Source organism: Streptomyces sp. NPDC107500 (assembly GCF_055582785.1).
Map to the genome: position 1 here is coordinate 113928 of NZ_JBVJPF010000007.1, position 113711 is coordinate 227638.

Here is a 113711-nt window from a genome sequence, read left to right on the forward strand (position 1 = left end):
CGCCCCGCTCCTCCCCGGCAGGCGTGAGCGGTTGGCGGCCACCAGGCGGTACAGGACGTGAGCCGCGCTCCGGGCCACCGGCACCAGCAGGGCCGCCCCGAGCGGACTCCACGCGCCGCCCGCGCTCATCAGCAGCTTCGCCACCGCGTCGGAGCCGCCGTAGACCGTACCGACCGGGGTCACCCACAGCACCTCGTGCCGGGCGCGGTCCCCGCTCACGCCCAGGGCCGCGAGGTCGGCGCGCTGCCGGGCGACGCTCACGCAGCGGGGACGCACCCGGCGCTCCAGCACCCGCACCGCGGTGGTGCAGAAACCGCAGTCTCCGTCGAAGACGAGCACAGGCAGGGTCCGCATGCATCCATGGTGCCCCTGCCCGCCGGAGGGCACGAACAGAACGCCTCCCGCTCGTGATCCGCGCCATGGTCGTCGACGGCCTCGCCGCCATCGAGCAGGAGTGTCGGGGACCGGGCCGGTACGGGTGGCGGTCTGTCGGCGGCGATCACTACCACCTCCGGCAGATGCTTCGCAGTCTGCGCTCGCGGACGTTCGCCGACCGCCGGATACTCGATGCGGGTCACGTGCCTCCGCGCCGCGGCCCGGGTGCGGAGGGGTGTCATCCCTGCGGCTCGGCCCTGACCGATATGGAGATTGCGTCATGCGCTCCCGAAGGAACCCCCTGACTCCCCTGGCGGCGGTGACGGCCGGCCTTCTGGCCGGGGTTGTGGGAACGGTGTGTCTGGATGCCGTCCATTACTTGAAGTACCGTCGCGCAGGCGGGGCTGACGGCCCCCTCGCCTGGGAATTCGCGCCGGTGGAAAACTGGGAGAAGGCTCCCGATCCGGGACAGGTGGCGAAGCGGGTGATCGAGGGTTTCACCCAGCGCCGGCTCCCTGATCGTTCCGCCTGGCTCACGAGCACCATCACTCACTGGGCCTACGGCTCGGCGGCGGGTGCGGCCTACGGCATCGTGGCCGGATCATTGCCCAGGTCCCCCCTCGTCCATGGCGTGCCATTCGGCGTCGCGGTATTCGCCGGGGACTACGTCGCCTTGCCGATCGCAGGGCTCTACAAGCCGATCTGGCAGTACGACGCCAAGGTCCTGGCCTGGGATGCCGGCGCGCACGTCGCCTACGGCAGTGGCACCGCCATCACCTTCTGGCTGCTTGCCCGACTCGGTGGCGGAGTCGTCAGGGGCAGATCCCACGCCGCCTGCCGGCCATAGCGCAGGCAACACCGCCGGCGACGCCAGTCGGTGGGCCTTTCTACGGGCCCGTAGCCGCCGGGACTGGGCGGCTACGGGCCTCGTGCGACCAGGGCGTTCGGCCGGGGTTCTAGCCGAACGGGATCGTGAGTGTCGAATCGGACGTCCCGGTGCGCAGTTTCGCCGGGGCGTTGCCGATCGCCGACCAGACCTCCAGGCGGACCGTGCCGCCCGTCAGGTTCCCCAGCGTGCCCGTCGCCGACTTGAGGCCGGTGCTCTCGCTGTAGGTCTCCCAACCGGTCACCGGATCAGTCGCGAAGTACCGGTAGGTCTCCGTCCGTTCGAAGGAGCCGTCGCCCGTGAGGTCGTAGCTGATCCGCGCCTGCTGGCCGAGGCCGACCGCGTTCCCCGCGTCCAACTGGATGCGGAAGGCCGTGGACGCGCCGGCCGCGTAGGTGCCGTTGACCTTCCTCGCCTCGTAGACGAGCGGCTGGTACGGCGTGCCGTCGTGGTTCGCGCCGCCCGCCGACGGGACGGTGTCGCTGCCGGCGGTCGTCCCGGTCGCCGTGGTCAGTGCGCCTCCCGTACGGAGCTGGAAGACGTTCCCCGTGGGCGGATCCGGATCCGGATCCGGGTCGCCGCCGCCCGTTCCGGTGCCCGTCGCCGTGGAGCGGGCCGGGACCGTGAGGGTCGCGCCGTCGGAGAACGTGACCGTGCGAGGGGAGGCGCCGAAGTTGTGCGCCGCGTAGGTGCGGATGGTCCCCTTGCTGAAGACGGCCGATGTCGGGATGTCGCCCGTCACCGTGGTGTCCGGGGCGCCGAGCGTGTCCAGGGTGCCGATCCAGTGATAGGTGTGCGCCTTGGACTCACCCTGTTCGGGGGTGTAACCGGCCTGGCCCGCGTCCCACTTGGCCTTGGCGGCGGCCGGGTCGGCGAGCGACTCGAATTCCCAGAGGATGTCACGCCACTCGACGGCCGGGCCGCCGTTCTCCCGCACCAGTTCGGCGAGGTTCCGCCGGATCGCGGCCTTGTGCCCGGACAGGTGCAGGGAGCCCCCGGTGACGGGGAGGACGTTGATGCCGTGGATCTCCTCCGGGTTCGCCGTCCACCAGGTCGCGTACGCCGCTCCGCTCCCCCACACCATCCCCGCGGTGTCATGGCCGAAGCCGGAGGGGAACACCTGCTGGTCGGCGTCGAACCAGTACTGCGCGATCGCCTCCGACTCGGTGGTGAGCAAATAGGCGCCCAGGTCCCGGAGTTCGTTGTCGTCGGTGGCCGATCCCCACAGCACCAGGGCCGCGCTGAGATTGGTCGACTCGGACGACGATTCCTGGTTGTTGCCCGCGGCGAAGCCCTGGTGGCCCGAGGCCCAGCTGTGGCCCGCGTACACGTCGAATCCGCGGAGGAAGGGGAAGGCCGTGTCGTCGCGGGCGGGGTTGGCCGCGTCCCTGATGAGGGTCTTCACCATGCCGCCCCACGCGGAGTCGGCTGCCCAGGCCCGGTCGTACTGGGCGATGATCGCGGCCGCGTAGACGTAGTAGCTGTAGTGGAAGTGGTGGTCGTTGAGTTCCGTGTCGCTGCCGTACGACGCGGGGTAGCCGGTCAGGGTCTTCCAGTCCCTGTCGTAGGAGAACTCGCTCGCGCCACCGGCGGTGAACCACTCCTGGAGGCGGCCCTTGAGCAGGCCCAGGAGCTTGTCGCGGGTGGTGGTCTCCCCGATCTGGTCGGCCACGGGGACCAGTTGGGCCAGCCTGCCGAGCGCCTTGCCCGTCCAGTACGTGTCGGTCGCCCCGGAGAAGGGGTCGGCCGCGTTGGCCACTTCGTCGAGGTGGGTCTTCAGGCGCGCCCGGTCGATGCCCGATGACTTGGGGAGTGCGGGCAGGACGGGCGACGACTTCTGCGTGGTCGTGAACGTCTTCCCCTCGCGCACCTTCATCGTGCCGCGCGACGACACGTACGTGTATGAGGTCAGCGGATCCGTCGTGTGCAGCCACTGGTGGCGGTAGAGCGCCTGGACGGTCCCGGTCTCGCTGCCCTCCTGCGCCTGGGTGGTGAGGGTGTAGTCGGTCCTGACCGAACCCGCGGCGTAGGACCAGCTCGCCTTGGAGCCGGTGACGAAGCTGTACGCGTACTTCTTGTAGGTGGCCAGCGCGTCGGTCGAGGGAAGGACAGCGAGCGAGAAGTAGTCCTTGGCGCCCAGCGCCGCGGTGACCGTGGAGCCCGAGAGGTTCCAGTCGCTGCCGCCGGGGGCGAAGAGGGCGTAGTGGTGGCCGCCGACCGTGATGCCGAGGACGTTGCCCTGGTCCGCGAAGACCGTGGGCGTGGAGGCGGTGGCGATCTGGGCGTTGCCGCCGGATCCCTTGGCGTACACGAAGGGGAGACCGTGGCCGATGGTGGTGCGCAGGGTGCGGGTGCCGTCGGACCAGTAGGGCGTGACGGTCCAGTCGGACCAGGCGTCGGCCTTCGTGTCCGGGGAGTTCAGGCCGGTCAGGCCGAGGGTCAGGTCGCGCTTGTGCGCATACTCGTACTGGCGGCCCTCGCCGACGACGGCGGGGGTGGTGGGGTAGCCGACCTCCAGCCCGGCGGCGGTTGCCTGGTAGGTGAGCGGGTGCCCGTACATCGGGGTGGAGTAGGGATTGTCGCCGTACCTCTGGAAGGCGAGGGACGACCACCAGTCGTTGGTCGGGACCGGTTTGCCCCTGGCGCCCGGAGTGACCTTGGGGGTCACCGGAGCACCGGTGTTGGTGGTCGGCCCGGAGGTTCCGGCGGGACGGGTGTCGGAGTAGCTGCCGGAGCCCACCGGTACGTCGGCCGCGGCCGCGGGAGTGGCGGCGGGGCCGAGACCCACGGCGGCCAACGCGGTGACCAGCACCACAGCGGCGACGGGTCTGCTTCGAGAGGCGGATCGCGAGCGGGAGACTGCCATGGAGGAAACCTCGAGGTCTTGACGTAAGCGACGTCTTGAGAGCGCTCTCACACCCAGGAAAGTAAAACTCTCACAAACAAGCGTCAATAGTTGTTGCGTGAGGGGAGTGAGAGCGATGAGCCCGTCGTCGCTGTCTGTCTGCTGTTCCCCCTGGTGTGGCAGTTGGACTGTGAAACCGTCCGGATCCGAGTCCAGCTCTGTCGTTCACCCGTCCCGGTACCGTGCCGTCACCCGGACGTCGTCGCGGTCAGGTGGTCGCCGGGGATGCCCGACTTCTCGGGCCGGTAGTAGTCCCGGATGCCTTCCGCCCAGGTGGCCACCCGGATGCGGTCGCTCCCGTCCGGACCGAAGGCGTCGAAGAGAGCCTCGATGTTCTGCCGTCCGAAGCCGATCGCGAGCATCAGTGCGACGAACTCGGGGCGGGCGACGAAGCCGTCGCCTTCCGGATCCCCCATCGCCGCGAGCGCCTCGGCGAACTCGTCGACGGCGGCGTCGAAGCGCTGCGGGTTGAGGACGACGGAGGCGAATTCCTCGGGGCTGACCCTTCCGTCGCCGTTGGCGTCCAGCTCGGTCAGGAGCGTGTCCCCATAGCGGCGGAAGGATGCGGCGAGCCTCTCCTTCACCCCGTCGGCCGCGGCCGGCACCGCGGCCGTGACGCGGTCGCTCATCAGCTCGAAGTCCGCGGCCTCCAGGCAGCCGTTGCCGTCGGCGTCGAAGAGGGAGAAGACCAACTGGATGCGGGCCGTGGCCTCGTTGGTGGGCGTCATGGTGCACCTCGAACTTCCGGGTGAGTACTGCCGGCGGAGCGCGCCGGCTCCACGGCCGGACGGCTCGTCCACTATCGGCCCCCTTCTCACGGGCCCGGCGGAAAAGACGTTCCGGTGCACACGAACGGGCGTTACGCAGGCGTCGACGCGTGAAATGCCTTGATCACGGGAAACGCCCTCGCGGATCGCGGCACCGTGTCGGCCTTCCGCCCCCGGCTCAGACGAAGGCACTCTCGCCGGTGATCGCCTTGCCGACGATCAGGGTGTTCATCTCCCTGGTGCCCTCGAACGAGTAGATGGCCTCCGCGTCCGCGAAGAACCGGGCCACGTCGTAGTCCAGGACGATGCCGTTGCCTCCGAAGATCTCCCGCGCCCAGGCCACCACCTCGCGCATACGAGCGGTCACGTGGGCCTTGGCCAGGGACGAGTGCTCGTCCCGGAATGTTCCCGCGTCCTGCAACCGGGCCAGCTGGAGCAGCAGTCCCCAGCTCGACGTGATGTTGGCCAGGCTCTTCACCAGAAGGTCCTGGACGAGCTGGAACCCCGCCAGGGGCCTGCCGAACTGCTGCCTCTCACCGGCGTAGCGCAGGGCGAGTTCGTAGGCGCCGATCATGACGCCGAGTGCCTGCCAGGCGACGCCACTGCGGGTGGCACGCAGGATCTCCGCCACGTCGCGGAACGACGCCACGTTCTGGAGCCGGTCGGCCTCCGGCACACGTACGCCGGTGAGGGTGACGTCCGCGTTCTCCACGATGCGCAGGGACGTCTTGCGGTCGATGCGCCTGGCCTCGAACCCCGGCGTCCCCCGGCCGACCACGAACCCCTTGACCTGGTCGTCATCCACGTCGCGGGCCCACACCACGACGTGGTCGGCGAAGGTGGCGTTGCCGATCCAGCGCTTCTCGCCGTCGAGCACCCAGCAGTCGCCGTCACGCTGTGCGGTGGTGTGCATGCCGGCCGCTATGTCCGAACCGTCGAGCGGCTCCGTCAGCGCGAACGCCCCGACCGTCTCCATGGTCGCCATGCCCGGCAGCCATCGGTCGCGCTGCTCCTGGCTGCCGCCGGACTGGATGGCGTACATGGCGAGTCCGTTGTGGACGCCGAAGAAGGTGGCCACCGAGGCGTCGACACGGCTCATCTCCATCGCCATCATCCCCGTCAGCAAGTGGGAGGCGGCGGGGCCGGGTTCGCCGTAGCCCTCGTACGGCAGCCCGACCAGCCCGCTCTCGCGGAAGCGGCCGATCAATTCCCTCGGGAAGGTCCCTTCGGCCCAGTGCTCGGCCACCAGGGGCGCGACTTCCTCACGCATGAACGCCCGTGTCCTGGCGAGGATCTTGCGCTCCTCTTCGGGCAGGGCGCCCTCGAAGTCGTAGAAGTCGGCGGGGTTGTGCTGCTTCGCAGGTGAACTCATGGGGCACTTCTTCCACGATCTTGCCGCGCCAAGCCCGAGCAGATGGCGTTCCCGCCATCTGCCTGATCGGCGCTCGCTATCCGTGGCGGTGCTTCGTCGCGAACACCCATCGGTTGCCCGCCAGCGCGTCGTTCTCCTCGGGCAGCGGGCCGCGTCCGTGTACGCGGGTGAAGTCGAAGGGCGTACGGATGGATGCCGACCAGCCCTTGCCCGCCAGGTTGCCGGCGGAGTCGGGGCGCGGTTCGCGGCTGAACAGCTCCAGCAGGTCGATGCCGAGCCGGTGGCGCGTCGAGGTGTAGAGCGGGCTGTCGCGGTAGGCCATCAGGTCCTTCTCCAGCTTGACCTCGTAGGCCAGCGCGCTGCCTGCCGCGCTCAGGCGGTCGACCGTGTCGACCAGGTAGGTCTCGGCCGCGTTGGGGAGGTAGAACAGCAGTCCCTCCGCGAGCCAGACGGTGGGTGCCGCGGCGTCGAATCCCGCGTCCGTCAGCGCACCGGCCCAGTCGTCGCGCAGGTCGACCGCGAGGGGTACGCGTGTCGTGCCCGGTGCCGCCGGCAGGTCGCCGAGCACCTGGTGCTTGAACTCCAGGACGCCTCCCCGGTCGACTTCGAAGACCACACAGCCGGGTGGCCAGGCGAGCCGGAAAGCGCGCGAGTCCAGCCCGGCGCCGAGGATCACGATTTGCCGGGCACCGCCCTCCCGCACCGAGTGGAGGAGGAAGTCGTCCAGTACGCGGGTGCGCAGGCCGAAGTAGCGCGCGAAGCGCCCCCACAGCGGGTCCGCGTCCCCGTGCGGGGCCTGTTCCGGGCGGACCGGCCAGCCGGCGGAGGCCGGAGCGGAGCGCACGAAGTGCTCCGCGTGGATGTCCTGGGCCAGGCTGTCGGGCCGGTGGGTCTCGATCGCCCGGGCCGCGGCGACCAGGAGGGCGGTCACGCCGACTCCTCCTTCCACGCCCTCCACGCCGGTGTTGTGCGGTGCCGTCTCGGTCATGCGTCATGTCCTCTGGTTCGCTTACGGGATGAGTACGGGTTTGACGACGCGGCCGGCGTCGCAGTCCTGCTCGGCCCGGTTGATGTCGGCGAGCGGGTAGGTGCGGATCAGCTGGTCGAAGGGGAAGCGTCCGGCCTGCCACAGGGCGGTCAGCCGCGGGATCAGCAGGCCGGGGACGGCGTCGCCCTCGCAGATGTGGGAGATGCCGCGGCCGCGGTCGAGTGTTCCCGGGTCGAGCGGCAGGGTGTCGTGCAGGCGTGCGACCAGGCCGAGGTGGCCGGTGGGGCGCAGGGAGCGCAGGACGTCGTTGATCAGCTCGGCCGATCCCGTGGTGTCCAGGGCGTACCCGGCTCCGCCGCCGGTCAGCCGGCGGATGCGGTCGGGCAGGTTGGTCGACGCGGCGATCAGGGGGGTGGCGTGGAATCGCTCGGCGAGGGCCAGCCGCTCCGGGTGCCGGTCGACGGCCACGGTCGTCGCGCCGACCGCGTCGGCCGCCATCACCGCTGCCATGCCCACGGCTCCCGCGCCGAGGACCACGAGGGTGTCGCCGGGGCCGAGGGCGAAGGAGTTGAGGACCGCTCCGGCGCCGGTGAGGAATCCGCAGCCGAGCGGTCCGAGCAGTTCGAGGGGCAGCGCGGGATCGACCCGCACGGCGTTGCGGGCCGGGACCACCGCGTACTCGGCGAAGGAGGACTGGCCGAACCAGCGAGGGGCCAGGATGGTGCCGGTGGCGTCGGTGAACCGCTCCGCCTGCTCCTCGCGTCCGCCGAAGAGGTTGAGCGTGGCGAACGAGTCGCAGTGGGCGGGAGCCGCGCCGAGGCAGTTCCGGCAGTGTCCGCAGGAGTCGAAGCTGAGCACGACGTGGTCGCCGGTGCGCAGGCCGGTGACCGCGCCGCCGGTCTCCACCACGACCCCCGCCCCCTCGTGGCCGAGCACCGCCGGCAGCGGTGAGCGGCCCGCCGAGTGCCGTACCGCGAGGTCGGTGCGGCACATCCCGCAGCCCGCGATCCGGACCAGGATCTCGTCCGCGCCCGGCCCCTCGTCCAGCATCACCTCCTCGACGGCGAACCGGGCCTCGTACGAGCGCAGTAGTGCCGCACGGAACTTCACGTCAGCCCTCCTGGGGGCGGTGCACGACGAACGGTCTGAGGTTCCCGTAGAGACCCCAGGGGCCGCCCGCGACGCCGACGCCGCTGTCCTTGGTGCCGGCGAAGGGCTGGGCGAGGGACAGTTCGGCATGGTGGTTGATCCAGGCGGTCCCGCACTCCAGGCGTTCGGCCACGGCCTCGGCACGGTCGAGGTCGGTCCCCCACACCGAGCCGCCGAGTCCGAATCGGGTGCCGTTGGCGGCCTCGACGGCTTCGTCGATGCTCTCGTACGGCAGGACCGGCAGGACGGGGCCGAACTGCTCCTCGGTCACCACCGGGCTGTCGGCCGGTGCGTCGGCCAGGATCGTCGGGGCGAAGAAGTATCCCGGCCGGTCCAGGCGGTGGCCGCCGGCCGCGGCTCGGGCGCCGCCCGCCAGGGCGCGGGCCGTGCAGCCCTCGACGCGGGCCAGTTGCGGGGCGTTGTTGAGGGGCCCGAGCTGTGAGGCCGGGTCGAGCCCGGGGCCGACGACGGCGGTCTCGGCCCGGTGCGCGAGGGCCTCGACCACCAGGGAGTGGATGCGGGCCGGGGCGTAGACGCGCTTGACCGCCATGCAGACCTGCCCGCAGTTGCGGAAGGCCGCCCAGAACAGGCGGTCCGCGATCTTCTCCACATCGACGTCCTCCAGCAGTACGGCGGCGTCGTTGCCGCCGAGTTCCAGGGTGACGCGGGCCAGCGAGGCAGCCGCCTGTCGGGCGACGGCCCGCCCGGTCTCGGCCGAGCCGGTGAAGGTCACGTGGCGGATGCCCGGGTGGGCGGCGAGACGGGCCCCGAGGGGCTCGCGCCCGGTGACGACGGTCAGTACGTCCTCGGGCAGGGCGGCGGAGACGACGGACCCCAGCAGGCGGGTGGCGAGGGGCGTGTACGGAGAGGGCTTGAGCACCACCGTGTTGCCGGCGGCGAGCGCCGGAGCGAACTTGGCCGACGCGAGTTGCAGGGGGAAGTTCCACGGGACGATCGCGGCGACCGGGCCGAGCGGCCGCCAGCGCAGCTCGCCGCGTACCGGCCGGTCGTCCGTGATCGGCTGCGTCCCGATGCCCGGATCGGCGAAGTGGCGCAGCCGGGCGGCCGTGCGGGCGACCTCCGCGTGGGACTCGGTCAACGGCTTGCCCTGTTCGCGGGTCAGCAGCGCGGCGAGTTCGCTCCCGGCCGCCTCCACGGCGTCGGCGGCCGCGAGCAGGGCGGTCGTACGGGCTGCGGGGTCGGCCCGCCAGCCGCGCCAGGCCGTGTGGGCCCGGTCGACGACGGCGTCCAGTTCCGCGGCCTGCCGGTCGGGGGCCTCGTCGAAGGGCTCGCCCGTCGCCGGGTCGACGACGGCGAAGTACCCGCTCCGGGTCCCGACCCCGTGGCCTCGGAGTCCTGTCGCCACGGTGGCGGTCAGCTCGCCGCGCCGACGGTGGCCGTGTGCTTTGGGGTGTGCCGGTCCATCTCCTCCCGGAAGGCGGCCACCAGGTGCGGCCGGATCCGGCCGGCGGTGCGGTCGCCGCCCTCGCAGACCGCACCGCGTACGCCGACGATGTCCGTGCCGATGCGAGCCAGGTCGCTCAGGTCTCCGGCCCTGATACTGCCCGCGAGCGCGGCGAGGAGACCGGCGTCGTGGGCGAGGCGGACGAACTGCCCGCAGACGTCGGGCGGAAGGTGGTCGAAGAGCCGTGTCCCGTCCTTGATCGCGGTGTCGAGCATGGCGGCGTCGGAACCGGAACGGCGGGCGATGTCGGGCAGGGCGAGCGGATTGACGCAGCCGATCCGATGGGCGTCGGCGTAGCCCGAGGCGACGACGAAGGCGTCCGGCCGGTGGTCCTTCACCGCTCGGACGACCCCCTGCATGACTTCGACGGCCTGCTCGGGCGTCGTGCACCCGTAGAGGCCGACCTTGATGTAGGTGGCGCCGGAGACCACCGCACCGAGCGCGGCCTGTGCGACCGTGCCGGGCTTGTACGGCACGTCGCCCACGGTGGCGGAGAGCGGCTTGTCCGCCGGGACCGCGGCGCGGATCTCCCTGATGACCCAGGGATAGTTCGCGCCGAGCGAACCCTCGTCGGGCTTCTTGACGTCGACGATGTCGAGGTGTTCGGCGGCCTTGGCGCAGTCGAGGGCCTCCTCGACACCGTCCGGAGAGATGAGAAGCAGCAAGGTGGAATCCTTCCCTCGCGTGTCCGCCTGCCGAGGCAGGTGAGCGGTTTTGCCCGGTCGCGTGCGGTCCGCACATCATTTCCGCGGGCGACGAGCCCTCGGCAGGGCGCGCGGGGGGACGATTGGGGCGTTGCCGCGGATCCCCACGCCCGGCGCAATGCGCCGTCCGCCGCTCACTCGGGCGCGATACGCACGACTCCCGTGATGGTGCCCTGGTAGACGACGCCACCCGGCGCCACGGTGCCGGCCATCTGGAGCGTGTCGTACAGCGAGGACGTCCCCAGGTGGTGCCGCCGCACGACGGCGCCCGTACCGGGATCGATCTGGGCGTAGGAGTAGTGGTCCAGGAGGGAGGTGGCGTCACTGCCGGGAAGGAGGGAACCTCGCAGGACGGTGTGGATGAGACCGTCCGCCGTCGAGAGGCGGGGGACGGCGGAGGAGCGGACGGTGGTGTCCCACTTGCGGTCGCAGCCGCTGCCGTCGGCGCGCACGTCCACGCGGGTCAGGCCGCCGGTGAAGGCCGCCGAGGCCGGCACGCTCTCCCCGGCGCCCTCGGGCACCGCGGGGTAGGGGTAGCCGTAGGTGCTCGCCACGAACACGGAACGTCCCGCGCCTATGGGCGAGTTCTCGCTGCCGCTGCCCGCGGAGAGCAGGACGGGCGTGGAGCAGACCAGGGTGCCGGTGTCGGTGCGGTACACCAGGAGGTTCACCGTGGGTGACGCGTTGTCGACGACGGTGACGTAGTCGGTGCCGGTGGTGGGGCCGGAGAAGGTGGGGGTGGATCCGGTTCCCCAGCTCAACTGGCCGGGTTTGCGTGCCGGGCCGCGCTCGTAGGCGCGGCGCCAGGTCACGGTCGGTGTGCCGTCCGGTGCGGCCCTCAGGAGGTAGGTGGCGTGGGAGGTGGCGACGGCGGTGCCTTCGGGGGCGGTGGAAATGGAGTTGTCGACGCGTTCGCCGGCGGGGAGCGTGAGGGTGCGCACGGCGCCGGTCGACTCGTCGGCGGTGCCCACGACGCCCGCGGCGGTGGCGAACCAGACCCGGCCTTGCCAGTCGGGGGCGAGGCCGGTGACCGAGTCGTCGCCGGGGATCGCGGCGGCGAGGGAGAGCGAGCGGTCGACGTACAACTCCCAGTCGCCGTCGGCGTTCCGGCGGTGCGCGACGCGCAGCAGGTTCGTGTCCCCGTCCACCACGACGAGCCGGTCCGCGTTGTCGAGGTAGGCGTAGACACCGCCGAGGAGGGAGCCCTTGGCGATGGGGAGCCGGGCCCGTGACTCACCGGTGGCGGGGTCCAGCAGGTGCACGGTGGGTACGCGGGTCAGGATCGGGGTGCACAGGGCGACGGGGTAGGTGTCGGCGCCCACCAGGACGGTTGGGCACGCCGACTGGAGCGGGATCCGCTTGGAGGTCGTCCGGCCCGCCCCGGGGCCGGGCAGCGGTGTGGCGTCGGAGGAGCCGGTGTCCCCGTGCATCGTCGCGGTACCGGACGGCCCGGCGTAGGGGTTGTGCGGCGGGAGGGGGCCGAAGCCGGCTTCGGCGGCCTGCGCCGGTGGGAGCGCGGTGGCGAAGAGGAGCGCGAGGGCGGCGGTGAGCACGCCGGTGTGCGGGAGCCGGATCGACGGCATGGCGGCGAGGTTCCTGTCGACGGGCGGCACCGGGTGGTGCCGACGAGGAGCCGGCAGGCCCGGTCGGCCTCGGTGCGGCCGCGCGCCGGACCGCCGAAGGGAGAGGGGGCCGCGGGCCGCGGGCGGAGGGCCGGCGGCACGGGTTTCGCGCGGGTCGCGGAGTCAGTCGGTGACGCGACGACAGCGGGCGGAGCACGCGTAGGCCAGGTCGACGTGGAGTCGACGGCTCAGATACGCGTGATCACCCATGCCGGCCAGTCTTCAGCTTTGCCGGGGACTCGACAAGTGCCGTCTCATGGGCCGGACTTCGGGCGCTGCTCCGGCTCCGGCACCGTGTGTCGGGTCAGCTCGTTCGGCCGAGCAGTTCCCAGGTCCGCCGCCGGTCGGCGTCGCCCGCGACGTCCGTCAGGGTGAACACCACCTCCGTCGCGCCGGCGTCCCGGTAGCGGCGCACTTCGGCGGCGACGGTCCGTTCGTCGCCGATCGCGGCGACGTCGACCGCGCGGGTTCCGCCGGAGAGTTCGACGACCCGGGCGTAGGACGGGAACTGCTCATAGAAGGAGAGGAGTTCACCCAGCTTCTCCCGTGCCCCGGTCGTGTCGTCGGTGACGACGCCCGGTGCGATGGCCACGATGCGCGGCGCCGGCCGGCCCGCCGCCTCGGCCGCCGCGGTGACGGCCGGGACGATGTGCTCGGCGAGGGCGCGGGGGCCGGCCAGATACGGGAGGATGCCGTCGGCGAGTTCACCGCTCGCCTTGAGCGCCTGCGGGCCCATGGCGGCGACCAGGAGCGGCACTCCGCTGTCGGCCCCCGGTACGCGGGCGGGCACCGGTGTGGTCGCCGTGAGCAGTTCGCCGTGGAAATCGGCCGCGCCGGTGTCGGTCAGCTCGCGCACGGCGGTGAGGAACTCGCGCAGCCGGCGGATAGGACGTTCGTAGGGGATGCCGAAGCCGCGCTCCGTGAGCAGGGCGGTGCCGAGCGCGAGCCCGAGGTGGTATCGGCCGTGCGTGGCCGCCTGCGCCGTGAGGGCCTGGCCGGCGACGGTGATCGGATGCCGTCCGAAGACGGGGATCGCGGACGTGCCGACGTGCAGGCCCGGCACCTCGCGTCCGACGATCGCGGCGAGCTGGGGCGAGTCGGCGCCGAAGGTCTGGCCGAACCAGACCGACCGCAGCCCGGCGTCGGCCGCCTCCCCGGCGAGTCGCACACTGGCGTCGACCTGGTTGTCGGCGTTCGTCGCGTCGAGAGCCACTCCTGTAGTCATGACTGGGCCAACCCGGGTTCCACGAGGGCGATTCCCTGCGCCGTGTGACACCTTCGTTGCCGGAATGTGAAGCGATCCGCCGCTTTGACATCGCTCGCGAGTTCGTTCTTGTTTCAGCGCACGAATGACATACCCCTCCTTCGATCAGAGACCAAGTGGCGATTTTTATAGCTGGTTCGAAGGCTTTCAGGACACGCACCCGTGGCTTCAAGAGTTCCTGCTTCTTTCATTGACACCGGAAAATAACGGCCCTAAGTTCCCGCCCATGCAGTCGACTTCGCCCCCGGCCGCCCCTCCCGAGGTCTTCCCGGCCCAGACGCCCGCGGTCGCCCAGATCTTCACCACGGTGCTGTCGCACGGTCCGCTCACCCGTTCCGAGGTGGCCGAGCGGACCGGGCTGTCGGCCGCGGCGGTGACCAAGGCGGTACGGCCGCTGATCGGGGCCGGGTACTTGGTGGAGGACGCCGACGACGCCCGCCGGGCGCTGGGGCGGCCGGCCAACCCGGTGCGGGTCGACGCAGGCAGAGCGCTGTTCGTCGGGATCAAGGCGACCGGCGACGAACTCATCGGCGTCCTCACCGACCTGTGCTGCCGGATCCGCGTGGCCCGGCACCTGCCGCTCACGGATCCCGCCCCGGCCGCTGTCCTCGCCGCGATCTCGGAGCTCGTGCGGGAACTGCTCACCGAGGCCGAGGGCTTCGGTGTCCCGGTGCTCGGACTCGGCCTCGCCGTCTCCGGCGACGTGGACCGCGCCGAGGGGATCGTGCGCTACTCGCCGTTCCTGGAGTGGCGTGAGGTGGCGCTCGGCGAACTCGCGGGCACCGCCACCGGACTGCCCGTCACCGTGGAGAACGACGTACGGGCGCTGACCGTCGCCGAGCAGTGGTTCGGCGCGGGCGTCGGGCTGTCCGACTTCGCGCTGGTCACCGTCGGCGCGGGCATCGGCTGCGGACTGGTCGTGCACGGGGAGGTGGTTGCCGGGGCGCACGGGGTGGCCGGAGAGATCGGGCACGTCGCCATCGATCCGGCCGGGCCGATGTGCCGGTGCGGAAACCGGGGCTGTGTCGAGGCGATCGCGGCCGACCAGGCCATCCTCGCCCGTATCAGCGAGACGACGGGGGACGCGGTCACCGACCCCGCCGAAGCCGTGGACCTGGCACGGCGGGGGCTCCCGGGGGTACGGGAGGTCTACGCCGCCGCCGGGGAGGCCATCGGCCGCGGCATCGCCACCATGGCCAACCTGCTCGGCCCCGAGCGAGTGATCATCTCCGGCGAGGGCCTGGCCGCGTACGACCTGTTCGCCGACCAGATCCGTGACACCTTCGCCGCCTACGCGTTCGGTTCCGCCGCGCGGTGCGACGTACAGACCCGCCCGTTGCCCTTCGAGGAGTGGGCACGCGGTGCGGCCGCCACCGCGATCCAGAACTTCATCCGATCCGACACCGGCCGGCCGCGCGCCAGCGGCGCCGCCGCGCGTCTCTGACGCACCGCACCATCGGCTCCAGCAAGGGCTGAGCCGCCCTCCCATCCTCCCCACCCCGACCACAGGAGGTACGCGCCGTGCGGTCATCCTCGTACTCCGCCCTGCCCGGAAGGCGGCTGAGAGCCGTCGTCGTCCTGGCCCTCACCGCCGGGCTCGTGACGGCCGTCCCCGACGCACGGGCCGAGCCGGTAACGCCCGCGGCCCCGGCCGCCACGACCACCACCACGCCGGCCGCCAAGCCCTTCATGGGCTGGACCAGCTGGACCATGCAGTCGTCCAAATACCCGGGCCTCAACCCGAAGGGCGACTACAGCTACCTCACCGAGGCGAACGTCACCCAGCAGACCGACGCCATGGCGGCCAAGCTGAAGAAGTACGGCTATGAGTACGTCAACATCGACGCCGGCTGGTGGATGGACTGGTCCTGGAAGCCACGGTTCGACGAGTACGGCCGGCAGAAGGCCGATCCCGAGCGCTTCCCGAGCGGCATGAAGGCCGTCGCCGACCGCATCCACCGCAAGGGCCTGAAGGCCGGCATCTATCTCCCGGTCGGCCTGCAGAAGGAGGCGTACGGCGACGGCAGGACGCCGATCTGGAACGCCGGGGGATGCACCACCGCCGACATCGTCCACGACGACCTGCGCACCACGAACGGCTGGGACAGCTCCTACAAGATCGACTTCACTCGGCCCTGCGCGCAGAAGTACATCGACTCCCAGGCGCAGATGTTCGCCGACTGGGGCTACGACTTCCTCAAGCTCGACGGCGTCGGCCCCGGTTCCTTCAAGAGCGGCGACAACTACGACAACGTCGCCGACGTCGCCGCCTGGCAGAAGGCGATCGACACCGCCGGCCGCCCGATCCACCTGGAGCTGTCCTGGTCGCTGGATTACGGACACGTCGCCGACTGGAGGAAGTACTCCAACGGCTGGCGCATCGACACCGACGTCGAGTGCTACTGCAACACCCTGGTGAGCTGGGAGAACTCGGTCGACGACCGGTGGGACGACGCGCCCGCCTGGACCGGCCACGCCGGCCCCGGCGGCTGGAACGACCTCGACTCCCTCAACGTCGGCAACGGTGAGATGGACGGCCTCACCAAGGCGGAGCGCCAGAGCTACGCCACCCTGTGGGCGATCGCCAAGTCCCCGCTCTACACCGGCGACGACCTCACCAGGCTCGACTCCTACGGTCTGTCGCTGCTGACCAACCGCGAGGTCATCGCGATCAACCAGAGCAGCGCGCCGCCCGCCGAACCGGTCACCGCGTCCGACCCGCAGCAGGTGTGGGCCGCGAAGAACCCCGACGGCACCTACACCGTGGCGCTGTTCAACCTCTCCGACGCGCCCGCCTCGGTGACGGCCGACTGGCCGACGCTCGGCTTCCAGGGCAGGGCCTCGGTGCGTGACGTGTGGAACGGCGAACGGCTCGGCACCCACCGGGGCGGGATCACCGAGGCCCTGCCCGCGCACGGCTCCCGGCTGTTCACGGTCACCCCCCGCGGCACCGGCCTCAAGTGGAACGGTTACGAGGCCGAGGCGGGCAGCCTCGGCGGCAACGCCTCCGTGGCCGACTGCTCCGCCTGCTCCGACGGCCGCAAGGCCGGCAACCTCTACGGCGGCGGCAAGGTCACCGTCAACGATGTCGTCGTGCGCCGGGCCGGCACCTACCAGGTCAAGGTCTCCTACGTCACCGGCGACGCCCGGTCGGCTCTCGTATCCGCCAACGGAGGCGGCGCCACCCGGCACAGGTTCGCCTCCACGGGTGACTGGTCCACGGTGAACAGCGTCCATGTACCGGTGAAGCTGAGGGCCGGGGCCAACACGATCACCATCGACAGCGGAAGCGACGGATACGCGCCGGACATCGACCGGATCGACGTGCCGAAGTAGCCCCCGATCTCCTTTCGTCCTCCACGGCGGGGGCCCGGACAGCGCCGGGCCCCCGCACAAGACGCATCCGGAGCCGCCATGAACGCCTGCCCGAACGAACCGAGCAGACGCACCCTCCTCTCCCTCGCCACCACGGCGGGGCTCGCCGCCGCCCTCGGCACGCTGCCCGCCTTCACCGCCTCCGCCGCTCCCGCCCGCCCCGCCGAGGACACGCCGGTCGCCGGTTCCTCCCGTCACCGGCTGTGGTGGCAGGCCCCCGGCGACGAGGGCTCGCTCATCGAGCAGGGCCTGCCCGTCGGCAACGGCCGCATCGGAGCGCTCGCGAGCAACGACCCCGGGCGCGAACTGCTGCTGATCACCGACGCCACCATGTGGACCGGCGGCCTCAACGACACCCTCGACAAGGACGGCCAGTTCCCCTACGGGCGCGCCGACTTCGGCTCCTTCACCCTGCTCGCCCGGCTCACCGTCGACATCCCCGGCCACGACCTCGGCGCCGTCCACGGCTACCGTCGCGACCTCGACCTCTCCCAGGGCGTGGTCACCAGCTCCTACGTGCGCTCCGGCGTCACCTACCGGCGCGAGATGTACGCCAGCCACCCCGACGACGTCATCGTCCTGCACCTCACCCAGAGCGGCGGCGGAACCTACACCGGCACCATCACCCTGACCGGCACACACGGCGAAGAGACCACCTCCGCCGAGTCGTTCGGCGCGACCCTCGCGAACGGGCTGCGCTACGGCGCGGCCGTCAAGGCCCGCGGCAGGGGCGGCAAGGTCACCGTCGAGGGCAGGCGGATCGACTTCTCGGGCTGCGAGGAACTCACCGTCGTGGTCGGCGCCGGCACCAACTACGCACCCGACGCCGCCGCGGGCTTCCGCGACCCCTCCCTGTACCCGGAGCGGCTGGCCCGTACGAAGGTGCGCGACGCCGCGTCGGAGTCGGGGGACGCCCTGTGGCGCACCCATGTCGCCGACTACCGCTCCCTCTACGGCCGGTTCGATCTCTCGCTCGGTGGATCCACAGCCGGACAACGCGAGCTGAACACCTGGGAACGCCTCCACGCACGCTCCCGGGATCGGGTTCCCGATCCGGAACTGGAGGCGGCCTACCTGCAGTTCGGCCGCTACCTCATGATCTCCGGTTCACGCGACAGCCTGCCCCTGAACCTCCAGGGCCTGTGGCTGGACGGCAACGACCCGGACTGGATGGGCGACTATCACACGGACATCAACCTCCAGATGAACTACTGGATGGCCGACCGGACCGGTCTGTCCCAGTGCTTCGACGCCCTCACCGCCTACTGCCTCGCCCAGCTCCCCACCTGGACCAAGCTCACCAGGGAGCTGTTCAACGACCCGCGCAACCGCTACCGCAACTCCACCGGCCGCACAGCCGGATGGACCGTGGCCATCTCCACCAACCCCCATGGCGGTGGCGGCTGGTGGTGGCACCCGGCGGGAAACGCGTGGCTGTGCAACAGCCTGTACGAGCACTACGAATACTCCCAGTCCTCCGCCCACCTCGCGAGGATCTACCCGCTCCTCAAGGGCGCCTGCGAGTTCTGGGAGGCACGGCTGCTGACCCACACCCTGCCCGGCACCACCGAGGAGGTGCTGATCGCCGACAGCGACTGGTCCCCCGAGCACGGACCGCTCGACGCCAAGGGCATCACGTACGCGCAGGAACTCGTGCGGACGCTGTTCGGCAACTTCGCCGCCGCCTCCGCCCTGCTGAGGAGGGACGCGGCCTACGCCGACACGATCGCCGGGATGCGCAAGCGCCTGTACCTGCCTCGGGTCAGTCCGAAGACGGGCTGGCTGGAGGAGTGGATGTCGCCCGACAACCTCGGCGAGACCACGCACCGGCACCTGTCCGGGCTGGTCGGCCTCTTCCCCGGCGACCGCATCCGCCCCGACGGCACCACACCCGGGGAGATCGTCGAGGGAGCCACCGCTCAGCTGACGGCGCGCGGCATGAACAGCTTCGGCTGGGCCAACGCCTGGCGCAGCCTGTGCTGGGCCCGGCTGAAGGACGGCGAGAAGGCGTACCAGTTGGTGATCAACAACCTCCGGCCGTCCAGCGGAGGCAGCAACGGCACCGCCTTCAACCTCTTCGACATCTACGAGGTGGAGAAGGGCCGCGGCATCTTCCAGATCGACGCCAACTTCGGTACCCCGGCCGCGATGACCGAGATGCTGCTGTACTCGCGGCCCGGCCGTCTCGAACTGCTCCCGGCGCTGCCGGACGCCTGGGCCGCCTCCGGCCACGTCACCGGTCTTCCGGCGCGCGGCGGATTCGTGGTGGACCTGGAATGGCGGGACGGGAGGCCCACGTCGCTGCGGCTCCACAGCGTCGGCGGACGCACGACGACGGTCGCGTTCGCGGGCCACACCCGCGATGTCGTGCTCGAGCCCGGTGCTTCGGTCACGCTGAAGGGTTTCGAGCGGTGAGCCGGCGGATCGCGTCCGCGGGAGGCGCACTGGCCATGGTGCTCACCCTGGCCGTCCCCTCCGGGCACGCCCTCGCCGCGGATTCGGGCCAGGCGGCTCGCCGGCACTCCACCATCACCTGGGGTTCGAGTGCCGACCGCCTGGGCGAGGGGGTCGCGGGGCGCGGCTACCGGCTCGTCGTGCGCACCAGCGTCGGAGGCGACCACCTTCGGATCCGGCTGTCCAACGCCTTCGGCGACCGGCCGGTGACCTTCGACAGCGTCTACGCGGGCCTCCAGAAGTCGGGGGCCGAGCTGGTGCGCGGCAGCAACAGACGGCTGACGTTCGACGGTGCCCGCTCGGTCACCGTCCCCGCCGGGCAAACGGTCCAGAGCGATCCGCTGCCCGGCCGGCTCGCCCCCGGGTCGGACCTGGTCATCAGCGTGCACAGCCCCGACGCCGCGGGGCCCGCGACCGGCCACGGGATGGCCATGGCGACGTCGTACGTCACGCGGGGCGATCACACCGCCGACGAGAGCGCCGCCGAATGGGCCGACCGCACCGGCTCCTGGTACTACCTCGACGCCGTCACCGTACGGACCGCCGCTTCCATCGGCGCCGTGGCCGCGCTGGGCGACTCCATCACGGATGGCTGGCAGTCCTCGACCGATCTGAACCGCCGCTGGCCCGACTATCTGGCCCGCCGGCTGCGCGGCTCCACCGCGACCACGGTCGAGGGCGTCGCCAACGAGGGCATCTCGGGCAACAAGGTGCTCGCCGACGGTGCCGGGCAGAGCGCGCTCAGCCGGCTGGCGCGGGACGTCCTGTCCCACCCGGGGGTCCGGACCGTGTTCCTCTTCGAGGGCATCAACGACATCAAGGCCCATACGGGGGTGACGGCGGAGGGCGTGATCGCGGGCTATCGGGAGATCATCGAGCGGTCCCGTGCCGCCGGCCTGTGCGTGGTCGGCGCCACCGTCGGCCCGTACAAGGGCTGGTCCGAGTGGGACGCGGCGGGAGAGGCCGTACGGCAGGAGGTCAACGCGTTCGTCCGGGACAGCGGCGAGTTCGACGGTGTGGCCGACTTCGACCGGGCCCTGCGCAGTCCCTACGATCCCGAGCGGCTGCTCCCCTTCCTCGACAACGGCGACCACCTGCACCCCAACGACAAGGGCATGCAGGCCATGGCCGACTCGGTCGACCTCGCAAGCCTCGAGTGTGCGGAGCCCTCCGGCGCCTGAGTTGGTCTGTACCAAACTCTTGACAGGCACATCTCTCACTTCTTAACTCACGTTGTGAACTAACCGGTCGGCGGGAGGTGTCACGACTTCGATTGACAGTGCCATGACACATACGACGTCCACGGGAGAGGTATCCCCATGACCATGACCACGACGCTCCTGCGTCAACCCGCCTTACGCGGTGCGCTGGGCACGGTGACCGCCGCCGCCCTCCTCACCGGCCTCACCAGCGGTCCCGCGAGTGGCGCCGCGGCGGCCACCGGGCAGATCACCGGGCTCGGCGGCAAGTGCGTCGACGTCGCCGGCGCCGCCACGGCCAACGGCACGGCCGTTCAGCTCTACGACTGCAACGGCACCGCCGCGCAGCAGTGGACCGTCGGTGGCGACGGCACGGTCCGCGCGCTCGGCAAGTGCCTGGACGTGGCCTCGGGCGGCACGGCCAACGGCACACGGACCCAGCTGTGGGACTGCAACGGCAGCGCGGCACAGCAGTGGACCGTCACCGCCGCCCGCGACATCGTCAACCCGCAGGCCGACAAGTGCCTGGACGTGACCGGCAACAACTCCGCCAACGGCGCCCCGCTCCAGATCTGGACGTGTACCGGCGCGGCCAACCAGAAGTGGACGGCGCCGACCGGCGGCGACCCGGGTCCGGGCCCGGGAGCCATGGCCGTCGCGCCGTACCTCTACAACGGCTGGGGCAGCCCGCCGAACCCGACCACCGTGATGAACGCGACCGGGGTCAAGTGGTTCACGCTCGCGTTCGTGCTCAGCAACGGGTACTGCAACCCGCAGTGGGACGGCGGCCGCCCGCTGACCGGGGGCGTCGACCAGCAGACCGTCAACACCGTCCGCGCGGCCGGAGGCGATGTCATCCCGTCCTTCGGCGGCTGGAGCGGCAACAAGCTCGAAAGCTCGTGCGGCAGCGCCGGCGAACTGGCCGCCGCGTACCAGAAGGTGATCAACGCCTACGGACTCAAGGCGATCGACATCGACATCGAGGCGGCGGCGTACGACAGTCCCACCGTGCAGCAGCGCACGGTCGACGCGCTGAAGACCGTCAAGGCCAACAACCCCGGCATCAAGGTGTACGTCACCTTCGGCACCGGCCAGAACGGCCCCGACAGCAGCCTCATCGGCAAGGCCGCCGCCTCCGGCCTCACCGTGGACAGCTGGACGATCATGCCGTTCAACTTCGGCGGAGCCGGACAGAACATGGGACAGCTCACCGTGCGCGCGGCGGAAGGCCTCAAGACCGCGGTCAAGAACGCCTACGGCTACACGGACGACCAGGCGTACCGGCACACCGGCATCTCCTCGATGAACGGCATCACCGACAACTCCGAGACGGTGACCGTCGCCGACTTCCGCACCATCCTCGCCTACGCACAGCAGCGGCACCTCGCGCGACTGACCTTCTGGTCGGTCAACCGCGACCGTCCCTGCACCGGCGGCGGGGCCGACACCTGCTCGGGCGTCTCCCAGCAGCCCTGGGACTTCACCCGCGTCTTCGCCCAGTACAACGGCTGACCCAGCCTCCCTACCCACCCCCCACTCACGCCGCCTCCCCGGCGCAGGAGATGACATGCTCCGATCCCCACGACGTACCCGCAGACCATGGACCGCGTTCTTCGTGGCCGCCGCCACGGCCGCCTCGGTCCTCACCGCCGTCCACCCCACCCAGGCCGCCCCCGCGGCGGCGGCCGCCCTGCCCACCGGCTGGTCCACGGTGGTGAACACCAGCAGCGGAAAGTGCCTGGACGCCCGGGCGGCCGGGACCGTGAACGGCACGGCGGTGCAGCAGTACGCCTGCAACAGCACCACGGCCCAGCAGTGGAAATTCACACCGTCCGGCGACGGCTACGTGCGGATCGACAACCGCAACGACGCCAACCAGGTCGTGGATGTGAGCAACGTGTCCACGGCCGACAACGCCCCGGTCCACCTGTGGACCTACGGCGGTGGAGCCAACCAGCAGTGGCAGCCCGTCGACGAGGGTGGTGGCGCGTACCACTTCGTCAACCGGCACAGCGGCAAGTGCCTCGACGTCCCGTCCGCCTCGACGGCCGACGGCGTCCAGTTGGTGCAGTACGCCTGCAATGGTTCGGCCGCCCAGCGGTTCCAGGTCACGCCCGTGAGCACGGCGCCGGGTGACGTGGACCTCGGCCCCAACGTGGTCGTCTTCGACCCTTCGATGCCGTCGTCCACGATTCAGAGCAGACTGGACACCATCTTCGAGCAGCAGGAGACGAACCAGTTCGGCTCCCAGCGCTACGCGGTGATGTTCAAACCGGGTACGTACAGCAACGACGTCAACGTCGGCTTCTACACCCAGGTGCTGGGCCTCGGGCAGTCGCCGGACTCCGTCACGATCAACGGCGGCGTGCATGTGGAAGCCGACTGGTTCCCGCCGCAGAACGCCACGCAGAACTTCTGGCGCGGCGCCGAGAACCTGTCCGTGAACCCGCCCGGCGGTACCGACCGGTGGGCGGTGTCCCAGGCCTCCGGATACCGGCGGATGCATGTCCGCGGCAACCTGGAACTGAGCGACGGCGGTTGGTCGAGCGGCGGCTTCATGGCCGACACCAAGATCGACGGCCAGGTGCGGTCCGGCACCCAGCAGCAGTGGCTGACCCGCAACTCCCAGCTCGGCAGCTGGACGGGGTCCAACTGGAACATGGTCTTCGTCGGCAGCCAGGGCGTTCCCGGCAACACCTTCCCGAACCCGCCGTACACCACGGTCGGCCAGACCCCGACCGTGCGCGAGAAGCCGTTCCTGTACGTGGACGCCGCGGGCGCGTACCGGGTGTTCGTGCCCGCGCTGCGGGCCAACTCCACGGCCACCACCTGGGCCAACGGCAACGCCGCGGGCAGCTCGCTCGGCATCGACCAGTTCTACGTCGTCAAGCCGGGCGCGACCGCGACCCAGATCAACGCGGCCCTGGCCGAGGGGAAGAACCTCCTGGTCACCCCTGGCGTCCACCACCTCGACCAGACCCTGCGGGTGACCCGGCCCGACACCGTGGTCCTCGGCCTCGGACTCGCCACGTTCGTTCCGGACAACGGCGTCACCGCCATGACCGTCGCCGACGTCGACGGCGTGAAGATCGCGGGCGTGCTCTTCGACGCCGGAACCACCAACTCGCGCACGCTGGTGGAGGTCGGTCCGGCGGGCTCCGCCGCCGACCACTCGGCGAACCCCACCTCCCTGCACGACGTGTACTTCCGGGTCGGCGGCGCGGCCGTCGGCAAGGCGACCACCAGCCTGGTCGTCAACAGCGACGACGTCATCGGCGACCACATGTGGATCTGGCGCGGCGACCACGGCAACGGCATCGGCTGGAACACGAACACCGCCGACACCGGACTCGTCGTCAACGGTGACGACGTGACCATGTACGGCCTGTTCGTCGAGCACTACCAGAAACACCAGACCGTCTGGAACGGAAACGGCGGGCGGACGTACTTCTACCAGAACGAGATGCCCTACGACCCGCCGAACCAGGCCGCCTGGATGAACGGCTCCACGCAGGGCTACGCCGCCTACAAGGTCGCCGACTCCGTCACCAGCCATCAGGCCTACGGGCTCGGCAGCTACTGCTTCTTCAACGTCAATTCGCAAGTCACCGCGGAGCACGCCTTCGAGGTCCCCAACAACCCGAACGTGCGCTTCCGGAACATGGTGACCGTCTCCCTCGGCGGCACCGGAACGATCCGGCATGTCATCAACGACCGGGGCGGGCCCTCCAACTCGTCCACCAATGTGGCCAATCTGGTGAACTACCCCTGAGGCATCGGACGCCGGGCCTCGGCCGGCCCAGTGGTCCGACGGGACGGCCGAGGCCCTTTTTGACAGGCGCTTGACAAATGCGTCGCGCGTTGCCAGCCTGCATAAGAATCGCAATTCCGCGCAACTTTCCACGTGCCACCCGCAATCACTGCACATTGCACGCAGTGCTCGGACGGCAATACGCGCATCCGGCGCGCGCCTTGCCTGACGACCCCCATGACGTCAGGAAGGAACCACCAGCATGTCCCAGCGTCCTCGCCCCAGACGCGGAACGATCACCGCGCTCGCCCTCCTGGTGGCCGCCGCGGCCGCGGTGGGCCCTCCGCCCGCCTCCGCGGCCCAGGCTGCCGACATCCCCGCGTCCGACTACCAGCAGGTACAAATGGCGACCGGCGCGGCGGAGTTGGGCGAGCCCATGTCGCTCACGGTGCTGCCCGACCGGTCCGTCCTGCACACCTCCCGGGACGGCACCATCCGCCGCACCGACGCCGCCGGCAACACGAAGCAGGCGGGGAAACTGGACGTCTACACGCACGACGAGGAGGGTCTGCAGGGCATCGCCGTGGACCCGGACTTCTCCGTGAACCGCTACGTCTACGTGTACTACTCCCCCAAGCTCAACACCCCCGCGGGCGACGCCCCGGTCACGGGCAGCGCCGCCGACTTCGAGGCGTGGAAGGGGCACCTCAACCTCTCGCGGTTCACGCTCAAGGCCGACGGCACCCTCGACACCGCTGCCGAGAAGGTGATCCTGGAGGTCCCCAACGACCGCGGCCAGTGCTGCCACGTCGGCGGCGACATCGACTTCGACGCGGCCGGCAACCTCTACCTGACCACTGGTGACGACACCAACCCGTTCGACTCGGCCGGATACGCCCCGATCGACGAACGCTCCGACCGCAACCCCCAGTTCGACGCTCAGCGCAGCTCCGGCTCCACCAACGATCTGCGCGGCAAGCTGCTGCGGATCAAGCCGACCGCCGACGGCGGCTACACCGTGCCCGCCGGGAATCTCTTCGCACCCGGCACCGCGAGGACACGGCCCGAGATCTACGCCATGGGCTTCCGCAACCCCTTCCGGATGTCCGTCGACCGCCCCACGGGGATCGTCTACCTGGGCGACTACGGCCCCGACGCCGGCGGCACCGCCTCGGACCGCGGCCCCGGCGGCCAGGTGGAGTTCAACCGCATCACCGGACCGGGCAACTACGGCTGGCCCTACTGCACGGGCACCAACACGGCCGTGGAGACGTACAACGAGTACACCTTCCCGAACGGCCCCTCCGGCACCAAGTACGACTGCGGCGGCGGACCCGCCAACAACTCCTTCCGCAACACCGGCCAGGCCAAGCTGCCCCCCGCGAAGCCGAGCTGGATCAAGTACGGACTGGAAGGCTCCCCACCCGAGTTCGGCGGCGGATCCGAGTCCCCCATGGGCGGCGAGGTCTACCGCTACGACCCCGCCCTGAACTCCTCCGTGAAGTTCCCGCAGGCGCTGAACGGCCGCTTCTTCGCGACGGAGTTCGGCCGCCAGTGGATCAAGGCCGTCGAGGTCACCGGCAACGGCGGCTACGGAGCGATCGAGGACTTCCCCTGGAACGGGACGCAGGTCATGGACTCCGACTTCGGCCCCGACGGCGCGCTGTACGTCCTGGACTACGGCACCGGCGGCAACAACCAGGCGCTGTACCGCATCGAGTACCTGGCCGGCAGCAACCGCAACCCGGTGGCCAAGGCCTCCGCCGACCGGACCTCGGGCGGCCTGCCCCTCACCGTGAAGTTCTCCTCCCAGGGCAGCTCCGACCCCGAAGGCACGCCGCTCACCTACTCGTGGGACTTCGGCGACGGCTCGACCTCCACTCAGGCCGATCCCAGCCACACCTACACCACCAAGGGCACCTACCGTCCCACCCTCACCGTGAAGGACACCGAGGGCCTCACCGGCACCGCCAGCCTCGTCGTGACGGCCGGCAACACCGCCCCGTCCGTCACACTCCAGCAGCCCCTCAACGGGCAGTTGTTCTCGTTCGGGGACACCATTCCCTTCCGGACACAGGTGAGTGATCCGGAGGACGGCAGCATCGACTGCTCCAAGGTCAAGGTCACCTACCTGCTCGGGCACGACAGCCACACCCACGCCATCACGTCCACGAACGGGTGCAGCGGTTCCCTCACGATCCCGGTCGACGGCGAGCACGACAGCGCCGCCAACCTGTACGGCGTCCTGGACGCGGAGTACACCGACTCCGCGGGCCTGACCACCCACTCGCAGCGCACCCTGCAGCCCCGTCACCGTCAGGCCGAGCACTTCTCCGCCCAGTCGGGCGTCCAGGCCGCCGCCCACGGCAACGCGGAGGGCGGCAACACGGTCGGCTTCACCGACGACGGCGACTGGATCTCCTTCAAGCCCTACGCGCTCGCGGGCGCCTCCGGCTTCTCCGCCCGGGTTTCCTCCGGTGGAGCGGGCGGCACGCTGGAGGTGCGTGCGGGATCCGCGACCGGAACGCTGCTGGGCCGGGCGGCCGTGCCGGTGACCGGCGGGTGGGAGACCTTCACAGACGTCTCGGCACCGCTGTCCCAAGTGCCCCCGGACAGCACCGAGCTGTACCTCGTCTTCCGCGGACCCACCGGACAGGGCAACCTCTTCGACGTCGACGCCTTCACCTTCACCACCGGCGGTCCCGCCACCAGGACCTGGGAAGCGGAGTCCTACACCTCGTCGTCAGGAGTGCAGCCGGCCGCGCACGCCGCGGCCAGCGGCGGGCAGACCCTCGGATACATCGACAGCGGGGACTGGGCCGGATACGGCTCCGTGCCCACGGCGGGCGCCGCCTCGGTCTCCGCGAGGGTCTCGTCGGCCGGGGCCGGAGGAACACTCCAGTTCCGCTCCGGGTCGCAGAACGGCCCGCTGCTCGGCTCGGTGCCGGTCCCGGTGACGGGCGACTGGGAGACGTTCACCACCGTCAGCACGGCGCTGAACTCGACGGGGACCGGCCCTCTCTTCCTGACGTTCACCGGCGGCAGCGGATCCCTGTTCGACATCGACAGCCTGACGCTCACCGCGTCGACGCGAAAGGGGCGATGAACCGTGTCCACTCTCACGAGACGCCTGCGTCGCGGAGCGGCGATCGTCGCCACGGCCGTCGCGTGCGCCCTCGCCGCACCGGCGCCGGCGACGCAGGCCGACCCACTGCGAAGGGCGGCGGACTTCGACGTCCTGGTGTTCTCCAAGACGGCCGGCTTCCGGCACGACGCCATCCCGGCGGGCATCGATGCCCTGCGCGAGCTGGGCGGCCAGGGCGGCTTCACCGTCACCGCCACCGAGGACGCGGCCGCCTTCACGCCCTCCGGCCTGTCCGGTTACGAGGCGGTGGTGTTCCTCAACACCACCGGAGACGTCCTGAACGACCCCCAGCAGGCCGCCTTCGAGACGTACGTCGACTCCGGCGGCGGATTCGTCGGGGTGCACGCCGCCGCCGACACCGAGTACGACTGGCCCTACTACGGCCGGCTCGTCGGCGCCTACTTCGACAGCCACCCCGCGATCCAGCAGGCAACGCTGGTGACCGAGGACCGCACCCATCCCGCGACCGCCCACCTGGGTGCGACCTGGACACGTACCGACGAGTGGTACAACTACCGCGCCAATCCCCGTCCCGGCGTCCACGTGCTCCAGACCCTGGACGAGACGACCTACAGCGGCGGCAACATGGGTGCCGACCATCCCGTTTCCTGGTGTCACAGCCAGGGCGACGGCCGCTCCTTCTACACGGGACTCGGTCACACCGCGCAGTCCTACGGCGATCCGGCCTTCCGCTCCCTGCTGCTGGGCGCCGTCCGCTATGCGGCCGGGCAGGCTCCGGCCGACTGCTCCTCGCCCGGCGGCACCGACCGGATCGAGGCGGAGTCGTACACGGCGGGCTCCGGTGTCCAGGCGGCCCCGCACGCCGGTGCCAGCGGCGGGCGGACACTGGGCTACATCGACGACGGCGACTGGGTGGGCTACGCCAACGTCTCCACCGAGGGGGCCCGCTCCTTCTCGGCGAGGGTCTCGTCGGCGGGGGCGGGCGGCACCATCGAGGTCCGGTCCGGCTCGGCCACCGGCACCCTGCTCGGCTCGGTACGGGTACCGGTGACCGGCGGCTGGGAGACCTTCACAGACGTCTCGACCACGCTCGGCGCCGCCGCGTCAGGTCCGCTGTTCCTGCGGTTCACCGGCGGCAGCGGCGCACTGTTCGACATCGACACCCTGAGCGTCACCACCGAACCCACCGCCGAAGCCCTCAACCCGAACGTGCACCTCTTCTACTACCCCTGGTACGGCAGCCCGGCGGTGAACGGCAGCTGGCGGCACTGGCAGCAGGGCGGCCAGACCCCGCCGGCCGCCATCGGAGCCGACTTCTACCCGGCTCTCGGCCCCTACGACTCCGGCGACTTCACCGGCGCGGTGGCCCAGCACATGGAATGGATCGCCCGATCCGGCGCCGGCGTGCTCGTCTACAGCTGGTGGGGCCGGGGCAGCTACGAGGACCGGCTCGCCCGGGGTGTCCTCGACGCCGCCCAGAAGAAGGGCATCAAGGTGGCCTGGCACCTGGAGCCGTACGCGGGACGAACCGCGGCGTCGACCGTGACCGACGTCCAGTACATCAACGACACCTACGGCAGCCACCCGGCCTTCTACCGCTCCCCCGAGCACGGCGGCAAGAACGCCTTCTACGTCTTCCAGAGCCTCGACATCACCGACTGGGCCCCGCTCGACCAGGTCACCGGCAGCAGCAGTGTGCTCGCCCAGACCACCGACACCACCAAGATCGCCCACTTCTCCGGGATGTACACCTACGACGGGATCGCGGGTGCCACGGCTCCGGGCTGGAAGCAGGCCGGCGACTACGCCCGGGCCCACGACCTGATCTGGGCCCCCTCCGTCGCACCCGGCTACCTCGACGACCGTGCCGTGCCCGGCAACACGACGCCCACCGTGGAACGGAACAACGGCGCGGCCTACGACCGGCAGTGGAACAACGCCCTCGATCCCGCCATCGGCGGCTCCCCGACCTGGGTGTCGGTCACGTCGTTCAACGAGTGGCACGAAGGCAGCCAGATCGAACCGGCAGCCGCCGTTCCGCCGGAGAACCCCGGGTATCGGACCTACGACGGAGCCTACGGACTCACGGGCGCGGCAGCCCAGACGGCATATCTGGACCGCACCGCCCACTGGGCCGACCGCTTCACCGGAGCAGGCTGAGTGCCCGCATCGCGTCGCGTTCGACACGTGAGAGTTCGTGGAGGACGGAGCCGGCCTCCGTGAGGTTCCTCGCGTCGCCGGACTCGCCGGCTGCCGCGACGAGTGCGGCCACCCGCGTCCAGAGGGTGGCCGCCTCGGCGTACAGGCGGTGGCCGGTGCGCAGGTGGTCGTCGTCGATCTGCTGGGCGCACTCGGCGAGGAAGTCCCGGTAGAGGTTGCGGAACAGGGCGCCGCCGGTGCCGGCCCGCTCCATGAGGACGGCGGCCCTTGGCAGGTCCTCCTGCGGATTGCCGGTACGTTCCAGCCACTTCGGCACCAGGGTGGCGGCCTTCTCGATGCCCCGGTGGCCCAGGTTCGCGATGGGCGGGTTCAGGAAGGCGTCGGCGCAGCTCTTGATCGCGGGGACGATCCGGTCCTGCGGTGGCGTCGGGCCGTCGGGCACCGTGAGGGTGAAGGAGCGGTGCCGTGCGGTCATCGGGCCGCGCGCGGCCCTGGCACCGGCCAGGGCGGCGAGGCTCGTGGAGACGGACCCGCCCTGCTGGGAGGTGTCCACCAGGTAGGCGTCCTGGTCGTCGTAGCCGTACATGGCCACGATGTGTCCGCCGAAGTGCGCCTTGGTGCTGAAGTAGTCCAGGTGGTAGCTGTCGAGCTGCAGACCCACCGGCCGGCCGGCGTCGATGTGTGCCGCGACGTTCCGCCATGCCTTGCGCGGGGAGGTGGTCTCCTCGGTCCGCAGCTCGAGTCCGAGTGCGCCGGCCAGGTTTCTGGTGAGTTCGAACGGCTTGACCCGGCCGCCCAGGAAAGGGAAGTCCATGTTCTTGCTCGCCCAGTAGACGAAGGACAAGCCGGAGCCGAGCCCGAAGAGCATGTGCTCGGACAGGTCGAGTCCTTCGTGCCGCAGCAGGACACCCAGCGCCGCCGTCTCGCAGTGCTCGGCAGGCCGAGCATCGATGTCCTTCACCATGGCCACGCGGCTCATCCTCCTTTCCGGGCACCCTACGGCCCGTGGCGCCCGGCACGCATGGGCTCCCCTCGAGAGGGCAACCGACAGCTACATCCCTCACGTTAGGAAGTCCCGTCATGATGATCGTCGGAATCGTCGCCGTGTGCGTCGTTCTCGCCGTGCTCGCGTTCCTCGTACCGCGCCTGTCCCATCGTCCGCAGCGCGGCACCCAGCGAACGCTGGGCGCCGGCTCCCGGGCCGGCGGCAAGGCCCCCGGCGTCCTGGGCCGCGCACTCAGCAAGCCGTTCCGCAGCAGCTCCAAGGCCGTCGGTCGCAGCGGTTCGGCCGGTCGCCGGGCCCGTGGCCACATGCCGTTCTGACCCCAAGGAGTCGGCCGCCGTCGCGTTCTACGAGGCGTGCGGTTGGTCGGTGTCGGGGCAGTTGGAGTGCGACGGACCCGACCGGATCGAGTTTCGGCGGTATCGAGAGCGGGCCGGCACTGCGTGAAGGTGCGGCAGGACGGTGTCAGCGGCGGTGGACGCTCACCGCGTAGCCGCCCCCTTCGTACGGGTCGGCGTCCCAGGTGGCGAAGCGGTCGGTGAGGGTGAGGCCGGCCGCGGTGCAGTGGGCGTCGTACTGCGCGAGGGTGAGGCTGGGTGCCACGGGCAGATGGTCCCGGTCGAGGCCGAAGCCCGCGACGAGCAGGCCGCCCGGGCGCAGCGCGCGGGACAGCGTGGCCGCGACGTCCGCCTCGGTGCCCGGAGCGAGGAGCGGGAAGACGTTGCCCGCCGCGACGACGAGGTCGAAGCCGGCGGCGACACCGGCGGCGGCCGGGTCGAATTCCGACAGGTCGGCTTCCAGCCAGGTCAGCCGCGGCGCGCTTCTCCGGGCCACGGCCAGCATGGAGGCGTCACGGTCGACGCCGACACCGTCGTATCCGAGCCGGGCGAGCTGGATCAGGACTCGGCCGGTACCGCAGCCCGCGTCCAGCACGCGTGCCCCGGGGGGCACCAGCGTGGCGCACAGTCGCGCCTCACCGTGGACGTCCTGTCCGTGTTCCGCCAGCTCCGCGAAACGTGCGGCGTACTGCTCACCGGACGTGCCACCGGTCAGCTGTTCCCATCGGTTCATGGCGGCGAGTCTAGGGTCCTCGATCGTTCGGCTCGTACGTCAGTGCCGTATGTGCGGCCAGTCGGCGAGTTCCTCGGCGCCCGCGGGGTGTGCGACGGCCTGGTCCACGGTGTCGTGGAACGAGTAGACGAGACGCAGCCCGCCGAGGGTGAAGACGCGGAGCAGCCGCTCGTCGTCGCAGGCGATCCGCAGGGAGCCGTGGCGTGCCTGGATGCGCTTGGTGACCGCGACGATCATGCCGAGGCCCGCCGAGTCCAGGAACGGAGTACCGCACAGGTCCAGGACGAAGTGCAGGTGGCCCTCGTCCAGTAGCCGGACCACCGCCGCTCGCACGACGGGCGCGAACGCGATGTCGATCTCACCACTGGCACCGACGACGGTCCAGCCGTTCGTCACGTGGTGGGCGACCGATCCGTACTCGTACGGTCCTGCCAGGCTCTGGTCAGTCACTTATCCGTCCCTCACATTGCCGTCCTATTTGCCCCGTCTCATCCAGGAAACGGGACGCGACCACCCCCTCACAAGGGCCTGGATTTCAGATGGTGAGCGAGAGCCCCCGGGACACCCGTTCCGCGGTGCCGAGCAGGCGCGCCACGGCGTCGCCGAGCGATGCGGCACGGCTGACGTTCACGGAGATCCCGAGCGCGCCGATGGTGTCGCCCTGGCGCACGGGCACCGCCACGCACGCCGTGCCCAGCGCGTACTCCTCGACGTCCGTCACGGCGGGTACCTGAGCCGCGGCGTCGAGACGTCGTAGCAGGTCACGGCGGTAGGTGATGGTACGAGGGGTGAGGTCGTTCAGCGTGTGACGGGAGAGGTAGTCGGCGCGAGCCTCCGGGTCCAGTTCCCGCAGCACGCACTTGCCGAGCGCCGTGGCGTGGCCCGCGTCCTCGAAGCCGACCCACAGATCGACACGGGGGGCCTTCGGGCCGTCCACGATCTCCGCGACCCGGATCTCACCCTCTTCGTAGAAGGTCAGGTAGGCCGCGGCCGACAGGCCGTCGCGCAACTCGGCGAGCGTCGGCCGGACCCTGCTGAGTGCCGCCTGCTCACGGCTGCCGCCGTGCAGCGCGCCCAGCTTCTCGCCGAGGACGAACGTGCCGTCGTCGAGTTTGCGCACGTAGCCGTCGTGCACCATGGTGCGCAGAAGGTGGTAGGTGGTGGCCAGGGCCAGCCCGGTCTCACGTGCCAGCTGCTTGGCCGGGACGCCGCCCTCGTGCGCGCCGACCGCTTCCATCAGCCGGAAGGCTCGCTGCACCGACGAGATGAGTGTGGGACCGTCCTTGCCACTCATCTCTCCACCCTGCTCGCGCGTACTGCCACCCGCAAGTCCGGACCGCCTCGACCTGCACGGCCAGGCGGTCACCTGGGCTGTGGATCCAGCCAGGGCCGCCGCCCCGGGCCGGTCGGGTGCGTGCCCGTGACCCCCATGACGACCGAGTAGAGGCTGGTCTCCGCGGTGATGAAGAGACGGTTGCGCTTGGGTCCGCCCCAGGAGATGTTGGCCACCGCCTCAGGGACGTCGAGCCGCCCGATCAGCGTGCCGTCGGGGTCGTAGCAGTGCACCCCGTCGGCCATCGCGGCCGCCCAGAGCCGGCCGTCGGCGTCGAACCGGAGGTTGTCGAAGCGCGCGTTCGCCCGACGGGCGGCCTCGGCGAAGATCTTGCCGTCGGAGAGGGTGCCGTCGTCCCGTACGTCGAAGACCCGGATGCAGCCGGCCCGGGTGTCGGAGACGAAGAGCTGACGCTCGTCCGGCGAGAAGACCAGCCCGTTCGGCGCCGCGAAGCAGTCGGCGACCAGATCCACCTCACCGCTGTCCGGGTCGATCCGGTAGACGTTGTTGGCCGCGATCTCGCTCTCGGCGCGGTAGCCCTCGTAGTCGCTGGTGATGCCGAAGTCCGGGTCGGAGAACCAGATGGAGCCGTCCGACTTCACCGCCGCGTCGTTCGGGCTGTTCAGGCGCTTGCCCTGCCAGCGGTCGGCCAGCACCGTGACCGTGCCGTCGTGCTCGGTCCGGGTCACCCGGCGGTTGCCCTGCTCGCAGGTGATCAGCCGGCCCTGCCCATCGAGCGTGTTGCCGTTGGTGTGCCCGGCGGCACGGCGGAAGACACTGACGGCGCCGGTCTCCTCGTCCCAGCGCAGCATCCGGTCATTGGGGATGTCACTCCAGATCAGCTGCCGCCAGGCAGGCACGTAGACGGGCCCCTCGGCCCAGCGGCAGCCGGTGTACAGCACCTCGAGGCCGTCGTCGCCGTTCATGCACCGCCCGGTACGGAACCGGTCGTCGAGCATCTCGTACAGCGCGGGGCTCTCGTCGGGCATGGGGTCCCCTCCCACAGACGGGCCGAACAATCTTCGGCATGACACGTATATTCTAAGATGACGTACTGTGCCTGCGCCTGTAGGGCGAATGGAGAATTGTGGATCACATCGATCGTGTCCTCCTGACGCGACTCCAGCAGGACGCCACGCAGTCCTACGCCGTGCTCGGCCAGGCCGTGGGCCTGTCCGCCGGGGCGGCCCACGAGCGTGTGCGCAAGCTGCGGGAGCGGGGGGTCATCCGACGGACCACGGCCGAAGTGGACCCGGCGGCGGTCGGGTGCGCTGTCCTCGCCTACGTGATGGTCGAATCGACGGCGTGGATGGGCGACTCCGCGCAGGACTTCGCCGCGCTGCCCGAGATCCTGGAGGCGCACGTCATCGCCGGCAGCGCCTCGGTGCTGGTGAAGGTCAGAACCGCGACCACCGAGCAGTTGCAGGACGTGCTGCGCCGGATCTACGCCATTGACGGTGTCAGCGGGACCAGTGCGACGGTTGTGCTGGAGACGTTCTTCGAGCGGCAGGTTTCCCCGGGGGCGGGTGACCAGGCGTGAGTCAGCGCCGGGACCTCGCGGGAGTCACGAGGTCGCGGCGGGCGGACGGAAACAGGCGATGACGGTCTTGCCGTCGGGACAGGGCCGGGCCTCCCATTCGTCCGCCAGTGCCTCGACGAGGAACATCCCGCGTCCGCCCAGGCGATCGGGGGATGCCGCCCGGGCCAGGGGCAGCTCGCCGGAAGAGTCGTGCACGGCGATGTGCAGACAGTTCTCGTCCCACGTCATCATCAACTGTGCGCTGCTGCGGGCGTGCACCTGCGCGTTGGTGACCAGCTCCGAGACGGTCAGCAGCACGTCGTCCACCGTCTCCGGGGCCGTGGCGGTCCACCGCATCTTCCGCAGGTTGCCGCGGGCCCAGTCCCGCGCCGTCCTCACATCGCTGGTGAGCGGCAACGACTTCGCCCAGCCCACTGCCCGTAGGGATGATTCGCTCACCTTCGGCACCTCCTGATCCGGTTCCCGTCCTCTGTCCCGACTACCCCGGCACGGCGGATCGAGGCCCGGTGGGCCGAGGCCGGCCGACCGTGTCGCGTCCGGGGTGTCCACCACGGACCACACCGGCCGGCTCGCGTGCCCGGCGTGGTCATCCGCCGAGGAACCTCAGGAGTTCGCCGGTGACGAAGCGGGGGTTCTCCTCGACCAGCCAGTGCCCCGCTCGCGGAACGTCCACCGACCGCTCGATGTTGGTCATGCGCGGGGCCACTGTGCCCCGCATCGCGTCGAGTTGTCCTTCCGCGGTCATGAGCAGGGTCGGGACGCGTACCGGTGCCGCGGCCACGGTGTCGCGGACGTCCTGTTCGAGAGCGCGGTAGAGCTCGAAGCCGCCCGCGAGTGCCTTGGGCCGGCTGTAGGTGCGTGCGTACTCGTTGATCTCGGTTCGGGTGAACGGGGAGTCGTCGGACGTGCCGCCGAACGCCGTGCCACGGTAGGAGACCTGGGGGTAGAACAGCGCCAGGTACTCCCTGACGTCGTCACCCACGACCGCCTCGGGGACGCGCCGCTGGGTGTGGAAGGCGATGTGCCAGCTCAGTGAGCGGTAGGCGGGCGCGTCGATCGCGGGCCCGGGCAGCGGCAGGTCCAGGTAGCCCAGGCGCGCGGTGTCGTCCGGGAATTGGCTCGCGTACTGGAATGCCACCGCGGCACCGAGGTCGTGCCCGACGACACGGGCGTCGCGCAGCCCGAGCCGGTCGGCGACCAGTTCGTGCACGTACCGCGCCAGCGTGGCCTTGTCGTAGCCGGACGGGGAGCCGGTGCTGTCGCCCAGTCCGGGCAGGTCCACGGCGTAGACCGTGTGGTGCTTGGCGAGTTCCGGCATGATCGGCCACCAGCCGTACCAGGTCTGCGGCCACCCGTGGATCAGCACGACCGGCGTGCCGCTGCCGCCCTTCACGTAGTGCATACGGACGCCGTCGACGTCGGCGAACTCGTGCCGGAAGCCCTTCTCGAACCGGGGATCGTCCTGGGTGACGGCGGCGTACGCGGGGGCGTCGTCCACCGCCGCTGGTGTGGAGCAGGCCGTGGCGGCGATGGTGAGAAGGAGGGTGAGGAGAAAGCTTGCCACCGTTCGCGCGGAGCGGCGGAAGGTGTGCGGCATCGGCCGTGGTGCTGGGGTCATGGGTCGCAGTCTTGCCAGCCGCCCCCCGACCTGGCACTCCCTCTTGCGGTTACGGCAAGAACCGGCCCGGCCCACCGGACGTCGGCCACCACCCGGTGGCCGACGCACTCGACGACCGGCCTGGCGGCACAATGGCACGATGGATCATCACTTCCTTGGCATACCGGAGTTGACCGACGTCCCCCGTGTCGCGGTCGTCATCGACGTCATGCGGGCCTTCACCGTGGCCGCCTGGGCCTTCTCGCGTGGCGTGGAGAGGATCGTCCTGGCCTCCACGGAGCGTGAGGCACTCGAGTTGAAGGAGAGCGGGCCGGGTTGGCTCGCACTGAAGGACGGCGCTCCGGCGGCGGGCTTCGACGCGGTGAACTCGCCGGGCCTGCTCAGGTCCGCCGATTTCACCGGTCGCACACTGGTGCAGAAGACGACGGCGGGAACCGTGGGCGCGCTGGCCGTCGCGGACGCACCGCTGGTCCTGTGCGCGAGCTTCGTGGTGGCCGGACCCACCGCGCGGTTCCTGCGGAGCCAGGAGGCCGGTCCGGTGACGTTCGTCGTCACCGGGGAGGACGGCAGGGCCGACGAGGACCTGGCCTGTGCCGAGTACATCGGCCGTTGCGTGGACGGTGGCGGTGTCGACGCCGCCCCGTACGTCCACCGTGCGGGCAACTCACGCGCCGCGGCGGAACTCGCCGGAGGGCTGCGGAGCGGGTACCACCCCGACGACGTCGGTCTCTGCCTGGAGGTCGACAGGTTCCCGTTCGCCATGGTGGCTCGCCAGGAGGGGCCGCTGACGGTGCTCCGGCCCGTTGCCGTGCCCGACCCCGACCGTCCCGGGCGGTCCTGAGCCGCTGCGACAGCCCTTGGCCGGAAGCGCGCGTCCGGCCGGATCGGGCGGGTCACACCCCTGGACGGTCGTCACGGGGGTGTGCTCTGATCCTCAGTGCGCTCCCGTCTTCCAACGATGTACAACTCCGCGACCTCGTACGCCCGTCGGCACGGAGCCCTGCCCCCGTGCGGCCCTTCAAGGGAACCGGCGGCACTGAAGGATCCGAGTCCACAGTCAGGAGACCCGCATGTCCGTCAGCAGACGCGCCCTCCTCGGCACCGGCGCCCTCGCCCTCGGCACGGCGGCGCTGGGCGGCCCGCTCGTCACCTCCGCGGCCGCATCCACGGCGAGGGCGCCCGGCGCGCTCGCGCCGGACGCCTTCCGCAAGCTGCCCGCCGGCAGCGTCACCGCGCGGGGCTGGCTCGCCGGTCAGCTCAGACTCCAGCTCGACGGCCTCTGCGGCCGGTTCGAGAGCCGGTCGCACTTCCTCGACTTCTCCTCGACCGGCTGGGTGCACCCGGAGCGCGGGGCCTGGGAGGAAGTGCCGTACTGGCTGCGTGGATACGTGCCCATGGCGGTCGCCACCGGGGACCGGGACGCGCTCGCGCGCTCGGGCACCTGGATCGAGGCGATCCTGGCCACCCAGCAGAGCGACGGCTTCTTCGGGCCGCGCGCGCTGCGCACGTCGCTGAACGGCGGTCCGGACTTCTGGCCGTTCCTGCCGCTCCTCCAGGCCCTGCGCACGCACGAGGAGTACACGGGGGACGAGCGCGTCGTCCCCTTCATGACCCGGTTCCTGCGCTTCATGAACGCCCAGGGCGCCGGCGCCTTCAACACCAGCTGGGTCTCCTACCGCTGGGGCGACGGCCTCGACGTGGCCCTGTGGCTGCACCGCCGCACCGGCGAGGCGTTCCTGCTCGACCTGGCCACCAAGATGCACACCCTGGGCGCCGACTGGACGGGCCCCACACCCTCCCGGCACAACGTCAACATCGCCCAGGGCTTCCGTGAGCCCGCGCAGTACGCGCAGGTCACCGGCGACCCGGAGCTGATCCGGGCCACCTACCGGGCCTACGACCGGGTCATGGACGTCTACGGGCAGTTTCCCGGCGGCGGCATGGCGGGCGACGAGAACTACCGGCCGGGGTTCACCGACCCGCGTCAGGGCTTCGAGACCTGCGGGATCGTCGAGTTCATGGCCAGTCACGAACTGCTCACCAGGATCACCGGCGACCCCGTCTGGGCCGACCGGTGCGAGGACCTGGCCTTCAACATGCTGCCCGCCTCCCTCGACCCGCAGGGCAGGGCCATCCACTACGTCACCAGCGCCAACGGCGTCGACCTGGACAACCGGCCGAAGACACAGGGGCAGTTCCAGAACGGCTTCGCCATGCAGTCGTTCCAGCCCGGCGTCGACCAGTACCGCTGCTGTCCGCACAACTACGGCATGGGCTGGCCCTACTTCACCGAGGAGCTGTGGCTGGCCACCCCGGACGGCGGACTGGCCGCGGCGATGTACGCCCCGAGCGAGGTCCGCGCGCAGGTCGCCGGGGGTACGACGGTCACCGTCACCGAGGACACCGGCTATCCCTTCACCGAGACCGTCGCGCTGACCGTGTCCACGCCGCGCCCGGTCGCCTTCCCGCTGCGGCTGCGGGTGCCGGGCTGGTGCGACGGGCCGGAGGTCCGCGTCAACGGCCGCTCCGTGGCCGCGGCGGCCGGGCCCGGGTGGGTCACCCTGCGGCGGACCTGGCGCAGCGGTGACACGGTGTCCCTGCGTCTCCCCCAGCGGACCACGCTGCGCCACTGGCCCGACCAGCACGACGCCGTCAGCGTCCAGCACGGGCCCCTCACCTACTCCCTGCGGATCGGCGAGCGGTACGAGCGGTACGGGGGCGACGACACCTTCCCCGAGTACGCGGTGCACGCCACCTCGCCGTGGAACTACGGTCTCGCCGCCTCGCCCCGCCTGGAGTTCGCCCCGGCGCGCGGTCCCGTGCCCGACAATCCCTTCACCCACGAGACGGTCCCGGTCCGCATCAGCGCCGAGGCCCGCCGCGTCGAGGAGTGGATCGCGGACGACGAGCACGTGGTGGCGCCCCTGCAAGCCGGGCCGGCACGCAGCGGCTCCCCCGTCGAGACGGTCACGCTCGTCCCCATGGGTGCCGCGAGGCTGCGCATCACCTCGTTCCCCACGGCCACGCCCGACGGCAGGGCCTGGACGCCCGAACCCCCGTTCCGGCGCGTCCAGAACAAGCACAGCGGCAAGGTCCTCGCCGTGGACGGCATGTCGCTGGAGAACAGCGCGCGCGTCGTGCAGTTCGACAACTCCGGCACCAGCGACCACGCCTGGCAGCTCGTGGACCGGGGTGAGGGCTGGTACCTGATCCGCAACGGCAACAGCGGCAAGGTCCTCGGCGTCGACGGCATGTCCACCGCCGACAGCGCCCGCGTAGTCCAGTACGAGGACAACGGCACCGCCGACCACCTGTGGACCCTGGTGGACGACGGGGACGGCTGGTACCGCATCCGGAACCGGCACAGCGGCAAGGTCCTGGGCGTCGACGGCATGTCGACCGGCAACAGCGCGCAGGTCGTCCAGTTCGACGACAACGGGACCGCCGACCACCTCTGGAAGTTCCTGTGACACGACGGGAGTGAGCTTTTGCCGCGCCTGGGTTGACGGCGGATCAGTGAAGTGGTGCGCGAGGTCTGGACAGGCGCGGAAGAGCGTGTTGTCATTCGGCTGACACAAGCTTTCCAACGTTGCAAAGATGGCTTCCGAGGAAGGGTCCGATGACGAGACCACCCACCCGCCCACGAGCCAGAGTGTGGGCGATCCTGACAGCGGCGGCCCTGGTGCTGCCCACGAGCGGCCTCACGGCCTCCGCCACGGCCGCGGAGGCGGCCACCGGCACGTCCGCGGTGCGGGCCGAGCAGGACGGTCCGGCCGCCGTCCAGGTGCAGGGCCTGAAGGGCGAGTACTTCAGCATGTCCGCGCCGGGGGCGAGGGACTTCGCCGAACTCGGCGGTACCGTGCTCGACCCGCAGGTCAACTTCTCCGGCCTGACCAGCACCTTCCAGGAGCTGACCGGAAAGACGGAGCACACGACCGCCCGCTGGACGGGGCAGATCGCGGCGCCGGCCACCGGCGACTACACGTTCCACGCCATCGGCGACAACGGCTTCCGGCTCTTCGTCGACGGCGAGCCGGTCATCGACCACTGGCAGCCGGACTGGGACAACGAGCAGACCAGCGCCGCGGTCCACCTGAAGGCGGGTGAGAAGCACGACTTCCGCCTGGAGATGTTCCAGGACACCGGCGGCGCCAACATGTTCCTGCGCTGGTCGACGCCGACGATGGACAAGCAGCTCGTGCCGATGTCGGCGTTCACCCCGCCCGACGACTTCGAGGTCTACCCGCTGGAGCTGAACGTCGGCGAGGACGGCCGGCAGGTGCGGGCCCGCTTCGAGGGCAGGGTCGGCGACGTCAAGGGACTGGCGGAGCACCTGAAGGTCGAGGCCGACACGACCCCGATGCCCGTCAAGTCGGTGCGGGTGGCGCCCGGCGACCGCAATGCGCTCCTCATCACGCTCGCGGAGCCCATCCAGAAGAACCAGCAGGTCAAGTTCTCCTACGACGGCGAGGGCGGCCTCACCGACGGCGGCGGGACGGTGCCCCAGGTCGTCCGGTACGCGCAGAACGAGTCCGCCCACCGGCTCACCACCCCGTGGGGCGACCGGCTCGACGAGAAGAACCCGCTGCCCGAGTACCCGCGCCCCCAGCAGGTACGGTCGAAGTGGAAGAACCTCAACGGGCCCTGGCAGTTCAGCGCCGCGGAGGCCGGGGAGCAGCCGGTCTTCGGCAAGGACCTCGACGAGAAGATCATCGTGCCGTTCCCGGTCGAGTCGCAGCTCTCCGGTCTCGAGCGGCACGAGGACCACATGTTCTACCGCAAGCTCGTCGAGGTGCCGAAGAGCTGGAAGGTCGGCGAGAGCGACAAGGCGGGCAACCGCCTGAAGCTCAACTTCGGTGCCGTCGACTACCAGGCACGCGTCTTCGTCAACGGCAGGAAGGTCGCGGAGCACACCGGCGGATACAACGCCTTCAGCGCCGACATCACCGACGCGCTGAAGGGCAAGGGGCCGCAGGAGGTAGTCGTCGCGGTGACCGACACCGGCGGCGCCAACCAGCCGATGGGCAAGCAGTCCCGCAACCCCGGCGGCATCTTCTACACCCAGTCCTCCGGCATCTGGCAGACGGTGTGGATGGAACCCGTCGCCCGCGCGTCCGTTGACAACGTAGTCACGACTCCGGACATCGACACCAGCAGCCTCGCGGTGACCGTCGAGTCCGGTGACGCCTCCGGCAAGGCACGGGTCGAGGCCGTGGCGCGCGACAAGCGCGGCAAGGTGGTCGGCAGGGTCAGCGGGCCGGCCAACGAGAAGCTGCGGCTGCCCGTGGCGAAGCAGCACCTGTGGAGCCCCGACGACCCGTACCTCTACGACCTCGACGTGCAGCTCGTCGACGGCAGGTCGACCGACCGGGTCGGCGGCTACTTCGGCATGCGGAAGATCAGCGTCGAGAAGGTCGGCGGGTTCCCGAAGCTGGTGCTGAACGGGAAGCCCGTCTTCTCGCTCGCCACTCTCGACCAGGGCTTCTGGCCGGACGGTCTGTACACGGCACCCAGCGACGACGCGCTCGCCTTCGACCTCGAGGCCCACAAGAAGCTGGGCTTCAACGCCGTACGCAAGCACATCAAGGTGGAGTCGCCGCGCTGGTTCTACCACGCGGACCGGCTCGGGCTGCTGGTGTGGCAGGACTTCGTCTCCGGGAACTTCCCCGACGAGTCCGGGCAGCAGGCGTTCGTCGAGCAGGGCACGGAGATGATGCGGCAGCATCACAACTCCCCCTCCATCATCGGGTGGATCGTCTTCAACGAGGGCTGGGGCGAGTGGAGCCGGGAGGCCACCGGCCGTCTCGCCGAGTCCGTGAAGGCCGCCGACCCGTCCCGGATCGTCAACGCCCACAGCGGTGTCAACTGCTGCAACTCCAAGGGCGACTCGGGCAAGGGCGACATCATCGACCACCACGACTACAACAACGAGGATCCGCCCTTCCCCGACGGGACCAGGGCCGCCATGGACGGCGAGCACGGCGGCTTCACGCTGCGCACGCCGGGGCACATGTGGCCGGGCGCGCCGACCGTGATCTACAGCGGTGTGGCCGACAAGGAGGCGCTGACCCGCAAGTACGTGGAGAACACGGAGGAGTTCTACCTGGCGCAGGCCGGTGCGGAGCTGTCCGGCTCGGTGTACACGCAGATCACCGACCTGGAGAACGAGCTCAACGGTCTGTACACCTACGACCGCCGGGAGATCAAGGTCGATCCGGACCGGGTCCGCGAGGTCAACCGCAAGGTCATCGCGGCCGGCGCGGCCGCGGGCGACCGGGAGCCGCTTACGGGCGGCGGCAGCTGGTCCCTCGACGAGGGCTCCGGCACCACCGCCGCGGACGGTGGGCCGGGCGGCCGGGACCTGACGCTCGCCGCGGGCACGGCCTGGACCCCGGGCGTCAGCGGCAGCGCGCTGAAGTTCGACGGTCAGGGCCAGTCCGCGCAGACGGACGGCCCGGTGCTGGACACCACCGGCAGCTACTCGGTGTCCGCCTGGGTACGGCTCGACGCGCTCCCCGGCAACTACGCCACCGCGGTCAGCCAGGACACGCGTCGCCAGGCCAGCCCGTTCTACCTTCAGTACGGTCAGGGCGCCTTCGCCTTCAGCACGCCCGGCGAGCAGCGGGCCCGGGTGGAGACCACTCTGGAGACAGGCCGCTGGTACCACCTCGTCGGCGTTCGTGACGGCGCGGACAACCGGCTCAGCCTGTACGTCGACGGTGAGCCGGCCGCCACGGCGGCCGCCGGACCGGCCTACCCGAGCACCGGCCCGCTGACCGTGGGCCGCGCCCAGTGGGGCGGCGACCCGACGGACTTCTGGAACGGGGCTGTCGACGAGGTCCACGCCTACGACAAGGCCCTCACCGACGAGGAGGTGAGGGCTCTGTACACCGACGAGAAGCCGTAGGTCCCAGGCTCTCCGAGGTCCCGGCGGGAAGCGGGTTCGCCCCGCTTCCCGCCGGATGTGCTCAGCGGACCGGGCCGACCGCGACGTTGTCGAAGGAGGCACCGGTGTCGAAGACCCGGACGCCGTTGGCACCGCTGCGGTACGTGCCGTCGGTGACGGAGATCCTCGGGGTCGTCATGTCGTCCACGTACACCTTGATGGAAGGGCCGGCGGCCGTGACCCTCACCCGGTGGGTGGTCCCGGGGTCGAGGGACGTGTGCGCGGTCGCCAGCGGTGTCCAGGAGTCGGCGACCCGGCCGAGCACGACCCCGCCGTCCCGGCGGATTCCCGCGTAGTACCCGGTGTAGCCGTCCACGCCGACCGAAGGCCGGGTCACCCGGAAGGTCAGGCCCGCGTCGCCGTTGCCCGAGCCGAGGCGTACGTCGGCGTCGTAGGTGAAGTCGGCGAAGTCGGTGTCGAGAAGTGCCTTGCCGCCCAGCGAGTGGCCCGCCCGGTAGCGTCCGCCGTCGGCCGACCAGGAACCGCCGTAGGTGCGCCAGCCGAGGGCGTTGTCGTCGGCGAAGTTGTCCCGCACCCCCATCTGGATGCGGCGGATGGTGCCATCGGCGTTGAAGTGCAGGCGGTCATAGGCGAGTTGGCGGTGGTTTCCGTCGGTCTCGCTGAGCGGGCGGCGGTGGTAGACGATGTACCAGATGTCGGTACCCGGCACGTTGATCACGGAGTTGTGCCCTGATCCCTTGGCGACCGCGGGGTCCTGGGCGAGCACCCTGTCGATCTTCTCGAAGGGGCCGGTCGGTGAGTCGGAGATCGCGTAGGAGACCGAGTAGTCGGGTCCGGTCCAGCCGCCCTCGGACCACATCAGGTAGTACTTGCCGCCCCGTTTGAACATCTGGGGCCCCTCGACGTAGTCCGCCGGGGTGATCTCCTTGTACGTCGACCCGTCGGCGAAGGTTCCGAGGCTGGTCATGTCCCGGTTGAGCTTGACGACGTTGGCGTGACCCCAGCCGCCGTAGTACATGTACGCCTGCCCGTCGTCGTCGATGAAGACGTCCTGGTCGATGGGCTGGGCGCCGTTGTGGAAGCGGGAGACGAGCGGGCCGCCGATGGCGTCCTTGTACGGCCCCTCCGGACGGTCCGCGACGGCCACTCCGATGCCGCCGGTCTGGGAGTCGTTCTGGATGTCGTTGGCGGCGAAGTACAGGTAGTACTTGCCGTCGCGCTCGATCGGCGCCGGCGCCCACAGCGCGTACTTCGCCCAGGAGACGTCGGCCGTCTTCAGGACCTCGCTGTGTTTGGTCCAGTGGACCAGGTCCGTCGAGGAGAACGCGTCGAGGTAGGTCTGCTCGGCGTAGCTCTTGGAGGTCGTCGGGAAGACCCAGTACCGGCCGTCGTAGCGGGCGGTGTCGGGGTCGGCGTACCAGCCGTCGACGAAGGGGTTGCCGGCCTCGGAGGTGGAGTACTCGGGTGCGGCGACGGCGGCGGAGGGCGAGAGCATCGCGATCAGTCCGCCGGCGAGCATTGATGCGCAGGACTTGGCGACGAGCCCGGTCGCTCTGACGGTGGTCATGGCTTGGCGTCTCCTGTCGGTCGGTGGTGGGGGGTGCACCGGCCGGCGGGTGGACGTGGCACCGGCCGTGGAAACCGGACGCGGCAGCCGGGGCGAATGGGGCACGGCTGCCGCGTCCGGGGCTCTGTCACATCAGGCGGCGTCTGCGCCCCAGCCAGGTCTGGGCGATGACGACGAGGGCCAGGAAGGCGCCGCTGACGACGAGTTGGTAGGAGGAGTCGAGGGAGCCGATCTGGTTGATGACGTTCTGGATGACCTTGAGCAGCAGGACGCCGACGAGCGAGCCGCTGACGTAGCCGAGGCCGCCGGTGAGCAGGGTGCCGCCGATGACGACGGCGGAGATGGCGTCCAGCTCCATGCCGTTGCCGAGGATGGTCACGCCGGAGGCGAGCCAGGCGGCGTTCAGGGCGCCGGCCAGCCCGGCCAGCAGCCCGGACAGGGTGTAGACGAGGATCTTGGTGCGGGCGACCGGGGCGCCCATCAGGGCCGCCGCGTCCTCGTTGCCGCCGACCGCGTACACGTGCTGGCCGAAGCGGGTGCGGCGCAGCACCACGGCGCCCGCGCCGAACAGGGCGAGCGTGATCCACACCGGGTTGCCGAGGCCCAGGGTGCTGCCCTGGCCGAGTTCGGCGAGGAAGGAGCCCTTGGCGATGAGGTACGTGTTCGCGCCTTCGTCGGTGATGGCCAGCATGAGGCCGCGGGCGCCCAGCATGGCGGCCAGGGTGACGATGAAGGGGGCGAGGCGGGAGCGCGCCACGAGCAGTCCGTTGACGACGCCGATCAGTCCGCAGACCGCGAGCGGCAGCAGCAGGGCGACCAGGGTGCCGTGGCGTGATCCCCAGGCGGCGAGGACTCCCCCGAGGGCGAACAGGGAGCCGACGGAGAGGTCGATGCCGCCGGTGATGATGACGAAGGTCATGCCGAGGGCGACGATGGCCAGGAACGCCGAACTGGTCGCCATGTTGGTGATGTTGTCGCCGGTGGCGAAGGAGTCGAAGGAGAACGACGCCACCAGGGAGACGATCACCAGGACGGCCAGGGCGCCGTGCTGCTGGACCAGGGCGCTCAGCCGCTCGGACCGCGCGGAGCCGGCCGGCTCGGTGGCGTCGGTCGGTTCGTTGCTCGCGGTGACCATGGGCGCGTCCGTCTTCGTCGCGCTCATCGCTTCCCCCGTCCTCGTGCCGCGTAGACGGCGCACACGATCACTATGGCCTGGGCGATCTGGGTCCATGAGGGCGGCAGATCGTGCTTGATCAGCGTGGCGGTGAGCAGCTGGATCAGGACGGCGCCCGCCACGGTGCCGGCGATGTTGACCCGGCCGCCGGTCAGGGGTGTCCCGCCGACCACGACGGCGGTGATGGCGGAGAGTTCCATCAGATTGCCGAGTGAGGTGGGGTCGCTGGCCTGGAGCCGGGCGGTCGCCAGCACACCCGCCACGGCCGCGAGCAGGGCGCAGGCCACGTACACGAGGATGAGTACGCGGCGCACCGGGAGTCCGGCCAGCTCGGCGGCGGGCCGGCTGTCGCCGATGGCGAGGAGCTGGCGGCCGAAGGTGGTGCGGCGGACCACGAAGGCCACCAGCAGGGCCAGTCCGGCCGCGATCAGGATCAGGTACGGGAAGCCGAGCACGTCGCCCGAGCCCAGGGAGGCCAGTGCGGGGTTGCGCAGGTCCTCCAGCTGGGGCAGCAGCACCAGGGCGAGGCCCCGGCCGCCGACCATGAGCGCCAGGGTGGCCACGATCGGCTGGACGCCGACGAAGGCGACCAGCGCTCCGTTGGCGAGCCCGACGCCGGCCGCGAACAGCGCCACCACCAGCAGGGCGGGCAGCAGCCCGTATCCGAGGTAGAGGGCGGTGGCGGAGGCGGCCAGCGCCATCACGGCGCCGACGGACAGGTCGACGCCCTCGGTGCCGATGACCAGGGCCATGCCGAGCGCGACGATGATGACCGGGGCGACCTGGACGGCCTGGGTGCGGAAGTTCTCGGCGGACAGGAAGTGCGGGGTGATGACGATGTTGACGATCAGCAGCAGCGCCACGCCGGCGTAGACGCCGTACGTCTGAAGCCACTGCATGAGGCGGGCCTTGTCCAGTGGGGCGGTGCGGAGGGTGGCTTCAGCCATGGGTGACCGCCTCCTCGGCCGTGTCCCGGGGCGGGGCCTCGCCGGCGATGGTGCGCATCAGCTGGTCCTCGGTGACCTCGTCGCCGGTCAGTTCGCCGACGACCGCACCGTCCTTCAGTACGACCACGCGGTCGGACCCTTCGATCAGTTCCTCCAGGTCGGAGGAGATGAGCAGGACGCCCAGGCCGTCCGCGGCCAGTTCGTCCACGAGCTTCTGCACCTCGGCCTTGGCGCCGACGTCGATGCCTCGGGTGGGTTCGTCCAGGAGCAGCACCTTCGGGTTCATCGCCAGCCAGCGGGCCAGGAGCACCTTCTGCTGGTTGCCGCCGGACAGCTCGCCGGCCTTCTGGTGGGGTGAGGACGCCTTGATGCGCAGCCGCTTCATGAAGGTGTCGACGACGGCGTCGACGCGGGACTCTGAGACCAGGCCGAAGCGGGAGAGCCGGGGCAGGACGGCGAGCGCGATGTTCTCCCGCACGGACAGACCGGGGACGATGCCCTCGCTCTTGCGGTCCTCGGGCAGCAGGCTGATGCCCGCCCGGATGGAGGCGGGTGTCGAGCCGCCGCGCAGCGGCGTCCCGGCCACCATGACGTTTCCCGAACTCAGCGCCAGGGCACCGGAGATGGCCTTGGCGGTCTCGGTGCGCCCGGAGCCGAGGAGACCGCCGAGGCCGACGACCTCGCCGGGCCGGATGTCGAGGGAGACACCGTGGAGCTTGTGCCGGACGGACAACTCCCGCGCCGACATCACCGGTTGGTCGTCGGCGATCTGGTGGTCGCCGGAGAACTTGGTCTGCCCCTCCGCGCGCACCTCCCCCAGTTCGCGGCCGAGCATGGTCGACACCAGGTCGATGCGGTCCAGGTCGGCCAGGTCGCCGTGGTGGACGCGGCGCCCGTCGCGCAGCACGGTGACCTTGCTGCACACGGCGTACAGCTCGTCCAGCCGGTGGCTGACGTAGATGACGGCGATGCCCTGGTCGCGCAGACGGCGGATGACCGAGAACAGGGTCTCCACCTCCCGCGGTTCGAGGGAGGACGTCGGTTCGTCCATGATGACGACCCGTGCGTCGGTGGCCACGGCGCGGGCCAGGGCCACCATCTGCTGGGCGCCGACACCGAGGGTGCGCAGCGACTGGCGGACGTCGACGCGGACGCCGTAGGTGCGCAGGATCTCCCCGGCCTCGCGGTTCATGCGGGCGAAGTCGAGCAGGCCGAGTCGGGTGCGGGGCTCGCGGCCGAGGAAGAGGTTGCGGGCCACGCTCAGCAGCGGGATGAGGTTGACCTCTTGGTAGATGGTCGAGATGCCGGCCTTCTGCGCCTCCAGCGGGGTCTCGAAGGAGACCTCCCGGTCCTGGAAGGTGATGCGGCCGGCGTCCGGTCGGTAGACGCCGGTGAGCAGCTTGATGAGGGTCGACTTTCCGGCGCCGTTCTCGCCGATCAGGGCGTGGACCTCGCCGGCGTGCACGGTCAGGTCCACGTCGTCCAGGGCGCGGACGCCGGGGAAGGTCTTGCTCAGTCCGCGGACGGCGAGGACTTCGGCGGGGGGTGCCACCTGTGCCTCCAGGAAGTGTGGTGCGGGCAGGACGACGGGGCCCGGGTGTCCCGGGCCCCGTGGAGGGTCAGTAGGCCTTGCCGATGTCCTGCTTGGCGTTGTCCGCGTCGTACGCGCCGTCCTCGATGACGATGTCCTGCGGCACCGCCTCGCCCTTGGTGAAGGTGTCGAGGGTCTGGAACGCCAGCGGTCCGAAGCGCGGGTTGGACTCGATCACCCCGCTGATCCAGCCGTCGACGATGCCCTGCACGGCGTTGCGCGTACCGTCCACGGTGATGATGTCGACGTCGCCCGCCTTCTTGCCGGCTCCCTTGAGGGCGGCCACCGCGCCCAGGCCCATCTCGTCGTTCTCCGCGTAGATGCCCTTGATGCCGGGCTTCGACTGGATGAGCTGCTCCGTGACCTGCTGGCCCTTCTCGCGGGCGAAGTCACCGGTCTGCTCGAAGACCACCTTCAGGCCGGGGGCCTTCTCGGCCACGCGGTCCTTGAAGCCCTTGGTGCGCTCGGTGGTGACGTTGTTGCCGGCCGCGCCGAGGAGGATGGCGACCTCGCCCTTGCCGCCCGTCGCCTCGATCATCTGGTCGGCGGCGCGACGTCCCTGCTCGACGAAGTCCGAGGCGATGAAGGAGACGTAGTCCTTGCAGGCCTCGGCGTTGATCTTGCGGTCGATCGTGATGATCGGGACCTTCTTCGCGGCGGCGGCCTGGAGCACCGGGTCCCAGCCGTCGGAGTTGAGCGGCGCGATGACCAGCAGGTCGGCGCCCTTGGCGAGGAGGTCCTGCACGTCGGTGATCTGCTTGGAGAACTGCGACTGGGCGTTGGCGGTGAGCAGCTTGACGCCCCGCTTCTTCGCCTCGTCCTTGATGGACTGGGTCTCGGCGATCCGGAACGGGTTCGCCTCCTTCTCCGACTGGGAGAAGCCGACGGTCGCGCCCTTCAGGTCCAGCTTCTCGGCGCCGTACGCGTCGATGGCGCAGGTCTTGCTGCCCGGCTTCGGCGTGACGGCCTTCTGCTCGGCGCCGGCCGCGGACGACCCGGACTGCTTGCTGTCCGACGCGTCGTCCTCCGACTTGGCGCAGGCGGTCGCGGTGAGGGCCACGGCGGCGGCCAGGGCCACGACCACCGGGCGGCCGAGGAGGTGTGGACGGTGAGTGGTGCGCTGCATGGTGACCCCGATCCGGGTGGCGCTGAAAGGGAATTGGGGAGCCGGACTATGTGCGACGACTACTGCTTCTCCCCCTGCGGAGGACCTTGTCCGGCCCGCCGCACAGAGGTTTTACATCGTTGCAAGGATGCTGTAAACCCCCCGTGCGCGACCTGCGATCAGAGCGTGCGGGCCGAACTCGCTTTTCGGGCGGTCTCGTTCACCGAACCCCGGCGAAGTCGCGGCGATCTCTTGACTTGTTGCCGCCGCTCCGCTGAAACTGGGTCATCGGCGCGCGTGACAACGATGTCACGCAACCCGTGCCTGTGCCACATGACCCACCCTCCCGGGCACGGGCCGGTGCGTGTGTTCAGATGCCCTCGGCGCCGCGGCCCAGCGTGCTCTCCCGCTCCACCAGCCGGTGGTCGGCCAAGAAGCGGCGGGGTTCGGCCGGTTGGCCGCCCAGCCGGGAAAGTACGGACTCCACCGCGAGCCGGCCGATGGCCTCCTTGTCCGGCGACACCGAGGTGAGCGTCACCGCACCGAACCGGCCCTCGACCACGTCGTCGAATCCGACGACCGCGATGTCCTCGGGCACCCGCAGCCCTCGCGCGTGCAGGACACGCATCGCCCCGATGGCCACGAGGTCGTTGTAGGCGAAGACCGCGTCGGGCCGCCGGCCGGCCTCCAGGATCCGGGCCATGGCCGCCGCGCCGTCCGCGTGTCCCCAGCCGTCGGTGGCGGCGACCAGTCCGTCGTCGGCCGGCAGTCCGGCGGCGGCCAGTTCCTCGCGCCAGCCGCGCACACGCAGCTGGGCGGGTTCGCTGCGACCGAGCCGGTCACCGATGAACGCGACCTCCCGGCGGCCGAGGCCGATCAGGTGGCGCACCGCGGTGCGGGCCGCCGCGACGTTGTCGATGGCGATGTGGTCGTAGGGCAGGTCGTAGTCCCGCTCGCCGAGGAGCACCAGCGGCACGTTCTCCGTGCGGTCGCGCAGGTCCTCCGTCTCCAGTTCGATGGGGCTGAGGATGAGCCCGTCGATCACCCGGGCCCGGAATCCCTGGCTGACCAGGATCTCCTGCTCCCGCAGCCCGCCGGTGTGGTCGAGGAGCACGGTGTAGTCGTGCGCGGCGGCGGCGTCGATGACGGCGGCGGCCAGCTCGGCGAAGTAGGGGTTGCCCAGCTCGGGCAGGGCGAGCGCGATGATGCCGGTGCGTCCCTTGCGCAGGTGGCGTGCCGTCAGGTTCGGCCGGTACCCCAGCTCGTCGATGGAGCGCTGGACGCGCTCCCGCATTCCGGCGGTGACGTAGGGATAGTCGTTCACCACGTTGGAGACGGTCTTGACGGAGACCCCCGCGTGCGCGGCGACGTCCTTGAGGCTGACCCGCACGTCGAATCCCTCCGAAGCGTCCCCACTCGGTGTTCGGTGCGGGGCGGGTGTCCCCACGGTGAGCCGGACTCCAAGCCCCTGGGCACGAGTTTACAACGTTATACAGCTCGTCTCCCGGCGCTGACAAGCATGGCGACCGACCGGCACCGGACTATCCGGGATGGTCGCACACACCGCCGGGAGGCGGGCCGCACGGGCGTGCTACTCGAAGAACTTGAGGCTCCAGCCGGTGTCGTTGTTCGGGCCGGGGACGTTGGCGCGGCTGTAGGTGGTGTTCCCCCACCAGGCGAAGGTGCCGGTGTACCAGTACCGGTTCTCCCAGGAGTACGGCGTGCCCTTCGCCACCGCGTGGAACATCAGGGGGAAGCGCGCACCGGCGGGCGGGCTCGTGTTGATGTCGCCGTCGAGCAGCACGAAGGTGTGGTGGCCGGGGCCGTTGACGTGCAGGGTCGGGTCCCAGCCGGACATCATGGTGGCGCGGTTCGAGCCGAAGAGGCAGCCGTTGGACTTGTACCAGTCCCACACGTACGTCGGATCGCCGCCGGCCCGCAGCCGGAGGTCGGCGAGGCAGTACTGGTCGCTCCAGCTGCCGTTGGCGGAGTACGCGATGTGCAGTTGGCCGTTGGGGTCCTTGATGGGCTCGGGCCCCTCGTTGATGTACGGGTTGCCGACCACCCGCTCCCAGCTCTCCCGGGGCTGCGAGATGACGTGGCGTGGGCCGGTCGGCGTGGTGGGGCTGCTCATCCGCGCGATGTACAGGTTCTGCTCGACGTTGGTGTCGCCCGCCCAGCCGGACCACACGAACCATCGCTGCCCGTTGAACGTGAACAGGGTGCCGTCGATGGCCCACTTGTCGTCCGGCAGCGCCAGCTTCGTCTCGGCGGTGTATCCGCTGTCCGCAGAGGCGGAGCTGATGACGTACATCCGGTGGTCGGCGCCGCGGCCGGCCGAGAAGTAGATGTAGTAGCGGCCGCCGTCCCGCACGATCTCGGGGGCCCACACCTCCCCGCGGTTCCCGGTGTCGGACCAGACCTGGCGGGCGGGCGCCGAGGCGAGGGCGGCCGTCGACGGCGCCTGGCGCACGACGATGCCGCCACCCGCCGACTGCACGGAGACGTAGGTACTGCCGACGCGCAGGACGCTGGGGTCGGCGGCGCGCAGCCCGGTCTGGTCGGCGGTGGCGGGCTCGGCGGACGCCAGGGACAGCGCGGCCGCGAGGATGCCGGAGAGGCCGAAGGCGACGGCGGCGTGGAGCAGGCGAAGAGGTTTCATGGTCCCGTTCCCTGATCGGTCTCCTGTTCGACACCGGCCCGGCCGTGGCGCGGCGGGTCGGGCCTGGCGTCCGGTCAGCAACGGGTCGGCGGAGTCTGTGGGGTCGGCCCGTGACCGTCGAGCGGGTTGTCGGTGCGGTCGGCACGTAGGTCGAGGGGGTGCGCCGAGCGGCTCGCAACGGACATTTACATCGATGGAAGCCAGCTGTCACAGAATCGCGATGGGTACTGTGCATGTCAACAAGTCCGGCACGAAGCCGGGTCGGATCGGTCACCCGGGGACCGGCTTGGCGCGGGACGGGCGGGCTCGGAGCGGGACGGGCGGGCTCGGAGCGGGACGGGCGGGCTCGGTGCGGTCGGGTCGGCCCGGTCCCGTCGGGAACGACACCTGCCGCCCTGGACCGTCCGCCGTGCGACAGCCGGCGCTCCCCCGCCGACGCGCGCGGCCCCGGCAAGCTGCCGGGAACCGTCCATCGCCGCTGGGAGGGACCCACTCTGGGAGATCGACGACGCCGTGGCCTCACTCGACGTGGAACTCACCGACGACGAGGTGCGCGCCCTGGAGGCCCCGTGGGGCGGCACGGCGCCACTCCGGTCCGCAAGGACCTCCGCGCCGAGCGCTCCGCGTGCGTGCGGCCGCCGTCCGGCCCACCCTGAGACCATGAGCGAGCAGCCGATCGTCATCTACCCCGCCGGAGCGGACAGCGGCAGGCGCGTCCGCATCAACGGTCACTTCGTCGGCATCGCCTACACCACCACCGACATCGCCGCCTTCGTCCAGGAGGCCGGGTTGCAGGATTTCGACGACATGGACGTCGTCCGGTCCAAGGGCATCGAATGGCGCGGCGAGGGGCCCGACGACTGGGGCACATGACTGCCACGTCGGGCTCCCCACCCGCCTACCGTCCGCCGTATCTCAGCGCGTCCTCCGATGGGCCGGACTCGGGTCGGACGACCGTCACACCGCGTAGGCGGTGCACGAAGTGCGGTCGACCCAGATGTGGGCGCTGATGCTGTTGTTGGCGCTGCCGAAGATCGGGTCCTCCATGAAGTAGTCGTCGCTGAGGTTCGAGGCGTAGCCCTCCGCTCGGGTCAGGCAGATGTGGGCGTTGAAGCCCTCGAAGCTGGTCGGGAACTGGAAGAACTTGACCTCCGAGTAGCGGCCCATGTTCAGGACCGAGGAGGCCCTGTTGTCGTCGGAGCCCTGGAAGCTGCTCGCGGAGTCGCCCCAGTCCTGGTCGTCGCCGACCGCGAGGCCGAGCTGTCCCTCGCAGTTGGCGCCGTTGTAGGCGTACATGTACCCGGCGCGCGCCGATTCGTAGTTGTCGGCGCAGGTGGCCGCCGGGGCGGCGGACGCGCCGGGCACGGGGCCGAGGAGGCTGAGGCCGGCGAACACGGCCACGGCGGCCGCGGCAGGGATTTTGCGCATGATGGATCTCCTTGGGTGGGTGTGATGGCGGTGCCGGGGTCAGGACAGGACGTCTTCGGCCTGGCGCAGGGCGTGCAGGCGCATCGTGCGGTAGGTGTTCCTCTGCTTCACGTACCTCTTCAGTACGTTCTCCCGGTACGAGGTCTCCAGGGCGCGCATGGTCCGCGCGAGGGCGGTCTTCCCGGCACAGGTCGCGTCGAGCACCGCCAGTGTCCGGTCGAACCTGTGGGCCTCGGCGGACGGCATGTCCGCCGTGGCCCTGACACGTTCCTGGAGGAGCCGGCCGGGGTCGTCGAAGGGGCGGCCGGCCTCCCGCATGCAGCGCGCCCACTGTGCGACCGGCTTCGTGAGCCGGCTGTCCTCCATGAGGTCCCGACCGTAGAGCGGCAGGATGCCCTCGACGGTCTTGCGCGCGGCGAACCATTTCTCGGCATCGCCGTAGAGCGTGGAGCGTGCCTGGTTGGCACACCCGCCGCGGGGCGCGTCCACCGTGCCCGAACCGCCCGGCAGTTCGGTGCTCATCCGGTTCCGGTGGTCGCCGTCCAGGGCCTTGTTGTAGGCGGCTCGCTCCCGGGGGCCCAGCTTGTTGATGTGGACGGTGGTCGGGTCGGTCCTTCGGATCTCCTCGCCGCGTTCCTCGAAGACGCGGCCGTAGCCGTACTTCCGCGCCCAGGACACGTCGTCGGTGACGTAGCGGCCGGCCTTGCGCTCGTCGGCGCCGGGGACCGGCAACTCCCAGTACGGGTAACCCTTCGCGGCCATGCACTCCTTCACGAGCCGCTCCTCTGCGCGCCCGATGCGGATCTCCTCCCGGACGGTGAGGTCCCGGACCTCCGTGTCCGAGACGGTCTGCCGTTCCGCCGGGGTGTCGCAGCCGGTCGCCCAGCACACCGCCGCGGCGAGGGCGGCGGCGACGAGGGTCTTCTTCCTCACGGACGTGTCACCTTTCCCGGCCGGAGGATCGGCGGCCTGTGCGCCGGCCCTCCGGGCGTGCCGTGGATGACCCTAGGGCGGTCGTGGGGAGGAGGCTTTGCCGTGCGTGCGGAGTGCTTTGTCAGGCGTGCGCGAACGTGTGCGCCGCGGCGAAGCCGCCCGTGAGGAGCGGCGGAAGCACCGCGGTGACCTGGCGGCGGCGCTGTTCAGCGCGAGAGCTTCGGGTCAGAATGAGGCCCGGGATCCGTCCGTGCCGAGGGGGACTTGTGGGGGAACGGGCCGAGCAGTCGCGGGGGCGGCGCCATGACCGGCGCAACGGGAGGTCTGCCTCATGAGTCCGGTTCTGGACACGGCGTTCGTCACGCCGCGGGACCGGGAGGAGGTGGTCCGGCATGCCGTGTGGGAGTCCCTGGTGGCGGTCGACATCGACCACCGGCCGCCGGTCGAGGACATCTCCGTCCGCATCGGGCTGGGCGCCGTCGGGCCGATGCGGTTCTGTTCGGCGCGGGCGTCCGCGGTCACCGTCCGGCGCACGGAGCGACTGGCGCGGCGGGACGAGGAACCGGCCGTCTTCCTCGGCCTCCAGGTGGCCGGCACCAGCCTCGTGGTGCAGAACGGCCGCGAATGCGTGCTGCAGCCGGGCCAGTTGGCCGTGTACGAGTCGGTCTCTCCCTACACGCTGCTCTTCGACAACGGTGTCGACCACCACTTCCTGCGCTTCCCGCGCTCATCGCTCGCGTTGCCGGACCGGCTGCTCCGGGAGACCGGCGCGGTGGCGATGGGAGCCGGCAACCCCGTCGCACCGCTCGCCTTCGGCTACTTCTCCCAGCTGGCCGTCGCCGACGCCCTGCACCAGGGCGGGCAGGCAGCCGACGCTGTCGTGGAGCCCAGTGTCGAACTCCTGCGCGCGGTCCTCACCACCCAGTACGGTGACTCCGGCCGGGCCAAGGGCCCGTTGGAGGCGACACTGGGCCTGCGGATCACCCGGTACATGCGGGAGCACCTGGCGGACGCCGACCTGTCGGCGGCCCGGATCGCCGCCGCGCACGGCATCTCCGTGCGCCACCTCTACGCCGTCCTGGCCCGCTCGGGCATCAGCCTCGGGGACTGGATCCGCACCCGCCGCCTCGCCGAATGCCGGCGGGATCTGGCCGGCCCGGCCGGTCGTCGGCGGACCATCGCGGCGGTCGGCCGCAGTTGGGGCTTCGTGAACGCCGCGCACTTCAGCAAGGTCTTCAAGCAGGCTTACGGCATGTCGCCCCGGGAGTGGCGCGATCAGAACCGGGCCGGTACGGCGGACGGTTGAGCGGTTCACCCGAGTGCGTGCGGGGAGGCCGCGATCTCGCGATGGCCTCCCCGCACGGCGCTCGGTGCTACGGTCCCGTCAGATGACGGGGCGCTCCCAGGTCAGCACGTGCGGCCGGTGTACCAGGCGCCGTCGACACCGGAGCTGGAGCCGATCCAGGTCACGCCCGGGCCCACGCACTGTTCGCTGTTCGGCCCCCAGTCGTCGATCTCGATGATGATGCGTGAGCCGTCCGAGGTGCAGTGGTTGTAGTAGGCGTCGGAATGGGTCTCATAGAAGCCGCAGGGGTTCGCGGCGGCGGGACCTGCGGTCAGGGTGACCGCGCCTGCGGACGCGAGGACGAGAGCGACGGAGCCGAGGGCACTGGTCGCGATACGACGAAGACGCAAGGAGAGCTCCCAACGGTAGGGGGATCGGCGTCCCCTGCGCAGGGTGCCCGCCGATCCGCTGTCGGTGTCCGATGCTCACAGCTCGGAGCGGCCGTTTCGGCTCCTCCGGACACCGTTCACCCGCCGAATCGATTCCCTGCTGCGCCGACCGGTTGGACTTCTCCGCTTCCTGCTGCGCCGCTCGTCCGGCCTGTGTTGGCTCCCGGGTCATCCCTCCCCCGTCCCGTCCGGGTGGGCCCACGACCCCTTCGCGGACCCGCTCACTCGGGCCAGTCGGACCCCTCGATGACCTCGACGAAGTCGGTGCGGCGGAAGCCGGGGACGAAGTGTTCGAGGACGTCCGCGTTCACCGTCCCGAACGTGGTGGCGGGACGGTGCCTGAAGCCCTCCGTGAACGCGTGGAGGATCTGCCGCTTGAAGTCCGGGCGGGGGTGGGCAGCCGTGATCTCGTCGAGCTGGCCCCGGGTGAGGTTGCCGAGGTTGAGGCCGAGCACGTCCGTCTCCACTCCCGCCGTGGTGGCCGCGATCTCCGGCGCCAGCTTGTAGGGCACCTCGGGCGTGGTGTGCAGGGCGACGGCCGTCCAGACCGTCTCGGCGTCCGACGCGGACGCGCCGCGGGCCAGCAGGAAGTCGCGGGCCTGGTCGGCGCCGTCCATCTCGAACCGCTGGTCGTCGCCGCGGTAGGGCGGGACGAGCCCGGTGTCGTGGAACAGCGCCGCCACGTACAGCAGCTCGGGGTCGGGACGGAGCCCGAGCGCGGCGGCCTGGAGGCTGCCGAACAGGTAGACCCGCCGGGAGTGGTGGAAGATCAGCGGTGGTGTGGTGGTGCGGATCAGCTCCGTGGCTTCACGGACGAGGACGCTGTCGGGGATCTCGACGCCGGCGATCTTCTCACTCATGAGGGCTCTCCTTGGCAGAGGTGATCGGTGGTTCCACCCTGCGTCCGCCGGTGTCCGCGCGTCCGCTCACGGATGGCCGACAACCCCTCGCGGACGGACACGGCCGTGCGGCACACCCCGGCGTGTCAGCGCGAGGTGCGCGCGACCCGGGTACCCGCCCCGGTCGTGGTGAAGCGGCGCTGGTACCTGGTCGGAGAGACGCCCAGATGCCGGGCGAAGGCACGGCGCAGGCTCTCGTAGCTGGGGAATCCCGCCCGGGCGGCCGCCTCCGTCGCGTTGTGCCCGGCGTCCAGCAGCGCCTTCGCCATGTCGAAGCGGATCAGCTCCACGTACCTCATCGGCGTCGTGTCCAGCTCCGTACGGAACATGCGGGTCAGGTGCCGGGGGCTGACCCGCACCCGCGCGGCGAGCGCCTCCAGGTCGTGATCGGTCGTGGGATCGGCCTGTACGGCGTCCTGGACCCTCCGCAGGACCGGCGTGCGCGGGGGCGGCCCCTGGAGGGAGGCGGAGAACTGGGACTGCCCGCCCGCTCGCTGCATGTACACGACGAGCGAGCGGGCGACGCCGCGGGCCAGGTCGGGTCCGTGATCGTGCTCCACCAGGGCCAGCGCCAGGTCGATGCCCGCGGTGACGCCGGCCGAGGTGTAGAGCGAGCCGTCCCGCACGTAGAGCGCGTCGGGCTCCACGTGTGCGGCGGGGCAGCGACGGGCCAGCAGCGCGGTGTGCTGCCAGTGCGTCGTCGCCCGCCTGCCGTCGAGCAGCCCCGCGGAACCGAGGATGAACGCACCCGTACAGATCGACGCGACCCGGCCGGACCGGGAGGCCAGCTCTCGCGCGGCGGCGGCGAGGTCCGGGGCCACCGTGCCGTGGGGCACCTGGTCGCCGCCCACGACCAGCAGGGTGTCGAAGGCGGAGGCCTCGGTGACGTCGGCGTCGACCGGGACGCGGACGCCGATGGAGGTGGCGACCGTGCCCCCGCCGACCGACACGAGGGTCAGCCGGTAGCGGGCGCCGAACCGGTTGGCCTCGCTGAAGACCTCGGCGGGCCCGGACAGATCCAGCATCTTCATCCCGTCGAACACGAGTACGCCGATGCTGTGCTCACCCGGCTCCATGGTCCTCACCCTCGTCGCGGCTCTCTCGCGGGAACGCGTTGTTCCCATTGTCCTCGCCGACGGGGCGCGACCGGCGGCGGCCGCCGGCTCAGTGGTCCGTGTTCGGCGTCCAGCCGGGCGGGCCGAAGACGTGGCCCGCGCGGTCCCGCCAGCGGGTCGCGGAGCGCACGTCGCGCCAGGTGGCCGCGTATTCGTGGAAGGCGACGCGCAGCGGGTTGTAGGTGTCAATGTTCTTCGTCAGGCCGTAGACCACCCGCTCGCCCTCGGGTTCGAACGTACCGAAGAGCCGGTCCCAGACGATCAGGATGCCGCCGTAGTTGCGGTCCAGATAGGCGTTGTTGGAGCCGTGGTGGACGCGGTGGTGGGAAGGGGTGTTGAAGAGGAACTCGACCGGGCGCCAGAGCTTGTCCACGCGTTCGGTGTGCAGGAAGAACTGATAGACGAGACTGATCGACTGCTGGAGCAGAATCATCCACGGAGGTACGCCGAGCAGGGCGAGCGGCAGCCAGAACGGCAGGGTGGTCATGGGCGTCCAGCTCTGCCGCAGCGCGGTGGAGAGGTTGAAGCGCACGCTGGAGTGGTGGACGACATGGCTCGCCCACAGCACCCGGATCCGGTGGTGGGCGCGGTGGAAGACGTAGTAGGCGAGGTCGTCCGCGAAGAACAGCAGCACCCACGTCCAGACCGAGCCGGGGGAAAGCTGCCAGGGCGCCAGGGTGTAGAGCCCGGCGTACGCGACGATCGCGACCGCCTTCCACGGGAGGCCGACGACCTGGCTGCCCGCGCCCATCGACATGCTGGTGACGGTGTCGCGGGTCTCGTAGCCCCGTTCCTCGTCGTCCGGCAGGAAGCGGTACGACAGCGCCTCCACGGCGACCAGCAGCACGAAGGCGGGTATCGCGTAGACGACTGCGGGTATCACGCCGGTCCTCCTTCGAGTTCGGGGGCGACGGGTGGGGTGGGCACGCTGCGGGCCAGCAGGGCGCGTGCCGCGGCCTCCGCGCCCTGCTCGTCGCGCGTCCCGATGAGCGCGGCGAGCCGCACATGGCCCTCGATGTCCAGCAGTTCGGCCGCGCGCAGCTCCGTCGGCACCTCACCGGCGACGAGGGAGCCGTCGACGAGGGTGTTGAAGGCCAGGAGGTAGGCGAGGTTTCCGGAGCCCTCCACGATCAGCCGCCACCACGCGACGTCCGCGGCGCCCAGCTCGGCGAGGTCGGGTCCGCAGCCGATGTAACCGGCCGCGCCGCTGACGATGTCGGCGGCGGTCTCGCGCGAGCAGCGGGCCGCGCACAGCCGGGCGGCGTCCGCCCCGAGCGAGGCCCGCATCTCCAGGACGTCCCGCCGCAGGTCGTGCGTGGGGGAACCGGTCGCGCGGGCGAGCTGCACGGCGAGATCGAGTCCGGCGGTGCGTCGCCAGTCCAGGACCCTGGTGCGTCCGCCGTGGCTCACCTCGACGAGCCGCGCCTGCTGGAGACGCTTGACCGCCTCCCGTACGGCGTGCCGGTTCACCCCGAACTCTGCGGCCAGCTCCCGTTCGGCGGTCATGGGCGCTCCGGCGGCGAGCGTCCCGCTCAGGATTCGGTCTCTCAGCAGCGTGAACAACTGGTCGGAGACCGCCTCACGCCGGATCGGCTGCTCTGTCATGGCCCAGAGCCTGAACCGTGCGCTCCATCTGGTCAACTGGTTGGACCAGAGTGAACCGGACTGGTTTTGAAGCCCGTTGTACGCCGGACGCGTTCCCGGACTCCCGTCGCGGTCCCGCGAGCCGAGGTCTCCGTCGAACGGACACCGAGTCGGCTCCGTACCGCATCCGTACGGATTGCGTACACGCTGTACAGCGGTGGCCGGCGGCGACCAGCCGGTAGCCGTTCGCTGATGTCCGTACTCACCCGAATGGTGCAGTGCGAGGTGTGGGCTTACGGTCGTCGTGGGGCTCTCTGGAGCCCGTCCCAGGCCCTCGCCATAGGGAACGCACATGTCGAACCCTCAGCCTGTCCCGGCCGATTCGATCACTCAGCCGCGACGAAAGCGCGGTAAAGGCGTAGCACTGCTGGTCATCGCCTCGTGTCAGCTGATGGTGGTCCTGGACATCACCATCGTGAACATCGCCCTCCCCCACATCCAGACCTCGCTCGGTTTCTCCACCGAAGGTCTGTCGTGGGTGATCAACGCGTACACCCTCACCTTCGGCGGGCTGCTGCTGCTCGGCGGCCGGTCCGGCGACATCCTGGGCCGACGGCGGATGTTCGTCGTCGGAGTGCTGCTGTTCGTCGCAGCGTCGTTGCTGTGCGGGCTGGCACAGAACCCGTGGGAGTTGCTGCTGGCCCGGTCGGTCCAGGGCATGGGCGGCGCCATCGCCTCCCCGACGGCGTTGGCGCTGATCGCGACGACTTTCACCGAGGGGCCCGAACGCAATCGCGCGTTCGGTGTGTTCGCCGCGGTGTCGGCGGGCGGCGGCGCGGTCGGGCTGCTCGCGGGCGGAATCCTGGTCGAATGGCTCGACTGGCGCTGGATCTTCTTCGTGAACGTGCCGATAGGCCTGCTCATCGCGCTGGCGGCGCCACGGTACATCCGTGAGTCGCAGCGCCGGCCGGGCCGGTTCGACGTCACCGGGGCGCTGACCTCGACACTCGGCATGGTCTCACTGGTGTACGGCTTCATCCGGGCGTCCGAGGACGGCTGGCGGGACGCGGTCACGCTCGTCGCCTTCGCGGTCGCCGTGGTACTGCTGGCCACGTTTCTGCTGGTGGAGCGGCGGTCCCGGCAGCCGATCACGCCGTTGCGGATGTTCCGCGACCGCAATCGGGCCGGCACGTACGCGATGATGCTCAGCCTGTCCGCGGCCATCTTCGGCATGTTCTTCTTCCTCACGCTGTACGTGCAGAACGTGCTGGGGTTCGGGCCACTGGAGGCCGGGCTCGCCTTCCTCCCCGTGAGCGCCGTGATCGCGGTCGGCGCCGGCCTGGCGTCGCAACTGCTGCCGAGAACGGGCCCCAAGCCGTTCATGGTGCTCGGTGGACTCCTCGCGGCGGCCGGCCTGTCGTGGCTGACGCTGACCGACATCGACAGCACCTACGCGGGCAGCGTGCTGGGCCCGATGCTGGTGTTCGGCCTCGGCATGGGCATGGAGTTCGTGTCCCTCACGCTGATGGCGGTCTCGGGCGTCGCGGAACGGGAGTCGGGGGCGGCGTCCGGGGTGCTCAACGCGACCCAGCAGGTCGGCGGCTCGCTCGGCCTCTCCATTCTGGTGACCACGTTCGGCACGGCCAGCCGCAACAAGGCCGAGTCGTTGCTGCCGAGTTTCCTCTCCGAAGCGACGCCGCAGGAGCAGGCGGAGGCGAAGCGCACCGGGGAGTTGCCGGGAATCTGGGGCGACCAGGTGCTTACCGCCGGCGTGACCGCGGCGTTCGTCGTAGCCGCCGTGATGGCCGGGCTCGCCGCCGTCATCGCGTTGTTCGTCATCCAGGTCCGCGCGTCGGACCTGGAACGCCTGAAGGGCAACGGCGGCACGGGCGAACCATGACCGGATCCGGGGAGGAACATTGTTTCGTCCTGCGGTTTTGGTGGCCCGGTGAGCGGGGCTGTCCAGGACGGAGCGGACACCTTGATCACACCAACCACAGCGAGATCGTCTCGGAGAACGACCCCATGGCACGATGACCGCCATGTCAGGTCAGGTCTGGGTGTCACTCATATCGCTCGGCGGCGTCGTCCTCGGCGGCTCGTTGTCCTACCTCGTCCAGCACAGGACTCAACTCTCGGCGGAACGCGCTGAACAGCAACGGCAGAAGATCGCCGTGTCGGAGGCCCGGCGCGGGGAACGGCTGGCGCTGCTGGAGCGGTTCATCGAGGTGGGAGCCGAAGCAGAACGCTCCGCCTTGAGTCGGCCTTCCGAGTGGGAGGAAACCGACGACTGGTTCCTCACGACCCGGGACGCCATGTACAGGCTGTGGGTCGCGGAGCGTCTCATCCGCATCCAGTTCCCCCTGCCCGTGCACCACGCGGCACGCGCGTACTTCCTCGACCTCAACCGGACCGTGTGGGAAGGCATGCCCGACGGCGAGAGCGTGCGCGACTACTTGGAGGACAACCGGCTGGCGTTTCTGGACGCGGCCCGGGCGGTCATGGGGTAGCACCCGGCCGAGATGACTTCTCGAACAGCGTCAGTCGTCGCCGGCGATGAAGCCGGCGATCGCGGCGGCGACTGCCTCGGGCTGCTCGTCCGGGATGAAGTGTCCGGCTTCGGGCACGACGACTCCGGTGGTGTTGTCGGCCCATGGGCCGATGGAGGCGGCCATGTCCGGGATGGAGCCGTGGCTGCTGGAGATGCCGAGGACGGGCACGGACAGGTGCCGGCGGCTGAGGGCCTGGTGGTTCCTGCGTGCCGACTCGGCGGCTTCTCGGTAGTAGGCGAGGGAGGCGCGGAGGCCGCCGTCGGCGGCGAGGGCCGCTGCGTAGTGGTCGAGGTCGGTGTCGTCGAACGTATCGGGAGAGAGGGTCTTCGTCCTCAGGAACCAGCCGACATAGTCCCGTTCGCGGCCGGCGAGCAGGGTCTCGGGCAGGTCGGGCACGAGGTGGAAGGCGAAGTGCCAGGTCTTCCACGCCCGGGCCGGGTCAGTGGGAATCGCTTCCGGGAGGGTGATGCCGGGGATCCCGGCGTCGAGCAGGGCGACCCCACGCAGCCGGCTCTCGTGGTTGAGGGCGAGGGAGAAGGCGACCCAGGCGCCGACGTCGTGGGCGGCCAGCCAGTAGGACGACACTCCGAGTGCCCTTGCGGCGGCGTGGACGTGGGCGGCGACGGTGTGGGTGTCGTAGCCCCGCTCCGGGCGCTCGGAGTGGCCCTGGCCCGGCAGGTCGATCGCGATGACGCGGAACCGGTCGGCGAGCCTGGGCATGACCTTCTGCCAGGCCTGCCAGGTCTGCGGGAATCCGGCGAGCAGGACGACTGCGGGGCCGGTCGGCCGGCCGCCTTCGACGGCATGAAGGCGGACGCCGTCCGCGTCGACCCAACGGTGGGTGAACCCGTCCAGGTCGTGCAGGGGCAGGTCGCGGACGGGGTTGGCTTCGGAGACATGCCGAGAGGTGGTCGCTGAGTCAGTCATGGGAGACCTTCACTGGTGTGGGCTTTGCCGGTTGTGCGCGCGTTGGAGTCACCCCCGAGGCCCAGGGCACCAGCACGGCGGTGAGGCCCGCGGTCGTGATCACGTCTCGAACGTAGCACATCTTGAACTAGTCAGTTCAAGATAGAATGGTGTGCAGCACACCCCAGAGACATCAAGACTCCGGCAAGGAAGTGCCACGTGGCAGGCAAGAAGCAGTTCGACATGGACACGGCCCTCGACGCCGCGATGATCCAGTTCTGGCGCGTCGGCTACGCCGACACCTCTGTGGACGACCTGTCACGGGTGACCGGCCTGAACCGCAGCTCCATCTACTCCTCCCTCGGCGCCAAGGACACGCTCTTCCTGCGCTGCCTGGATCGCTACGCCGCGCGCTACGGGGAGAAGTACGACGCCGCCCTGTCGTGCGCGGCCTCGGAACCCCTTGCGGCCGTTCGTGCGTTCTTCGACGTCACCCTTGAGCGCATCGCCGATCCCGAAGTGCCCGATGGGTGCCTGATCGCCCAGTCGGCCATGGCGATTCCGGTGCTGAGTCCCGCCGTCGCGGCGCACGCCAAGGAGGCGCTCGGCTTCCAGCGTCTGCGTCTGCGCGCCGCGCTGAAGGCGGGGGGATTGACCGACGAGGACGCCGATGCCTTCGCTGAACACACGGCTGCCGTGAACCAGTCTCTCGCGGTCATGAGCAGAGCCGGGGCGAGTCCGGCGCAGCTCCTGGCCATCGTGGGCGTGACCGTGGACGCGCTTGCGCAAACGTTGCGCGCAGCCAGGCATGCCTAGACATGCATCCGCCCTCCGTGGTCAGCTCCGGCTGTCCGCCCCGTCGCCGTCGAGTTCTGCTCGGATTCGGCTGAGCCACTCCGTTCCCATCCGTCGTCCGTCGGGGAACTGGTCGTCTCGGTCCCAGCGCCACGTTGTGATCATCGCCAGTACGAGGAGGCGGCACTCGCGCAGCAGGTGCCGGTCGACGCCCGGATAGTGTGCGCCGACCTCCTCGGGGGCATGGGCGAGATCGAATTCGACGGGCCCGCGACAGCACGTCTCCAGGTCGATGAAGAGCGGTCCGTGCGGCGTCCTGAGGACGTTGCCGGGGTGCGGCTCACCGTGCAGCAGCTGGTCGGCCTCGCCACGCTCGCCAATCGCTCTCCTCAGGCTTCGTAGCGTGTCGCGCAGCAGTTGCCGGTCCGCTTCGGCGAGATCCGGGGTGCGGTCGCGGTTGGCGACGAGTTGTTGAGCCTGCTCGACCCGGTCCGTGAAGTGCGGCGCCGGGACGTCGAGCCGACTCATGCCGGTATGCAGACGCTTCAGCGCGTCGGCGTAGTCGACCGGTGACACCTCGGGTGGTGCCATGGGCTCGTAGTAGGTCCAGAACGTGACCGCGAAGCCGCCACGCTCATGGACACGTGGCCCCACACGAGGTTCGAGGGCGGCCACCGGGCACCCGGATGCGGTGAGCCGCTGCGCCAGTTCGATCTCGAACTCCGCGACCTGCTGCGCGACGGGGGCCACCCGGGCCAGGACGTCGCAGGGCAGCAGACGCAGGGTGAGCTTGTTCGAGTCGTGGAGAACGGTCACGTCTTCGGTGGCCAGGCCGAGTGATGAGGCGATCGACGTGGCCGCGGTCACCGCCCGGTGGAACTCCGGCTCCTGCATGTGTCGCTCCGCTCCTCTCCCCCAACGCCGCCTGCTGCGGCGCGCCGCGGCTTGGCGGCGCTGTCCGACGGTACTTCAGGTGCGGTCAGCCGCCCTGGCCGGCGCTGCCGATCGGGCCGACCTTCACCGGGGAGCCGGTGCCGTCCGTGACGGGCAGCGTGGCGGCGCCCGGCCAGTCGAGGGTGACGGACTTCGTCTCGTCGGGCGGGGTGACCACGAGCCCGGTGATGCGGACGCCGGAGCCGCCCGAGTCGTTGATCGGGTAGTGGATGCCGAAGGCCACGGTCTCCCCGTCCTTGAGGGTGCCAGGGACGACCGGCTCGCCACTGCGCTTCGCGGACAGCGTGCCCGAGTCGGTCTTCAGATCGACGCCGGCGTACCCGGAGATCGCGCACTCCCGGCCGCCGCCGTTGGTCAGCTCCACCGCGACGGTGCCCTCGGTGTCGCCGCCGATGGTGGCGTCCATCGCCTTGAACTTCAGCTCGTCGGTACGGCACTTGCCGGTCTTGTCGCTCTCCCCGGAGCCAGCGCCGGAGCCGGACCCCGCTGCCGCCTCCTGCCCACCGGTGCCCTCCCCGCCAGTCTCGTCCCCGGCGCCCTGCTGCGAGTCGCCCGAGCCCGAACCGCCGCCCGAGGAAGCCTCGCTGGACGCCGCCGACGGGTCGCTCTGCCCCGTGGCGTCGTCGTCGTTCTGGCATGCCGTGAGCGAGAGGCTCGCGGCAACGGCGAGAGCTGCGAAGGTGAGCTTGTGAACGCGCATCGTGTCTTCCTCGGTATCGGTTGGGCGTGCCGGCCGTCGGTACCAGTCGCTGCTGTACCGGCGCTTGTGCACACCAAGAGCCACCCCGCCCGGCAGTCCGTTCCGCGCAACCGCCCCTGAAGACATTCCTGTTACACGCATCCCAGGGCGCACGACGCACCACCTTCGGCACACGCCCGGCCAGGGCACGCCCTCGGCCGGCCGGAGGGACACCTCAGCCGCCGTTCCTCACCTGTTCGCGGCCGCCGCCCCCTGGGACAGTCCTGTGACCCGGCAGATCTTGACGCTCGGTGGCGTGGCGCACGGACGCCGTGCCGGGTGGGTGACCCGTCCGGCGGGGCTCTTCATGTGTCAGGATGCGGTGAACTGACCTTGGGGGAAGGGTTCAGCCGGGGGGGGTCGGCATGGAACACGGGGAGCAGACAAGACGCCGGGCGGTACCCGGGGCGGTGGTCGCCGCCGGGGTGGTCGGGGCTTTGGCGGTCGCGGCGCTCGTACTGCGTCCCGCCGACGGCCTGCTGCGCTCCGGCCAGGGGCCGCTCGGCCACTGGGGCATCGTCGCGATCGGGTCGTCCGTCGCCTGGGCGGTGGGGGTCATGCTCGCCGTCGAGCGGCTGCGCCCCAGGATCGCGGCCGACCGCGGACCGCTGACACCGGGCGAGGAACGGCTGCGGCGGGCGGCTGTGCCGCTGCTCCTGGCGGGGCCGGGCGTCATCGGCGTACTGGCCCTGGTCATGCATCGGTTCAACCACCGGAGCACATCACCCGACCCGCCGGTGGACATGCCGCCGCCGGTCTCACCGCCGCCGGGTCTCGGCAGGGCCGATTCCGAGGGAGGCTCCGGGAACGGCTACTCCCTGCCGCTGTACGTTCTGCTCGGCCTGCCGGCCGCGGTGGTGGTCGTGGTCGTCGTGGTGCTCGTCGTGCGGCGGCTGCGCCGACGGGGTCTGACCGTACCGGCGCTGCCCGAACGCGCGGGCGCCCCGGCCGAGGACGAGGACGCGCGTCTGCTCCTGTCCGCCGTGCACTCGGGCCGCCGCGCCCTCGCCGACACCGGTGACGCCCGTACCGCCGTCATCGCCTGCTACGCGGCGATGGAGGACGCCCTCGTCGCGTCCGGCCTACGGCGGCACGCCTCCGACAGCCCCGCCGACCTGCTCACCCGTGCCGCCGACGCGGGCCTCGCCCCGGGCCCGGCCGCGCCGCGGCTCACCGCCCTGTTCCGCGAGGCCCGCTACTCCTCACATCCGATGGGGCACCCGCACAGGGAGGCCGCGGCCGGCGCCCTGGAAGAGATCGCCTCGCTGCTCCGGCACCGGGAGGCGCGGCGGTGAACGGGCGCACGGAACGGCCCGCGGGACAGGGCACCTTCACTCTGCGCGGGCTCGGTCTGCTCGCCGCGGCGGTCGCCGCCTCGGGCGTCCTGCTCGTCCTGCTCCTCGACGGGGTCCGGGCGGCCGGCGCCGTCGTGACCCTGCTCGCCGTCGCGACGCTGGTCGTGGCCCGGTACGTCGTCGGGGCGGGCGCCCTCGACTCCGGACGGCGGGGGGACGTGCGGCTGCTGCGGACCCGGACGCCGGGCATGGGCGAATGGCGGCGGAACGTACGCACCGCCACCGGTCCCGACGGTGCCCTCTACTACCGGGCGGTGCTGCGGCCCGAGCTGCGCCGCCTCTACGCCGCGGCACTCGCCGAACACCACCACGTCTCACTCGACCGACAGCCTGGGCGCGCCGCCGATCTGATCGGACCCGACCTGTGGCCCTGGCTCGGGTCCCAGACGCCCCGTACCGGGCCCGACGGCGGCATCCCCGTCGACGTACTCCGCCGCCTCGTCGACCGGCTCGAACACCTCGGCTCACCCCGCACGCGTACCCCCGGCACTCACAAGGAAGAAGCGACGTGACGAGTCCCACCACGCCTCAGCCCCTTACCCCCGAGCAGGTCGGCGAGCAGGCCGGTGCCGTGCTGCGCGAGATCGAACGTGCCGTCGTCGGGAAACCGGACGCCCTCGAACTGGTGATGCTGGGCGTGCTGGCCGGCGGGCACGTCCTCGTCGAGGATCTGCCGGGGCTCGGCAAGACGCTCCTGGCGCGGTCCTTCGCCACCACGCTCGGCCTGGACTTCCGGCGGATCCAGTTCACACCCGACCTGCTGCCGTCGGACGTCACGGGGGCGCCGTTGTACGACCAGCGCACCGGCGAGATGGTGTTCCGTCCCGGGCCGGTCTTCACGCACCTGCTGCTCGCCGACGAGATCAACCGGACGCCGCCCAAGACGCAGGCCGCGCTGCTGGAGGCGATGGCCGAGTCGCAGGTGACCGTGGACGGTGAGACGCGGCCGCTCGCCGACCCGTTCATGGTGGTCGCGACCGCCAACCCGGTGGAGTACGAGGGCACGTACTCGCTGCCCGAGGCGCAGCTCGACCGTTTCCAGCTACGGGTGCGGATGGGTTATCTGAGCGCGCGGGAGGAGCTGGCGATGCTGCGGGCCCGGATCGACCGGGCCGCGCCCGAGGCGGTGCTCAAGCCGCTGGCGGGTCCGGCGGACGTCGTGGCCTGGCGGCGCGTGGTGGAGGGTGTGGAGATCGACGACGACCTGCTGGAGTACGCCGTCGCGCTCGTCGGCGCGACCCGCGAGCACCCCCAGATCAGCATCGGCGCCTCGCCGCGCGGCGGGCTCGCTTTGGTCCAGCTGGCGCGGGCCCGCGCCGTGCTGAACGGCCGCGACTACGTCGTCCCGGAGGATGTCAAGGCGCTCGCGGTGCCGGCGCTGGCCCACCGGGTGTCGCTGCGGCCGGAGTTGTGGGTGCGCGAGGTGGCCACGGACGACGTGCTGCGGGAGATGGTCGACAGCGTCGGCACACCGTCCACGCGGCGTACGGCCGCCGTGTCGTCGTGACCGCGCCCGCGCCGGCACCGAGGCCCGGCGCCGCGGTGGTCCGTGCCCTGGAGGGGCGCACCTCCCCCACCCAGCCGCCGCCCCCGCCGCCCGGCGGGCCGCGCCCGGGCGAGCGGGCGCTGCGCCTGCTGACGGTCGCCGTCGTCGCGCTGTCCGCCGCCCTGCTCACCGGCCGGGCATGGCTCCTCGCGCTCGCGGCCGCGCCGCTGGTGCTGCTGGCGCTCGCGCTGCCGCGCGCGTACGCCCGGCGGGTCGAGACGTCGGCGGCCGTGGAACCGAGGCGCTGCTTCGAGGGCGACACCGTCACCCTCCGGATCTCGGTGGCCCACGACGGTGGCGCCGTCCGGCTCGATCCCGGGGTCACCCTCGGCCCGGGCCTGCGGCTCGACGAGGTCGCGGTCGGCGCGTCCACGGTGACGTTGCGCCACACGGCGCTGCTCTGGGGACGCTGGTCGCTCGGGCCCGTGGACCTCGACGTGTACGACGCCGGGGGCACCGTGCGCCGTACCGTGCGGGTCGAGGCGGCCGAGGTGTCGGTGTTCCCGCGCCCCACGCAGGCGCGGTTCACGCCGGTTCCGGCGCGGTTGCCGCAGCGGCTCGGCGAACACGCCTCCGTACAGGCCGGAGAGGGCGTCGAGGTCGTCGGGGTGGGGGCGTGGGTGCCCGGGGAAAGGCAGCGGCGCATCCACTGGCCGTCGACGACCCGGCGCGGCGCGGTGCAGTTGCACCGGTTCGCGGCCGAGCGTGCCGCCGACACGGTGATGCTGCTCGACGTGTTCGGGGACGTGGTCGACCCGGTGACCGGGGTGTCGTCCCTGGACGAGACGGTGCGGGCGGCCGCCGGGCTGGCCCGCGCGTATCTGCGCACCCACGACCGGGTGGGGGTCGTCTCGACCGGGGGCACCACGCGCTGGCTGGCGCCGGGCACCGGGGACGCGGCGTTCTACCGCATCGTCGAGAGTGTCCTCGACGTCCGCAGGGACCGGCGCTTCGACGGGCCCGGGCTCGAGCGGGTGCCGCCGTCCGCGCTGCCGGAGGGCGCGCTCGTCTACGTGTTCACTCCGTTGAGCGACGCCCGGATGCTCAAGGTGCTGCGGGATCTCCAGGGTCGGGGACGCCGCCCGGTGGTCGTGGAGATCCCGAGCGGGGACCCGCCGGTCGAACCCGGTGACGAGTCGGGCGAGTTGGGGCTGCGGCTGTGGCACGCGGACCGTGACGCCATGAGGTTCGCCCTGCGGGACAGCGGGGTGCCGGTGCTGCGGCACGTCGTGGGTGAGCCGTTGGATCTGGCGTTGGCACCGCTGTTGTCCGGGCGGGTCGGCGGGAGGGGGCGATGACGGTGCTCGACACGCGGGTGAGCCTGCGGGAGTGGGCGGGTTACTGGATCGGCACCCTGCCCGTGCGGGTGATCGGGTCGGCCGCCGTCGTGATGGCGTGGCGGCCGTGGGCGACCGTGGGCGGGGCGCGGGATGCCCTGCTGTTCGGGTGCGCGGTCGTCTTCGCGTTGTGGGCGGCACCGGCGCTGGACCGGCGGCCGACACTGGAGTCGGCCCGCTGGTCCCACCTCCTGGTGCGGCACCGGACGACCGTGTTGGCGACGGGCGTTGTGGTCGTCGCCGCGTTCGGCGACCCGGCGTGGTGGGAGGGTGCCGGGGTGGTCGTGCTGCTGGTCGCGTACCTGGTGACGAGTGAGGGCCGGCCGTGGAGGTGGGGGCGCGGGACCGCGCGCGCGTGGGGAGAGGCGGTGGCGGCGTGCGCGGGCGCCGGCGTGGTCGCGGCGGCCTCGGTGGTTCCGGTGACCGGGGCGGAATTCGGTGCGGGGCGGGTGCTGGCGGCCGGAATCGTCGTGGGGCTGGTGGTCGGTGGTGGAGTGATCGGGGCCCGGCGGTGGGGTGTCGGGCGGTGAGCGGAAGCGCGGTCACCGAACGCCGTCGCTGACGAAGGAACGGAACGACCGCCGCCTCAGAGTCCCACCACGACCAGGGCGATGTCGTCGCGGGCGCCGTGGCTGACGCCCAGGCTCTCCAGGAGGACGTCGGCGAGCCGCTCGGGGTCCAGGCCGAGGCACTTGCGCAGGGTGTCGGTCAGGCGCCGCAGGCTGATGTCGATGTCCTCCTCCCGGCGTTCGACCAGACCGTCGGTGTAGAGGACCAGGATGTCGCCGGGCTGGTAGCCGATGCCGGCCTGGGGCCGCGGCACGTGGGTGAGCCGGGCGCCGAGAGGCGGGTCGGTGGCCTGGTCGAGGAGGTGGCAGGTTCCGTCGCCGCGCATCAGGACGGGCGGCGGGTGCCCGGCACTGGAGTAGATGATCAGCTGTGAGCGGGTGTCGACGAGGGCGGTGACGGCGGTCGCGGCCAGGGCGCCCTCCACGGAACGCGCGTACAGGCCCAGCACCTCCAGCGCCTGGGCGGGGCCGGGGACGGTGCGGCTGGCCGCCGACAGCGCGCTGCGCAGCATTCCCATGACGGTGGCCGCCTCCAGGCCGTGGCCCACCACGTCGCCCACGGCGACGAAGAAGCGCCCGTCGGTCAGGTCCACGGCGTCGTACCAGTCCCCGCACACGTTCAGCGAACCGATGGCAGGCAGGTAGCGCACCGCCACGTCGGAGTGGCGTGCGAGGTCGGGTGAGCGCAGCATGGCCTCCTGGAGGGTGATCGCCACCTGCCGCTCCCGGGCGTGTGCCTGCCGCAGTTCCTCGTTGAGTCGCTCCAGTGCCTTGGCCCGGGCGTACAGCTCGGCCTCGATGCCGGCCTCCATGCCGGCTTCCGGCGGGCCCGGGGAGTCGACGGGCGAGCGGAGCCAGTGCCGGCGGTCGCGGATGAAGGCGGTCACGTCCTCGACCCGGTGGATGATCCACGCGACCTTGCCCCCGGGGTCGAACACGGGTGTGTTCACCGGTGACCACCAGCGTTCCTCGAAGCCACCGGGTTGGTCGGCGCTGGGAATGTCGTAGCGCTGCACGGCCATGCTCTCGGCCTGCCCCGTGGCCAGCACCCGTCGCAGGGAGGCCGACACCTTGCGCGCTCCGTCGGACTCGGGATCGGCGGGATTCTCGGGGACGGCGTCGAAGAGGTACCGGCCGAGCAGGTCCCCCGCCGCCCGCCCCGTCACGCGGCAGTAGGCGGCGTTGACGCTCACGATCACCAAGTCCCGGTCGACGACCAGGTAGGGGCTGGGCGTCGCGGCGAACAGCGCCGCGTAGTCGACCTGGCCCGTCCATGGTGGCTCAGCAGTCACACCCACCTCTCCAATGTACGTACGGGGCACCGGCCCCGCACGCCGCCGCTGAACAGGGGCGTCCGTCAGGCGCGCAGGCGGCGGAGGTACACCGCGGTCAGCGCGACGGCACGGTCCTCGTCCCGGGAGAGTTCCTCCAGGGCGTGTGACGCCCTCGTTCCCGGGATGCCCGCCAGGGCCTGGGTCAGCCGTCCGCGTGCCTTTGCTCCGGTGGCGGCGCGGGCGAGGCTGCCGACCAGAGCGCCGGCGATCCGGTCCGCCGTCGCGGGGTCGGCGGCCAGCACGCTCAGCGCGTCCGCGGCGTCGGTGTCGTTCCGCCCCGCCACGATCATGTCGACCAGTTCCGGCACCGCCTCGGCCACGCCTCGTGTCCCGAGAGCGAGCGCCGCCCACCCGCGCACCTTGGCGTCGGGGCCGGCGAGCGCGTGGCGCAGGTGCCCGGTGACCTCGTCGCCCGGCAGCTCGGCGAGGCTCTGCACGGCACGTTCCCGCACCGCGGCCGCCGGTGAGCCGAGGGCTTCCGCCAGGAGCGCCGGGCCTCGCTCGCCCGACCGCGCCAGCGCCCACCGCAGGGCGCCGGCGACGATCGGGTCCGGCTCGCTCAGAACCGCCTCGACCAGGGCCTCCACCGGCACCGGGACCTCTTCGCCGGAGGAGAGGGCCGCGCGTTGCCGGGCGCCGGGACTCTTCGATCCCAGCGCCTGGAGGAGCGCGACGACCTGGAGAACGTCCTCCCAGCCGGCGGGGTCGGCGGCGTCGATCCGGGACAGCCGCGTGAGCAGCTCCGTCTCGGCCGCGACGCGTTCGCGTGTCCGGTGGATGAGGTCGCCGACGAGTTCCGAGGGCGTGAAGCCGGGGTCGTCGAGCGCGCGCCCGATCTCACGCAGCGACAGTCCCAGTGACCGCAGGCTCTCGATGTGGAAGATCCGCCGGATGTCCTGCCCGGAGTACTCCCGGTAGCCGGAGCCGGTGCGGCCGGAGGGCCTCACCAGACCGAGCGACTCGTAGTGCCGGAGCATGCGGGCACTGACCCCGGACCGTCGCGCCACCTCACCGATCAACACGTCCCATCATCCCTCATCCCTCATCCCGCGTGTCTCGTTCCTCGTCGCCCTGGGCGGGGGCTCCGCCGAGGGCCACCACGCGCTTCGCCTCCTCGATCGCGTAGCCGAAGCCGGTGTCCGGGTCCCGCAGCAGCCGCTCGGTGGCGAGGGCGTGCGCCCGCACGAGCGGGTCGGCGGCCGTGGCGACCGCGCGCAGAGCGGGCACGGCCGCCTCGCCGAGTGCGACCAGCGCCCGGCTGAGACTCAGCTGCGTCTCCCGCTCACCGCGGCCCAGCTGTGTCACCAGCAGCACGGCCAGCTCGGGCTCGTCGCCCTCCGGCACCAGCACGACCGCGGCCCGCCAGGCGCTGCGGGCCACCTCGTCGTCGGTGTCGGACAGCAGCGCGGGCGTGATGGCCGGCCAGGCCCGCCGGTCCCCGATCTTGGACAGTGTGTGCAACGCCTGGCTCCTCGCCTGGGCGCGCTCCGAGCCGACCTCCCGGACCAGCCCGGGCAGTGTCACGGAGACCGGGTGCCGGGTGAGCGCCCAGGTCAGCATGTCGCGGACGAAGAAGTCGGGCTCGATCGCGCTCCGCTCGACGAGCTTGTCGACGAAGCGCGGGTCGGGCGTCGTTCCCACCGTCAACGCGGCCCGCAGCCGCACCGACGAACGGTGGTCCTCCAGCGTCCGCAGCACCTGGAGGGCATCGCCGTCGTCCTTTCTCGTGGTCGTCATCGAGACCACCTCCCTGACGGGCAGTGAAGACCTTGCCACGGTGTCAGGGTCAAGTCGGGTAGTAGTCACCGTCCAGGAAGTCCGGGTCCGCCTCGAAGAAGAGGGTCGGGTCCTGCCAGATGAAGGAGAACGACGGGCAGGCCGCGTCCCCGCCGTCCCACCAGGCCTCGACGGTGACCGACCTGGGGCGCAGCCCGTGCGGGCGCGGCTTGAAGGTCTCGTCGTACTGGCGCAGCCATCGGGTGGTCCCCTGGCCGATGCGGTGTTCGCCGTCGGCGGTCACCTTCCAGTGGACCGTGTGGTCGGTGCAGCCTTCCGGTACGGAGACGCGGACGGTGCTGCTCAGCAGCCACGCCTCGCCGGTGCCGAAGCCCGCGGGGACGGTGAACGTGCTGTCGACGCCGTGCCGGACGTCCCAGACGTAGGCGTAGACCGGGTCGGCGAACTTGCCGCCGCGGGAGACGGTCTGCTGCACGGGCCGGTCTCCGCTGTCGTATCTCAGTTGGCGGCCGGAGATGCTGCAGGCCGCCGCGAGTCCGGCGAGGACGCCCAGGGTGAGCAGCAGGCCCGCCGTGGTGCCGCCGAGCCAGGCGCGCGGGCGGTCGGTGAGTGCCATCCGCTCCTCCTCACCACGGGACCAGGTCGAGGTCGACCGCGAGACGGGGGTCCGTCCAGACCAGTCCGAAGCTGGGGCAGGATTCGGTGCCGCCCGCCCAGGAGGCGCTGATCGTGAAGCGGTCCGGGGACCCGTTCAGGGGGATGTCCAGGGGCACCTGATGTTCCGTGTCGCCGGCGAGGGAGCCGCGGTCGCCCTCCCGTCCGTCGATCGTGATCTCCCACTCGATCGTCCGGTCCTCGCAGGGGCGTGGCACGGAGACCACGAGGTCGCCGGTCAGCTTGTCGGCGGCGTCGTTCTCGTCCGGGCGGAACGTGCTGGTCACGTCGGTCTCCACGTCCCAGACGTAGTGGGGGCCCTCGCCGCTCGGCAGGTCGGACGTGCTCGGCATCGACGCGGGCTTCCGCCCGGAGTCGTACGTCAGCGCCACCGTGTCCAGTGTGAACGCCCAGGCGATCACGACATACAGGACGGCGAGGACGGCCAGCGTCCAGGAGGTGCGGGCCACGGGTGCGGGTGGGCGTGGGGCAGGTGCCGTGCCCGGCGCGCCACGCTCCGTGGGGGTCTTCGGGGGTACGCCGCCGCGCTCCGCCGATCCGGCGGCCTCGGACTGCGTGGCGGCCGCCCCCACCAGTGCCTCGGCGGTGGTGGTGTCCCGCCCCTTCTCGTCCAGCAGCAGGCGCACCTGCCGGTTCAGTACCCGGACCTCCACGTCCAGCTGCCGCACCCGCTCCTGTGCCCGCGTCAGTTCGCCCTCGATGTCCCGGCTGTAGTCGCCCGCCCGGGTGAGGCGGTGGGTGAGGAGTTCCACCTCCTCCTGCCAGTACTGGAGCTGGGTCGCGGCGTCGGGTGCGGCCCGCTGGGCGGTGCGGCGCAGGTCGTGCAGGCGGGTCAGTCGGGTCTCGGGGAGGCGGTCGGCCAAGGCGTCCACGAAGGCGCGCGGGGCGACTCGTTCGCCCCGGAGGTAGGGGGCGGTGTCCGGGTCCGCGGCGTTGTCGCCGTCGCGCACGGCCTTGCGCAGGGCCGCCGCGTACTCCTGTGCCTCGGGTCCGGCTGCCGGGCTCCATCGGTTGCGGGCGAGGGTGATGCGGTGGCCCTCGTTGCGGGCGCGCTGCTGCGGCACCGGCCGCTTCCTGGCTTGCAGTTCCCGGCGTACGTGCCGGTAGACGGTCTCCATGTCCAGCATGTCGGGGCCGTGCGGCACGCCTTCGGTGACGGCTCTCAGCAGTGCGCCCGAGAACGCCGTGTAGTGCTCGCCCTTCGGTGCCATGGCCCGCTTGGTCTCGGCGGACGCGGTGAGGACGTACGTGCCGTCGATGTCGCCGCAGTCGGCGAGTTCGAGCGGGGCGCCCATGTATCCGTGCAGGGCGCGGCCGCTGTAGCAGCAGTCGAGGACGACGACGCGGCTGAGCGCGGCGCACTCCTCGGCGACCTGGTAGCGGAGCTGGTCGTAGGCCACGGCATGGAAGAGCCGGCCCGGCGGCGAGTCCGAGAGGGCCAGGTAGAGGTCGCCGACCGGGGACAGCAGGCCGTGGCCGGCGAAGTAGACGAACAGGGCGTCGGTCGCCTCGGTGGCGGCGGCGTGCACGGCGTCGAGGACCTGTGTGGCCGACTCGGGGTTGGACAGGACGGTGCAGTGCTCCGGTGGCAGGCGCCACGAGTCGGGGCCGATCAGTACGTCCTTGAGTCCGGCGAGGTTGTTGGCGACCGTGGGCAGCGGCTGGAGCGGTTCCGTGTACTGCTCCACCCCGATGAGCACCGCGCGGGAGGCGGCGGGGTCGGGCAGGGACGTCACGCCGGCCCCGGGGTGCCGTCGCCGTCCCGGCGTGGGGGTTCGTCCGGGGCGTCCGGGCGCGGTGCCGGTCCGTCCTCGCCACCCGCTTCGCCCAGCAGCTCCACGATCCGCAGCAGGGTCTCGTCCGACGCGCCCGCCACCGTGAGCGACCTGGAGCCGACGGTGATCGTGATGGGTGGGGCGGTGCGGCGCGCCGCGCGCCAACTCGCGTAGGCGAGGGCGAGGTTGAGAGCCGCGAAGGTCTGCCCGAGCACGAGGTTGACGATCTCGGTGGCACCCATGGCCTCACCGGCGGGATCCGAAGCCCCGAGGGTCAGCTCGGCGTGGCGGCGGATGTCGGGGTCCTTGCGCAGCCACGCGTACAGGTCGAGCGCGGTCTGTACGTCGTCGTCCGGCGCGGCCCTCAACTCAACGCGCATGACCGTCCCTTCGCGGTTGTGCGGGCATCCAGCCTAGGAGGCGCGCGTCACCGCGACGAGGTGTACGGGACATTCCACCGGAAGGTGTTACGCAGGTCCGCCCGGACCCTTCGGGGCCCGGGGCCGACGGCCACCGCGGGTGGGTGGCCGTCGGCGTTCTTGCTGCCGGTCAGTCGCTCCTGGGGAGTGCGGTCAGTTCGCGTTCACCAGGTCGTGCGGCGGCACGGTCACCGTCCGCTTGTCCGGCTTGCCGCCCAGCACGATCTTCCGCAGGGCGCTGTTGTTGTCGACGCTGGTCTCCTTGAGCCGCTTCTCCGGGTTGGCCAGCACCTGGATGTAGTACGTGCCGTTGGGCAGGTCCGTGATGTCGAAGGACTGGCCCGGCAGGTCCTGCGAGTAGGTGTCGCCGGAGCCGACGTCCAGCACCTCGCGGACGGAGATCGAGTTCTCCTCACCGCAGGCGGTCGACAGGTCGGTGTTGAACGGGTGCCAGTTGGCGTTCTTCACCGTGTAGTCGATCGCGTCGGTGTTGGCGAGGCAGAAGGCCTCCTTGCCGCTGCGCACGGCCTCCTTCTTGTCCGCCTTCAGCAGCCGGTAGCTGGCGAAGTCGGTGAAGTGCCAGTGCACGTGGCCGGGGCGCGGGTCCCATTCCATGGTGCCGGTCGGGGTGTAGCCGACCTGCTTGCCCTTGGCGTCGTAGAAGTACTGGTAGGCGTCCATCTTGGCCTTGCCGGGCGAGCGGAAGCCGTCCACCACCAGCTGTGCCGGGCCGGCGTTCCACACGTTGGCGCTGAACGCCAGGTAGTCCTTGCCGGGGACGTCCTTCTCGCCGTCGCTGATGACGATGCCGTAGGCCGGCAGCGAGCGCAGGTCGGGCTTGGGAACGTCCGGCACGGTGGGCTTGCCCGCGGGCCGCTTGGCGAGCGGCTGGAGGGCGGGCGCCTTGCGCGAGCCGTCGGTCTGGCCACCCGTGTCGCCGACCCGCATCGAGCGCGCGGCCTGCTCCTTCTTCTTCAGCGCCCATGGCAGGGCCGGCGGAGCGGCCTTGAGCGGCCCGTGGCCCACGTTGTACGAGGGGGTCGCGCCGCTGGTGACCGGCGCGCCGGCCTGGGCGGGCGTCGGGGCGTGACCCGGCCCGTGGCCCGCGTGCGCGGCGGGTGCCTGGTGGGCGGCACCGTGCCCGGCGTGCTTGCCGGCCGACGCGGCCCGGGAGGCGGGCTCGGCGGCTCCCTCCTCGTCCTCGTAACTCCGCTCCTGCACGGTCACCTTCACCGTGGCCGGCTTGTCGGCGATGCCGAACAGGTCGCGGTACTTCTTGGCGACGGCGATCTTGGCGGTGTAGGTGCCGGCCGCCAGCTTGACCGAGTCGCTGTAGGAGCCCGCGTAGGTGTTGGCCGCCCAGCCCTTCTCGACGCCCCATACCGATCCGAGGGTGAACGGGTTGGTGGGGCAGCTCTCCGGATACTTGGAGGTGGCGGGCGCGTCGGGCCGCACCCGGCCGCTGGCGTTGTTCGGGCAGAAGTCCTCGGTCCTGCCGAGGACCTTCTTGCCGGCCTTGTCGGTGACCGTGATCTCCGCGAAGCCGGGGAGTCCGGCGAAGTCCTTCACCGTGCCCTTGGGCAGGACCTTGGACTTGGCCTTGCCGCCCTCGTACACGGTCTGGGTGACGCTCACCGGGTCCTTGTAGGACTTGCGGGTCACCTTCAGCTCGAACGGGGTTCCCTCGGCGGTGAGGTAGGTGCCGAGGTCGAGGTAGACGCCCGGCTCCTCCTTCCAGGAGGTGAGCGTGATCGAGTCGGTCGCGGCGATGAGGCTCAGCTTGGGCCCTGTGGCAGCCTTCGCGGGCTCGGACGTGGCGGCCACGAGGCCCGCCGTCACGGCCATGGCGGCGACGGCCGTGGTGCCGGCGAGCAGCGGACGCCGCAGCCGGGTGGTGCGCGTTCTGGTCATCGATCCCTCGTCCTCCGGGTGTTGGGGGCACTCGCTGTGCCCGCGCTGTGAGAGGGGAGGACCCGATGCCCGGTTGTCCGGGTCGGGGAAAGCGGTGGCAGGTTGGCCGGATCACTGCGTCCCACGGGAAATCAGGCTGAAGTCAGGCGTATTGCCCACTCGGTGACGAGATCTCTGATATGGGGGCGATGTTCAGGATCCTCGGTTCCCGCCCGGTCCTCCTCCCCCACCCGCCGACCGCACACGACGGCCGGATATCGTCGTGTACATGCAGCCCACATACGTCCCCGCGTCCGCCCCGCCCGCCCGCAGCCGTTGGCCGCTGGCGGCCGCCGCCCTGGTGGGCCTGCTGATCGGCGCGGGCGGCGTGGGTGCCGCCTGGGCGCTGACCGGTGACGAGGCCGTCGGCGGTGACGGCGCCCGGGGCGACGCCCGGGGTGCGTGCGACGCGCTGACCGCCATGGACGAGTCGAAGCTGGCGACCCGAGGCAAGGCGGGCGAGCAGGCGCTGTACCGCTTCGCCGCCGCCTTCGACCTGTCGACGGCCGCCGCCACGGGCGACGCCTCCTACGAGCCGCTCGCGAAGGCCGTGTCCGGCGCCCACCAGCGGCACCGTCAGGTCTTCGAGGTCGATGCCGGGGTGAAGGCGAAACTGAGCGAGGCCCGCGGCATCTGTGCCGATCTCTGAGTGCCGGAGCGGCCGCCCGCGACCGCGGTCACAGCGCCCTGCTCGGCCAGTCGAGCAGGCGGGCGCCGATGACCGCGGTCTGCAGCATGTAGCGCTGTTCGGGCTCCGTGGGATCGACGCCCGTCAGCGTGTGGACGCGTTCCAGGCGGTAGGTCAGCGCCCGGACGCTCAGTGAGAGCCTGCGGGCGGTCTCGGCGGCGACGCAGCCGGCGTCGAAGTACATGTTCAGTGTGTCGAGCAGCGGCCGCGCGCCGCCGCGGGCCTGCTCCAGCGGGCTGAGCGTCTCGCGCACGAGGTCGACCAGGGCGGGCCGGTCGCGGGCGAGGACCGGGAAGACCAGCAGGTCGGCGGCGCGCAGGAGCGGGTCGTCGAAGCCCATCCGGTGGGCGACGTCCAAGGCGTTGAGCGCCTCCTGGTAGCTGTGCCCGATCCCCACCGCGCCGGAGCGCGGGCGGCCGAGCGCCACCTGGCCGCCCTCGGTCGCGGCGTGGGCCTGTTTGGCGAAGCGGGTCAGCACGTCTCCCTGGTCGCCGGGGGCGATGCAGACCATCCGGCCGTCCTTCGTGGTGAGCAGGAGACGCCGGCTCTCGAAGTGGCTGAACAGGGCGTCCTGCACCTGCCGGGGGACGGAGTCGGTCTCGTCGTAGGGGACCGGTCCCTCGGCCACGGCGACGGCGTGGTCGCGGGACAGGCGCAGTCCGAACCGTTCGGCCCGCGCGGCGAGATGGCCGGAGTCGCCGCGCCCGTGGAGCAGGTCGTCGATGAACTCCCGCCGCGCCGCCTCCTCCTGGCGGATGATCAGCCGCTGGGCGCTCTCGTAGCCTTCGGCGAAGGCGTCCAGCGCCTGTTCTACGACGGACAGCACGTGGTCGGGCGACGCCGCGGCGGGCCACGCGCCGCGGCTGGCGGCGAGGTGTTCCCGGACGAGGACCCGCCAGCCGAGTCCGGACGCGGCGGCACGTGCGCCCAGTTCGCGGCGGGTGGCGCGTTCCTCGCGGGTGAGGCGGCGGCCGGTGGTGGCGGCGTCTGCCAGGACCTGCACGAACCCGTCGAGGAACGCCGCGGGTGGGTCTTGCACGGTCACTTGCCCCTCCTGGCGGTGGCGGGAGTCGCGGCGGATTCCCGGCGCTGGTCCACAGGAAGGCCGTGAGAGCCTGACGAGCGGGAACATGCCCGTTGAAGCAGTGAGGCTCGCTAAGTAAGTTTAACGTACGCACCGGTGGAACCCTCGTCGGTGAGCGGCAGCTCGGCCAGGGCCCGCCAGCCCTCGGGTGTCAGTACGACCACGTGCAAGGCGTCGATCCCGGTGACGATCGGGAGACGGGCCGCCGTGCGGGCGGCGATGCCGACGGCGGCCTCGGTTCCCGCGTCCAGTGCCACGGTGACGTGCACCTGCGGATCGGGGCCGAACCGGCCGCCGTAGGGAGCCGGTGCCGGAAAGGCGGTCCGGACCGCTGTGGCCACGCCGCGCAACTCGGGGACCGGGATCCCGACGAAACCACCGGTCCGTTCGACCGCAGCCAGCCTGATCGGGATCCGGCCGGCCGGCAGCACGGCCCGCAGCCGGCGCAGCTCCGGCTCCCCCACCTCGTCGGCCGCCAGCCACGGATAGAGCAGCGCGGCGTGCGCGGGCACCCCCGGGCGCACCGCCCTCGGGTCCACGCGGGCCGCCGACTCGAGCAGCGGTTCGGCGTCCGGCAGTACGGCCAGCACCGCTGTCGTCCCCACCTGGGCCATTCTCCGTACCTTTCTCCGGCGACGGACTCGCTTCGGCGACGCGCTCACTTCGGCGGCGGGATCACTCCGGCGACGTTTTCACAGTCGTCGGACGCGGAGCACGCCCGTCAGCATCGGCAGGGTGAACTCGCCGCGGGCGGTCTCCGCCGCTCCGGCCAGGAACGCGCGGATCCGGTCCAGCGTGGCCGCTCGTTCCGGTTCCGGCATGACGAGCACCCCCGCGCGTGTGGCGAGGGTCGCGACGAGGGAGTCGGCGGTGCGGCGCTGCGCGTGCGGGAACTCGGCCTGCTCCGGGGAGCCGAAGCGGGCGGCGGCCGGCGGCTCCGGGAGGTGCATGCCGGCCGTCTCGGCCCGCCAGGCCGCGGGCGTGTCACGTGGGCCGACGGCCGCAGCGCCGCCGACCCGGGCGAGTTCGGCGACCCACTCGGTCCGGTCGTCGAGGAGGTTCCAGAGGCCGGCCAGGATGCCGTCGGGTGCGAGGACCCTGGCGATCTCGGGCCCGGCGACGGCCATGTCGAACCAGTGCATGGCGTTGCCGGCCAGTACGGCGTCGACGGAGGCGTCCGGCAGCGGGATCGCCTCGGCGCTCCCCCGCAGGGCACGCGCGTCGGGCAGCGAGCGGCGCAGCTCGCCGAGCATCGCCGGGTCGGGCTCGACCGCGACGACGTCGGCACCGAGGGCGACGAGCGTGGCGGTCAGCTTGCCGGTCCCGGCGCCCAGGTCGAGCACGCGCGGACCGGGGGCGGGCGCCAGTGCCCAGCCCACCGCGGCCTGCGCGTAGTCCGGACGGTGCGCGGCGTATTCGACCGCCGCCGCCCCGAACACCGAGGCGTGAACGGGTCGTTCGTCGTGATCCACACGGCGACGCTACTCGGACCGCCGCGGGCCCGCCAGCCCGTCCCCTTCACCGCTCGCGGGCCGTCTTCACCGCGTGCGGGCCGTCTTCACCGCTTGCGAGCCATCCCGGCGGCGATGAGGCGTTCCCACACGGTGAGTTCACGCTCGGCCGCCCCGGAGCGCCACAGGGACGCCGGGACTATCCCGGGTTCGAGGATCTCCAAGCCGTCCAGCAGGGACTCGATCTCGTCGTCGGTCCGCCACCGGCCGCGGCCGAACGTCCCCTGGAGGACCTTCTCGGCCTCCGCCGTCTCCGGGTTGTTCCCGGATCGGAAGTGGCTGACGAAGAAGTGGCTCCCCGAGGGCACTTGGTCGTGCCAGTAGCGGACGATGCCGGCGGGGTCCTCCTCGTCGTTGACGTGGTGGAGGATGGCACTGAACACGACGGCGACGGGGCGGTCGAAGTCGATCAGCTCCACGATGTCCGGATGGCTCCGCACCGCCTCGGGGTCGCGCACGTCGACCGGGACCACCCGGGTCAGGTCGTTCTCCTCCAGCAACGCCCGTCCGTGGACCAGCACCTGGGGGTCGGTGTCCACGTACACCACCCGGGCCCGCGGATCCTGTCGCTGGGCGACCTGATGGACGTTGTCCGCGGTGGGAAGGCCACTGCCCAGGTCGATGAACTGCCGCACCCGCGTGGTCGCGACGATCTCCCCCACCGCCCGGACCAAGGCCGCCCGGTTGGCGAAGGCGATCGCCACCGAACCGGGAAGGTCGCGCTTGAACACGTCGCCGATCTCCCGGTCCACGGCGTAGTTGTCCTTGCCGCCGAGCAGGTAGTCGTAGACGCGGGCAATACTGGGCCTGGTGCTGTCGATGGAGGAAATCTCTCCGGTCATGGCTCCCATCCTCTCCCCCGGCAGAGCCCGTCGGCCACCACTTTGCTCCAGCACCCGGCCGGCGCGAGCGGAGCGGCGTGCGCCCGGCTGTGCACCAGGACGCCGCGTCGGGGCTCAGGCCCCCGGCTCGTCCACCCGCCGCGCCGGGTCCACGTCGGTGTGGAGCAGGTAGTGGTCCGAGTACTCGCTCCGCTGTACCCGGTGCCGCAGCGGTGCCAGGCCGCGCAGGAACACGTAGTCGAACTTGCTCTGCCACTCGGTGGTGGGGGCGCAGCCCGCGTCCGGTGCCGGACGGCACGCGGGGTCCGTGTCCGTGGCCAGGGCCCACATGCGGCTGAGTTCGGGCGCGTCCGGTACGGCGTTGAAGTCACCGAGGACTATGGCGCGGTCGTGCCGGGCGACGGCCTTCGCCAGCACCCGGGTCTGGCCGTCGCGGAACTCCTCCTGACGGCGCTGGGCGAGGTGGGTGTTGAAGACCCGGACGGACTGGCCGCCGACGGTGGTGGTGACCGCCATGTACCCGCGGTCCTCGGATCCGCCCTCGGGATACTCCACCTCGACGCGGTCCGTCATCGGAGCCGCCGACAGGAGCGCCTGGCCGAACCCGCCCGGGTTCCACGGCGCTCCGCCGCAGCGGCTCCAGTTCTGGAGGACCGAGCCGTACGCGACGTGGTAGCGCAGGCCGTAGAAGACCTCCAGGTAGTCCCGGATCTTCTCGACGTCGCGTGCGCACGCTTCCTGCATGCCGACGACCTGGGGGGCGTACGTCGCGATCTCCGCCGCGCGGTCGACGTTGCTCGCGTCGCAGGGGTTGCAGAGGTTCCACGTCATGACCCGGTTCGGCACGACGTCCGTGACGGCGTCGACGGGCAGCGCCCTGGTGAAGGGAGCCCCTTCGTCCGGCGCGCTCGGCCCCAGGAGCAGCAGACACGCACCGGCCACGGCGCATGCGAGCCATCGCGAGCCGCCCTTCCTGAGCACCAGCGCCTCCCACCCGTGGACCCACGCCACAACTGACGTCTCCTTGGGAGAGGTTATGTCACGCGCCGCCCGGCGATACATCCTCGGCCGTGGCCGCGCCGGACACCGGCAGGGGCATCGCCAGGTGGGCGAGGTCCCCGGGCGGGGGCGTGCTCACCGGCCACAGGGGCGCGGGGGTGCCGTCGGCTACCGCCGCGGGGGCGTCGGTCAGCCGCATGCGTTCGCGCAGCCGTCCGTAGAAGTCCATGGGCCCGAGCCGCACGGCGCGCAGTCGGCGGGGCGCGGCGTAGACGCCGAGCCAGTCCCCGGGGTCGAGGACGCCGCGCAGTTGTCCGTCGATGCTCACGGCGGCCTGTCCGGACCGTTCGAGGATGCGCAGCCCGACGGGTTCGTCGGGCGCGGTGACCACCGAGCGGTCGAAGGTCATGTGCGGGGCCACCGCGGTGAAGACGAGCGCCTCGGCCCGGGGGGAGACCACCGGGCCGCCCGCCGCGAAGCTGTAGGCGGTGGAGCCCGTCGGGGTGGCGACCAGCAGGGCGTCGGCGGAGTACGAGGCCAGGAGGCGGCCGGAGACGTAGACGCCGACGGAGATCTGCCGGTCCCGGGACAGCTTCTCCAGTACGACGTCGTTGAGGGCGGTGACGTGCAGCGCGATGCCCCACTCACCACCGCTCTCGCAGTCCGTGCGCACGCGCGGCGGCGGCAGCAACGGGCCCCGCCCGTACCGCAGCAGGGCCTCCATCTCCGGCGGGATCTCCAGCGCACGGGAGGCCCTGAGGGTGAGCAGCATGCGGTTCTCCGGGTCCACACGACCGTCCCGGACGGCGTCGAGGGCGGCGCGTACCGCCGGTGCGGGGACCTCCGTCAGGAACCCGACCCGGCCCAGGTCCACGCCCAGGATCAGCGCGTCGTTCTCGGCCGCGAGCCGGGCACCGCGCAGGAAGGTGCCGTCGCCGCCCAGGGTGACGACGAGGTCCGGGTCGCCGGCCGCCCGGACCTCCTCCCGGGCGCTGTGCCGGCCTTCGCCGCTCCACACGTCGATGTCGGCACATCCGACCGCGTTCTCGTGGCACCACTGCCGGACGTCCCGCGCCGCCGCCGCCGCGCCCTCGCGGCCACCGTGCACCACGAGTCCGACCCGCTCGACCGTCACCGCTGCCTCCCCGCGTGTTCGTCCGGATTCGCCAAGGGCGTGCTCTGCGGGAATCCTCGCCGACCGTCGGGCGGGCCGGGCCGCGACATGCCGACGGGCGGGAAGGCGGCGCGCGCCGGGTCGCCTCAGGCGTTCCGTCCGGCCGTCACAGTCCGCGCCAGATGTTGTCGAAGGCGGCGTCCTCGATGCTGCGGCGCTGCCTGATGGCGGCCAGTTCCACCACGGCGTCGTTCACCGCGGCGAGCACGGCGGCGATCCCGTCGTCCTCGGGGTCCTCGACCCGGTCGGCGCCCTCGTGGTGGATTCCGACCGCGGCAGCGAGGCCCGCCAGCACGGGGTCGCCTGAGGCCCAGCGGTCGGTGGCCCGCCGGCGTGTCTCCGGATCGGCCGGTACCGGCCGGTCGGCGTCGCGCCGCCCCATCCAGCGCGGCCGCTTGCGGCGGGTGTCCTCCACCCCTTCGGCGGCGAGGTACTCGGCCGCCAGTCCCCGCCCCCGGCGCCACAGCCAGTCCTCCACCGACTCGTCCGGTTCCTTCCCGACCTCGGAGGCCGCCGCGTCCAGCATGGGGTCACCGGACCCCGGCCGCTCCACCGGGCGGAGAACGGACCCGTCCAGGGACACCGCGCCGGCTTCCAGCAGGTCGGCCAGTTCGGCCCCGGCGAGGGCCAGCGAGAGATCGCCGCGCTCGACGGGATACTCGGTACGCGCCTCCAGGGAGACGATCGTCAGGTCGTGCGCTGTGGTCATGGCGTGGGCTCCACATCTGTCACGAGTGCCGGGCTACGCGGCAGTGATCGGTTCAGCCTACCCACGGGCACCGGCCGGTCCCGGCGCTCGCCGAGGCGCTGTCGGTGGCTGGTGTGCATCGGGCTCATGACGGACACGAAGGCCTTGAAAGTTCCTCAAGGTCAGCGACGGGTGGCGGCACGCCGGCGGATTCGTGTGGCGACTGGCGGGGACCGCGGACGCGCGCTCTCGCAAACCTTGACCCGTCCGGGGTGACGGAGCGGAGGTGGGGCGTGCGGGTGGGGGGTTCGCGCGCTCTGCGCTTCATCAGGGATGTTTGTGCCTCGTGGCGTGAAGACCGCCCCCCTTCGCGCCTACCGGGAGGCCGCCCGGCGCTGGTTGTCTTGCTGAAGCGCACGGTCCACTTGTGCATCACGGGTCGTTCCGCTCACTACCGCCCGCCTTCCTGGAGGGAAATTGTCCGCTCAGGACAGCGCCACAGGTCTGGTCACCCCGGACCACGGTCCCGCGGCATCCGCCGAGAACCCGCCCACCAGCCTCGGCACCCGTGCCGCGCGTCAGCTGGCGACGACCACCAAGTCCGAGCCCCAGATGCGGGGCATCTCCTCCCGGTGGCTGATCAGGAAGCTGCCGTGGGTGGACGTCAGGGGCGGGGCCTACCGGGTCAACCGCCGGCTGCGGTTGCGGGTCGGGCGGGGGCGGGTCCAGTTCGAGCACAACGGCGCCGACGACGTCCGGGTGATTCCGCGGACCCTCACCGAGCTGCCCGTGCTGCGGGGATACGCGGACCAGGAGGTCCTGACGGAGCTGGCCGGCCGCTTCTCGGTCCGTGAGGTGCGGGCGGGTGAGGTGCTGTGCGAGGCCGGTCGGCCGGTCACCGAGATCTACCTGGTCGTCCACGGCCGCTTCACCCGGCTCGCGGTGGGGCAGTACGGCGGGGAGGCGGTGGTCGGTGTCGTCGGCGACGGCGAACCGGTGGGGGACGAGGCGATCGGCCGGCCCGACCCGGTGTGGCCGGCGTCGGTACGCGCCCAGACGGCCGCCGTGGTACTGGCCCTGCCGCGGGACGCGCTGCGTGAGTTCACCGACCGGGCACCCTCCCTGGCCGCACACCTGGCGGCGTACGCGGAGCGGCGGCGGCTGCCGACGAACCGCGAGGGCGAGGCGGACATGCCGGTCCAGGCCGGTCACAGCGGTGAGCCCACCCTGCCCGGGGGCTTCGTCGACTACGACCTCGCCCCGCGCGAGTACGAGCTGTCCCTCACCCAGACGGTGCTCCGCGTGCACACCCGGGTCGCCGACCTCTTCAGCGACCCCATGGACCAGACACGGCAGCAACTGCGGCTGACCATCCAGGAGATCCGCGAGCGCCAGGAGTGGGAGCTGGTGAACAACCGGGACTTCGGGCTGCTGCACAACGTCGACCACGGACAGCGCATCGGCACGCACTCGGGGCCGCCCACACCCGACGACATGGACGAACTCCTCTCCATGCGCCGCGGGACGGGACTGTTCCTCGCCCATCCGAAGGCGATCGCCGCGTTCTTCCGGCAGTGCAACCGGCGCGGTCTCGTCCCGGGCTCCGCGACGGTGAACGGGCACCACGTCCCCGCCTGGCGGGGCATTCCGATCTTCCCGTGCGGCAAGATCCCCGTCTCCCGTTCCCACACCACCAGCATCCTCGCGCTGCGCACCGGCGAGGCCGACCAGGGCGTCGTCGGCCTCTACCAGACCGGCATCCCCGAGGAGTACGAACCCGGGCTGAACGTCCGGTACATGGGCGTCAACCGCAACGCCGTCACCAACTACCTCGTGACCGCCTACTACTCGCTGGCCATCCTCGTACCCGATGCGGCCGGCCTCCTGGAGAACGTCCAACTCGGCCGGGTTGCCGACTGACCAGTTGGAGCACACGACCATGAGCACCTCCGCGAACGGCACGGCCGCGTTCTCACTGCCCGGCCCGCCGAACCCCGCCCGGTCCATGCGGGCCCGGCGCGAGAAGACCATCCCCGGCCTGAAGCACCGGCCCGTCGCACCCGCCGACCCGGACAAGGCCGCCGAGATCGACGAGAGACTGGAGGCCTGGGCCCGCGCGCTCGACCTGTTCCCACCGGAGTGGAGCGGGGACTTCTCCCAGTTCCAGTTCGGCCGTGCCGTGGCGCTGCAACACCCCGAGGCGGCCGACATGGAACGGCTCACCGCGGCCGGCAAGCTGCTGCTGGCGGAGAACATCGTCGACAGCTGCTACTGCGAGGAGGACGAGGGCCGGGGCGGCGCGCGACGCGGCCTCGGCGGCCGGCTGATCATCGCCCAGTCCGCCCTCGACCCCTTCCACTCCACCCCCGAGGCCGAGGACGACTGGCGCCAGGGCGTCCAGGCCGACGGTCCGCTCCGGTCGTACCACTGGGCCCTCAAGGACTACGCGGCGCTCGCCACGCCCAGCCAGACGACCAGGCTCGTGCACGACCTCGCCCGGCTGCACCTGGGGTACCTGGCGGAAGCCTCGTGGTCGGAGACGCGTCACCGGCCGCGCGTCTGGGAGTACCTGGTGATGCGGCAGTTCAACAACTTCCGCCCCTGTCTCTCCATCGTCGACGCGGTGGACGGTTACGAACTGCCCGAAGCCGTCTACGCACGCCCCGAGGTACAGCGGATCACCGTCCTCGCCTGCAACGCCACCACCATCGTCAACGATCTGTACTCGTTCACCAAGGAACTGGCGAGCGACCCGGAGCACCTGAACCTGCCCCAGGTGGTCGCCGCCAACGACCGGTGCGGTCTGAAGGCCGCCTACCTCCGCAGCGTCGACATCCACAACCAGATCATGGAAGCGTTCGAAACGGAGTCCGCCCTGCTGTCCACCACCTCGCCCCTCGTCGAGCGATACGCCCGCGGCCTGGCCGACTGGGTGTCGGGCAACCACGAGTGGCACGCGAGCAACAGCGACCGCTACAGCCTGCCCGACTACTGGTGACCGCCGCCCGGCACCAAGAGCACTCGGTACGACGGAACACGCACCACAGCACCAGGGAGCCACAGTTGACCACCGCCCAGACCCGCGCCAAGGCCGCGCAGGTACCCACCCAGTCCACGTACCAGAACCGTGTCGCGGACTACTGGAACGCCGAAGAGAACCCGGTCAACCTCGAACTCGGCCGAGTCGACGACCTGTACCACCACCACTACGGCATCGGGGACGCCGACACCTCGGTGCTGAACGAACCGGACGCGGACCGGCGCCGGGAGCGGATCACGCACGAACTGCACCGGCTGGAGCACGCCCAGGCCGAGTTCCTCGCCTCCCACCTCGGCGACCTCTCCCCCGACGACCGGGTCTTCGACGCCGGCTGCGGACGCGGCGGCGGCAGCGTGGTGGCCCATCTGCGGCACGGCTGCCACACCGACGGGGTCACCATCTCGGCCAAGCAGGCGGACTTCGCCAACGAGCAGGCACGCAAGCGCGGCATCGACGGCAAGGTGCGCTACCACCACCGCAACATGCTCGACACCGGCCTCACCACCGGCGCCTACGCGGCCTCCTGGAACAACGAGTCCACGATGTACGTCGAGCTGGACCTGCTCTTCGCCGAGCACGCCCGCCTGCTGCGGCGCGGCGGCCGGTACGTCGTGATCACCGGCTGCTACAACGACACCTACGGACAGGCCTCCCGTGAGGTGTCCCTCATCAACGCCCACTACATCTGCGACATCCACCCGCGCTCGGCGTACTTCCGGGCGATGGCCCGCAACCGGCTCGTCCCCGTCCACGTCCAGGACCTGACCGCGGCCACGATCCCCTACTGGGAGCTGCGCCGCGAGGCCGACCACCTCGTCACGGGCATCGAGGACACCTTCCTCAACGCCTACCGCAACGGCAGCTTCCAGTACCTGATGATCGCGGCCGACCGGGTCTGACCCGCGCCGCTCAGACGATCACGACCCGACGGCCGCGCGTGTGACCCGCGCGGCTGTCGGTGTGCGCCGCCGCGGCCTCGGCGAGCGTGTAGGACTTCTCGACGGGGATGTGGAGCCTCCCACGTGCGATGAGGTCGGCGGCCTCGGTCAGCGCGTCCGGCACGCTCCCGGCGACGCCGGAGAACCGGACGCCGAGTTGCGGCGCGTCGAGGTCGGCGATGGAGATCACCTTCCGCGGGTCACCGGTCAGCTCGACCAGTTCGCGGATCACGCCCGAGCCGGCCAGGTCGAGCGCCCCGTCGACCTGCCCGAGCCGCCGCACCCGCCCGACCCAGCCGTCGCCGTACGTGGTGGCGAGGGCGCCCAGGCCACGCAGGTAGTCCTGGTTCGCGGCACCGGCCGTGCCGATCACCGTGATGCCCCGTTCGCGGGCGATCTGCAGCACCGCCGAACCCACTCCGCCGGAGGCGCCGCTGACCAGCAGCGTCTGCCCGGCACGCAGACCGATCTCACGGATGAGGCGCAGCGCCGTCTCCACCACGGAGGGATAGCCGGCGGCTTCCTCGAAGGCCAGCCCCTCGGGCATCCGGGCCCAGGCGGACAGCACGGCGAACTCGGCGTAGGTGCTTGCCCCTTCACCGAAGACGTGGTCGCCGACCGCGACCCCTTCGACGCCCTCGCCGACCTCGTCCACCACCCCGGAGGCGTCCAGCCCCACACCGGAGGGCAACTCGATCGGATGGGCCCCCAGGATCTGGCCTTCGCGGATCCTCCAGTCGACGGGGTTCACACCCGCCGCCCGCACCGCGATGCGGACCTGACCGGGGCCCGCGTGGGGCTCCTCGGCGTCTATGAGGCGCAGTACTTCCGGGCCGCCGAACTCGGCGAAGCTCACTTTCTTCATGCCGCGGACCGTAGCACTAACGGTTAGTTTTTAACAACGGTTACACCTTTGCAGCTGATAGCGTGAGCGCATGCCGCAACCGACCGGGCGCCGCGAGCGCAAGAAGGCCGCGACCCGTCAGAAGATCGCCGACACCGCCATGGAGCTCTTCCTGGAACGCGGGTACGACAAGGTCGGCATCCGCGACGTCGCTGCCGAGGCCGACGTGGCGGTCACCACGCTCTTCTCGCACTTCGCCTCGAAGGAGGCCCTGGTCTTCGAGCGGGACGAGGACTTCGAGGCACGGCTCGCGCACGCGGTCGGGGGCCGGGCGCCGGACGAGCCGCTGATGCCGGCGCTGCGGGACGAGATCCTGGCCCTGGTGCGCCACTGCACGGCGGACGACGCCGCACCGGTCTGGCGCATGATCGACGGATCACCGGCCCTGCGGAAGTACGAGGAGTCGATGCGGCTGCGCCACGCGGAGTCGCTGGCGGCGGCCATCGCCGCCGACCCCTCACTGTCCCGGTCCACGACGGCCTGCCGGACGATCGCGCGGTTCGTGACCGACGCCTACGCGCTGGCCCGCGAGGCGGCCGATCCGGAGGCCGCCGTGGACGAGATCTTCCGGATGATCGAGGCGGCCTGGGCGGTCGCCTGACGTTCACGCCCCGTTGCGGGCGCGGTTCAGCCGGAGAGCGGAGACCAGGAAGAACACGCCGCCGAGGAAGGCGTACCCGGCGAGACTCGTCAGCGAGGCGTCGTCGCCGCCCGCCTGCGCGACGAACGAGGCGCCGGCGACCGTGGAGATGGCGCCGCTGATGATCATGGCCCACTGGCCGCCCAGCCTCCGGCGGGTGGCGCCGGCGACGAGCTGGACGATGCCCGAGGTGATCGCCCAGACACCCCAGACGCGCAGCACGGCCGGGACACCCGACGCGGCCGCCGCGGCCAGCCCGACGACGGCCAGCGAGCTGATCGCGACGTTCACGCGGAGCGCGGGCGCGCCACCGCCGTCGGCCCTGGCGGACCGGATGTCGACGATCGCGGCCGCCACGTCGAACAGGGGATAGACGAGCAGGAGGGTCACGGCGGCCGGTCCGAGCGTGTCGCCGGCCGCGAAGAGCAGCGCGGCCCACGCCGCGGCGAACGCGAAGCGCAGAAAGTACAGCTTACGCAGGGCCACGGGGGCGGGGGCGGCGGACGTGGTGCTGACAAGGGTGTCCACGGAGGTACCTTTCGCTTGCAACCATGAGGGAGAACGTTCGTTCTTCCTTGAGATACAAGAGGGTCGGCGCGACGCTTGTCAAGACCGAACGTTCTCCCTCATCGATTTGGTACCTTGGGCCGCATGAGTAGGAGCCCAGAAGGCGGCAGCACGTCGGAAGCGCGGGAGCGGCTGCTCGGTACCGCGACCCGGATCTTCTACGCGGAGGGGATCCACTCCGTCGGCATCGACCGGATCACCGCCGAGGCGAAGGTGACCCGGGCGACGTTGTACCGGCACTTCTCGGGCAAGGAAGACCTCGTCCTCGCCTACCTCGACCTGGCCGACCGGGGCATCCGGGGGCAGGTCGCCGAAGCCCGTGCGGGCGCCCGGTCCCCGGCCGACGAGGTCCGGGCCGTCGCCAGGTCCATCACGGAGGGCATCCGCTCCCCCGGCTTCCGCGGCTGCGCCTTCCTCAACGCCGTGGCCGAGTACCCGGACCCCGGCCACCCGATCCACCGGGCCGTCCTGGCGCACCGGGCGTGGTTCCTGGACACCGTCACGGAGCTGCTGGCACGGACCGGCGACGCACCCGCCGAGGCGGACGGGCGGCACCTCGTCATGCTCCGGGACGGCGCCATGGCGGCGGGGTGCCTCTTCGACCCCGAACTGGTCTCGGAGACCTTCCTCCAGGGCGTCGAGGGGATTCTGCGGGCGCGCACCGGTGCTTGAGGCGCCGGACGCCCGACAGCGCCGCTCAGCGACGTGCGCGGGCGGGGCGGTCGAGGGCCAGCGTGGCGATCCGCCGCCAGTCCAGCTCGGGGACCGGGTCCGCCGCCCCGGGACGGTCGCGCGGGACCAGGACGCGCAGGGCACGCGGTCGCAGGGTGCACACCACCGGGGTGGGCAGCGTCAGCGCCTCGCCGTCGACGGCCACGGGGATGCTCGCGGCACCGGCGCGGACCTCCACCCGCCGTGACGTCAGCATGGTCAGCGCGGGAGACATCGCGCCCCGCACGGCGAGGTCGGCCGCCTGCGCGGCACCGTCCACGCGGATGCCGAGCACGCCGAGTTCGCCCCCGTCCAGCCGGGGCCGGCGTCCGACGTCGAGCGGGTCGGCCGAGGAGTACGGGTTGTTGCTGACCAGCAACGCCTGCTGGCCGTCGACCCGCCGGTCGTCGGCGAGGGCGTCGAGGCGCTCACCGGCACCGCCGGCCAGCAGGTCCGGCAGCGCGTCGAGGGCCGTGCCCGCCTTGGCGTCGCGGTACTCGGGCCGCTGCACGATCGCCGCGTACACCCCGAACGACACGGTGTTGACGAACGCCCGGCCCGCCACGTCACCCAGGTCCACCCTGAGTTCCACCCCGTCGGTGAGGGCGTCCAGGCACCGGGACGGGTCGGTGCGGTCCAGGCCCAGGTCCATGGCGAGGTGGTTGCGGGTGCCGGCGGAGACGACCAGGAACGGCAGGTCGTGCTCGGCGGCCACCGCGGCGACCAGGGCCTGGGTGCCGTCCCCGCCCGCGACGCCGAGCAGGTCGGCGCCCTCGGCGACGGCCTTGCGGGCGAGTTCCTCGACGTCGGTGTGGATGCCCGGCCGCAGCAGGATCACCCGGGCACCGAGCGCCTCGGCCCGTGCGACGAGCCCGAACCGGGCCACCTTCCCCCCGCCCGAGGCCGGGTTCATGATGAGGACCGCCCGTCGGGGCAGCCGGCTCGGCACCACGGCCGCGGGTGCCTGATTCTGCCGCCGGTCCGCCCGCAGGGCACCGCGGGCACAGCCCAGGGCCCCGACCCAGAGCACCACCCCGACCGGGGCCGTGAACCAGAGGCCGCCGTTCAGGAACAGCGCCGGAACGGCCACCAACGCGCCCACGGCGAGAGCCGCGCCCAGCACCCGCACGGCACCTCGGTGGGCGAGGAACCACCAGGCGCCGACCGCGCACACCGCCAGTCCCGCGAGTCCACCCAGGATGATCATGAAGCCCGCGGCGAGGAGCGACAGCAGGACGACGAGGAGGGCCGCCGCGGCGGCGAGCAACGCGTAGCGGGCCAACGACCGGGCCCTCACCGACGGATCGGCCTTGCTCACCTGCGCGCCCCCGTTTCACCGAGGCTCCGTCGACCGGGAGCCGCCGGGCAGCCTACGGCCTCCGGACGGGCCGCAGGCGACATTCGGTCCCGCGCTGCCGGGGGCGTCGTCCGGCTACTGTTGCTCCCCATGTCCCCCACCGAGGCCGAGATCACCGCGGAGCTGATCCGCGATCTCCTGAAGGAACAGCATCCGGACCTGGCGGACCGGCCTTTGGGGCTGGGCGCGCGCGGCTGGGACAACCAGTTGTGGCGGCTCGGGGAGGACCTCGCCGTGCGGCTACCGTGGGCGACGGAGAGCGCCGACGCGCTCCTGCTGAAGGAACACGCCTGGCTGCCCGCGCTCGCCCCGCACCTGCCGCTGCCCGTCCCCGTGCCGCAGCGCCTGGGCGAGCCCTCCGAGCGGTTCCCGCGGCCGTGGATCGTCACCACCTGGGTACCGGGGACGCCGGCCGACCGTGCTCCCGTCACGCGCGCCGCCGACGCGGCGGGTGCCCTGGCCGCCTTCCTGACGGCGCTTCACCGGCCCGCACCCGCCGGAGCCCCGGTCGGCCGCGGCCGTGCGGGTGCCCTGGCCGACCGCGCGGAAGGGTTCGCCGGCCAGCTTGCCAGGGCCACTGAGCTGGGTCTGCTCCCCGACCCGGACGCCGTACGCGCGGTGTGGGAGGACGCACTCGACGCTCCTCCGTGGGACGGCCCGCCGGTGTGGGTCCACGCAGATCTGCATCCGGCCAACATCCTCACGGCGGACGGCACGTTCTGCGGTGTGATCGACTTCGGCGACCTCTGTGCGGGCGATCCGGCGAGCGACCTCGCCGCCGCCTGGGTCCTCCTGCCGGACGGAGCCACCGACGCCTTCCACGCCGCCTACCGGCCGTCCCCGGACAGCGCCACCCTCCGCCGCGCCCGCGGCAACGCGGCGGCGAACGCGCTGGGCGGTCTGCTCATCGCGGACGCGGGTGAACGCGGCCTCCCCGGTGGCAAGCCCACCTGGGGTCCCCCCGCTCAGGCCGCGCTGCGACGGCTCACCGAAACGAGGCACGACTGAGGTTCGGCGTCGGCACGGACAAGAACCGGCCAACCGCGGTGGGCGAGTTGCCTACGGGCACGTTGACACGCGCGGGGATACCCGGGTGGGCCATTCAGGTGAGGGTAATGTGTTCACAGGTCGAACGGATCTCCGTGTGACCCGTGGTGGCGACCGCACTGGCCGGAGGCCGCCCGTCCGAGCTGCCCGCACACGACCTCTGAAAGTGGAGCCGATGAACGTGTCGACCGGCGGCGGACGGCTGCGGGGCCGGGCCACCGTAGCAGCATTCGTCTGCGCGATGGCCCTGATACCCGGCCCGAGTTACGCGGCCCCCGACGAGCCCGACCCGCGCGACGACACCTCCATCGAGGGCATCCGCGCGGAACTCGACGGCCTCTACCGCGAGGCGGAGGTGGCCACCGAGGCGTACAACGCGGCGAACGAGAAGGCCAAGAAGCAGGAGAAGCGGCTGGCATCGCTGCGCAAGGACCTCGCCCGCACCGAGGACCGGGTGGACGACCTGCACGACCTGGCCGGCGCGGCCGCCCGGACGCAGTACCGCGGGGGTCATCTGGCCTCCACCGGCATCCAGTTACTCCTGGGCGACCACCCCGACCAGGCCCTGGACGAGGCGTCGCAGGCCCGCCAGGCCATGCGGGGCCTCGTCAACGTCTCCGAGACCCAGCAGACGGTCCGCGCCGAGCTGGACGAGCAGACCGAGGCCGCCGCGGAGGAACTGCGCAAGCTGAAGAAGACGCGCGCGGACAAGGCCGGGTCGAAGGAGCGGATCGAGAAGAAGATCGCCGAGGCCGAGAGCATCGAAGCCGGTCTCGAGGAGGAAGAGGCCCGCAGGCTGGCCGCGCTCGAACGGCAGCGGACCGAGGAGGCCAAGTCCAAGTGGCCGGGCTCCGGTTCGGGCGGCAGCGGTTCCGCCGGCGGGAGCGGCTCGGGCGGCGGTTCCACCGCCGGAGGCGGCTCGGGCGGCGGGACGAGCGTGAGCGGGGCGGCCGGGAAGGCGGTGGGCTTCGCGATGGCCCAGATCGGCAAGCCCTACGTATGGGGAGCCGTGGGCCCTTCGTCGTACGACTGCTCGGGACTCACCTCCGCCGCGTGGGCGGCCGCCGGGCACCCCATTCCGCGTACCTCGCAGGCGCAGTGGCAGGGCCTGACCCGGGTCGGCCTCTCGTCCGCGCGCCCCGGTGACCTGATCATCTACTACAACGACGCCACGCACGTGGGCATGTACATCGGTGGCGGTCAGATGGTCCACGCGCCAAGGCCCGGACGGAACATCACGACCGCGCCCGCCGCCTCCATGCCCATCCTCGGTGTGGTCCGACCCGGAGTCTGAGCGTATGCCCCACTCGCCGACACCCCGTGACACGGGGAACCTGCCCGTCCTCAGCGCACCGCCGCTGATCCGACTCGACGCCTACGTCGCCGAGGACGGGTCGACGGTGGTCAACGGCCATCTGCTGGAGATGGGCGGCATGCGCCCGGCCAACGAGGCGATCCTCGACGCCATCGCCATGTTCGCCCGGACCCTGGGGGCCCCGGTGGCGGCGACCGTCATCGACCGCCCGGCCCAGCAGGTGGCGCGCCTGCGGGTGTACCCGGACGGCTCCAGCCGGACCATCGCCGAGGAGGAGGACCTGCCGCCCGGCCGCGAGCGCACCGCCGCGGAGGAGGAGGCGTTCCCCCCGCTCGCCCGCGTCGAGCGCATCATCCAGCACACGCAGCGCGAGGAGTTGCACGCCGCGTTCGTCCTCGCCAGCGCGCTGCGCGAGCACCTCTCACTGCGCCGGGGTGCGGAGGACGAACTCTCCCTGGAGGCGCGGGCGATAGAGGCGTACATCGCCTACCTGCGGGGCGACTACATGATCTCCACCGTGCTCGCGCTGACCGTCGCGCGGATCCGCTGCCGCACCGACCTGAACCGGGCCGCTCCCGAGGTCGCCCGGGCCACCGCGGCGTGGCAGCGGCTGTGGGACGAGGGCCAGGTCGCGACCCGGGGGCAGGAACTGCTCCGCATGTGGGAGCGGTTGTCGGCGGAGGGCCTGCTTCAGGATCCGTCCCACCACGCCATGGCCCAGGCGGTCCGGACCCGGCTCGAACGGGGCAGCCGGTACGTGGAGAGCCCGCCCCCCGCCGCGGCGGCGGCGCTGCCGGCGGCACCGGCTCCGGCCGCCCCCGAGGACAGGCCCCTCAAGCCCACCCGCCGGGGACTGCGCCGCTTCACCCGCCGCCCCGGACGCTCAGCCGGCTGAACCACCGCCCGCCGCGGGAGGTGCCGGAGTGTCCTTGCCCGACGCGACGGCGGCCGGGGCGGCGGGAGCCGCGCCGGTCACGTCCGCGGACCGGTCGGGGTCCGCGTCCCGCTCCTCGACGAACTCGTGCTCGCCATCGAGGACTTCGCGTGCGCGGGTACGGTCCAGGGCACCCTCCCACTTGGACACGGCGAACACGGCGACGCAGTTGCCGAGCAGGTTGGTGGCCACGCGCATCGTGTCCATGATGCGGTCGACCCCGAGGAGCAGGGCCACGGCGCCCGCCGGGATGACCCCGAGCGCCGAGGCCGTCGCGGACAGGGCGAGGAACGCCGAACCGGGCACCCCCGCCATTCCCTTGCTGGTGAGCATCAGGACGAGGACGACGGTGACCTGCTGGCCGAGCGTCAGGTCGACGCCGACGGCCTGGGCGATGAACAGGGTCGCGATCGAGAGGTAGATGGACGCGCCGTCGAGGTTGAAGGAGTAGCCGGTGGGCAGGACGAGGCCGACGGCGTCGTCGCGGCAGCCCGCGTGCCGGAGCTTCTGCATCATGCGGGGCATGACCGTCTCGCTGGACGCGGTGCCCAGGGCCAGCAGCAGTTCCTCACGGGTGTAGCGGACGAACTTCCACAGGCTCACGCCGGTGAACGCCTTGAGGGCGAGGCCCAGCAGAAGCAGGAAGATCAGCGCGACGGCGTAGCAGACGCCGATCAGCTTTCCGTAGGTGGACAGGGCACCCAGCCCGTACTCGCCGACGAGGTGCGCGGTGGCGCCGAAGACGGCCAGCGGGGCGAGCTTCATGACGAAGCCGACGATCGCGAAGACGACCTCCTGCGCCTGCTCCACCGCCGGGAGGATGGCGGGCACCTTGGTGTGGCCCAGGTGCAGTACGGCGGCGCCCGCGAGGCAGGCGAGGACGAGCACCTGGAGGAGGGAGTTCTCGGCGAAGGCGCCGACGGCGCTGTCCGGCAGGGAGTGCAGCAGGAACTCGCTGGTCGACGGCAGTTCACCGCCGCCGGTCTCCGCGTCGACGGCCGAGGCGTCCAGCGATCCCGGGTCGACGTTCATTCCGCTGCCGGGGCGTACGAGGTTCCCGGCCAGCAGTCCGACCGCGAGGGCGACCGTGGTGGCGACCTCGAACCAGATGAGCGCCTTCAGCCCGATCCGGCCGAAGGCCTTGAGATCCCCGGCCTTGGCGATGCCGGTGACCACCACGCAGAAGACCAGCGGGGCGATCATCGCCTTGATCAGCCGGACGAATCCGTCACCGAGGGGCTGGACGCTGCTGCCCACCTGTGGCCACAGGCCCCCGACGACGACACCGGCGACCAGGGCGCAGGCCACCTGCACGAACAGTGACGCCCGCAGAAAACGGCCGAGGCGACGAGCCAGGGACGGACTGGCATTCGACACGGAGCACACTCCCTTCCATGCGATTCCATCATGTGGAATCAAACTTTCACCGCGAGCCACTATCGGGGGCGTTCGGCCGTCAGAGAAGGGTCCGAACCACAGGTCGCCGGGACTTTGGCACAAGATCCAAACCTCAAGCGGGAGCAAGGGCCGCACTCACCGACACGGGCTGACGAAAAGGACACGGCGGGACCGAAGCGCGCCAACCCGGTTCCCGTACGGCCGTGTTGTGGCACCATTCGCTGCCATGTCGCCGATAGCCGCGTGGTCGCACAGGTCCGGTCGTCCTCCGTTCGCAGTGCCGCCCGTCCTGGTCGTGCTCCTCGTGCTGTCCGCACTGGTGGGTGGCGGCGGAACGAGCGCCGGCGCGGCGGACCGGGCGGGGGCGTCCGCAGGCACCGCCACGCCGGACCGGGCCCGCTACGACGTGGCCCTGCGCTCCGACGCCGACGGCGGTCACTGGACCGGGCGGCAGCGGGTGTCGTTCCGGAACGCGTCCGAACGGCCGCTGCGCGAGGTGTACCTGCGCCTGTGGGGCAACGGCGAGGACGGGTGCGGCAGGGCGGGCGCGCCGTCGCCCGTCAGGGTCTCGGACGTGCGGGGCGGTTCGGCCGCGGGGCTGTCCGTCAACTGCACGGCCCTGCGCGTCACCCTGCCGAAGCCCCTCGTGCGCGGCGCGCGTGCGTCGCTCGCCTTCGACGTCTCCCTCACCGTCCCCGGCCGCAACGCCCGCTTCGGCCGCGAGGACGCCCACCGCTTCCTCGGCAACGCGCTGCCCGTGCTCGCCGTGCACGACGCCAAGGGATGGCACCTCGACCCCTATGTGGCCGTCGGCGAGAGCTTCTACGCCCTGGCGAGCGACTTCCGGGTGCGTCTCGACCACCCGTCGGGCCTGAAGGTGCCGACGACCGGCCGCACCCGGACCGTGCCCTCGGGCGAGCGGGGCCGCACGGTCACCCTCGCCGTCGCCGACCGGGTGCGCGACTTCGCCTGGGCGGCCGGGCCCTTCCGGACGGCCACGGACACCTCGCCGGGGGGTGTGCGCGTCACGTCGTACTGGGCGGACGGCACCCCCGCCGCCGGCGTGCGCCTCACCCGCGAGGACGCCCTCGCGGCGATCGACCGGTTCGGCGAGGAGTTCGGCCGGTATCCGTACGGCGAGATCGACCTGGTGATGACCCCGGGATTCGGCGGCGGCATGGAGTACCCGGGGCTCGTCCTGCTCGGCACGACCGAGGAGGGCGGCGCCGTCGTCCACGAGCTGGCGCACCAGTGGTGGTACGGCGTGGTCGGTAACGACGAGTACGCCTCCCCCTGGCTGGACGAGAGCTTCGCCCAGTACGCCAACGCCCGGTTCTACGGCTGGGAGACCCGGGACTGCTGGGCCGAGGTGTACTGGCCGGACGAGGACGCCGCACTGACGTCCTCGATGGACTACTGGTCGACGCACCCGGGTTCGTACCACCTCGTCTACACCGCCGGGCCCTGCGCGCTGGCCGACCTGGAGCGCACCCTCGGTGCCGGCTCCATGGCACGGCTCCTCATGCGGTACGCCCAGGACCACTGGTACGGCGTCTCCACCACGGCCGGCTTCAAGAAGGCCGCCCAGGCCGTGACGGACCAGGACCTCGGCCCCTTCTGGGAGGCCCACCGCATCAGGTGACGGTGGGCGCGGACCTCACAGCGCCGCGAAGCGGTCCAGGAGCCGCTCCGCCTGCTGGATCTCCGAGCTGAGGGGGTGGTCCTCGACGACGTGCGGCAGCGCGGACGTGGCCAGCCGGTACGCCTCGCGCAGCGGGGTGTCGGGCAGTTCGGCATCCGCCATCCGCAACGCGCGTACCGCGCCGAGCAGTTCACAGGCCAGGACGGTTCGGTACGCGGCCGTCGCGGTGACCGTGCTGCGTACCGCGTGGGTCGAGAAGCTGGCGTGGTCCTCCAGGCCCCGGGAGATCACCGCGGTGCCCAGCGTCACCGGTGAGGCGGCGTGCCGCAGCGTGCCGAGCGCGTCGTGGGAGACGTACTCGAGGATCATGATCCCCGAGCTGCCGGCGGGGCCGTCCGCGAGGAACGGCGGCAGTCCGCTCAGGTCCGGTTCCACCAGGTCGCTCAGCCGGGCGGCGGACAGCTCGGCGATGTGGTGCAGTGCGGCTCGGAGGTAGTCGAAGGCCAGCGCCACCTGGGCGGTGGAGAACTGGCCGTGGTGGTAGGCCTGGTGGGTCTCCGCGTCGATCAGCGGGTTCTCCGCGGCGGCGTTGACGTCGACCTCCAGCACCTCCCCCACCCGGGCGGCCGCGTCGAGTGCCGCCCCCTGCACCTGGGGGAAGGCCCGCAGTCCGAACGGGTCCTGCAGCCGCCGCCCGGGAACCGGATCGCCGGAGCCCGTGAGCAGCCGTCGCAGATCCGCGGCGCAGCGCACCGAACCGGGGTGGGGGCGGGCGGCGTGGACGCGTTCGTCGTAGGCCTCGGCCGAGCCGCCCAGGGCGCGGAAGGTCAGCGCGGTCACGACGTGGCTGGCGGCCAGCAGGCGGTTCAGGTCGTGCCAGGCCAGGACGGCCTCGCCGAGCGTGGCGGCGTTGCTGGAGATGAACGCCAGCGCGTCCCCCGGGCTGATCGGCACCGGTTCGATGCCGCCGGACGCCCAGGGCAGCTCTCCGGCGAGCGTCAGCGCGATCTCCGCCAGGGCCGTCAGGTCGCCGGTGCCGATCGCGCCGCGGGTGTGCACGAGGGGCAGCGCGCCGACCCGCAGCGCCTGCTCCAGCGCCCGCAGCAGGCGGGGGTGGACACCGCTGCCGGCGGCGGCGAGCTGGTTGAGGCGGATCACCATCACGGCCCGCACCGCGTCGTCGGAGAGGGGCTCCCCGGAACCCCCGGCATGGCTGCGCAGCAGGCGCAGCCCGTGCAGGTCGGCCGCCCCCGGGTCGACGACGATGTGGCGGTTGGCGCCGACCCCGGTGGTCCTGCCGTAGACGGCTCCCTTGGCGCCCAGCTCGACGGCCAGCTCGTAACTCTGCTCGGCCCTGCTCAGGGCGTCGGGGGTCAGCTCCGTCCACGCACTGCGCCGGGCCGCGCGGACCACGTCGGTGCAGCGGAGCCCGGCGCCGCTGATCTCGATCCGGCTGGTATCGATCATCACCCCTCCTCTTGACAAGTCTTCATTCATTCCTGCGAATAGCATGTAACTCTTGATTCGTCGGACTGGCAAGAAGGAGATCCCGGTGCCCCGGTCGCTGCACGAGTTGCTCACTGCCCACCGGCTCACACCGGCGCAGCGCCGCATCGCCAGTTACCTCGCCGAGCGCCCGGTCGACGCGGCCGCGCTCACCAGCGCCGAGCTCGCCGAGCGCGCCCAGGTCAGCCAGCCGTCCGTGACCCGGTTCGTGGCGCTGCTGGGCTTCGACGGGTACGGGGACTTCCGCCGCTATCTCCGTACGGCGACGGCCGTGCCCGAGGTGCGGCGCGGGGGCAACAAGTTCCAGGCCGCCATCGACGCGGACCTGCGCAACATCGCCGCGCTGCGCGCCGAGCTGTCGGACGACACCCGGCTGCGCTCGCTCGCCGCGCGGCTGATGGAATCGACGCCGCTCGTCGTGGCGGGTTACCGCATCTCGGCGGCACAGGCGGCGTCCTTCGCCTACCTGGCCACCAAGATCCACCCGGACGTCCGGCTGCTGACCGACTCGGGCAGCGTGTTCGGGGACCAGCTGCGGCACGCCCACCGGAGCGGTGCCCGCACACTCGTCCTGGTCGCGCTCCCCCGCTACCCGCGGGAGAGCGCGGCCGCTCTCGACCAGGCCCGGGAGCTGGGCCTGCACACTCTTCTGATCACGGACCGGCTCGTCTCGGCGCTCACCCCCCTCGCCGACGACGTGCTGAGCGCGGGCGTCGCCTCCGAGTTCGTGTTCGACTCCCACGCCGCGGTGGTCTCGCTGACCGTGGCACTGGTGGAGGCGATGGCCGACGCGGCCGGCGCCCTCGCCCGGCAACGACTGGAAGGTTTCGAAGACTATGCCGCAGAGCACGACCTCTTCCTCCGGGAGTGACTCGGCCGTCCCCGTCGGAGGCGAGGCGGCGGCCACCGCGTTCGACGACGCCCCCCTCAACCGGTTCCACCTGCGCATCACGTCCCTGACGTTCTGCGCCAACGCCTCCGACGGCTACGAGCTGGGCATCATCAGCATCGCCCTGCCGCTGATCGCCTCGCAGCTGGGCTTCGGAACGGTCTGGGAGGGTCTGCTCGGCGCGTCCGCCCTGATCGGCATCTTCCTCGGCAGTGTGATCGTCGGCTGGGCCGCCGACCGGATCGGCCGCCAGCGGCTGTACACGTGGAACTTCGTGCTGATAGCCGTGGCGTCCGCGGCCGAGTTCTTCGTGACCGGGCCGGCCCAGCTGTTCGTGCTGCGGCTGCTCATCGGCATCGGGATCGGCGCGGACTACGCGCTGGGGCCGACGCTCGTCGCCGAGTTCGTGCCCCGCAGGTACCGCGGCGGGCTGCTCGCCTCGCTGACCGTCCTGTGGACGGTGGGCTACGTCGTCGCCTTCTTCCTGGGCAACTACGTGGTCTCGCTGGGCGACGACGCCTGGCGCTGGCTGCTCGCCTCCAGCTGTGTGCCGGCGGTGGCCGTGGTGCTGCTCCGCATCGGCGTGCCCGAGTCGCCGCGGTGGCTGCTGGCGCAGGGCCGGGTCGAGCAGGCCCGCGCGGTCGTCCACCGGCTCGGCGGCGACACGGAGGCGTTCGCCTCGCTGGTGCGGACCACCCAGGCCGCGGGCGGTGCCGCGAAGGCGCGCTACCGGGATCTGTTCGGCCGTGACCACTGGCGGCACACCGCCTTCGGCGTGGTCTTCTACAACGCCCAGGTGGTGCCGTACTTCGCGATCTACACGTTCCTGCCGCTGGTCCTGCTGAAGATGGGGGTCGGCGAGGAGGACACCACCAGCGACGGCTGGCTGAACGTCTTCCTGCTGGCGGGGAGCGTCGCGGGGCTCTGGTTCGTGGCCAAGGCCTCCCGTCGTGGCCTGACCATCTGGTCCTTCGTCGTCCTCATCGCCTCGCTCGCACCGATGGCGGTCTGGCCGGACGCCCCTACCGCGGTGCTCTTCCCGCTGTTCCTGGTCTTCACCTTCACGATGTCGGCCGCGGTCAACCTGGACCAGGTCTACCCGGCCGAACTCTTCCCCACCGACCTGCGCAGCTCCGGCGTCGGCCTGCTCAACGGGCTCAGCCGGGTGGGTTCGGCCATCGGTACGTTCCTGCTCCCGCTGAGCCTGGACCACCTCGGCTTCTCCCCCACCATGCTGGTGCTGACCCTGGTCCTGGCCGCGGGGCTGGCCGCGTCGGCCGTCTGGGCCCCGGAGACCAAGAACATGGCGCTCCACTAGCCTCCACACCCCGGCGTACGCCCTCGGCCTGGGCGTATGCAGTTGCGAACCAGGGGTGATCCCTGATCTCCTGACCAGCAACGTGGGACTTCCGGCCGATTCGCGGTGCGGCGGTCCCAGCCCCATCCCCGACCGGCGACAGGACCCATGACAGACCGTGCCCAGCCCGTGACGGCCGACGACGAACAGCCGCCCACGGGGGACGACCGTGCCTTCTTCGGACAGCCGAAGGGTCTGCTCACCCTGTCGGGCCTGGAGGTCTGGGAGCGTTTCTCGTTCCTGGGCATGCAGGCGATCCTCGTCCTGTACTTCGCCGACTCGGTGGCGAACGAGGGCCTGGGCATGGACGCGGGCACCGCCGCGTCCGTGTCGGCCGCCTACGGCACCCTCGTCTACCTGGTCTCCGTCGGCGGCGGCTGGCTCGCCGACCGCATCCTCGGCTCCTACCGGGCGGTGCTGTGGGGCGGCATCCTCATCGCCCTCGGCCACTACTCCATGGCCGTGCCCACCGCCACCATGACCTGGGTCGGCCTGGGCCTCATCAGTCTGGGCACCGGGCTGCTCAAACCCAACGTGGCCGCCATGGTCGGCAAGCTCTACCGCACGGACGACGACCGCCGTGACGCCGGCTTCGCCCTGTACTACATGGGCATCAACATCGGTGCCTTCGCCGGTCCGCTGATCACCGGCTGGCTCGGCGAGCACCAGGGCTGGCACTGGGGCTTCTCGGCGGCGGCCTTCGGCATGACCCTGGGGCTGATCCAGTACGTCGCGGGGCGGCGGCACCTGGCCGGGCGCAAGCACGCCGCCGAGTTCGCCCTGGCCCCCGCGGCCATGCGGCGGGCCGTGTGGCTCATGGTGGGCGGGACCCTGGCCTTCGCCGCGCTGTGCGGACTGCTCGCGGGCGTCGGCTGGCTGACCATGGACCGGTTCGTCGACGTGCTCACCCTCGCCTCGGTGATCGCGCCGGCCGTCTACTTCTGGGTCATGTTCACCAGCCCCCGGGTCACCGCCGAGGAGCGCGGCCGGCTGCGGCCCTACATCGTGCTCTTCCTGGCCTCGGTGGTCTTCAACTTCATCCTCTTCCAGGCGTACTCGACGATGATGCTGCTCGCGTCGACGAACGCCGACACCAGCATCCTCGGCTTCGACTTCCCGTCCAGCTGGTACGCCTCCGCCCTCGGCGCCTTCGAGGTGGCGCTGGCCCCCGTGGTCGCCGCCGTCTGGGTGCGGATGGGCCGCCGCCAGCCGCACGCCTCCAACAAGATCGCGTTCGGGGTGATCCTCGGCGGCCTGTCGTTCCTGCTCATGGTGGTGCCGACCGCGGGCCACGAGGGCACCGACTACCGGATGGCCGCCTGGTGGATCGTCGGCTCCTACCTGCTGCTCGGCCTCGGCGACGTCCTCCTTGAGACCTCGGGCCTCTCGGCCAGCAGCAAGCTGGCGCCGAAGGCCTTCTCCAGCCAGACCATGGCCCTGTGGTTCCTGTCCCTGGCCCTGGCCAACGGGATCCAGGCCCAGGTCGTGAAGATCTACGACGACGTGTCCCACCCCGTGTACTTCGGCGTCAACGGCGGCATCGCGGTCGTCCTCGGCCTGGTCGTCGTCGCCCTCGCGCCGTGGCTGCGGCGCACCATGCACCCCGTCCACTGAGCACCGGCACGCCGGAAGGTACCGCCCCATGCGCATCCGCACGGACTTCCCCCACGAGACCACCCACGAGGACATCCGCATCCCGCTGCCGGACGGCACCCGGCTCTACGCACGGATCTGGCGGCCGGTCACCGAGGAGCCGGTCCCGGCCCTGCTGGAGTACCTGCCGTACCGCCTCAGCGACTGGACGGCGCCCCGCGACAGCCAGCGCCACCCCTGGTACGCCGGCCACGGCTACGCCTCCGTGCGCGTCGACGTGCGCGGGCACGGCAACAGCGAGGGCCTGCCCGGCGACGAGTACGACGCCACCGAGCTGGCCGACGGCGTGGCGGTCGTCGAGTGGCTGGCCACACAGCCCTGGTGCAGCGGCAAGGTGGGCATGTTCGGCATCTCCTGGGGCGGCTTCAACTCGCTCCAGATCGCCGCGCTCGCCCCCGAACCGCTGAAGGCCGTCGTCACCGTCTGCTCGGCGGACGACCGGTACGACAACGACGTGCACTACATGGGCGGCTCCGTCCTCGGCGTCGACATGCACGCCTGGGCCGCCACGATGCTCGCCTTCGTCTGCCGCCCGCCGGACCCGCAGTACGCCGGCGAGGAGTGGCGGGAGATGTGGCTGCGACGGCTGGAGGCCGTCGACCCGTTCATCCACACCTGGCTGGCCCACCAGCTGCGCGACGACTACTGGAAGCACGGCAGCGTCTGCGAGGACTACTCCGCGATCGACGCCGCCGTCCTCGCCGTCGGCGGCTGGCACGACCCGTACCGCGACACCGTGCTCCGGCTCGTGGAGCACCTGCCCGAGGACCGGGTGCGTGGGCTGATCGGCCCGTGGTCGCACCAGTACCCGGACCGCGGTCTGCCGCCGGGCCCGCCGATCGGCTTCCTCCAGGAGACGCTGCGCTGGTGGGACCAGCACCTGAAGGGCGAGGACACCGGCGTCATGGACGAGCCCCGGCTGCGCTCCTGGATCAGCGAGTCGCACCGGCCGGCCACCGTCTACCCCGAGCTGCCCGGCCGCTGGGTGGGCGATCCGGCCTGGCCGTCCCCGTACGTCGCCCCCACCACCCATGCCCTCGGCGGCGGCCCGGTCGTCGTACGGTCCCCCCAGCACACCGGCGTGGACGCCGGGCGGTTCTTCCCCTTCGGCAACGACGCCGACCTGCCGCCCGACCAGCGGGAGGAGGACGGCCGCTCGGTGTGCTTCGAGTTCCCCGTCACCGACGCCCCCATCGAGATCCTCGGACGCCCAGAGGTCACACTGCGCCTGCGGATGGACGTGCCGCACGGGCAGGCCGTCGCCCGGCTCTGCGACGTCGCGCCGGACGGGTCGTCGACCCTGGTGACCCGCGGCGCGCTCAACCTCGCGGCCCGCGAGGGCCGGGACCGCAGCGTGCCGTGGACGCCGGGGGCCACGGAGACGGTGACCTTTGCGCTCAACGGCATCGGTCACACCTTCCCCGCCGGACACCGCATCCGGCTCGCCGTCTCCTCGGCGTACTGGCCGTGGATCTGGCCGCAGGCCGGCTCCGACGGCTTCGTCCTGGAGCCGGCCGGCTCGGCGCTCGAACTCCCCGTGCGGGACGCCGGGGAGCACCCCGAGGACACCGGCATCCGCTTCGAGGCCCCCGAACAGTCCGAGCCCTTGCAGGTCGTGTCACCGGCGACGCTGGAGGAGGAGCGCCCGGAGCGGCTGGTCGTGCGGGACGTGGCCAAGGGCGAGTGGCGGCTGGAGGTCGACCCCCGCTACGGCGGCACGCGGGTGTACCCGGACGGTCTCGAGTTCGCCGAGGACGCCCTGGAGACCTACACCGTCCGGGAGGACGACCCGCTGTCGGCGCGGGCCCGGTCGGAGTGGACCGTGCGGCTGCACCGGCCGGAGCTGGGCTGGGACGCGCGGGTGGCGACCCGCTCGGAGATCACGTGCGACGCGGGCGACTTCGTCACGTCCAACGAGGTGGTGTGCCGGGAGGGTGACGAGGTCGTCTTCCACCGCACCTGGGAGCGGCGCATCCCGCGCGTCGCCCGCTGAGCCCCGGACCTCCGGACGGTCCCGGGGCGGCGGCTCACTCCTCGCCCCGGGCCTTCATCACCGTCTTGTTCAGCACCCACAGCCCGATGCCGATGGCCACCAGCACACCCGCCCGGATGTACACGTCCGCGGGCCGGTCGGCGAGCGGACTGGCCAGGGCCAGCGAGGCGATCGCGCCGAGCACCGGCAGGACGGTGGGAGTGCGGAAGTGCCGGTGCTCCACCGGGTCGCGGCGCAGGACCAGGACGGCGATGTTGACGACCGCGAAGACGCACAGCAGCAGGAAGGCCGTGGTGTCGCCGAGGCCCGCGATCTCCCCGGTGGAGACCAGGCCGATGGCGAGCAGCGAGACGAAGACGATGCCGACGACCGGTGTGCGCCGCCGGGGCAGGACGCGGCCGAGGGCGCGGGGCAGGATGCGTTCGTTCGCCATGCCGTAGCAGAGACGGGACGCCATCATGATGTTGATCAGCGCCGAGTTGGTGACCGCGAACAGGGCGATCAGCGCGAACAGCTTCGGCGGGAAGTCGAGCCCGCCGGCCTTGACGACCTCCAGCAGCGGTCCGCTGGAGTCCTCCAGCACGCGGTAGTCGACGAGGAGCGAGGAGATCAGGGCGACCAGGACGTAGATGGTGCCGGTGACGGTGACGCCGATGAAGATGGCACGCGGGAAGGTGCGCGCGGGCTCCACGGTCTCCTCGGCCATGTTGACGGAGTCCTCGAAGCCGACGAAGGCGAAGAAGCCGAGCGCGGTCGCGCCCAGCACGCTGGTGACCAGCGCATAGCCGGAGCCGCCGGCCTGGAACTCTCCCAGCCGGGAGGGTTCGCCGTCGCCGGTGAGGACCGCCCAGGCGCCGACGGCGAGGATGACGAAGAGGCCCGTCAGTTCGACCAGGGTGAGGACCACGTTGGTCTTCACCGACTCGGAGACGCCGCGCAGGTTGAGGGCGGCGAGGGCGAGGATGAACAGGATCGCGATGAGCGTGGGCGGGAAGAAGTCGGTGAACTCGGAGAGGTAGTCGCCGCTGAAGGCGCGGGCCGCCGCGCTGGCCGAGGACAGGCCCGAGCACATCACCATGAAGGCGACGATGAAGGTGAGGAACGGGACCTGGAACGCCTTCTGCGTGTAGAGCGCGGCCCCGGCCGCCTTCGGGTACTTCCCGACCAGCTCGACGTACGAGGCCGCCGTCAGGATGGCCACCACGAATCCGATGACGAACGGCAGCCACAGCGCGCCGCCGACCTTGCCCGCGACCTGGCCTGTGGTGGCGTAGATGCCGGTGCCGAGGATGTCGCCGATGACGAAGAGGATCAGCAGCTTGGGGCCGATGGCCCGCTTCAGGGGGGTGTCGTCCGCTCCTCCCGGCGAGGCGGCGGCGTCGCTTCCGGCTGTCGTCACGAGGTTCCCCCTGGGGCGGCTGACACGGACAGGTGTCGACTGCCCTGCCGATCACCGAGTCATGCCCCCGCGTACTCCAGGCGGAAGCATGCGCGCTACCCCACCGGCCTTTCGGAGGCGGTGCTCTCGATCAGGCTCTTGGGCCGGAGATCGGTCCAGTGCCTCTCCACGTAGGCGAGGCACGCTGCGCGGGTGTCCTCGCCGTGGACGACGGTCCAACCGGCCGGCACCTCCACGAAGGAGGGCCAGAGGGAGTGCTGCCCCTCGTCGTTGACGAGTACCAGGTACACGCCGTTCTCGTCGTCGAACGGGTTGGTCACGACTCCTCCTTCAGCTGAACTTAGGCGAGGCTAGCCTTAGTTAGCCGTGGAGGGCAACACCACGCGGCCGGCGGCAGGCCCGGACACCCGGGGCCCGTCCGCCGGCCGCGCGGTCGCGCAGGTCAGCCGGTCAGCGTGAAGGTCTGGGCGGTCGACTGGGAGCAGGGCTGCTGGGAGAGGCGGGCTCCGTTGGCGGTGGAGGCGTTGTCGACGGTCAGGCACTTGGCGCTGTGGCGGGCGACGAAGCGGTACCGGTTCGCGGTGCCGGTGGGTTCGGGGCGCCACTGCTGGTTCGTGCCGCCCACGTAGTCCCACAGGTGGACGCGGGCGCCGTCCGCGGTGGCGCCGGAGCCGCCGTCCACGTCCCACGCCTTGCCGTTGTGGCGGTTGACGGCCTGGTAGTACCCGTCGCCGGTGGGGCGGAACTGCCAGGACTGGTTGGCGCCGGTGCCGCAGGCCCACTGCTGCACGGCGGTGCCGTTGGCGGTCCCCCAGTCGGCGGCGTCGAGGCACGCGCCGCTGCCGGTGTTCGCGACGCGGTACCAGGAGGCGGGGTCGATCGGACCGGTCGGCTCGCCGCCGGTGTCGCTCCACACGAAGGTGGCGACGGCTCCGGCCGGCAGCGTGTAGGCAAGCGACTTCCCGCCGTCGGTGAGGGAGAAGCGCTGGGACGACGACGCCGTGTTGACGACGTAGGCGACGCGGGAGCCGTCGGGGTTCTGGAAGGCGACGTTCTGCACGCCGCCCGCGCCCTGGCTGCTGGAACCGATGCGGGTGGCCCCGGGTGCGACGAACTTGCTCACGTGACCGAGCACGTAGTACTCGGCGTTGCGGGTCACGCCGCCGCCCGCGATCTCGACCACGCCGTTGCACCGGTTGGTGCAGTGGCCCTGGTGGGGGCCGCCGTTCCGGTCCAGGGCGAGGTTCCAGGTGAGCACGGTCTCGCCGCCGTGGCGGAAGTTCTGGACGACGAGGTTCTCGGCGTGCCAGCGCAGGGTGTCGGCGAACGTCCTGCTCGTGTCGGAACTGTCGGTGCCGGAGCACTCGGTGAAGAAGACGCGCTTGCCGGCGTCGACGACCTGCTGCTGCGCGGAGACCTGTCCGCCGTAGCAGTGGAAGGCGGCGCCGATGACGCGGTTGATGCCCGCCGTGCGGGAGAACACGTCGAGCGGATAGTTCGGGTGGTCCCAGTTGTGGTCGTAGGCCAGGATGTTGGTCGGCAGCCCGGCCGCCGTGAGTTTCGGGTCGAGGACCTTCAGGAAGTCGGCCTGCTGTGCCGACGTCATCGACATCGAGGGGTAACTGGTGGCGAACTCGGGCTCGTTCTGCACCGTGAGGTCGGTGAGCGCGATCCCCTCCTGCTGGTACGCCCTGATCGCCTTGACCAGGTAGTCGGCGTACGCCGGGTAGTTCTCCGGCTTGAGGCTGCCGCCGTTGAGGGAGTTGCCGCTCTTCATCCACGCGGGCGGGGACCAGGGCGAACCCATGAAGCGGATCTGCGGGTTCACGGCCGTGGCCTGCTTGAGGACGGGGATGATCTCGGCCCGGTCCCGGTCGATGGAGAAGCCGCCGGGGTTGTCCTCGTAGGAGTAGGGGCTGTTCGTCGCGTCGAAGTCGGTACTGCCCAGCGGCTGGCGCAGGTAGTTGAGTCCGATGCCGTCACCGGCGGTGGAGAACAACGACCGCATCAACTCACCGCGCCGGTCCTGCGGGAGGCTCTGGATCAGGCGGGCGGAGGCGCCCGTCACGGACGCGCCCGCGCCCGTGAACCGCTGGCCCCTGCTGCCGGCGTCGATACGGATGTCGACGGACTGGGGCGTGCCGGTGAAGGGGACGCTCCCCTCGGCCGCGAGCCTCTTGGCGCCGTCCGGTGTGGTGACCCACACCTGGGCGACGGGGTCGGCGGCCTGCGCGGTGCCGGACCCGGTGAGGCCCGTCCCGAGACCGGCGAGGGCCAGGGCGAGGGCGGCCAAGACACGGGAGCGGGACCGGGATCTCGGAAGGCGGGTTCTCGTACTGGTCGACACGGTGCGGATCTCCTTCGCTTCGGTGGGGAGCGGGGCGTACCGGCGGCCCGGAACGGCGGTGCGGAGAAGCGGCCCAGCCGGTCGGCACCCGGCGCGGGGAACGGAGCCTCAGCTGAACGACGGCGCCATGAAAGCACACCTACTAAGTACTTAGTAAGTGGTGTGCGTCACACTCGTGCGAGCCGTTCGAAGACCACCGATCGGGCCGCCCGACGGAACGTAGGCTGTCGCACGTGAGCGACCAATCAGTGGGCAGGCCCACGCGCAGACCCAAGAGCGGGCCCCGCACACCACGCAGCCCCGAGGCCCGGCGGCGCCAGCAGGACATCCTGGAGATCGCCACCGACACCTTCGCCGCCCGCGGCTACAACAACGCCTCCCTGGCGGAGATCGCGGACCGCGCCGGACTGACCCAGGCCGGCGTCCTGCACTACTTCCGCTCCAAGGCGCTGCTGCTCACCAGCGTCCTCGAAAGGCGCGACCAGGGAGACATCGAGCAACTGGGCCCCGAGCGCCCGCACGGCATCGCCTTTCTGCGCCACCTCGTCGACACCGCCCTGCGCAACGCCGAACGGGAGGGTCTCGTCCGGCTCTACGCGGTCCTCTCCGCGGAGTCCGTCACCGAACAGCACCCCGCGCAGGCCTACTTCCGCGACCGCTACACCGGACTGCGCGCCTTCGTCACCGACGCGCTGACCGAGGCCTGCGGCCCGGCGGAGTCGGACGCGCCCCGTGTGCACGACGCGGCGAACGCGATCATCGCCGTCATGGACGGACTCCAGGTCCAGTGGCTGCTCGACCCCGACTCCGTCGAGATGGCCGCCTCCACGGACCTGGTGATCCGGTCCTTGCTGAGCACGCTGGCCCCGGACCGCTTCACGCCCTGAGGCCCGCCACGGCACCGCGCCCAGGAGCGCGGGCCGTGGACCGGGCCACGGCCAGCCTCAGTGGGCCGGCGCCGGCGGCAGGCATCCCGCCTCGGGATAGTGGCCGTCGACTTCGACCCACACCCGGTGAGGAGAACAGGTCGTCCGCGGTCTGCCCACAACCCGTCAGGAGAGCGACGGCCAGGGCGACGAGGGCGGGATTCCGAGTGGACACCATGCGATCCTGCGCCTCTCGACGCCGAACGGCATGAGTGCCGGTACTCAGAACACGGCTTCGTGCGTGTGACGCGATCAGCCCTCCCGGGCGATACGGAACAGTACGTTCGGGCGCAGGGGGCCCTCTGGTGCCGTCGGGTCGTCGAAGTCGTCGGCCGGGTTCCGGGTCATGCCGATCCTGCGCATCACCGCCTGGGAGCGGACGTTGGCGGCCGTGGTCACGGCGAGGATCTCGGGCAGTGCCAGGGTGTCGAAGCCGTGGGCCAGTACCGCGCGCGCGGCCTCCGTGGCGTAACCCCGGCCCCACGACGACCGGGCGAGCCGCCAGCCGATCTCCACGCCGGTGAACGGCAGCCCGTCGTCCACTTCGTCCAGCCCCGCGAAACCGATGAACTCGCCGGTTTCCCGGACCTCGACGGCCCACCACCCGTAGCCCCGCCGCTCGAAGTCGGCCCGGAAGGCGGCGACGGAGGCGTCGCTCTGCTCGCGGGTGAGCGGCTCGCCGAGGTGCTCCCGGACCTCCGGGTCGGCGTTCATCGCCGCCCACGGCGCGAGGTCGGACGCGCGCCAGGGGCGCAGGACGAGGCGATCGGTGCGCAGTTCGGTCATGCGCCAAGCCAAGCCAGCCCCGTCGTGCCGCGCAATCGCATTTACCGGGGCCGCCGCCGCGGGGCGTCTACCAGGCCAGCTCCCCGTTCTCGTCCTGGAGGGTACCCGTCGGGCCGTCCGGGCCGAGGGTCGCGAGCCGCACGATGGTCCGGGCGCTCTCCTCGGGCGTCCGCCCGCCCTCGAATCCCGCCGTCATGTCGGTGGCGGTGAAGCCGGGCTCGACCGCGTTGAACCTGATCCCCGGCTCGGACTTGGCGTACTGCACCGTCAGCATGGTGGCCGCCGCCTTGGAGGCCGAGTACAGCGTGGTCGGCAGGTGGTACTCCGGCCGGTCCGGGTTGTTCACCGCCCAGAAGGATCCCGCGCTGCTGGAGACGGTGACCACGGTGGGGTTCGACGACCTGCGCAGCAGCGGCAGTGCCGCTTCGGTGACGCGTACGACGCCCACCGCGTTGGTGTCGAAAGCCCGCAGGGCGGTGGGACCGTCGGGGGTTCCGCTCGGCAGGATGCCCGCGTTGTGCACCAGTACGTCGAGCCGGCCCTCGGCCGCGTCGATCGCCGCCAGCGCGCCGCTCACCGAGGCGTCGTCCGTCACGTCCAGTTGCACGAACCGCGCCCCGAGCTCCGCCGCGGCCTTCTCCCCCCGTTCGGCGTCGCGCGCGCCGACGTAGACGACGTGCCCCAGGGCCAGGAGCTGCTTGGCTGTCTCGAAGCCGAGGCCCTTGTTGGCTCCGGTGATGAGTGTGACGGTCATGGGTTTTCCCCTCGCAGGACCGACTTCCGCATCGATCGATGCGGAAATTGAACCGTAGCACTTCTGAAGTGATCGATGCGGAAGCGGTAGGCTGGGGTCGTGGAGACGAAACAGAGCTGCCCCGTCGGCCGTCCGCGGGGATTCGACACGGACCAGGCTCTCGAGCGGGCCATGGTGGTCTTCTGGGAGCACGGCTACGAGGGCGCCAGCCTGACCTGCCTCACCC

At 71.4% G+C, this 113711-nt stretch carries 98 protein-coding genes (2 of these 98 cut by a window edge); 40 read left to right on the forward strand and 58 right to left on the reverse strand.

Annotated features, from left to right (window positions below):
* Nucleotides 1–354: the 5' portion of a thiol-disulfide oxidoreductase DCC family protein gene (locus ACZ67M_RS27050; protein WP_361360238.1), read on the reverse strand. 30 nt of this gene lie to the left of the window's left edge; the window shows 354 of its 384 coding nt (coding positions 1–354); the start codon lies at nt 352–354; the stop codon falls past the left edge of the window.
* A 301-nt stretch (nt 355–655) separates the two neighbouring features.
* Here ACZ67M_RS27050 and ACZ67M_RS27055 point away from each other — a divergent pair, with 301 nt between their 5' ends.
* Nucleotides 656–1222 carry a hypothetical protein gene (locus ACZ67M_RS27055; RefSeq protein ID WP_469853174.1) on the forward strand — a complete coding sequence of 189 codons (567 nt, stop codon included), beginning with the start codon at nt 656–658 and terminating at the stop codon, nt 1220–1222.
* Between the two features lie 109 nt (nt 1223–1331).
* Here the strand turns inward: ACZ67M_RS27055 and ACZ67M_RS27060 are convergent, their stop codons facing one another.
* The 9 genes from ACZ67M_RS27060 to ACZ67M_RS27100 all read right to left on the reverse strand — a co-directional run bounded on the left by ACZ67M_RS27060 (nt 1332) and on the right by ACZ67M_RS27100 (nt 13458).
* Nucleotides 1332–3821, reverse strand: coding sequence for a glycosyl hydrolase (locus tag ACZ67M_RS27060; protein ID WP_469853568.1), 2490 nt, complete (start codon nt 3819–3821; stop codon nt 1332–1334).
* 533 nt (nt 3822–4354) lie between these two features.
* Complete coding sequence (locus ACZ67M_RS27065; RefSeq protein WP_361360231.1) at nt 4355–4894, reverse strand: EF-hand domain-containing protein; 540 nt, start codon at nt 4892–4894, stop codon at nt 4355–4357.
* A 217-nt stretch (nt 4895–5111) separates the two neighbouring features.
* Nucleotides 5112–6305, reverse strand: coding sequence for an acyl-CoA dehydrogenase family protein (locus ACZ67M_RS27070; protein WP_469853176.1), 1194 nt, complete (start codon nt 6303–6305; stop codon nt 5112–5114).
* 76 nt (nt 6306–6381) lie between these two features.
* Nucleotides 6382–7293, reverse strand: a complete 912-nt coding sequence (locus tag ACZ67M_RS27075) for a class I SAM-dependent methyltransferase (RefSeq protein ID WP_469853178.1) — start codon at nt 7291–7293, stop codon at nt 6382–6384.
* A 21-nt stretch (nt 7294–7314) separates the two neighbouring features.
* On the reverse strand, nt 7315–8403 hold the full coding sequence (locus tag ACZ67M_RS27080; RefSeq protein WP_469853180.1) for an NAD(P)-dependent alcohol dehydrogenase: 1089 nt from the start codon (nt 8401–8403) through the stop codon (nt 7315–7317).
* A gap of 1 nt (nt 8404) precedes the next feature.
* Complete coding sequence (locus tag ACZ67M_RS27085) at nt 8405–9808, reverse strand: aldehyde dehydrogenase family protein (RefSeq protein ID WP_469853182.1); 1404 nt, start codon at nt 9806–9808, stop codon at nt 8405–8407.
* 8 nt (nt 9809–9816) lie between these two features.
* On the reverse strand, nt 9817–10572 hold the full coding sequence (locus tag ACZ67M_RS27090; protein WP_392236600.1) for a (5-formylfuran-3-yl)methyl phosphate synthase: 756 nt from the start codon (nt 10570–10572) through the stop codon (nt 9817–9819).
* A 173-nt stretch (nt 10573–10745) separates the two neighbouring features.
* Nucleotides 10746–12194 carry a hypothetical protein gene (locus ACZ67M_RS27095; protein WP_469853183.1) on the reverse strand — a complete coding sequence of 483 codons (1449 nt, stop codon included), beginning with the start codon at nt 12192–12194 and terminating at the stop codon, nt 10746–10748.
* Nucleotides 12195–12537: 343 nt separating this feature from the next.
* A complete protein-coding gene (locus tag ACZ67M_RS27100) occupies nt 12538–13458 on the reverse strand; it encodes a TIGR03564 family F420-dependent LLM class oxidoreductase (protein WP_392236596.1) in 921 nt (306 codons plus the stop codon).
* Nucleotides 13459–13723: 265 nt separating this feature from the next.
* Here ACZ67M_RS27100 and ACZ67M_RS27105 point away from each other — a divergent pair, with 265 nt between their 5' ends.
* The 8 genes from ACZ67M_RS27105 (at nt 13724) to ACZ67M_RS27140 (ending at nt 29542) form a co-directional block, all read left to right on the forward strand.
* The gene (locus tag ACZ67M_RS27105) at nt 13724–14941 is read left to right on the forward strand and encodes an ROK family protein (protein WP_469853185.1); all 1218 of its coding nucleotides are present in this window, start codon (nt 13724–13726) and stop codon (nt 14939–14941) included.
* Between the two features lie 77 nt (nt 14942–15018).
* Nucleotides 15019–16833, forward strand: a complete 1815-nt coding sequence (locus tag ACZ67M_RS27110) for an alpha-galactosidase D (RefSeq protein ID WP_469853187.1) — start codon at nt 15019–15021, stop codon at nt 16831–16833.
* A gap of 78 nt (nt 16834–16911) precedes the next feature.
* Nucleotides 16912–19287, forward strand: coding sequence for a glycosyl hydrolase family 95 catalytic domain-containing protein (locus tag ACZ67M_RS27115; RefSeq protein WP_469853189.1), 2376 nt, complete (start codon nt 16912–16914; stop codon nt 19285–19287).
* Complete coding sequence (locus ACZ67M_RS27120) at nt 19284–20507, forward strand: SGNH/GDSL hydrolase family protein (RefSeq protein WP_469853191.1); 1224 nt, start codon at nt 19284–19286, stop codon at nt 20505–20507. Before ACZ67M_RS27115 ends, ACZ67M_RS27120 begins: the two co-directional genes overlap by 4 nt.
* Nucleotides 20508–20651: 144 nt before the next feature.
* Entirely contained in the window at nt 20652–22037 is a 1386-nt protein-coding gene (locus ACZ67M_RS27125; RefSeq protein ID WP_361360440.1) for a ricin-type beta-trefoil lectin domain protein, read from the forward strand.
* A gap of 55 nt (nt 22038–22092) precedes the next feature.
* Nucleotides 22093–24297, forward strand: coding sequence for an RICIN domain-containing protein (locus tag ACZ67M_RS27130; RefSeq protein ID WP_469853193.1), 2205 nt, complete (start codon nt 22093–22095; stop codon nt 24295–24297).
* 241 nt (nt 24298–24538) lie between these two features.
* On the forward strand, nt 24539–27382 hold the full coding sequence (locus tag ACZ67M_RS27135; protein WP_469853195.1) for a carbohydrate-binding protein: 2844 nt from the start codon (nt 24539–24541) through the stop codon (nt 27380–27382).
* A 3-nt stretch (nt 27383–27385) separates the two neighbouring features.
* Nucleotides 27386–29542, forward strand: a complete 2157-nt coding sequence (locus ACZ67M_RS27140) for a glycoside hydrolase family 99 protein (protein ID WP_469853197.1) — start codon at nt 27386–27388, stop codon at nt 29540–29542.
* Here ACZ67M_RS27140 and ACZ67M_RS27145 read toward each other — a convergent pair.
* Nucleotides 29526–30512 carry a BtrH N-terminal domain-containing protein gene (locus ACZ67M_RS27145; protein ID WP_469853199.1) on the reverse strand — a complete coding sequence of 329 codons (987 nt, stop codon included), beginning with the start codon at nt 30510–30512 and terminating at the stop codon, nt 29526–29528. The two genes, ACZ67M_RS27140 and ACZ67M_RS27145, sit on opposite strands and share 17 nt — an antisense overlap.
* 110 nt (nt 30513–30622) lie before the next feature.
* Here ACZ67M_RS27145 and ACZ67M_RS27150 point away from each other — a divergent pair, with 110 nt between their 5' ends.
* A complete protein-coding gene (locus tag ACZ67M_RS27150) occupies nt 30623–30865 on the forward strand; it encodes a DUF6411 family protein (RefSeq protein WP_361360183.1) in 243 nt (80 codons plus the stop codon).
* 145 nt (nt 30866–31010) lie between these two features.
* On the opposite strand, the gene ACZ67M_RS27155 is transcribed toward ACZ67M_RS27150, so the two are convergent.
* From ACZ67M_RS27155 to ACZ67M_RS27170, 4 genes are all read right to left on the reverse strand, one after another.
* On the reverse strand, nt 31011–31616 hold the full coding sequence (locus tag ACZ67M_RS27155; RefSeq protein ID WP_469853201.1) for a class I SAM-dependent methyltransferase: 606 nt from the start codon (nt 31614–31616) through the stop codon (nt 31011–31013).
* Between the two features lie 39 nt (nt 31617–31655).
* Nucleotides 31656–32066 carry an STAS domain-containing protein gene (locus tag ACZ67M_RS27160; RefSeq protein WP_469853203.1) on the reverse strand — a complete coding sequence of 137 codons (411 nt, stop codon included), beginning with the start codon at nt 32064–32066 and terminating at the stop codon, nt 31656–31658.
* Nucleotides 32067–32151: 85 nt separating this feature from the next.
* Nucleotides 32152–32910 (reverse strand): IclR family transcriptional regulator, encoded by a 759-nt coding sequence (locus tag ACZ67M_RS27165; RefSeq protein ID WP_361360174.1) that lies wholly within the window; start codon nt 32908–32910, stop codon nt 32152–32154.
* A 68-nt stretch (nt 32911–32978) separates the two neighbouring features.
* Nucleotides 32979–33938 carry an SMP-30/gluconolactonase/LRE family protein gene (locus tag ACZ67M_RS27170; RefSeq protein ID WP_392236580.1) on the reverse strand — a complete coding sequence of 320 codons (960 nt, stop codon included), beginning with the start codon at nt 33936–33938 and terminating at the stop codon, nt 32979–32981.
* A gap of 98 nt (nt 33939–34036) precedes the next feature.
* Here ACZ67M_RS27170 and ACZ67M_RS27175 point away from each other — a divergent pair, with 98 nt between their 5' ends.
* Nucleotides 34037–34489 (forward strand): Lrp/AsnC family transcriptional regulator, encoded by a 453-nt coding sequence (locus ACZ67M_RS27175; RefSeq protein ID WP_469853204.1) that lies wholly within the window; start codon nt 34037–34039, stop codon nt 34487–34489.
* Nucleotides 34490–34513: 24 nt separating this feature from the next.
* Here ACZ67M_RS27175 and ACZ67M_RS27180 read toward each other — a convergent pair whose 3' ends face one another.
* Nucleotides 34514–34927, reverse strand: a complete 414-nt coding sequence (locus tag ACZ67M_RS27180; RefSeq protein ID WP_361360165.1) for an ATP-binding protein — start codon at nt 34925–34927, stop codon at nt 34514–34516.
* 148 nt (nt 34928–35075) lie between these two features.
* On the reverse strand, nt 35076–36107 hold the full coding sequence (locus ACZ67M_RS27185; protein ID WP_469853206.1) for an alpha/beta fold hydrolase: 1032 nt from the start codon (nt 36105–36107) through the stop codon (nt 35076–35078).
* A 139-nt stretch (nt 36108–36246) separates the two neighbouring features.
* Here ACZ67M_RS27185 and ACZ67M_RS27190 point away from each other — a divergent pair, with 139 nt between their 5' ends.
* From ACZ67M_RS27190 to ACZ67M_RS27200, 3 genes are all read left to right on the forward strand, one after another.
* On the forward strand, nt 36247–36948 hold the full coding sequence (locus tag ACZ67M_RS27190; RefSeq protein WP_392236574.1) for a 2-phosphosulfolactate phosphatase: 702 nt from the start codon (nt 36247–36249) through the stop codon (nt 36946–36948).
* Between the two features lie 229 nt (nt 36949–37177).
* Nucleotides 37178–39577, forward strand: coding sequence for a beta-L-arabinofuranosidase domain-containing protein (locus tag ACZ67M_RS27195; protein WP_392236572.1), 2400 nt, complete (start codon nt 37178–37180; stop codon nt 39575–39577).
* Between the two features lie 149 nt (nt 39578–39726).
* Nucleotides 39727–43014: a LamG-like jellyroll fold domain-containing protein gene (locus ACZ67M_RS27200; protein ID WP_469853209.1), complete on the forward strand. Its 3288-nt coding sequence runs from the start codon at nt 39727–39729 to the stop codon at nt 43012–43014.
* Nucleotides 43015–43075: 61 nt separating this feature from the next.
* Here ACZ67M_RS27200 and ACZ67M_RS27205 read toward each other — a convergent pair whose 3' ends face one another.
* From ACZ67M_RS27205 to ACZ67M_RS27235, 7 genes are all read right to left on the reverse strand, one after another.
* Nucleotides 43076–44581 carry a glycoside hydrolase family 43 protein gene (locus ACZ67M_RS27205; protein WP_469853210.1) on the reverse strand — a complete coding sequence of 502 codons (1506 nt, stop codon included), beginning with the start codon at nt 44579–44581 and terminating at the stop codon, nt 43076–43078.
* 127 nt (nt 44582–44708) lie between these two features.
* Complete coding sequence (locus ACZ67M_RS27210) at nt 44709–45743, reverse strand: ABC transporter permease (protein WP_361360148.1); 1035 nt, start codon at nt 45741–45743, stop codon at nt 44709–44711.
* Nucleotides 45740–46702 carry an ABC transporter permease gene (locus tag ACZ67M_RS27215; protein WP_361360145.1) on the reverse strand — a complete coding sequence of 321 codons (963 nt, stop codon included), beginning with the start codon at nt 46700–46702 and terminating at the stop codon, nt 45740–45742. Before ACZ67M_RS27215 ends, ACZ67M_RS27210 begins: the two co-directional genes overlap by 4 nt.
* The gene (locus ACZ67M_RS27220; RefSeq protein ID WP_469853213.1) at nt 46695–48254 is read right to left on the reverse strand and encodes a sugar ABC transporter ATP-binding protein; all 1560 of its coding nucleotides are present in this window, start codon (nt 48252–48254) and stop codon (nt 46695–46697) included. The genes ACZ67M_RS27215 and ACZ67M_RS27220 overlap by 8 nt, the downstream gene beginning before the upstream one ends.
* Before the next feature lie 67 nt (nt 48255–48321).
* The gene (locus tag ACZ67M_RS27225) at nt 48322–49419 is read right to left on the reverse strand and encodes an ABC transporter substrate-binding protein (RefSeq protein WP_361360139.1); all 1098 of its coding nucleotides are present in this window, start codon (nt 49417–49419) and stop codon (nt 48322–48324) included.
* A gap of 349 nt (nt 49420–49768) precedes the next feature.
* Nucleotides 49769–50788, reverse strand: a complete 1020-nt coding sequence (locus ACZ67M_RS27230; protein WP_469853214.1) for a LacI family DNA-binding transcriptional regulator — start codon at nt 50786–50788, stop codon at nt 49769–49771.
* 201 nt (nt 50789–50989) lie between these two features.
* Nucleotides 50990–52060 (reverse strand): glycoside hydrolase family 43 protein, encoded by a 1071-nt coding sequence (locus ACZ67M_RS27235; RefSeq protein WP_469853215.1) that lies wholly within the window; start codon nt 52058–52060, stop codon nt 50990–50992.
* Between the two features lie 660 nt (nt 52061–52720).
* Between ACZ67M_RS27235 and ACZ67M_RS27240 the strand changes: the two genes are divergently transcribed.
* Nucleotides 52721–52933 (forward strand): hypothetical protein, encoded by a 213-nt coding sequence (locus ACZ67M_RS27240; RefSeq protein WP_361360130.1) that lies wholly within the window; start codon nt 52721–52723, stop codon nt 52931–52933.
* Nucleotides 52934–53017: 84 nt separating this feature from the next.
* Here ACZ67M_RS27240 and ACZ67M_RS27245 read toward each other — a convergent pair whose 3' ends face one another.
* Together ACZ67M_RS27245 and ACZ67M_RS27250 are read right to left on the reverse strand one after the other, a co-directional pair.
* The gene (locus ACZ67M_RS27245; protein ID WP_469853217.1) at nt 53018–53488 is read right to left on the reverse strand and encodes a hypothetical protein; all 471 of its coding nucleotides are present in this window, start codon (nt 53486–53488) and stop codon (nt 53018–53020) included.
* 39 nt (nt 53489–53527) lie between these two features.
* Nucleotides 53528–54421: a hypothetical protein gene (locus ACZ67M_RS27250; protein WP_469853219.1), complete on the reverse strand. Its 894-nt coding sequence runs from the start codon at nt 54419–54421 to the stop codon at nt 53528–53530.
* A gap of 331 nt (nt 54422–54752) precedes the next feature.
* Here ACZ67M_RS27250 and ACZ67M_RS27255 point away from each other — a divergent pair, with 331 nt between their 5' ends.
* Complete coding sequence (locus ACZ67M_RS27255; RefSeq protein WP_469853221.1) at nt 54753–55727, forward strand: AraC-like ligand-binding domain-containing protein; 975 nt, start codon at nt 54753–54755, stop codon at nt 55725–55727.
* A gap of 101 nt (nt 55728–55828) precedes the next feature.
* Here the strand turns inward: ACZ67M_RS27255 and ACZ67M_RS27260 are convergent, their stop codons facing one another.
* The 5 genes from ACZ67M_RS27260 to ACZ67M_RS27280 form a co-directional block, all read right to left on the reverse strand.
* Complete coding sequence (locus ACZ67M_RS27260) at nt 55829–56116, reverse strand: DUF6355 family natural product biosynthesis protein (RefSeq protein ID WP_392104292.1); 288 nt, start codon at nt 56114–56116, stop codon at nt 55829–55831.
* A gap of 260 nt (nt 56117–56376) precedes the next feature.
* Nucleotides 56377–57015 (reverse strand): HD domain-containing protein, encoded by a 639-nt coding sequence (locus tag ACZ67M_RS27265; protein WP_469853223.1) that lies wholly within the window; start codon nt 57013–57015, stop codon nt 56377–56379.
* 125 nt (nt 57016–57140) lie between these two features.
* The gene (locus ACZ67M_RS27270; RefSeq protein ID WP_469853225.1) at nt 57141–58130 is read right to left on the reverse strand and encodes a GlxA family transcriptional regulator; all 990 of its coding nucleotides are present in this window, start codon (nt 58128–58130) and stop codon (nt 57141–57143) included.
* Nucleotides 58131–58218: 88 nt separating this feature from the next.
* Nucleotides 58219–59049, reverse strand: coding sequence for a sterol desaturase family protein (locus ACZ67M_RS27275; protein WP_385798007.1), 831 nt, complete (start codon nt 59047–59049; stop codon nt 58219–58221).
* Nucleotides 59049–59774, reverse strand: a complete 726-nt coding sequence (locus ACZ67M_RS27280; RefSeq protein ID WP_361360106.1) for a FadR/GntR family transcriptional regulator — start codon at nt 59772–59774, stop codon at nt 59049–59051. The genes ACZ67M_RS27275 and ACZ67M_RS27280 overlap by 1 nt, the downstream gene beginning before the upstream one ends.
* A 331-nt stretch (nt 59775–60105) precedes the next feature.
* Between ACZ67M_RS27280 and ACZ67M_RS27285 the strand changes: the two genes are divergently transcribed.
* Both ACZ67M_RS27285 and ACZ67M_RS27290 read left to right on the forward strand, forming a co-directional pair.
* Entirely contained in the window at nt 60106–61653 is a 1548-nt protein-coding gene (locus tag ACZ67M_RS27285; RefSeq protein WP_392236557.1) for an MFS transporter, read from the forward strand.
* 133 nt (nt 61654–61786) lie between these two features.
* Nucleotides 61787–62263, forward strand: a complete 477-nt coding sequence (locus ACZ67M_RS27290; protein ID WP_469853227.1) for a hypothetical protein — start codon at nt 61787–61789, stop codon at nt 62261–62263.
* 30 nt (nt 62264–62293) lie between these two features.
* On the opposite strand, the gene ACZ67M_RS27295 is transcribed toward ACZ67M_RS27290, so the two are convergent.
* A complete protein-coding gene (locus tag ACZ67M_RS27295) occupies nt 62294–63232 on the reverse strand; it encodes an alpha/beta fold hydrolase (protein WP_469853229.1) in 939 nt (312 codons plus the stop codon).
* A 198-nt stretch (nt 63233–63430) separates the two neighbouring features.
* Between ACZ67M_RS27295 and ACZ67M_RS27300 the strand changes: the two genes are divergently transcribed.
* Nucleotides 63431–64027 (forward strand): TetR/AcrR family transcriptional regulator, encoded by a 597-nt coding sequence (locus ACZ67M_RS27300; protein WP_392104298.1) that lies wholly within the window; start codon nt 63431–63433, stop codon nt 64025–64027.
* A gap of 21 nt (nt 64028–64048) precedes the next feature.
* Here ACZ67M_RS27300 and ACZ67M_RS27305 read toward each other — a convergent pair whose 3' ends face one another.
* Together ACZ67M_RS27305 and ACZ67M_RS27310 are read right to left on the reverse strand one after the other, a co-directional pair.
* Nucleotides 64049–64900: a phosphotransferase enzyme family protein gene (locus tag ACZ67M_RS27305; RefSeq protein WP_469853231.1), complete on the reverse strand. Its 852-nt coding sequence runs from the start codon at nt 64898–64900 to the stop codon at nt 64049–64051.
* An 85-nt stretch (nt 64901–64985) separates the two neighbouring features.
* Nucleotides 64986–65660 (reverse strand): DUF4232 domain-containing protein, encoded by a 675-nt coding sequence (locus ACZ67M_RS27310; protein WP_392018183.1) that lies wholly within the window; start codon nt 65658–65660, stop codon nt 64986–64988.
* 404 nt (nt 65661–66064) lie between these two features.
* On the opposite strand from ACZ67M_RS27310, the gene ACZ67M_RS27315 reads away from it, so the two are divergent.
* From ACZ67M_RS27315 to ACZ67M_RS27335, 5 genes are read left to right on the forward strand one after another with little or no spacing between them, the layout of a single operon-like run.
* Entirely contained in the window at nt 66065–66994 is a 930-nt protein-coding gene (locus ACZ67M_RS27315) for a DUF4129 domain-containing protein (RefSeq protein WP_392018180.1), read from the forward strand.
* Complete coding sequence (locus tag ACZ67M_RS27320; RefSeq protein WP_469853233.1) at nt 66991–67566, forward strand: hypothetical protein; 576 nt, start codon at nt 66991–66993, stop codon at nt 67564–67566. Before ACZ67M_RS27315 ends, ACZ67M_RS27320 begins: the two co-directional genes overlap by 4 nt.
* The gene (locus ACZ67M_RS27325; RefSeq protein WP_361360079.1) at nt 67563–68561 is read left to right on the forward strand and encodes an AAA family ATPase; all 999 of its coding nucleotides are present in this window, start codon (nt 67563–67565) and stop codon (nt 68559–68561) included. The genes ACZ67M_RS27320 and ACZ67M_RS27325 overlap by 4 nt, the downstream gene beginning before the upstream one ends.
* Complete coding sequence (locus ACZ67M_RS27330; protein ID WP_469853235.1) at nt 68558–69898, forward strand: DUF58 domain-containing protein; 1341 nt, start codon at nt 68558–68560, stop codon at nt 69896–69898. The genes ACZ67M_RS27325 and ACZ67M_RS27330 overlap by 4 nt, the downstream gene beginning before the upstream one ends.
* Nucleotides 69895–70467, forward strand: a complete 573-nt coding sequence (locus tag ACZ67M_RS27335) for a hypothetical protein (protein ID WP_392018169.1) — start codon at nt 69895–69897, stop codon at nt 70465–70467. The genes ACZ67M_RS27330 and ACZ67M_RS27335 overlap by 4 nt, the downstream gene beginning before the upstream one ends.
* Before the next feature lie 56 nt (nt 70468–70523).
* Here the strand turns inward: ACZ67M_RS27335 and ACZ67M_RS27340 are convergent, their stop codons facing one another.
* From ACZ67M_RS27340 to ACZ67M_RS27370, 7 genes are all read right to left on the reverse strand, one after another.
* Complete coding sequence (locus ACZ67M_RS27340) at nt 70524–71798, reverse strand: PP2C family protein-serine/threonine phosphatase (RefSeq protein ID WP_385797816.1); 1275 nt, start codon at nt 71796–71798, stop codon at nt 70524–70526.
* Between the two features lie 65 nt (nt 71799–71863).
* Entirely contained in the window at nt 71864–72862 is a 999-nt protein-coding gene (locus ACZ67M_RS27345) for a MerR family transcriptional regulator (RefSeq protein ID WP_361360067.1), read from the reverse strand.
* 13 nt (nt 72863–72875) lie between these two features.
* Nucleotides 72876–73577, reverse strand: coding sequence for a HEAT repeat domain-containing protein (locus tag ACZ67M_RS27350; RefSeq protein WP_469853236.1), 702 nt, complete (start codon nt 73575–73577; stop codon nt 72876–72878).
* A 49-nt stretch (nt 73578–73626) separates the two neighbouring features.
* Nucleotides 73627–74193 (reverse strand): hypothetical protein, encoded by a 567-nt coding sequence (locus tag ACZ67M_RS27355; RefSeq protein WP_361360061.1) that lies wholly within the window; start codon nt 74191–74193, stop codon nt 73627–73629.
* Nucleotides 74194–74203: 10 nt separating this feature from the next.
* On the reverse strand, nt 74204–75988 hold the full coding sequence (locus ACZ67M_RS27360) for a caspase family protein (RefSeq protein WP_469853237.1): 1785 nt from the start codon (nt 75986–75988) through the stop codon (nt 74204–74206).
* Nucleotides 75985–76407 (reverse strand): effector-associated constant component EACC1, encoded by a 423-nt coding sequence (locus tag ACZ67M_RS27365; protein WP_385797823.1) that lies wholly within the window; start codon nt 76405–76407, stop codon nt 75985–75987. The genes ACZ67M_RS27360 and ACZ67M_RS27365 overlap by 4 nt, the downstream gene beginning before the upstream one ends.
* Before the next feature lie 192 nt (nt 76408–76599).
* Nucleotides 76600–78357: a lysyl oxidase family protein gene (locus ACZ67M_RS27370; RefSeq protein WP_361360052.1), complete on the reverse strand. Its 1758-nt coding sequence runs from the start codon at nt 78355–78357 to the stop codon at nt 76600–76602.
* A 268-nt stretch (nt 78358–78625) separates the two neighbouring features.
* On the opposite strand from ACZ67M_RS27370, the gene ACZ67M_RS27375 reads away from it, so the two are divergent.
* Nucleotides 78626–79045 (forward strand): hypothetical protein, encoded by a 420-nt coding sequence (locus ACZ67M_RS27375; protein WP_469853239.1) that lies wholly within the window; start codon nt 78626–78628, stop codon nt 79043–79045.
* Nucleotides 79046–79073: 28 nt separating this feature from the next.
* On the opposite strand, the gene ACZ67M_RS27380 is transcribed toward ACZ67M_RS27375, so the two are convergent.
* The 7 genes from ACZ67M_RS27380 to ACZ67M_RS27410 form a co-directional block, all read right to left on the reverse strand.
* A complete protein-coding gene (locus ACZ67M_RS27380) occupies nt 79074–80129 on the reverse strand; it encodes a PucR family transcriptional regulator (RefSeq protein WP_469853240.1) in 1056 nt (351 codons plus the stop codon).
* A gap of 110 nt (nt 80130–80239) precedes the next feature.
* Nucleotides 80240–80782 carry a 2'-5' RNA ligase family protein gene (locus ACZ67M_RS27385; protein WP_469853241.1) on the reverse strand — a complete coding sequence of 181 codons (543 nt, stop codon included), beginning with the start codon at nt 80780–80782 and terminating at the stop codon, nt 80240–80242.
* 78 nt (nt 80783–80860) lie between these two features.
* Nucleotides 80861–81640 carry a class I SAM-dependent methyltransferase gene (locus tag ACZ67M_RS27390; protein ID WP_469853242.1) on the reverse strand — a complete coding sequence of 260 codons (780 nt, stop codon included), beginning with the start codon at nt 81638–81640 and terminating at the stop codon, nt 80861–80863.
* 86 nt (nt 81641–81726) lie between these two features.
* Nucleotides 81727–82521, reverse strand: a complete 795-nt coding sequence (locus ACZ67M_RS27395; RefSeq protein ID WP_361360037.1) for an SAM-dependent methyltransferase — start codon at nt 82519–82521, stop codon at nt 81727–81729.
* A 114-nt stretch (nt 82522–82635) separates the two neighbouring features.
* The gene (locus ACZ67M_RS27400; protein WP_469853244.1) at nt 82636–83583 is read right to left on the reverse strand and encodes an endonuclease/exonuclease/phosphatase family protein; all 948 of its coding nucleotides are present in this window, start codon (nt 83581–83583) and stop codon (nt 82636–82638) included.
* A complete protein-coding gene (locus ACZ67M_RS27405; protein ID WP_385797839.1) occupies nt 83561–84655 on the reverse strand; it encodes an NAD(+)/NADH kinase in 1095 nt (364 codons plus the stop codon). Before ACZ67M_RS27405 ends, ACZ67M_RS27400 begins: the two co-directional genes overlap by 23 nt.
* Before the next feature lie 145 nt (nt 84656–84800).
* Nucleotides 84801–85403, reverse strand: coding sequence for a GOLPH3/VPS74 family protein (locus ACZ67M_RS27410; RefSeq protein WP_361360028.1), 603 nt, complete (start codon nt 85401–85403; stop codon nt 84801–84803).
* A gap of 456 nt (nt 85404–85859) precedes the next feature.
* Between ACZ67M_RS27410 and ACZ67M_RS27415 the strand changes: the two genes are divergently transcribed.
* The 3 genes from ACZ67M_RS27415 (at nt 85860) to ACZ67M_RS27425 (ending at nt 89321) form a co-directional block, all read left to right on the forward strand.
* Complete coding sequence (locus tag ACZ67M_RS27415; RefSeq protein WP_392018141.1) at nt 85860–87302, forward strand: family 2B encapsulin nanocompartment shell protein; 1443 nt, start codon at nt 85860–85862, stop codon at nt 87300–87302.
* 19 nt (nt 87303–87321) lie between these two features.
* On the forward strand, nt 87322–88380 hold the full coding sequence (locus ACZ67M_RS27420) for a family 2 encapsulin nanocompartment cargo protein terpene cyclase (protein ID WP_361360025.1): 1059 nt from the start codon (nt 87322–87324) through the stop codon (nt 88378–88380).
* Between the two features lie 65 nt (nt 88381–88445).
* Nucleotides 88446–89321, forward strand: a complete 876-nt coding sequence (locus ACZ67M_RS27425) for a geranyl diphosphate 2-C-methyltransferase (RefSeq protein WP_361360022.1) — start codon at nt 88446–88448, stop codon at nt 89319–89321.
* Between the two features lie 10 nt (nt 89322–89331).
* On the opposite strand, the gene ACZ67M_RS27430 is transcribed toward ACZ67M_RS27425, so the two are convergent.
* Nucleotides 89332–90225, reverse strand: a complete 894-nt coding sequence (locus ACZ67M_RS27430) for an NADP-dependent oxidoreductase (RefSeq protein ID WP_392104319.1) — start codon at nt 90223–90225, stop codon at nt 89332–89334.
* Nucleotides 90226–90295: 70 nt separating this feature from the next.
* On the opposite strand from ACZ67M_RS27430, the gene ACZ67M_RS27435 reads away from it, so the two are divergent.
* Nucleotides 90296–90865: a TetR/AcrR family transcriptional regulator gene (locus tag ACZ67M_RS27435; protein ID WP_469853248.1), complete on the forward strand. Its 570-nt coding sequence runs from the start codon at nt 90296–90298 to the stop codon at nt 90863–90865.
* Nucleotides 90866–90868: 3 nt separating this feature from the next.
* Here ACZ67M_RS27435 and ACZ67M_RS27440 read toward each other — a convergent pair whose 3' ends face one another.
* Nucleotides 90869–91432 (reverse strand): hypothetical protein, encoded by a 564-nt coding sequence (locus tag ACZ67M_RS27440; RefSeq protein WP_392236521.1) that lies wholly within the window; start codon nt 91430–91432, stop codon nt 90869–90871.
* 123 nt (nt 91433–91555) lie between these two features.
* Between ACZ67M_RS27440 and ACZ67M_RS27445 the strand changes: the two genes are divergently transcribed.
* Nucleotides 91556–92143, forward strand: coding sequence for a TetR/AcrR family transcriptional regulator (locus ACZ67M_RS27445; protein WP_392104321.1), 588 nt, complete (start codon nt 91556–91558; stop codon nt 92141–92143).
* Between the two features lie 25 nt (nt 92144–92168).
* Here ACZ67M_RS27445 and ACZ67M_RS27450 read toward each other — a convergent pair whose 3' ends face one another.
* The gene (locus ACZ67M_RS27450) at nt 92169–93500 is read right to left on the reverse strand and encodes a diacylglycerol/lipid kinase family protein (protein ID WP_392236517.1); all 1332 of its coding nucleotides are present in this window, start codon (nt 93498–93500) and stop codon (nt 92169–92171) included.
* A gap of 129 nt (nt 93501–93629) precedes the next feature.
* Here ACZ67M_RS27450 and ACZ67M_RS27455 point away from each other — a divergent pair, with 129 nt between their 5' ends.
* The 3 genes from ACZ67M_RS27455 to ACZ67M_RS27465 all read left to right on the forward strand — a co-directional run bounded on the left by ACZ67M_RS27455 (nt 93630) and on the right by ACZ67M_RS27465 (nt 96796).
* On the forward strand, nt 93630–94547 hold the full coding sequence (locus ACZ67M_RS27455) for an aminoglycoside phosphotransferase family protein (RefSeq protein ID WP_469853250.1): 918 nt from the start codon (nt 93630–93632) through the stop codon (nt 94545–94547).
* Nucleotides 94548–94761: 214 nt separating this feature from the next.
* Entirely contained in the window at nt 94762–95880 is a 1119-nt protein-coding gene (locus ACZ67M_RS27460; protein ID WP_392018125.1) for a C40 family peptidase, read from the forward strand.
* A gap of 4 nt (nt 95881–95884) precedes the next feature.
* Complete coding sequence (locus tag ACZ67M_RS27465) at nt 95885–96796, forward strand: hypothetical protein (protein ID WP_392104324.1); 912 nt, start codon at nt 95885–95887, stop codon at nt 96794–96796.
* Here the strand turns inward: ACZ67M_RS27465 and ACZ67M_RS27470 are convergent.
* Nucleotides 96785–98212 carry a cation:dicarboxylate symporter family transporter gene (locus tag ACZ67M_RS27470; protein ID WP_361359998.1) on the reverse strand — a complete coding sequence of 476 codons (1428 nt, stop codon included), beginning with the start codon at nt 98210–98212 and terminating at the stop codon, nt 96785–96787. The two genes, ACZ67M_RS27465 and ACZ67M_RS27470, sit on opposite strands and share 12 nt — an antisense overlap.
* 247 nt (nt 98213–98459) lie before the next feature.
* Between ACZ67M_RS27470 and ACZ67M_RS27475 the strand changes: the two genes are divergently transcribed.
* A complete protein-coding gene (locus tag ACZ67M_RS27475) occupies nt 98460–99875 on the forward strand; it encodes a M1 family metallopeptidase (RefSeq protein ID WP_469853253.1) in 1416 nt (471 codons plus the stop codon).
* 15 nt (nt 99876–99890) lie between these two features.
* Here ACZ67M_RS27475 and ACZ67M_RS27480 read toward each other — a convergent pair whose 3' ends face one another.
* Nucleotides 99891–101342, reverse strand: a complete 1452-nt coding sequence (locus tag ACZ67M_RS27480; RefSeq protein WP_392018118.1) for an aromatic amino acid ammonia-lyase — start codon at nt 101340–101342, stop codon at nt 99891–99893.
* Between the two features lie 52 nt (nt 101343–101394).
* Here ACZ67M_RS27480 and ACZ67M_RS27485 point away from each other — a divergent pair, with 52 nt between their 5' ends.
* The 4 genes from ACZ67M_RS27485 to ACZ67M_RS27500 all read left to right on the forward strand — a co-directional run bounded on the left by ACZ67M_RS27485 (nt 101395) and on the right by ACZ67M_RS27500 (nt 107273).
* Nucleotides 101395–102252, forward strand: coding sequence for a MurR/RpiR family transcriptional regulator (locus ACZ67M_RS27485; protein ID WP_361359989.1), 858 nt, complete (start codon nt 101395–101397; stop codon nt 102250–102252).
* Complete coding sequence (locus ACZ67M_RS27490) at nt 102218–103588, forward strand: MFS transporter (protein WP_469853255.1); 1371 nt, start codon at nt 102218–102220, stop codon at nt 103586–103588. The genes ACZ67M_RS27485 and ACZ67M_RS27490 overlap by 35 nt, the downstream gene beginning before the upstream one ends.
* 147 nt (nt 103589–103735) lie before the next feature.
* Complete coding sequence (locus ACZ67M_RS27495; RefSeq protein WP_392104328.1) at nt 103736–105241, forward strand: peptide MFS transporter; 1506 nt, start codon at nt 103736–103738, stop codon at nt 105239–105241.
* A 28-nt stretch (nt 105242–105269) separates the two neighbouring features.
* The gene (locus ACZ67M_RS27500; RefSeq protein WP_469853257.1) at nt 105270–107273 is read left to right on the forward strand and encodes a CocE/NonD family hydrolase; all 2004 of its coding nucleotides are present in this window, start codon (nt 105270–105272) and stop codon (nt 107271–107273) included.
* Between the two features lie 34 nt (nt 107274–107307).
* On the opposite strand, the gene ACZ67M_RS27505 is transcribed toward ACZ67M_RS27500, so the two are convergent.
* From ACZ67M_RS27505 to ACZ67M_RS27515, 3 genes are all read right to left on the reverse strand, one after another.
* A complete protein-coding gene (locus tag ACZ67M_RS27505; RefSeq protein ID WP_385797865.1) occupies nt 107308–108672 on the reverse strand; it encodes an APC family permease in 1365 nt (454 codons plus the stop codon).
* A 95-nt stretch (nt 108673–108767) separates the two neighbouring features.
* Nucleotides 108768–108992: an MbtH family protein gene (locus ACZ67M_RS27510; protein ID WP_469853258.1), complete on the reverse strand. Its 225-nt coding sequence runs from the start codon at nt 108990–108992 to the stop codon at nt 108768–108770.
* A 122-nt stretch (nt 108993–109114) separates the two neighbouring features.
* A complete protein-coding gene (locus ACZ67M_RS27515; RefSeq protein ID WP_469853260.1) occupies nt 109115–110965 on the reverse strand; it encodes an RICIN domain-containing protein in 1851 nt (616 codons plus the stop codon).
* A 287-nt stretch (nt 110966–111252) separates the two neighbouring features.
* On the opposite strand from ACZ67M_RS27515, the gene ACZ67M_RS27520 reads away from it, so the two are divergent.
* Nucleotides 111253–111906, forward strand: coding sequence for a TetR/AcrR family transcriptional regulator (locus ACZ67M_RS27520; RefSeq protein WP_385797871.1), 654 nt, complete (start codon nt 111253–111255; stop codon nt 111904–111906).
* A 291-nt stretch (nt 111907–112197) separates the two neighbouring features.
* Here the strand turns inward: ACZ67M_RS27520 and ACZ67M_RS27525 are convergent, their stop codons facing one another.
* Both ACZ67M_RS27525 and ACZ67M_RS27530 read right to left on the reverse strand, forming a co-directional pair.
* On the reverse strand, nt 112198–112731 hold the full coding sequence (locus ACZ67M_RS27525; RefSeq protein ID WP_392018102.1) for a GNAT family N-acetyltransferase: 534 nt from the start codon (nt 112729–112731) through the stop codon (nt 112198–112200).
* A gap of 67 nt (nt 112732–112798) precedes the next feature.
* Entirely contained in the window at nt 112799–113485 is a 687-nt protein-coding gene (locus ACZ67M_RS27530; RefSeq protein WP_392236497.1) for an SDR family NAD(P)-dependent oxidoreductase, read from the reverse strand.
* A 99-nt stretch (nt 113486–113584) separates the two neighbouring features.
* On the opposite strand from ACZ67M_RS27530, the gene ACZ67M_RS27535 reads away from it, so the two are divergent.
* Nucleotides 113585–113711, forward strand: partial view of a TetR/AcrR family transcriptional regulator gene (locus ACZ67M_RS27535; protein WP_469853262.1) — the 5' portion only. The gene runs 482 nt beyond the window's last position; the window shows 127 of its 609 coding nt (coding positions 1–127); it begins with the start codon at nt 113585–113587; the stop codon falls past the right edge of the window.

Excerpts from the sequence above, each read along its gene's own strand:
- ACZ67M_RS27290 (WP_469853227.1), top strand. The coding sequence starts at position 61,787 with ATGACCGCCATGTCAGGTCAGGTCTGGGTGTCACTCATATCGCTCGGC.
- ACZ67M_RS27500 (WP_469853257.1), top strand. The coding sequence starts at position 105,270 with ATGCGCATCCGCACGGACTTCCCCCACGAGACCACCCACGAGGACATC.
- ACZ67M_RS27265 (WP_469853223.1), bottom strand. The coding sequence starts at position 57,015 with ATGAGTGAGAAGATCGCCGGCGTCGAGATCCCCGACAGCGTCCTCGTC.
- ACZ67M_RS27350 (WP_469853236.1), bottom strand. The coding sequence starts at position 73,577 with ATGACGACCACGAGAAAGGACGACGGCGATGCCCTCCAGGTGCTGCGG.
- ACZ67M_RS27130 (WP_469853193.1), top strand. The coding sequence starts at position 22,093 with ATGCTCCGATCCCCACGACGTACCCGCAGACCATGGACCGCGTTCTTC.
- ACZ67M_RS27460 (WP_392018125.1), top strand. The coding sequence starts at position 94,762 with ATGAACGTGTCGACCGGCGGCGGACGGCTGCGGGGCCGGGCCACCGTA.
- ACZ67M_RS27530 (WP_392236497.1), bottom strand. The coding sequence starts at position 113,485 with ATGACCGTCACACTCATCACCGGAGCCAACAAGGGCCTCGGCTTCGAG.
- ACZ67M_RS27525 (WP_392018102.1), bottom strand. The coding sequence starts at position 112,731 with ATGACCGAACTGCGCACCGATCGCCTCGTCCTGCGCCCCTGGCGCGCG.
- ACZ67M_RS27245 (WP_469853217.1), bottom strand. The coding sequence starts at position 53,488 with ATGCGCAAAATCCCTGCCGCGGCCGCCGTGGCCGTGTTCGCCGGCCTC.
- ACZ67M_RS27480 (WP_392018118.1), bottom strand. The coding sequence starts at position 101,342 with ATGATCGATACCAGCCGGATCGAGATCAGCGGCGCCGGGCTCCGCTGC.
- ACZ67M_RS27065 (WP_361360231.1), bottom strand. The coding sequence starts at position 4,894 with ATGACGCCCACCAACGAGGCCACGGCCCGCATCCAGTTGGTCTTCTCC.
- ACZ67M_RS27070 (WP_469853176.1), bottom strand. The coding sequence starts at position 6,305 with ATGAGTTCACCTGCGAAGCAGCACAACCCCGCCGACTTCTACGACTTC.
- ACZ67M_RS27200 (WP_469853209.1), top strand. The coding sequence starts at position 39,727 with ATGACGAGACCACCCACCCGCCCACGAGCCAGAGTGTGGGCGATCCTG.
- ACZ67M_RS27385 (WP_469853241.1), bottom strand. The coding sequence starts at position 80,782 with ATGGCCCAGGTGGGGACGACAGCGGTGCTGGCCGTACTGCCGGACGCC.
- ACZ67M_RS27060 (WP_469853568.1), bottom strand. The coding sequence starts at position 3,821 with ATGTACGGGCACCCGCTCACCTACCAGGCAACCGCCGCCGGGCTGGAG.
- ACZ67M_RS27100 (WP_392236596.1), bottom strand. The coding sequence starts at position 13,458 with ATGACTACAGGAGTGGCTCTCGACGCGACGAACGCCGACAACCAGGTC.
- ACZ67M_RS27115 (WP_469853189.1), top strand. The coding sequence starts at position 16,912 with ATGAACGCCTGCCCGAACGAACCGAGCAGACGCACCCTCCTCTCCCTC.
- ACZ67M_RS27075 (WP_469853178.1), bottom strand. The coding sequence starts at position 7,293 with ATGACCGAGACGGCACCGCACAACACCGGCGTGGAGGGCGTGGAAGGA.
- ACZ67M_RS27365 (WP_385797823.1), bottom strand. The coding sequence starts at position 76,407 with ATGCGCGTTGAGTTGAGGGCCGCGCCGGACGACGACGTACAGACCGCG.
- ACZ67M_RS27125 (WP_361360440.1), top strand. The coding sequence starts at position 20,652 with ATGACCACGACGCTCCTGCGTCAACCCGCCTTACGCGGTGCGCTGGGC.
- ACZ67M_RS27190 (WP_392236574.1), top strand. The coding sequence starts at position 36,247 with ATGGATCATCACTTCCTTGGCATACCGGAGTTGACCGACGTCCCCCGT.
- ACZ67M_RS27295 (WP_469853229.1), bottom strand. The coding sequence starts at position 63,232 with ATGACTGACTCAGCGACCACCTCTCGGCATGTCTCCGAAGCCAACCCC.
- ACZ67M_RS27195 (WP_392236572.1), top strand. The coding sequence starts at position 37,178 with ATGTCCGTCAGCAGACGCGCCCTCCTCGGCACCGGCGCCCTCGCCCTC.
- ACZ67M_RS27255 (WP_469853221.1), top strand. The coding sequence starts at position 54,753 with ATGAGTCCGGTTCTGGACACGGCGTTCGTCACGCCGCGGGACCGGGAG.
- ACZ67M_RS27335 (WP_392018169.1), top strand. The coding sequence starts at position 69,895 with ATGACGGTGCTCGACACGCGGGTGAGCCTGCGGGAGTGGGCGGGTTAC.
- ACZ67M_RS27410 (WP_361360028.1), bottom strand. The coding sequence starts at position 85,403 with ATGACCACAGCGCACGACCTGACGATCGTCTCCCTGGAGGCGCGTACC.
- ACZ67M_RS27495 (WP_392104328.1), top strand. The coding sequence starts at position 103,736 with ATGACAGACCGTGCCCAGCCCGTGACGGCCGACGACGAACAGCCGCCC.
- ACZ67M_RS27370 (WP_361360052.1), bottom strand. The coding sequence starts at position 78,357 with ATGACCAGAACGCGCACCACCCGGCTGCGGCGTCCGCTGCTCGCCGGC.
- ACZ67M_RS27355 (WP_361360061.1), bottom strand. The coding sequence starts at position 74,193 with ATGGCACTCACCGACCGCCCGCGCGCCTGGCTCGGCGGCACCACGGCG.
- ACZ67M_RS27490 (WP_469853255.1), top strand. The coding sequence starts at position 102,218 with ATGCCGCAGAGCACGACCTCTTCCTCCGGGAGTGACTCGGCCGTCCCC.
- ACZ67M_RS27375 (WP_469853239.1), top strand. The coding sequence starts at position 78,626 with ATGCAGCCCACATACGTCCCCGCGTCCGCCCCGCCCGCCCGCAGCCGT.
- ACZ67M_RS27185 (WP_469853206.1), bottom strand. The coding sequence starts at position 36,107 with ATGACCCCAGCACCACGGCCGATGCCGCACACCTTCCGCCGCTCCGCG.
- ACZ67M_RS27305 (WP_469853231.1), bottom strand. The coding sequence starts at position 64,900 with ATGCAGGAGCCGGAGTTCCACCGGGCGGTGACCGCGGCCACGTCGATC.
- ACZ67M_RS27420 (WP_361360025.1), top strand. The coding sequence starts at position 87,322 with ATGAGCACCTCCGCGAACGGCACGGCCGCGTTCTCACTGCCCGGCCCG.
- ACZ67M_RS27215 (WP_361360145.1), bottom strand. The coding sequence starts at position 46,702 with ATGGCTGAAGCCACCCTCCGCACCGCCCCACTGGACAAGGCCCGCCTC.
- ACZ67M_RS27395 (WP_361360037.1), bottom strand. The coding sequence starts at position 82,521 with ATGACCGGAGAGATTTCCTCCATCGACAGCACCAGGCCCAGTATTGCC.
- ACZ67M_RS27280 (WP_361360106.1), bottom strand. The coding sequence starts at position 59,774 with ATGACAGAGCAGCCGATCCGGCGTGAGGCGGTCTCCGACCAGTTGTTC.
- ACZ67M_RS27150 (WP_361360183.1), top strand. The coding sequence starts at position 30,623 with ATGATGATCGTCGGAATCGTCGCCGTGTGCGTCGTTCTCGCCGTGCTC.
- ACZ67M_RS27315 (WP_392018180.1), top strand. The coding sequence starts at position 66,065 with ATGGAACACGGGGAGCAGACAAGACGCCGGGCGGTACCCGGGGCGGTG.
- ACZ67M_RS27285 (WP_392236557.1), top strand. The coding sequence starts at position 60,106 with ATGTCGAACCCTCAGCCTGTCCCGGCCGATTCGATCACTCAGCCGCGA.
- ACZ67M_RS27445 (WP_392104321.1), top strand. The coding sequence starts at position 91,556 with ATGAGTAGGAGCCCAGAAGGCGGCAGCACGTCGGAAGCGCGGGAGCGG.
- ACZ67M_RS27435 (WP_469853248.1), top strand. The coding sequence starts at position 90,296 with ATGCCGCAACCGACCGGGCGCCGCGAGCGCAAGAAGGCCGCGACCCGT.
- ACZ67M_RS27165 (WP_361360174.1), bottom strand. The coding sequence starts at position 32,910 with ATGAGTGGCAAGGACGGTCCCACACTCATCTCGTCGGTGCAGCGAGCC.
- ACZ67M_RS27400 (WP_469853244.1), bottom strand. The coding sequence starts at position 83,583 with ATGTATCGCCGGGCGGCGCGTGACATAACCTCTCCCAAGGAGACGTCA.
- ACZ67M_RS27465 (WP_392104324.1), top strand. The coding sequence starts at position 95,885 with ATGCCCCACTCGCCGACACCCCGTGACACGGGGAACCTGCCCGTCCTC.
- ACZ67M_RS27225 (WP_361360139.1), bottom strand. The coding sequence starts at position 49,419 with ATGCAGCGCACCACTCACCGTCCACACCTCCTCGGCCGCCCGGTGGTC.
- ACZ67M_RS27155 (WP_469853201.1), bottom strand. The coding sequence starts at position 31,616 with ATGAACCGATGGGAACAGCTGACCGGTGGCACGTCCGGTGAGCAGTAC.
- ACZ67M_RS27240 (WP_361360130.1), top strand. The coding sequence starts at position 52,721 with ATGAGCGAGCAGCCGATCGTCATCTACCCCGCCGGAGCGGACAGCGGC.
- ACZ67M_RS27455 (WP_469853250.1), top strand. The coding sequence starts at position 93,630 with ATGTCCCCCACCGAGGCCGAGATCACCGCGGAGCTGATCCGCGATCTC.
- ACZ67M_RS27170 (WP_392236580.1), bottom strand. The coding sequence starts at position 33,938 with ATGCCCGACGAGAGCCCCGCGCTGTACGAGATGCTCGACGACCGGTTC.
- ACZ67M_RS27475 (WP_469853253.1), top strand. The coding sequence starts at position 98,460 with ATGTCGCCGATAGCCGCGTGGTCGCACAGGTCCGGTCGTCCTCCGTTC.
- ACZ67M_RS27430 (WP_392104319.1), bottom strand. The coding sequence starts at position 90,225 with ATGAAGAAAGTGAGCTTCGCCGAGTTCGGCGGCCCGGAAGTACTGCGC.
- ACZ67M_RS27105 (WP_469853185.1), top strand. The coding sequence starts at position 13,724 with ATGCAGTCGACTTCGCCCCCGGCCGCCCCTCCCGAGGTCTTCCCGGCC.
- ACZ67M_RS27210 (WP_361360148.1), bottom strand. The coding sequence starts at position 45,743 with ATGAGCGCGACGAAGACGGACGCGCCCATGGTCACCGCGAGCAACGAA.
- ACZ67M_RS27095 (WP_469853183.1), bottom strand. The coding sequence starts at position 12,194 with ATGCCGTCGATCCGGCTCCCGCACACCGGCGTGCTCACCGCCGCCCTC.
- ACZ67M_RS27270 (WP_469853225.1), bottom strand. The coding sequence starts at position 58,130 with ATGGAGCCGGGTGAGCACAGCATCGGCGTACTCGTGTTCGACGGGATG.
- ACZ67M_RS27135 (WP_469853195.1), top strand. The coding sequence starts at position 24,539 with ATGTCCCAGCGTCCTCGCCCCAGACGCGGAACGATCACCGCGCTCGCC.
- ACZ67M_RS27235 (WP_469853215.1), bottom strand. The coding sequence starts at position 52,060 with ATGAAACCTCTTCGCCTGCTCCACGCCGCCGTCGCCTTCGGCCTCTCC.
- ACZ67M_RS27310 (WP_392018183.1), bottom strand. The coding sequence starts at position 65,660 with ATGCGCGTTCACAAGCTCACCTTCGCAGCTCTCGCCGTTGCCGCGAGC.
- ACZ67M_RS27055 (WP_469853174.1), top strand. The coding sequence starts at position 656 with ATGCGCTCCCGAAGGAACCCCCTGACTCCCCTGGCGGCGGTGACGGCC.
- ACZ67M_RS27205 (WP_469853210.1), bottom strand. The coding sequence starts at position 44,581 with ATGACCACCGTCAGAGCGACCGGGCTCGTCGCCAAGTCCTGCGCATCA.